The organism is Actinoallomurus sp. CA-150999 (assembly GCF_050942425.1).
Lineage (GTDB): Bacteria > Actinomycetota > Actinomycetes > Streptosporangiales > Streptosporangiaceae > Actinoallomurus.
Genome location: NZ_CP192063.1, coordinates 1 through 111,043 on the forward strand (window position 1 = coordinate 1; position 111,043 = coordinate 111,043).

General features: G+C 69.9%; 111 protein-coding genes, 4 tRNA genes and 1 riboswitch (1 of these 116 cut by a window edge). Of the genes, 62 read left to right on the forward strand and 53 right to left on the reverse strand.

All coding sequences use genetic code 11. From position 1 onward, the window contains the following. The 9 genes from dnaA to ACQP2O_RS00045 all read left to right on the forward strand — a co-directional run bounded on the left by dnaA (position 1) and on the right by ACQP2O_RS00045 (position 12,351). On the forward strand, positions 1-1,848 hold the full coding sequence (dnaA, locus tag ACQP2O_RS00005; protein WP_433178925.1) for a chromosomal replication initiator protein DnaA: 1,848 nt from the start codon (positions 1-3) through the stop codon (positions 1,846-1,848). A 510-nt stretch (positions 1,849-2,358) separates the two neighbouring features. Then, positions 2,359-3,480 (forward strand): DNA polymerase III subunit beta, encoded by a 1,122-nt coding sequence (gene dnaN, locus ACQP2O_RS00010; protein WP_433178927.1) that lies wholly within the window; start codon positions 2,359-2,361, stop codon positions 3,478-3,480. Between the two features lie 60 nt (positions 3,481-3,540). Further along, positions 3,541-4,458, forward strand: coding sequence for a phosphogluconate dehydrogenase (NAD(+)-dependent, decarboxylating) (gnd, locus tag ACQP2O_RS00015; protein WP_433178930.1), 918 nt, complete (start codon positions 3,541-3,543; stop codon positions 4,456-4,458). A gap of 248 nt (positions 4,459-4,706) precedes the next feature. Further along, positions 4,707-5,831, forward strand: a complete 1,125-nt coding sequence (recF, locus tag ACQP2O_RS00020) for a DNA replication/repair protein RecF (protein ID WP_433178933.1) — start codon at positions 4,707-4,709, stop codon at positions 5,829-5,831. Continuing rightward, positions 5,821-6,336 (forward strand): DUF721 domain-containing protein, encoded by a 516-nt coding sequence (locus ACQP2O_RS00025; RefSeq protein WP_433178936.1) that lies wholly within the window; start codon positions 5,821-5,823, stop codon positions 6,334-6,336. The genes recF and ACQP2O_RS00025 overlap by 11 nt, the downstream gene beginning before the upstream one ends. Positions 6,337-6,631: 295 nt before the next feature. Next, positions 6,632-8,572, forward strand: a complete 1,941-nt coding sequence (gene gyrB, locus ACQP2O_RS00030; protein WP_433178939.1) for a DNA topoisomerase (ATP-hydrolyzing) subunit B — start codon at positions 6,632-6,634, stop codon at positions 8,570-8,572. A gap of 67 nt (positions 8,573-8,639) precedes the next feature. Continuing rightward, positions 8,640-11,156 carry a DNA gyrase subunit A gene (gene gyrA / locus ACQP2O_RS00035; RefSeq protein WP_433178942.1) on the forward strand — a complete coding sequence of 839 codons (2,517 nt, stop codon included), beginning with the start codon at positions 8,640-8,642 and terminating at the stop codon, positions 11,154-11,156. A gap of 37 nt (positions 11,157-11,193) precedes the next feature. Further along, complete coding sequence (locus ACQP2O_RS00040; RefSeq protein WP_433178944.1) at positions 11,194-12,162, forward strand: DUF3566 domain-containing protein; 969 nt, start codon at positions 11,194-11,196, stop codon at positions 12,160-12,162. Positions 12,163-12,274: 112 nt separating this feature from the next. Continuing rightward, positions 12,275-12,351 (forward strand) — tRNA-Ile (locus ACQP2O_RS00045). A gap of 360 nt (positions 12,352-12,711) precedes the next feature. On the opposite strand, the gene ACQP2O_RS00050 is transcribed toward ACQP2O_RS00045, so the two are convergent. Further along, positions 12,712-12,996: a hypothetical protein gene (locus ACQP2O_RS00050; RefSeq protein ID WP_433178946.1), complete on the reverse strand. Its 285-nt coding sequence runs from the start codon at positions 12,994-12,996 to the stop codon at positions 12,712-12,714. A gap of 167 nt (positions 12,997-13,163) precedes the next feature. Between ACQP2O_RS00050 and ACQP2O_RS00055 the strand changes: the two genes are divergently transcribed. After that, positions 13,164-13,868, forward strand: a complete 705-nt coding sequence (locus ACQP2O_RS00055) for a hypothetical protein (RefSeq protein WP_433178948.1) — start codon at positions 13,164-13,166, stop codon at positions 13,866-13,868. A gap of 48 nt (positions 13,869-13,916) precedes the next feature. Beyond that, positions 13,917-13,992 (forward strand) — tRNA-Ile (locus tag ACQP2O_RS00060). A gap of 238 nt (positions 13,993-14,230) precedes the next feature. Here ACQP2O_RS00060 and ACQP2O_RS00065 read toward each other — a convergent pair. The 4 genes from ACQP2O_RS00065 to ACQP2O_RS00080 all read right to left on the reverse strand — a co-directional run bounded on the left by ACQP2O_RS00065 (position 14,231) and on the right by ACQP2O_RS00080 (position 17,130). After that, positions 14,231-14,650: a cytidine deaminase family protein gene (locus ACQP2O_RS00065; RefSeq protein ID WP_433178950.1), complete on the reverse strand. Its 420-nt coding sequence runs from the start codon at positions 14,648-14,650 to the stop codon at positions 14,231-14,233. Positions 14,651-14,768: 118 nt separating this feature from the next. Then, positions 14,769-15,299 carry a hypothetical protein gene (locus ACQP2O_RS00070; RefSeq protein WP_433178952.1) on the reverse strand — a complete coding sequence of 177 codons (531 nt, stop codon included), beginning with the start codon at positions 15,297-15,299 and terminating at the stop codon, positions 14,769-14,771. 348 nt (positions 15,300-15,647) lie between these two features. Then, on the reverse strand, positions 15,648-16,403 hold the full coding sequence (locus ACQP2O_RS00075) for an alpha/beta fold hydrolase (protein WP_433178954.1): 756 nt from the start codon (positions 16,401-16,403) through the stop codon (positions 15,648-15,650). Between the two features lie 199 nt (positions 16,404-16,602). After that, the gene (locus ACQP2O_RS00080) at positions 16,603-17,130 is read right to left on the reverse strand and encodes an XdhC family protein (RefSeq protein ID WP_433178956.1); all 528 of its coding nucleotides are present in this window, start codon (positions 17,128-17,130) and stop codon (positions 16,603-16,605) included. A gap of 109 nt (positions 17,131-17,239) precedes the next feature. On the opposite strand from ACQP2O_RS00080, the gene ACQP2O_RS00085 reads away from it, so the two are divergent. Continuing rightward, positions 17,240-18,220, forward strand: coding sequence for a zinc-binding dehydrogenase (locus ACQP2O_RS00085; RefSeq protein WP_433178959.1), 981 nt, complete (start codon positions 17,240-17,242; stop codon positions 18,218-18,220). 94 nt (positions 18,221-18,314) lie between these two features. Here the strand turns inward: ACQP2O_RS00085 and ACQP2O_RS00090 are convergent, their stop codons facing one another. The 3 genes from ACQP2O_RS00090 to ACQP2O_RS00100 all read right to left on the reverse strand — a co-directional run bounded on the left by ACQP2O_RS00090 (position 18,315) and on the right by ACQP2O_RS00100 (position 20,935). Further along, on the reverse strand, positions 18,315-18,944 hold the full coding sequence (locus tag ACQP2O_RS00090; RefSeq protein ID WP_433178961.1) for an HNH endonuclease family protein: 630 nt from the start codon (positions 18,942-18,944) through the stop codon (positions 18,315-18,317). Positions 18,945-19,198: 254 nt separating this feature from the next. Then, positions 19,199-19,756: a methylated-DNA--[protein]-cysteine S-methyltransferase gene (locus ACQP2O_RS00095; protein ID WP_433178963.1), complete on the reverse strand. Its 558-nt coding sequence runs from the start codon at positions 19,754-19,756 to the stop codon at positions 19,199-19,201. Between the two features lie 33 nt (positions 19,757-19,789). Then, the gene (locus ACQP2O_RS00100) at positions 19,790-20,935 is read right to left on the reverse strand and encodes a glycoside hydrolase family 25 protein (protein WP_433178965.1); all 1,146 of its coding nucleotides are present in this window, start codon (positions 20,933-20,935) and stop codon (positions 19,790-19,792) included. A gap of 413 nt (positions 20,936-21,348) precedes the next feature. On the opposite strand from ACQP2O_RS00100, the gene ACQP2O_RS00105 reads away from it, so the two are divergent. The 4 genes from ACQP2O_RS00105 to ACQP2O_RS00120 all read left to right on the forward strand — a co-directional run bounded on the left by ACQP2O_RS00105 (position 21,349) and on the right by ACQP2O_RS00120 (position 23,502). Further along, the gene (locus tag ACQP2O_RS00105) at positions 21,349-22,371 is read left to right on the forward strand and encodes an MIP/aquaporin family protein (RefSeq protein WP_433178967.1); all 1,023 of its coding nucleotides are present in this window, start codon (positions 21,349-21,351) and stop codon (positions 22,369-22,371) included. 113 nt (positions 22,372-22,484) lie between these two features. Continuing rightward, positions 22,485-22,604, forward strand: a complete 120-nt coding sequence (locus ACQP2O_RS00110) for a DLW-39 family protein (protein ID WP_252785262.1) — start codon at positions 22,485-22,487, stop codon at positions 22,602-22,604. A gap of 43 nt (positions 22,605-22,647) precedes the next feature. Then, positions 22,648-23,415 (forward strand): HAD family hydrolase, encoded by a 768-nt coding sequence (locus ACQP2O_RS00115; RefSeq protein ID WP_433178970.1) that lies wholly within the window; start codon positions 22,648-22,650, stop codon positions 23,413-23,415. Positions 23,416-23,426: 11 nt separating this feature from the next. Continuing rightward, positions 23,427-23,502 (forward strand) — tRNA-Ala (locus ACQP2O_RS00120). A 96-nt stretch (positions 23,503-23,598) separates the two neighbouring features. Here the strand turns inward: ACQP2O_RS00120 and ACQP2O_RS00125 are convergent. Further along, positions 23,599-24,120 carry a hypothetical protein gene (locus ACQP2O_RS00125; RefSeq protein ID WP_433178973.1) on the reverse strand — a complete coding sequence of 174 codons (522 nt, stop codon included), beginning with the start codon at positions 24,118-24,120 and terminating at the stop codon, positions 23,599-23,601. 628 nt (positions 24,121-24,748) lie between these two features. On the opposite strand from ACQP2O_RS00125, the gene ACQP2O_RS00130 reads away from it, so the two are divergent. Both ACQP2O_RS00130 and ACQP2O_RS00135 read left to right on the forward strand, forming a co-directional pair. Further along, on the forward strand, positions 24,749-25,756 hold the full coding sequence (locus tag ACQP2O_RS00130; protein ID WP_433178974.1) for a serine hydrolase domain-containing protein: 1,008 nt from the start codon (positions 24,749-24,751) through the stop codon (positions 25,754-25,756). Between the two features lie 370 nt (positions 25,757-26,126). Next, a complete protein-coding gene (locus ACQP2O_RS00135; protein WP_433178976.1) occupies positions 26,127-26,519 on the forward strand; it encodes a hypothetical protein in 393 nt (130 codons plus the stop codon). 279 nt (positions 26,520-26,798) lie between these two features. Here the strand turns inward: ACQP2O_RS00135 and ACQP2O_RS00140 are convergent, their stop codons facing one another. Then, a complete protein-coding gene (locus ACQP2O_RS00140; protein ID WP_433178978.1) occupies positions 26,799-27,407 on the reverse strand; it encodes a TetR family transcriptional regulator in 609 nt (202 codons plus the stop codon). Between the two features lie 104 nt (positions 27,408-27,511). Between ACQP2O_RS00140 and ACQP2O_RS00145 the strand changes: the two genes are divergently transcribed. Then, positions 27,512-28,378 carry an alpha/beta fold hydrolase gene (locus ACQP2O_RS00145; protein WP_433178980.1) on the forward strand — a complete coding sequence of 289 codons (867 nt, stop codon included), beginning with the start codon at positions 27,512-27,514 and terminating at the stop codon, positions 28,376-28,378. 204 nt (positions 28,379-28,582) lie between these two features. Here the strand turns inward: ACQP2O_RS00145 and ACQP2O_RS00150 are convergent, their stop codons facing one another. Together ACQP2O_RS00150 and ACQP2O_RS00155 are read right to left on the reverse strand one after the other, a co-directional pair. Continuing rightward, positions 28,583-29,020, reverse strand: a complete 438-nt coding sequence (locus ACQP2O_RS00150) for a VOC family protein (RefSeq protein ID WP_433178982.1) — start codon at positions 29,018-29,020, stop codon at positions 28,583-28,585. A 73-nt stretch (positions 29,021-29,093) separates the two neighbouring features. Continuing rightward, entirely contained in the window at positions 29,094-29,522 is a 429-nt protein-coding gene (locus ACQP2O_RS00155) for an SRPBCC family protein (RefSeq protein WP_433178984.1), read from the reverse strand. Between the two features lie 102 nt (positions 29,523-29,624). Between ACQP2O_RS00155 and ACQP2O_RS00160 the strand changes: the two genes are divergently transcribed. Beyond that, positions 29,625-29,957: an FHA domain-containing protein gene (locus tag ACQP2O_RS00160; RefSeq protein WP_433178987.1), complete on the forward strand. Its 333-nt coding sequence runs from the start codon at positions 29,625-29,627 to the stop codon at positions 29,955-29,957. A gap of 118 nt (positions 29,958-30,075) precedes the next feature. On the opposite strand, the gene ACQP2O_RS00165 is transcribed toward ACQP2O_RS00160, so the two are convergent. Continuing rightward, the gene (locus ACQP2O_RS00165; RefSeq protein WP_433178990.1) at positions 30,076-30,456 is read right to left on the reverse strand and encodes a hypothetical protein; all 381 of its coding nucleotides are present in this window, start codon (positions 30,454-30,456) and stop codon (positions 30,076-30,078) included. A gap of 385 nt (positions 30,457-30,841) precedes the next feature. Between ACQP2O_RS00165 and ACQP2O_RS00170 the strand changes: the two genes are divergently transcribed. The 5 genes from ACQP2O_RS00170 (at position 30,842) to ACQP2O_RS00190 (ending at position 38,028) form a co-directional block, all read left to right on the forward strand. Next, positions 30,842-31,327 carry a hypothetical protein gene (locus ACQP2O_RS00170; RefSeq protein WP_433178992.1) on the forward strand — a complete coding sequence of 162 codons (486 nt, stop codon included), beginning with the start codon at positions 30,842-30,844 and terminating at the stop codon, positions 31,325-31,327. Continuing rightward, positions 31,327-32,715 (forward strand): hypothetical protein, encoded by a 1,389-nt coding sequence (locus ACQP2O_RS00175; protein WP_433178994.1) that lies wholly within the window; start codon positions 31,327-31,329, stop codon positions 32,713-32,715. Before ACQP2O_RS00170 ends, ACQP2O_RS00175 begins: the two co-directional genes overlap by 1 nt. Before the next feature lie 104 nt (positions 32,716-32,819). Beyond that, entirely contained in the window at positions 32,820-34,124 is a 1,305-nt protein-coding gene (locus ACQP2O_RS00180) for a VWA domain-containing protein (RefSeq protein WP_433178995.1), read from the forward strand. An 11-nt stretch (positions 34,125-34,135) separates the two neighbouring features. After that, positions 34,136-35,254, forward strand: coding sequence for an ATP-binding protein (locus tag ACQP2O_RS00185; RefSeq protein WP_360882041.1), 1,119 nt, complete (start codon positions 34,136-34,138; stop codon positions 35,252-35,254). Then, complete coding sequence (locus tag ACQP2O_RS00190) at positions 35,251-38,028, forward strand: hypothetical protein (RefSeq protein ID WP_433178998.1); 2,778 nt, start codon at positions 35,251-35,253, stop codon at positions 38,026-38,028. Before ACQP2O_RS00185 ends, ACQP2O_RS00190 begins: the two co-directional genes overlap by 4 nt. 34 nt (positions 38,029-38,062) lie before the next feature. Here ACQP2O_RS00190 and ACQP2O_RS00195 read toward each other — a convergent pair whose 3' ends face one another. The 3 genes from ACQP2O_RS00195 to ACQP2O_RS00205 form a co-directional block, all read right to left on the reverse strand. Further along, positions 38,063-38,788 (reverse strand): polysaccharide deacetylase family protein, encoded by a 726-nt coding sequence (locus ACQP2O_RS00195; RefSeq protein WP_433179000.1) that lies wholly within the window; start codon positions 38,786-38,788, stop codon positions 38,063-38,065. Between the two features lie 144 nt (positions 38,789-38,932). After that, positions 38,933-40,108, reverse strand: a complete 1,176-nt coding sequence (locus tag ACQP2O_RS00200) for an MGDG synthase family glycosyltransferase (RefSeq protein WP_433179001.1) — start codon at positions 40,106-40,108, stop codon at positions 38,933-38,935. Positions 40,109-40,208: 100 nt separating this feature from the next. Continuing rightward, a complete protein-coding gene (locus ACQP2O_RS00205) occupies positions 40,209-40,622 on the reverse strand; it encodes a hypothetical protein (protein WP_433179003.1) in 414 nt (137 codons plus the stop codon). 190 nt (positions 40,623-40,812) lie between these two features. Here ACQP2O_RS00205 and ACQP2O_RS00210 point away from each other — a divergent pair, with 190 nt between their 5' ends. The 4 genes from ACQP2O_RS00210 (at position 40,813) to ACQP2O_RS00225 (ending at position 44,935) form a co-directional block, all read left to right on the forward strand. Then, positions 40,813-41,409 (forward strand): HD domain-containing protein, encoded by a 597-nt coding sequence (locus ACQP2O_RS00210; protein WP_433179004.1) that lies wholly within the window; start codon positions 40,813-40,815, stop codon positions 41,407-41,409. A gap of 240 nt (positions 41,410-41,649) precedes the next feature. Beyond that, positions 41,650-42,333 (forward strand): response regulator transcription factor, encoded by a 684-nt coding sequence (locus ACQP2O_RS00215; protein ID WP_433179006.1) that lies wholly within the window; start codon positions 41,650-41,652, stop codon positions 42,331-42,333. A gap of 5 nt (positions 42,334-42,338) precedes the next feature. After that, complete coding sequence (locus ACQP2O_RS00220) at positions 42,339-43,370, forward strand: HAMP domain-containing sensor histidine kinase (protein WP_433191541.1); 1,032 nt, start codon at positions 42,339-42,341, stop codon at positions 43,368-43,370. Then, positions 43,367-44,935, forward strand: a complete 1,569-nt coding sequence (locus ACQP2O_RS00225) for a DUF4153 domain-containing protein (protein ID WP_433179008.1) — start codon at positions 43,367-43,369, stop codon at positions 44,933-44,935. Before ACQP2O_RS00220 ends, ACQP2O_RS00225 begins: the two co-directional genes overlap by 4 nt. Before the next feature lie 30 nt (positions 44,936-44,965). On the opposite strand, the gene ACQP2O_RS00230 is transcribed toward ACQP2O_RS00225, so the two are convergent. Together ACQP2O_RS00230 and ACQP2O_RS00235 are read right to left on the reverse strand one after the other, a co-directional pair. Next, on the reverse strand, positions 44,966-45,619 hold the full coding sequence (locus tag ACQP2O_RS00230; RefSeq protein WP_433179010.1) for a class I SAM-dependent DNA methyltransferase: 654 nt from the start codon (positions 45,617-45,619) through the stop codon (positions 44,966-44,968). A 120-nt stretch (positions 45,620-45,739) separates the two neighbouring features. Further along, positions 45,740-46,225, reverse strand: coding sequence for a carboxymuconolactone decarboxylase family protein (locus ACQP2O_RS00235; protein WP_433179012.1), 486 nt, complete (start codon positions 46,223-46,225; stop codon positions 45,740-45,742). Between the two features lie 262 nt (positions 46,226-46,487). On the opposite strand from ACQP2O_RS00235, the gene ACQP2O_RS00240 reads away from it, so the two are divergent. Continuing rightward, a complete protein-coding gene (locus tag ACQP2O_RS00240; protein WP_433191544.1) occupies positions 46,488-47,351 on the forward strand; it encodes an RNA polymerase sigma-70 factor in 864 nt (287 codons plus the stop codon). A 36-nt stretch (positions 47,352-47,387) separates the two neighbouring features. On the opposite strand, the gene ACQP2O_RS00245 is transcribed toward ACQP2O_RS00240, so the two are convergent. Then, the gene (locus ACQP2O_RS00245) at positions 47,388-48,587 is read right to left on the reverse strand and encodes an FAD-dependent monooxygenase (RefSeq protein ID WP_433179014.1); all 1,200 of its coding nucleotides are present in this window, start codon (positions 48,585-48,587) and stop codon (positions 47,388-47,390) included. Positions 48,588-48,685: 98 nt separating this feature from the next. Between ACQP2O_RS00245 and ACQP2O_RS00250 the strand changes: the two genes are divergently transcribed. Then, positions 48,686-49,264, forward strand: a complete 579-nt coding sequence (locus ACQP2O_RS00250) for a TetR/AcrR family transcriptional regulator (protein ID WP_433179016.1) — start codon at positions 48,686-48,688, stop codon at positions 49,262-49,264. Between the two features lie 135 nt (positions 49,265-49,399). Here ACQP2O_RS00250 and ACQP2O_RS00255 read toward each other — a convergent pair whose 3' ends face one another. Continuing rightward, positions 49,400-49,795, reverse strand: coding sequence for a VOC family protein (locus ACQP2O_RS00255; RefSeq protein WP_433179018.1), 396 nt, complete (start codon positions 49,793-49,795; stop codon positions 49,400-49,402). 167 nt (positions 49,796-49,962) lie between these two features. Then, positions 49,963-50,112: a hypothetical protein gene (locus ACQP2O_RS00260; protein ID WP_433179019.1), complete on the reverse strand. Its 150-nt coding sequence runs from the start codon at positions 50,110-50,112 to the stop codon at positions 49,963-49,965. Positions 50,113-50,139: 27 nt separating this feature from the next. On the opposite strand from ACQP2O_RS00260, the gene ACQP2O_RS00265 reads away from it, so the two are divergent. Continuing rightward, positions 50,140-51,549, forward strand: a complete 1,410-nt coding sequence (locus tag ACQP2O_RS00265; protein ID WP_433179021.1) for a phenylacetate--CoA ligase family protein — start codon at positions 50,140-50,142, stop codon at positions 51,547-51,549. Continuing rightward, positions 51,546-52,550 carry a hypothetical protein gene (locus ACQP2O_RS00270; protein ID WP_433179023.1) on the forward strand — a complete coding sequence of 335 codons (1,005 nt, stop codon included), beginning with the start codon at positions 51,546-51,548 and terminating at the stop codon, positions 52,548-52,550. Before ACQP2O_RS00265 ends, ACQP2O_RS00270 begins: the two co-directional genes overlap by 4 nt. On the opposite strand, the gene ACQP2O_RS00275 is transcribed toward ACQP2O_RS00270, so the two are convergent. The 3 genes from ACQP2O_RS00275 to ACQP2O_RS00285 form a co-directional block, all read right to left on the reverse strand. After that, positions 52,509-53,273 carry an AfsR/SARP family transcriptional regulator gene (locus ACQP2O_RS00275; protein WP_433179025.1) on the reverse strand — a complete coding sequence of 255 codons (765 nt, stop codon included), beginning with the start codon at positions 53,271-53,273 and terminating at the stop codon, positions 52,509-52,511. The two genes, ACQP2O_RS00270 and ACQP2O_RS00275, sit on opposite strands and share 42 nt — an antisense overlap. A 151-nt stretch (positions 53,274-53,424) precedes the next feature. Then, on the reverse strand, positions 53,425-54,009 hold the full coding sequence (cyaB, locus tag ACQP2O_RS00280) for a class IV adenylate cyclase (protein ID WP_433179027.1): 585 nt from the start codon (positions 54,007-54,009) through the stop codon (positions 53,425-53,427). Then, entirely contained in the window at positions 53,975-54,862 is an 888-nt protein-coding gene (locus ACQP2O_RS00285) for a helix-turn-helix domain-containing protein (RefSeq protein ID WP_433179029.1), read from the reverse strand. The genes cyaB and ACQP2O_RS00285 overlap by 35 nt, the downstream gene beginning before the upstream one ends. 133 nt (positions 54,863-54,995) lie before the next feature. Here ACQP2O_RS00285 and ACQP2O_RS00290 point away from each other — a divergent pair, with 133 nt between their 5' ends. Then, the gene (locus ACQP2O_RS00290; RefSeq protein WP_433179031.1) at positions 54,996-55,331 is read left to right on the forward strand and encodes a hypothetical protein; all 336 of its coding nucleotides are present in this window, start codon (positions 54,996-54,998) and stop codon (positions 55,329-55,331) included. A gap of 106 nt (positions 55,332-55,437) precedes the next feature. On the opposite strand, the gene ACQP2O_RS00295 is transcribed toward ACQP2O_RS00290, so the two are convergent. Continuing rightward, positions 55,438-55,587, reverse strand: a complete 150-nt coding sequence (locus ACQP2O_RS00295) for a hypothetical protein (RefSeq protein WP_433179033.1) — start codon at positions 55,585-55,587, stop codon at positions 55,438-55,440. A 377-nt stretch (positions 55,588-55,964) separates the two neighbouring features. Here ACQP2O_RS00295 and ACQP2O_RS00300 point away from each other — a divergent pair, with 377 nt between their 5' ends. Genes ACQP2O_RS00300 through ACQP2O_RS00310 form a run of 3 tightly spaced genes read left to right on the forward strand, consistent with a single transcriptional unit; the run spans position 55,965 to position 58,406 of the window. Then, positions 55,965-56,957 carry a zinc-binding dehydrogenase gene (locus ACQP2O_RS00300; protein WP_433179036.1) on the forward strand — a complete coding sequence of 331 codons (993 nt, stop codon included), beginning with the start codon at positions 55,965-55,967 and terminating at the stop codon, positions 56,955-56,957. Positions 56,958-56,979: 22 nt separating this feature from the next. Next, positions 56,980-57,357 (forward strand): EthD family reductase, encoded by a 378-nt coding sequence (locus ACQP2O_RS00305; RefSeq protein ID WP_433179038.1) that lies wholly within the window; start codon positions 56,980-56,982, stop codon positions 57,355-57,357. Between the two features lie 53 nt (positions 57,358-57,410). Beyond that, a complete protein-coding gene (locus tag ACQP2O_RS00310) occupies positions 57,411-58,406 on the forward strand; it encodes an RNA polymerase subunit sigma-70 (RefSeq protein ID WP_433179040.1) in 996 nt (331 codons plus the stop codon). Positions 58,407-58,483: 77 nt separating this feature from the next. Here ACQP2O_RS00310 and ACQP2O_RS00315 read toward each other — a convergent pair whose 3' ends face one another. The 3 genes from ACQP2O_RS00315 to ACQP2O_RS00325 are packed head-to-tail and all read right to left on the reverse strand — an operon-like array spanning position 58,484 to position 60,890. Further along, complete coding sequence (locus ACQP2O_RS00315) at positions 58,484-59,257, reverse strand: ABC transporter permease (RefSeq protein ID WP_433179042.1); 774 nt, start codon at positions 59,255-59,257, stop codon at positions 58,484-58,486. Beyond that, the gene (locus ACQP2O_RS00320; protein WP_433179044.1) at positions 59,254-60,213 is read right to left on the reverse strand and encodes an ATP-binding cassette domain-containing protein; all 960 of its coding nucleotides are present in this window, start codon (positions 60,211-60,213) and stop codon (positions 59,254-59,256) included. Before ACQP2O_RS00320 ends, ACQP2O_RS00315 begins: the two co-directional genes overlap by 4 nt. An 11-nt stretch (positions 60,214-60,224) precedes the next feature. Then, entirely contained in the window at positions 60,225-60,890 is a 666-nt protein-coding gene (locus ACQP2O_RS00325; protein ID WP_433179046.1) for a DUF4097 family beta strand repeat-containing protein, read from the reverse strand. A 231-nt stretch (positions 60,891-61,121) separates the two neighbouring features. On the opposite strand from ACQP2O_RS00325, the gene ACQP2O_RS00330 reads away from it, so the two are divergent. The 4 genes from ACQP2O_RS00330 (at position 61,122) to ACQP2O_RS00345 (ending at position 65,128) form a co-directional block, all read left to right on the forward strand. Beyond that, positions 61,122-61,874 (forward strand): helix-turn-helix domain-containing protein, encoded by a 753-nt coding sequence (locus tag ACQP2O_RS00330; protein WP_433179048.1) that lies wholly within the window; start codon positions 61,122-61,124, stop codon positions 61,872-61,874. 111 nt (positions 61,875-61,985) lie between these two features. Further along, positions 61,986-62,933: a hydroxymethylbilane synthase gene (gene hemC, locus ACQP2O_RS00335; RefSeq protein WP_433179051.1), complete on the forward strand. Its 948-nt coding sequence runs from the start codon at positions 61,986-61,988 to the stop codon at positions 62,931-62,933. Between the two features lie 567 nt (positions 62,934-63,500). Then, a complete protein-coding gene (locus ACQP2O_RS00340; protein WP_433179053.1) occupies positions 63,501-64,319 on the forward strand; it encodes a DUF5919 domain-containing protein in 819 nt (272 codons plus the stop codon). Next, entirely contained in the window at positions 64,316-65,128 is an 813-nt protein-coding gene (locus ACQP2O_RS00345; RefSeq protein WP_433179055.1) for an inositol monophosphatase family protein, read from the forward strand. The genes ACQP2O_RS00340 and ACQP2O_RS00345 overlap by 4 nt, the downstream gene beginning before the upstream one ends. Before the next feature lie 142 nt (positions 65,129-65,270). On the opposite strand, the gene ACQP2O_RS00350 is transcribed toward ACQP2O_RS00345, so the two are convergent. After that, entirely contained in the window at positions 65,271-65,588 is a 318-nt protein-coding gene (locus tag ACQP2O_RS00350) for an ArsR/SmtB family transcription factor (RefSeq protein WP_433179057.1), read from the reverse strand. Between the two features lie 92 nt (positions 65,589-65,680). Here ACQP2O_RS00350 and ACQP2O_RS00355 point away from each other — a divergent pair, with 92 nt between their 5' ends. Beyond that, positions 65,681-66,649 (forward strand): TIGR03564 family F420-dependent LLM class oxidoreductase, encoded by a 969-nt coding sequence (locus tag ACQP2O_RS00355; protein ID WP_433179059.1) that lies wholly within the window; start codon positions 65,681-65,683, stop codon positions 66,647-66,649. On the opposite strand, the gene ACQP2O_RS00360 is transcribed toward ACQP2O_RS00355, so the two are convergent. Then, positions 66,639-67,307 carry a DNA-binding response regulator gene (locus ACQP2O_RS00360; protein WP_433179060.1) on the reverse strand — a complete coding sequence of 223 codons (669 nt, stop codon included), beginning with the start codon at positions 67,305-67,307 and terminating at the stop codon, positions 66,639-66,641. The two genes, ACQP2O_RS00355 and ACQP2O_RS00360, sit on opposite strands and share 11 nt — an antisense overlap. A gap of 93 nt (positions 67,308-67,400) precedes the next feature. Here ACQP2O_RS00360 and ACQP2O_RS00365 point away from each other — a divergent pair, with 93 nt between their 5' ends. From ACQP2O_RS00365 to ACQP2O_RS00375, 3 genes are all read left to right on the forward strand, one after another. Then, on the forward strand, positions 67,401-68,276 hold the full coding sequence (locus ACQP2O_RS00365) for an oxidoreductase (protein ID WP_433179062.1): 876 nt from the start codon (positions 67,401-67,403) through the stop codon (positions 68,274-68,276). Positions 68,277-68,355: 79 nt separating this feature from the next. Continuing rightward, positions 68,356-69,498 (forward strand): methyltransferase domain-containing protein, encoded by a 1,143-nt coding sequence (locus tag ACQP2O_RS00370; protein ID WP_433179064.1) that lies wholly within the window; start codon positions 68,356-68,358, stop codon positions 69,496-69,498. A 186-nt stretch (positions 69,499-69,684) separates the two neighbouring features. Further along, positions 69,685-70,575 (forward strand): hypothetical protein, encoded by an 891-nt coding sequence (locus ACQP2O_RS00375; RefSeq protein WP_433179067.1) that lies wholly within the window; start codon positions 69,685-69,687, stop codon positions 70,573-70,575. Here ACQP2O_RS00375 and ACQP2O_RS00380 read toward each other — a convergent pair. Further along, positions 70,562-71,476, reverse strand: coding sequence for a sulfotransferase family protein (locus tag ACQP2O_RS00380; protein WP_433179069.1), 915 nt, complete (start codon positions 71,474-71,476; stop codon positions 70,562-70,564). The genes ACQP2O_RS00375 and ACQP2O_RS00380 overlap by 14 nt on opposite strands. A gap of 105 nt (positions 71,477-71,581) precedes the next feature. After that, positions 71,582-72,334: a sulfite exporter TauE/SafE family protein gene (locus ACQP2O_RS00385; RefSeq protein WP_433179071.1), complete on the reverse strand. Its 753-nt coding sequence runs from the start codon at positions 72,332-72,334 to the stop codon at positions 71,582-71,584. Positions 72,335-72,443: 109 nt separating this feature from the next. On the opposite strand from ACQP2O_RS00385, the gene ACQP2O_RS00390 reads away from it, so the two are divergent. Genes ACQP2O_RS00390 through ACQP2O_RS00400 form a run of 3 tightly spaced genes read left to right on the forward strand, consistent with a single transcriptional unit; the run spans position 72,444 to position 76,831 of the window. After that, complete coding sequence (locus ACQP2O_RS00390; protein WP_433179073.1) at positions 72,444-75,656, forward strand: ATP-binding protein; 3,213 nt, start codon at positions 72,444-72,446, stop codon at positions 75,654-75,656. Between the two features lie 40 nt (positions 75,657-75,696). Then, the gene (locus ACQP2O_RS00395; RefSeq protein WP_433179075.1) at positions 75,697-76,497 is read left to right on the forward strand and encodes a group II truncated hemoglobin; all 801 of its coding nucleotides are present in this window, start codon (positions 75,697-75,699) and stop codon (positions 76,495-76,497) included. A 49-nt stretch (positions 76,498-76,546) separates the two neighbouring features. Continuing rightward, the gene (locus ACQP2O_RS00400; protein WP_433179077.1) at positions 76,547-76,831 is read left to right on the forward strand and encodes a GNAT family N-acetyltransferase; all 285 of its coding nucleotides are present in this window, start codon (positions 76,547-76,549) and stop codon (positions 76,829-76,831) included. A 7-nt stretch (positions 76,832-76,838) separates the two neighbouring features. Here the strand turns inward: ACQP2O_RS00400 and ACQP2O_RS00405 are convergent, their stop codons facing one another. Together ACQP2O_RS00405 and ACQP2O_RS00410 are read right to left on the reverse strand one after the other, a co-directional pair. Further along, positions 76,839-77,567 carry an acyltransferase gene (locus ACQP2O_RS00405; protein WP_433179079.1) on the reverse strand — a complete coding sequence of 243 codons (729 nt, stop codon included), beginning with the start codon at positions 77,565-77,567 and terminating at the stop codon, positions 76,839-76,841. Positions 77,568-77,751: 184 nt separating this feature from the next. Next, positions 77,752-78,366, reverse strand: coding sequence for a hypothetical protein (locus tag ACQP2O_RS00410; protein WP_433179081.1), 615 nt, complete (start codon positions 78,364-78,366; stop codon positions 77,752-77,754). Between the two features lie 367 nt (positions 78,367-78,733). Between ACQP2O_RS00410 and ACQP2O_RS00415 the strand changes: the two genes are divergently transcribed. Both ACQP2O_RS00415 and ACQP2O_RS00420 read left to right on the forward strand, forming a co-directional pair. Continuing rightward, complete coding sequence (locus ACQP2O_RS00415; protein WP_433179083.1) at positions 78,734-79,252, forward strand: peptidylprolyl isomerase; 519 nt, start codon at positions 78,734-78,736, stop codon at positions 79,250-79,252. A gap of 32 nt (positions 79,253-79,284) precedes the next feature. Continuing rightward, positions 79,285-80,172 carry a rhomboid family intramembrane serine protease gene (locus ACQP2O_RS00420; protein WP_433179085.1) on the forward strand — a complete coding sequence of 296 codons (888 nt, stop codon included), beginning with the start codon at positions 79,285-79,287 and terminating at the stop codon, positions 80,170-80,172. A 169-nt stretch (positions 80,173-80,341) separates the two neighbouring features. Here ACQP2O_RS00420 and ACQP2O_RS00425 read toward each other — a convergent pair whose 3' ends face one another. After that, complete coding sequence (locus tag ACQP2O_RS00425; protein ID WP_360881955.1) at positions 80,342-80,599, reverse strand: cell division protein CrgA; 258 nt, start codon at positions 80,597-80,599, stop codon at positions 80,342-80,344. A gap of 122 nt (positions 80,600-80,721) precedes the next feature. Here ACQP2O_RS00425 and ACQP2O_RS00430 point away from each other — a divergent pair, with 122 nt between their 5' ends. From ACQP2O_RS00430 to ACQP2O_RS00440, 3 genes are read left to right on the forward strand one after another with little or no spacing between them, the layout of a single operon-like run. Then, the gene (locus ACQP2O_RS00430) at positions 80,722-81,501 is read left to right on the forward strand and encodes a DUF881 domain-containing protein (protein WP_433179087.1); all 780 of its coding nucleotides are present in this window, start codon (positions 80,722-80,724) and stop codon (positions 81,499-81,501) included. Next, positions 81,482-82,135, forward strand: coding sequence for a class E sortase (locus tag ACQP2O_RS00435; RefSeq protein WP_433179089.1), 654 nt, complete (start codon positions 81,482-81,484; stop codon positions 82,133-82,135). The genes ACQP2O_RS00430 and ACQP2O_RS00435 overlap by 20 nt, the downstream gene beginning before the upstream one ends. After that, positions 82,136-82,342 (forward strand): hypothetical protein, encoded by a 207-nt coding sequence (locus tag ACQP2O_RS00440; protein WP_433179091.1) that lies wholly within the window; start codon positions 82,136-82,138, stop codon positions 82,340-82,342. 290 nt (positions 82,343-82,632) lie between these two features. Here the strand turns inward: ACQP2O_RS00440 and pknB are convergent, their stop codons facing one another. From pknB to ACQP2O_RS00475, 7 genes are read right to left on the reverse strand one after another with little or no spacing between them, the layout of a single operon-like run. After that, positions 82,633-84,417, reverse strand: a complete 1,785-nt coding sequence (pknB, locus tag ACQP2O_RS00445; protein ID WP_433179093.1) for a Stk1 family PASTA domain-containing Ser/Thr kinase — start codon at positions 84,415-84,417, stop codon at positions 82,633-82,635. Between the two features lie 42 nt (positions 84,418-84,459). Then, positions 84,460-85,935: a protein kinase domain-containing protein gene (locus ACQP2O_RS00450; RefSeq protein ID WP_433179095.1), complete on the reverse strand. Its 1,476-nt coding sequence runs from the start codon at positions 85,933-85,935 to the stop codon at positions 84,460-84,462. A gap of 2 nt (positions 85,936-85,937) precedes the next feature. Further along, the gene (locus ACQP2O_RS00455; protein ID WP_433179097.1) at positions 85,938-87,380 is read right to left on the reverse strand and encodes a peptidoglycan D,D-transpeptidase FtsI family protein; all 1,443 of its coding nucleotides are present in this window, start codon (positions 87,378-87,380) and stop codon (positions 85,938-85,940) included. Then, positions 87,377-88,873, reverse strand: a complete 1,497-nt coding sequence (locus ACQP2O_RS00460; RefSeq protein ID WP_433179100.1) for an FtsW/RodA/SpoVE family cell cycle protein — start codon at positions 88,871-88,873, stop codon at positions 87,377-87,379. Before ACQP2O_RS00460 ends, ACQP2O_RS00455 begins: the two co-directional genes overlap by 4 nt. Further along, positions 88,873-90,429 carry a PP2C family protein-serine/threonine phosphatase gene (locus ACQP2O_RS00465; protein ID WP_433179102.1) on the reverse strand — a complete coding sequence of 519 codons (1,557 nt, stop codon included), beginning with the start codon at positions 90,427-90,429 and terminating at the stop codon, positions 88,873-88,875. The genes ACQP2O_RS00460 and ACQP2O_RS00465 overlap by 1 nt, the downstream gene beginning before the upstream one ends. Further along, positions 90,426-90,911: an FHA domain-containing protein FhaB/FipA gene (locus tag ACQP2O_RS00470; protein WP_433179104.1), complete on the reverse strand. Its 486-nt coding sequence runs from the start codon at positions 90,909-90,911 to the stop codon at positions 90,426-90,428. The genes ACQP2O_RS00465 and ACQP2O_RS00470 overlap by 4 nt, the downstream gene beginning before the upstream one ends. A gap of 11 nt (positions 90,912-90,922) precedes the next feature. After that, a complete protein-coding gene (locus tag ACQP2O_RS00475; RefSeq protein ID WP_360882403.1) occupies positions 90,923-91,663 on the reverse strand; it encodes a DUF3662 and FHA domain-containing protein in 741 nt (246 codons plus the stop codon). Between the two features lie 107 nt (positions 91,664-91,770). Between ACQP2O_RS00475 and ACQP2O_RS00480 the strand changes: the two genes are divergently transcribed. Then, a tRNA-Leu gene (locus ACQP2O_RS00480) sits at positions 91,771-91,853 on the forward strand. 278 nt (positions 91,854-92,131) lie between these two features. Here ACQP2O_RS00480 and ACQP2O_RS00485 read toward each other — a convergent pair. Beyond that, on the reverse strand, positions 92,132-92,614 hold the full coding sequence (locus tag ACQP2O_RS00485; RefSeq protein WP_433179106.1) for a MarR family winged helix-turn-helix transcriptional regulator: 483 nt from the start codon (positions 92,612-92,614) through the stop codon (positions 92,132-92,134). 165 nt (positions 92,615-92,779) lie between these two features. On the opposite strand from ACQP2O_RS00485, the gene ACQP2O_RS00490 reads away from it, so the two are divergent. After that, the gene (locus ACQP2O_RS00490; RefSeq protein WP_433179108.1) at positions 92,780-93,427 is read left to right on the forward strand and encodes a nitroreductase family protein; all 648 of its coding nucleotides are present in this window, start codon (positions 92,780-92,782) and stop codon (positions 93,425-93,427) included. 27 nt (positions 93,428-93,454) lie between these two features. Here ACQP2O_RS00490 and ACQP2O_RS00495 read toward each other — a convergent pair whose 3' ends face one another. The 5 genes from ACQP2O_RS00495 to ACQP2O_RS00515 form a co-directional block, all read right to left on the reverse strand. Next, complete coding sequence (locus ACQP2O_RS00495; RefSeq protein ID WP_433179110.1) at positions 93,455-94,651, reverse strand: FAD-dependent monooxygenase; 1,197 nt, start codon at positions 94,649-94,651, stop codon at positions 93,455-93,457. 35 nt (positions 94,652-94,686) lie between these two features. Then, entirely contained in the window at positions 94,687-97,566 is a 2,880-nt protein-coding gene (locus ACQP2O_RS00500; RefSeq protein WP_433179112.1) for a BTAD domain-containing putative transcriptional regulator, read from the reverse strand. 72 nt (positions 97,567-97,638) lie between these two features. Beyond that, the gene (locus ACQP2O_RS00505; RefSeq protein WP_433179114.1) at positions 97,639-98,406 is read right to left on the reverse strand and encodes an SDR family NAD(P)-dependent oxidoreductase; all 768 of its coding nucleotides are present in this window, start codon (positions 98,404-98,406) and stop codon (positions 97,639-97,641) included. Between the two features lie 150 nt (positions 98,407-98,556). Further along, the gene (trxA, locus tag ACQP2O_RS00510) at positions 98,557-98,835 is read right to left on the reverse strand and encodes a thioredoxin (RefSeq protein ID WP_433179116.1); all 279 of its coding nucleotides are present in this window, start codon (positions 98,833-98,835) and stop codon (positions 98,557-98,559) included. Further along, positions 98,729-99,247 (reverse strand): MerR family transcriptional regulator, encoded by a 519-nt coding sequence (locus tag ACQP2O_RS00515; protein WP_433179118.1) that lies wholly within the window; start codon positions 99,245-99,247, stop codon positions 98,729-98,731. Before ACQP2O_RS00515 ends, trxA begins: the two co-directional genes overlap by 107 nt. 232 nt (positions 99,248-99,479) lie before the next feature. Here ACQP2O_RS00515 and ACQP2O_RS00520 point away from each other — a divergent pair, with 232 nt between their 5' ends. Next, positions 99,480-100,238 (forward strand): sulfite exporter TauE/SafE family protein, encoded by a 759-nt coding sequence (locus ACQP2O_RS00520; RefSeq protein ID WP_433191547.1) that lies wholly within the window; start codon positions 99,480-99,482, stop codon positions 100,236-100,238. Between the two features lie 73 nt (positions 100,239-100,311). Here ACQP2O_RS00520 and ACQP2O_RS00525 read toward each other — a convergent pair whose 3' ends face one another. From ACQP2O_RS00525 to ACQP2O_RS00540, 4 genes are all read right to left on the reverse strand, one after another. Beyond that, positions 100,312-101,325, reverse strand: a complete 1,014-nt coding sequence (locus ACQP2O_RS00525; RefSeq protein WP_433179120.1) for a CU044_5270 family protein — start codon at positions 101,323-101,325, stop codon at positions 100,312-100,314. After that, on the reverse strand, positions 101,322-101,900 hold the full coding sequence (locus ACQP2O_RS00530) for an RNA polymerase sigma factor (RefSeq protein ID WP_433179122.1): 579 nt from the start codon (positions 101,898-101,900) through the stop codon (positions 101,322-101,324). The genes ACQP2O_RS00525 and ACQP2O_RS00530 overlap by 4 nt, the downstream gene beginning before the upstream one ends. 102 nt (positions 101,901-102,002) lie before the next feature. Next, positions 102,003-103,109: an alpha/beta fold hydrolase gene (locus ACQP2O_RS00535; RefSeq protein WP_433179124.1), complete on the reverse strand. Its 1,107-nt coding sequence runs from the start codon at positions 103,107-103,109 to the stop codon at positions 102,003-102,005. 105 nt (positions 103,110-103,214) lie between these two features. Next, the gene (locus ACQP2O_RS00540; RefSeq protein ID WP_433179126.1) at positions 103,215-104,231 is read right to left on the reverse strand and encodes a CapA family protein; all 1,017 of its coding nucleotides are present in this window, start codon (positions 104,229-104,231) and stop codon (positions 103,215-103,217) included. 168 nt (positions 104,232-104,399) lie between these two features. On the opposite strand from ACQP2O_RS00540, the gene ACQP2O_RS00545 reads away from it, so the two are divergent. Next, positions 104,400-105,260, forward strand: a complete 861-nt coding sequence (locus ACQP2O_RS00545) for an Fpg/Nei family DNA glycosylase (RefSeq protein ID WP_433179128.1) — start codon at positions 104,400-104,402, stop codon at positions 105,258-105,260. 270 nt (positions 105,261-105,530) lie between these two features. On the opposite strand, the gene ACQP2O_RS00550 is transcribed toward ACQP2O_RS00545, so the two are convergent. Beyond that, a complete protein-coding gene (locus ACQP2O_RS00550) occupies positions 105,531-106,022 on the reverse strand; it encodes an SSI family serine proteinase inhibitor (protein ID WP_433179130.1) in 492 nt (163 codons plus the stop codon). A gap of 42 nt (positions 106,023-106,064) precedes the next feature. Here ACQP2O_RS00550 and ACQP2O_RS00555 point away from each other — a divergent pair, with 42 nt between their 5' ends. The 5 genes from ACQP2O_RS00555 to ACQP2O_RS00575 all read left to right on the forward strand — a co-directional run. Then, positions 106,065-106,403, forward strand: coding sequence for a rhodanese-like domain-containing protein (locus ACQP2O_RS00555; protein WP_433179132.1), 339 nt, complete (start codon positions 106,065-106,067; stop codon positions 106,401-106,403). Between the two features lie 24 nt (positions 106,404-106,427). Further along, a riboswitch (TPP riboswitch) is annotated at positions 106,428-106,544 on the forward strand. After that, complete coding sequence (locus ACQP2O_RS00560; protein ID WP_433179134.1) at positions 106,535-107,863, forward strand: purine-cytosine permease family protein; 1,329 nt, start codon at positions 106,535-106,537, stop codon at positions 107,861-107,863. Its footprint overlaps the riboswitch before it by 10 nt. A 218-nt stretch (positions 107,864-108,081) precedes the next feature. Next, positions 108,082-109,947, forward strand: a complete 1,866-nt coding sequence (locus tag ACQP2O_RS00565) for a PAS domain S-box protein (protein ID WP_433179136.1) — start codon at positions 108,082-108,084, stop codon at positions 109,945-109,947. A gap of 201 nt (positions 109,948-110,148) precedes the next feature. Then, on the forward strand, positions 110,149-110,589 hold the full coding sequence (locus tag ACQP2O_RS00570) for an ATP-binding protein (RefSeq protein ID WP_433190901.1): 441 nt from the start codon (positions 110,149-110,151) through the stop codon (positions 110,587-110,589). A gap of 102 nt (positions 110,590-110,691) precedes the next feature. After that, positions 110,692-111,043 carry the 5' portion of a MarR family winged helix-turn-helix transcriptional regulator gene (locus tag ACQP2O_RS00575; protein WP_433179138.1) on the forward strand. The gene runs 125 nt beyond the window's last position, so the window shows 352 of its 477 coding nt (coding positions 1-352); its start codon is at positions 110,692-110,694; the stop codon falls past the right edge of the window.

The window sequence follows — 111,043 nt, forward strand, 5'->3', positions numbered from 1 at the left end:
ATGGATGGGCTCGATCTTGCGCTCGTGTGGACGAGAGCGCTGGAGGCGCTCCCCACCGATCTGCCCCCGCAGCATCGCGCCTGGCTCTCCATGACCCGACCGCTCGCCCTGGTCGAGGACACCGCGCTCCTCGCGACGCCGAACGAGTTCGCCAAAGAGGTGCTGGAGAACCGCCTCCACCCGTTCATCACCGAGGTGCTGTCCGCCCAGCTCGGACGCGACATCCGGGTCGTGGTCACCGTGCAGCCGGACCCGGCGCCGCCCGCCGAGCGCCAGGTCCCGGCGGAGCCGGAGACCGATCACGAACAGTCCGCCCACGGCTCCGGCGGCTACCGCCTGGAGGGCCCGCGGTTCCCCGCCCCGCCGCACCGCGGCCCGTCCGCCGACCCCGGCCCCGGCTCGTACGGCGATCCGAACGCCGGCGGCCCGAACGTCGGGGGCTATGGGGAGCGCGGCCCCGCCCCGTACGGCGACCCGAACGCCGGCGGTCCGAACACCGGGGGTTACGGCGAGCCGGGCCCCGCTCCCTATAAGAACGACCAATACGGCGGCGGTGAGCGGTTCAGCGCCGAGCGGTACCGCGCCGAACACCCGTACGGCGGTGACCCCTATCGCGGCGAGGGCTACCGCGACCAGTACGGCGCGCCGTACCAGCAGGAGCCGCCGCGCCGCCTCGAGCAGCCGGGCATGCCGAGCGGCCCGGGGAACCAGCGGGATCCGTTCGTGCCGACGCCCGGCGCCGTGCCGGGCGGGGGCTGGCAGTCCCGCCCGCCCTCGGATTCGGGCGAGAAGGCGAGCACGGAGCCCGCGCGACTGAACCCGAAGTACACCTTCGACACGTTCGTCATCGGCTCGTCCAACCGGTTCGCGCACGCGGCGGCCGTGGCGGTCGCGGAGGCGCCGGCCAAGGCGTACAACCCGCTGTTCATCTACGGCGACTCCGGGCTCGGCAAGACGCACATGCTGCACGCCATCGGCCACTACGCGCAGAGCCTGTTCAACGGGGCCCGGGTGCGGTACGTGAGCTCGGAGGAGTTCACCAACGACTTCATCAACGCGATCCGCGACGGCAAGGCCGACAACTTCCGCCGCCGCTACCGGGATGTGGACATCCTCCTCGTCGACGACATCCAGTTCCTGGAGAACAAGGAGCAGACGCAGGAGGAGTTCTTCCACACCTTCAACACCCTCCACAACGCCAACAAGCAGATCGTGATCTCCAGCGACCGCGCGCCGAAGCAGTTGGTGACGCTGGAGGACCGGCTCCGTAACCGGTTCGAGTGGGGGCTGATCACGGACGTGCAGCCGCCCGAGTTGGAGACCCGCATCGCGATCCTGCGCAAGAAGGCGGTGCAGGAGGGCCTGGTCGCGCCGCCGGAGGTGCTGGAGTACATCGCCTCGAAGATCTCCACGAACATCCGCGAGCTGGAGGGCGCGCTGATCCGCGTCACGGCGTTCGCGAGCCTGAACCGCCAGTCGGTGGACCTGCAGCTCGCCGAGATCGTGCTGAAGGACCTCATCCCCAACGACAGCGGCCCGGAGATCACCGCAGCGACGATCATGGCGCAGACCGCGACGTACTTCGGGATCGACATGGAGCAGCTGTGCGGCCCGTCGCGCTCGCGGGTGCTCGTGACCGCCCGCCAGATCGCGATGTACCTGTGCCGGGAGCTGACGGACCTGTCGCTTCCGAAGATCGGGCAGCAGTTCGGCGGCCGGGACCACACGACGGTGATGCACGCCGAGAAGAAGATCCGCAAGCTGATGGCGGAGAAGCGGCCGATCTACAACCAGGTCACCGAGCTGACGAACCGCATCAAGCAGCAGGCCCGCAACGGCGGTGCGTGACGTGGCCTCCCCGAATCGGGCGGCCCAGGATCTGTCGGTGCGGGAGAGCAGGCTGTCCCCAGGGGCCGGTCCGTACGCGCCGGGTCGTCCACAGCGGTCCACAGACGTCCACAGGACATGCACAACGGTTATCCCGAAGTCGTGGATTACACAGGGTGGGGATAACTCTGTGGATGAATCACCGTGGACAACCCTGTGGAACGACGGGGAAAAACGGTGGACGACGTGGGGATGGACGGTGGACACCCGGTGGACAGATTCTCGTCATCCCCAGGCATCCACCGGATCCACAGGGTCGATACACACCGGGGGTGGATACTGAAACAGGGCCTGAGCTGCGAAGACTAGGCTTCTCCACAGTATCCACGGTCCCTATGACGATGACTCTCCTTGTATCTACAAAGAAAGAAAGTCAAAACGTAGAGGGGCATGCGGGCCCACCGGCCCGGCCCGTACGGTTTCTTAAGTTCCACCACACAAGGTGATCAAAACCTCAGGAGACGGTCCAAAGTGAAGTTCCGCATCGAGAGAGACGTTCTCGCCGACGCCGTTGCCTGGACCGCGCGCTCGTTGCCGGTCCGTCCTCCCGTCCCGGTGCTGGCCGGGATGCTCATCGAAGCCGGCGACCAGCTGAAGCTGTCGTCGTTCGACTACGAGGTCTCGGCGCAGGTGACGATGGACATCGACGCCGACGAGGCGGGCACCGCGCTCGTGTCGGGCCGGCTGCTGTCCGAGATCTGCCGCAGCCTCCCCGCCGCTCCCGTCGAGATCACCACCGACGGCGCCAAGGTGACGCTGAAGTGCGGGTCGGCGAAGTTCACACTGCTGACCATGCCTGTGGAGGACTACCCGAGCCTCCCGGAGATGCCTCCGGCCGCGGGCACGATCGGCAGCGACGCGTTCGCCGCGGCCGTCTCCCAGGTGGCGATCGCCGCGGGCCGGGACGACACCCTCCCGATGCTCACCGGCGTCCGCGTGGAGATCGAGGGCGACACCGTGACCCTCGCCTCCACCGACCGCTACCGTCTCGCGGTCCGTACGCTCCGCTGGCAGCCGGAGCAGCCCGACATCTCCGCGATCGCTCTCGTGCCCGCCAAGACGCTCTCCGACACCGCCAAGTCCCTCACGTCGGGCGCGGAGGTCTCGATCGCCCTGGCGGCCAAGGGCAGCGGCGAGGGCATGATCGGCTTCGAGGGCGGCGGCCGCCGTACAACGACGCGTCTGCTCGACGCGGAGTTCGTGAAGTACCAGTCGCTGTGGCCCAAGGAGACCTCCGCCGTGGCGGAGATCCAGACGGGTCCGTTCGCCGAGGCCGTGAAGCGCGTCGGCCTGGTCGCCGAGAAGAACACCCCCGTCCGCCTGTCGTTCCGGCAGGACGAGGTCGTGCTCGAGGCGGGCAGCGGCGACGATGCACAGGCTGTGGAAGTTCTCGGCGCGTCCCTCGACGGTCAGGACATCGACATCGCCTTCAACCCGAACTTCCTGCTCGACGGCCTCAGCGCCATCGGCTCGGACGTCGCCCGGCTGGCCATGACGACGTCGACGAAGCCCGCGGTGATCACCGGGAAGCCCGCCGACGAGGCCGACCCGGACTACCGCTACCTGATCATGCCGATCCGGCTGTCAAGCTGATTCTCCGGGGTAACTAGGCTCAGACGGACACGGCACGGAGCGCCATCTGAGGAGATGTTCATGGAACTGGGGATGATCGGGCTCGGCCGCATGGGCGGCAACATGGCCAAACGCATTCGGCAGGCCGGGCACACGGTCGTCGGCTACGACCGTGACCCGGCCGTCAGCGACGTCGGCTCCCTGGAGGAGCTGATCCAGCGGCTGAACGCGCCGCGGGCGGTGTGGGTCATGGTGCCCGCCGGCGACCCGACGCGGGCCACGGTCGACCGGCTCGGCGAGCTGCTGGACGCGGGCGACACCGTCGTCGACGGCGGCAACTCGCACTACCAGGACGACCAGAAGCACGCCGGGCTGCTGGCCGAGCACGGCATCGGCTTCGTCGACGCGGGCGTCAGCGGCGGCGTCTGGGGCCTGCAGAACGGCTACGCGCTGATGGTCGGCGGCGACGACGAGCACGTCAAACACCTCATGCCGATCTTCGAGGCGCTCAAGCCCGAGGGCGAGTTCGGGTTCGTCCACGCCGGCGCGGTCGGGGCCGGGCACTTCGCGAAGATGGTCCACAACGGCATCGAGTACGGCATGATGCAGGCCTTCGCGGAGGGCTGGGAGCTGCTCGAGGCCAGCGGCGTCGTCAACAACGTCCCCGAGACCTTCCGCAGCTGGCGCGAGGGCACGGTCATCCGGTCCTGGCTGCTCGACCTGGCCGACCGTGCGCTGGAAGAGGACCCGGAGCTGGCCCAGCTGAAGGGTTATGCACAGGACTCCGGCGAGGGCCGGTGGACGGTGCAGGCCGCGGTGGACCTCGCGGTGCCCCTGCCCGTCATCACCGCGTCCCTGTTCGCGCGGTTCGCCTCGCGGCAGGACGACTCCCCGGCCATGAAGATGATCGCGGCGCTGCGCAACCAGTTCGGCGGCCACGCTGTGGAGACGCTGAAGGGCGCCGACTCACCGGGCGCCGACGTCACCCCGCCGCAGTGATCGCTGGTGCGCCGGGACTGCGGCGCACTCGGTAATCCACAAGCTTGTGGAAAAGCGCGCCCGATCTGGGGACGAGTCGAGGGACGTCCGCCGCCTGCGGGCCCGGCTGTGTCTTTCCCGACCAACCGGCCCCGACCGACCTCCCGGACTCCCGGACTCATGGTCTCCACGGCCGCACCCGCCGCTCTGCGAAGGGCCGGTGTGCGGCCGGGCAGCGCGGATCGTCCACAGGCCCTACTCTCGTCTGGGTGTACGTCGCCCACCTCACGCTGCAGGACTTCCGGTCGTACGAGTCGGCGGAGATCGCCCTCGACCCCGGGATCAGCGCCTTCCTCGGCCCGAACGGCCAGGGGAAGACCAACCTCGTCGAGGCCATCGGGTACGTCGCACTGCACGGCAGCCACCGCGTGTCCACAGACGCGCCGCTGGTCCGGCACGGCGCGCAGCGGGCGATCGTGCGGGCCGGGATCGTCCGGGACGAGCGCAAGGCGCTGGTCGAGCTGGAGATCAACCCGGGGCGGGCCAACCGCGCCCGGCTGAACCGGTCGCCGGTGCAGCGGCCCCGTGAGGTCCTGGGAATGCTGCGGACCGTGCTCTTCGCCCCAGAGGACCTGGTCCTGGTGAAGGGCGACCCGGGGGAGCGCCGGCGGTTCCTCGACGAGTTGCTGACCGTCCGCGCCCCGCGGTTCGCGGGCGTCCGGTCCGACTACGACCGTGTCCTCAAGCAGCGCAACGCCCTGTTGAAATCCGCAGCCGCACACCGGCGGGCACCCGGTCCGGAGGTGCTGAGCACGCTCGATGTGTGGGACACCCACCTCGCCCGTACGGGGGCGGAGCTGCTCGGCGCCCGCCTGGAGCTGGTCGCCCTGCTCGAGCCGCTCGTCGCCAAGGCGTACGCCGCGCTTGCCCCTAGCGGGGCCGCCGTCCTCGAGTACCGCTCCTCTGTCGACATCACAGAGTTGTCCACAGACCGTGCACAGCTGGCCGAGGCTCTGTTGAAAGGCATGGCGGAGACGCGGCGCAACGAACTGGAGCGGGGCGTCAGCCTCGTCGGCCCGCACCGGGACGAGCTGTTGCTCAGGCTCGGTGACCTGCCGGCGCGCGGGTACGCCAGCCACGGCGAGTCCTGGTCGTTCGCGCTCGCGCTGCGCCTCGCGTCGTACGAGCTGCTGCGTTCCGACGGCGACGACCCGGTCCTGATCCTGGACGACGTGTTCGCCGAGCTCGACACCGGGCGGCGCAATCGCCTCGCCGAGCTGGTGGCCCAGGCCGAGCAGGTGCTGATCACCGCGGCGGTCCCCGAGGACGTACCCGAACGGCTGAGCGGCGCGGCGTACGAGGTCGCGAATGGGGAGGTCACACGTGTCCGATGACCAGGGCGATCCACAGCCTGTGGAAAAGCCGAAGTCGGGGATCGAGCTGGCCCGGGAGGCGCTCGCGCAGGCCAAGGCCGACGCGAAGCGGCGCGGTGCTCAGCCGGGGAAGGCCCGGAAGAAGCGGTCCCGGGGCGGCGGCCGAGAGCCGGGGCGCGGGGGCGATCCGACGGCCTTCGGCCCCGCCATCCGGGAGCTGCTCGCGGCCCGAGGCTGGGAGGAGCGCGTCGCGGTCGGCGGCGTGTTCGGCCGCTGGCCGGAGATCGTCGGGCCTGAGCTGGCCGAACACACCGAGCCGCAGACGTTCGAGGACGGGATCCTCGTCGTGGCCGCCGACTCGAACGCGTGGGCGGCGCAGCTGCGCCTCCTGGCCGCGACGCTGGTCAAGCGGCTCAATGAGGAGCTCGGCCACGGAAGCGTGCAGCGGGTCAAGGTCATCGGACCGTCGTCGGCGTCGCGCAGCCCGGGGCGGCTGCGGGTGACCGGCGGCCGCCGCCGTACGTGAGGAACCGTTTTCCACAGGGTGTGGGAGACGGGTTGCGCAAGTCCGCCTGATGCGTTTTCGTCGTCCGTAGGCGTCGTCACCCCCCTGGACCGGTAGGGGGACTTCCGGGCGACTCTGTTCGTGGCTTGTACGCCTTGAGAACGCCCTACATGGCCCAAGAAGGGGTCCGGGACGGATAGAATGGAGGCCGGATACAGGACACGATCGCCGTTGCGGGCCGCCCGTGGATCGGGCGCCCTGCTTGTGTGTTACGGGGTGCTGCGCGGCGCGTGTCCTCCGGCAGGAGGATCTCCACTTGGCGTACGACGCTAGCTCGATCACTGTCCTAGAAGGCCTCGAGGCGGTTCGCAAGCGCCCGGGCATGTACATCGGTTCTACGGGAGAGCGTGGTCTTCACCACCTGGTCTACGAGATCGTCGACAACTCCGTCGACGAGGCGCTGGCCGGATACGCCGACACCATCGAGGTGACGCTGCTGGCCGACGGCGGCGTCCGGGTCCAGGACAACGGCCGTGGCATTCCGGTCGGGGAGCACCCGGTGGAGAAGCGACCGGCCATCGAGCTGGTTCTCACCACGCTGCACGCCGGCGGCAAGTTCGACAGCAAGTCCTACGCCGTCTCCGGGGGTCTGCACGGCGTGGGCTCCGCGGTGGTGAACGCCCTGTCCACCCGGCTCGAGGCCGAGGTGCGGACCGACGGCCACGTCTGGCGGCAGTCCTACACCTGGCAGGGCGCCGAAGGGCCCCTGCAGAAGGGCGAGCCGACCGACGAGACCGGCACCGTCATCACCTTCTGGCCGGACGGGTCGATCTTCGAGACGCTCGACTGGAACTTCGAGACGCTCAGCCGCCGTATGCAGGAGATGGCCTTCCTCAACCGCGGGCTGACGATCACCCTGCGCGACGAGCGGCCGGACCACATCAACGGCGAGCCGCGTGTGGTCACGTACCACTACGAGGGCGGCATCGAGGACTTCGTCCGCTACATCAACGCCAAGAAGGAGTCCGTCCACAACTCGGTCATCGCGTTCAGCGAGGAGACCGAGGGCATGTCGGTCGAGGTCGCCATGCAGTGGAGCGGGTCCTACTCCGAGTCCGTCCACACCTTCGCCAACACCATCAACACGGCGGAGGGCGGCACGCACGAGGAGGGCTTCCGCGCGGCGCTGACCACCGTCGTCAACAAGTACGCGCGCGAGCAGAAGCTGCTGCGCGAGGGCAAGGACGACAACCTCGCCGGTGAGGACGTCCGCGAGGGCCTCACCGCGATCATCTCCATCAAGATGGCCGACCCGCAGTTCGAGGGCCAGACCAAGACCAAGCTCGGCAACACCGAGGCGCGGTCCTTCGTCCAGCGCGCGATGTACGAGAACCTGCGCGACTGGCTGGACGCCAACCCCGGTGAGGCCAAGGAGGTCATCAACAAGGCCACGCAGGCGGCCCGCGCCCGCATCGCCGCCCGACAGGCGCGCGACCTGACGCGGCGCAAGAGCCTGCTGGAGTCGACGTCGCTGCCGGGCAAGCTGTCGGACTGCCAGTCCACCGACCCGAGCAAGTGCGAGATCTACGTCGTGGAGGGCGACTCGGCGGGCGGCTCGGCCAAGGGTGGCCGTAACCCGCAGTACCAGGCGATCCTCCCGATCCGCGGCAAGATCCTCAACGTGGAGAAGGCCCGCATCGACCGGGTCCTGAAGAACAACGAGGTCCAGGCGATGATCACCGCCCTGGGCACCGGCATCCACGACGAGTTCGACATCGAGAAGCTGCGGTACCACAAGATCATCCTGATGGCCGACGCCGACGTCGACGGCCAGCACATCCGCACGCTGCTGCTGACCCTGCTGTTCCGCTTCATGAAGCCGCTCGTCGAGGCCGGCCACGTCTACCTCGCCCAGCCCCCGCTCTACAAGATCAAGTGGGACGCGCGGGGCAACGAGTCCGACTACGCCTACTCCGACCGCGAGCGCGACGCGGTCATCGAGGCGGGGATGGCCAACGGCAAGCGCGACCCCCGGCCGCGCGACGGCGTGCAGCGCTTCAAGGGTCTCGGCGAGATGAACGCCAGCGAGCTGTGGGACACCACCATGGACCCGGAGCACCGCATCCTCCTCCAGGTCACGCTCGACGACGCCGCCCAGGCCGACGAGCTGTTCACCGTTCTCATGGGTGAGGACGTCGAGGCGCGGCGCTCGTTCATCCAGCGCAACGCCAAGGACGTGCGCTTCCTCGACATCTAGCCAGTGCGCGGGCACCGGGGTTCCGGTGCCGCCCGGCCACTGACTCAACAGCGGAAGAGGTTTACAGGTGACGGACGTTACCTTGCCGCCGGAAGGCCCGGCAGACCGGATCGAGCCGGTCGACATCCAGGTCGAGATGCAGCGCAGCTATCTCGACTACGCGATGTCGGTCATCGTCGCGCGGGCGCTGCCCGAGGTGCGCGACGGTCTCAAGCCGGTGCACCGGCGCGTGCTCTACGCGATGTACGACGGCGGTTACCGTCCCGACCGCGGCTACTTCAAGTGCGCCCGCGTCGTCGGTGACGTCATGGGTAACTACCACCCCCACGGCGACAGCTCGATCTACGACACCGTCGTACGCCTGGCGCAGCCGTGGGCGATGCGCTACCCGCTCGTCGACGGCAACGGCAACTTCGGCTCCCCGGGCAACGACCCGGCCGCGGCCATGCGGTACACCGAGTGCCGGATGGCGCCGCTGGCCATGGAGATGCTGCGGGACATCGAGAAGGAGACCGTCGACTTCTCGCCGAACTACGACGGGCGCTCCCGGGAGCCCGACGTTCTGCCCAGCCGCTTCCCCAACCTGCTGGTCAACGGCTCGGCCGGGATCGCGGTCGGCATGGCCACCAACATCCCGCCGCACAACCTGCGCGAGGTCGCGGCCGGCGTCGAGTGGTACCTCGACAACTACGAGACGAGCGACGAGGAGCTCCTCGACGCGCTCATCGAGCGGATCAAGGGCCCGGACTTCCCCACCCACGGCCTCATCGTCGGCCGCCGGGGCATCGAGGAGGCCTACCGTACGGGCCGCGGCCTCATCACCATGCGCGCGGTCGTCGAGGTCGAGGAGATCCAGGGCCGCACCTGCCTCGTCGTCAGCGAGCTTCCGTACCAGGTCAACCCCGACAACCTCGCTCTGAAGATTGCGGAGCAGGTGAAGGAAGGGAAGATCAGCGGTGTCGCCGACGTACGGGACGAGACCTCCGGCCGTACCGGCCAGCGCCTCGTCATCGTCCTGAAGCGGGACGCGGTCGCCAAGGTCGTCCTCAACAACCTGTACAAGCACACGCAGCTGCAGGAGACCTTCGGCGCGAACATGCTCGCCCTCGTCGACGGCGTGCCCCGTACGCTCCGCCTCGACCAGTTCGTCCGCCACTGGGTCGACCACCAGATCGACGTCGTCATCCGGCGCACGCGCTTCCTGCTGCGCAAGGCCGAGGAGCGCGCCCACATCCTGCGCGGTCTGCTCAAGGCCCTCGACCGGATCGACGAGGTCATCGCGCTGATCCGGCGCTCGCCGTCCGCGGCCGAGGCGCAGACCGGCCTGATGCAGCTGCTGGAGATCGACGAGGTCCAGGCGCAGGCCATCCTCGACATGCAGCTGCGCAAGCTGGCCGCCCTGGAGCGTCAGCAGATCACCGATGAGTACGACAAGCTCATGGCGGAGATCGCCGACTACAACGACATCCTCGCCTCGCCGGAGCGGCAGCGCGCGATCGTCGGTGACGAGCTGAAGGCCATCGTCGACAAGTTCGGAGACGACCGCCGTACGCAGATCATCCCCTTCGAGGGCGATGTGTCGATGGAAGACCTCATCGCCGAAGAGGACGTCGTCGTCACCATCACCCGCGGCGGCTACGCCAAGCGCACCAAGACCGACATGTACCGCGCGCAGAAGCGCGGCGGCAAGGGCGTACGCGGCGCTCAGCTCAAACAGGACGACATCGTCGACCACTTCTTCGTGACGACGACCCATCATTGGATTCTGTTCTTCACCAATAAGGGTCGGGTATATCGGGCAAAAGCGTACGAACTGCCCGAGGCGGGCCGGGACAGCCGCGGTCAGCATGTGGCCAATCTGCTGGCCTTCCAGCCGGACGAGCGCATCGCCGAGGTCCTCGACCTGCGCGACTACGGCGTCTCCCCGTACCTCGTACTCGCCACCAAGCAGGGCCGCGTCAAGAAGACCGACCTGTCGGCGTACGACTCGCCGCGTTCCGCCGGCCTCATCGCCATCAACCTCGATGAGGGCGACGAGGTCATCGCCGCCCGCCTGGTCTCACCCGAGGACGACCTGCTCATGGTCAGCAGCGGTGCGCAGGCCATTCGCTTCCCCGCCCGCGACGACGTCCTGCGTCCGATGGGACGCGCCACCGCCGGTGTCATCGGCATGCGTTTCGACGATGGCCAGGAAGTCCTCGACATGCACGTCGTCCTCGAAGGCGAAGACGTCCTGGTCGCGACCGAGGGCGGATACGCCAAACGCACCCCCGCCGACCAATACCCGATCCACGGTCGTGGGGGAAAGGGCGTACTGACCGCTAAGATCGTGGAGAATCGCGGCAGGCTGGTCGGTGCCCTCATGGTCAGGCCCGAAGATGAGGTGTACGCCATCACTGCCAGCGGTGGCGTGATCCGTACGCGAGCGGCCGAGATCAAGCAGTCTGGGCGCTCCACGATGGGGGTACGCCTAATGAATCTCGCCGATGGGGACAGCGTGGTCGCCATCGCGAGGAACGTGGAGTCCATCGAGGACACCGACGCTGAGCCGGACACAGAGTCCGGGGAAGGGAGCGACGCGTGAGACGCCTGATGGCGCGTCGCCTCCCCGGGGAGGTTATATGACGGCCAACGCCGGAAAGGACGCCGACGGGAAGTCGGGGCGTTCCACCGGGGCAGGCGACAAGGGCGGTACGGGGAAGAAGACCAGCGCCGCGAACAAACCACCGGCCGATGAGGTCACGGTCAAGAAGACCGACGACAAGGAAAAGGGTGTCGAGTCGGCCGACAAGGCCGACAAGGCCGACAAGCCTGACAAGGCCGAGGACACCGTCGTCGACCTCGCGGCCAAGAAGGACGGCACCGAGGACACCGTCATGGACCTCAAACTGCCGTCCAAGAAACCCGACCCCACGGGCGACGCCGCCGGGAGTAAAGACCGGCTCGTCTCCCGTGGATCGGCGAGCGACGGGTCGGCCAAGGAAAAGTCGAACACCGGAGAACCAGGCTCCGCCTCGAGTAGGACGACGTCCATGGACATTCCAAAGACGAGTCCAGGCTTCGGCGGAACCGGCTCCACGGCCGGCTCCACGCCGTCGTACGGATCCGCCTCCACGTCGTACGGGTCCGGGTCCGGCTCCACGACGGCCATCGAGCCCGCCCGTCGGCCGGCGGGCAGCCCTCCGCCGCCCGACAAGGCGGTCGGCCGCAAGGCCCCGCGCAAGGCCCACCTCCAGGTCGCGCGGTTCGAGCCGTGGTCGGTGATGAAGTTCAGCTTCATCATGTCGCTGGTGTGCTTCCTCGTGCTGTTCGTCGCGGTCACCGTGCTCTACCTGATCCTGTCGGCGCTCGGCGTCTTCGACGCGCTCACGCACACGATCCAGGACCTCCAGGGCAAGACCAACGGCAAGGACAGCCTGAACCCCGCCAGTTGGTTCTCCGCGGCCCGCATCCTCGGCTACACCGCCCTGATCGGTACGCTCAACGTCCTCCTCATCACCGCACTCGCGACCGTCTGGTCGGTCATCTACAACATGGCCGCCGACCTCGTCGGAGGCGTGGAGGTCACGCTGAAGGAGGCCGACCAGTAATCCCGCGGCCGCCCCAGGACGGAAGACCGGATTCGATTTCCTGTTGGGGCCGACGATCGGGTACTGTTTCTCGACGTCGCCTCCTGGTCGTCCGAGCCGGGAGCAGCTGCACGGGCCTATAGCTCAGTCGGTTAGAGCGCATCCCTGATAAGGATGAGGCCGGTGGTTCAAGTCCACCTAGGCCCACCAGTCGGGCCATCGCGGTCGGCGCTTCGCGCCTTCCCCGGTGGCCCACAATGCTTTTCGGGGGGACGCCCCCCGAGCCCCCCGATGTGGGGGCTTCGCCCCCACGCCCCCTCTCGGGCTGGGGTTCAGCGAAAACCTACGCTCGGCTCCGGCGAGTAGCCGGAGCCTTTGTAGCGCTCGAAGGTTGCCGTCGTTGTTGCCCTTCCAAAGCTGGCGAACGTGGACAGCACGAGGTCCATCGCGGTGGCAGTGAGTCAATAGCGGCGACAAGCTCGCAAGGGACGGTCGCTGCGTGAGCCACCGGCTCCGGCACGCCGTACGGGCGGCCCAGCGCACAACGACTCACCGCAGAGGTGCGTGGCGCTAAGTCAGTCGCCCCTCTTCGTCGACGAGACCGACGGCGTACGCGAACCCCTCCAGGTACTCCCGATCCGACGGGCCTGTCTCAAGCGCCGCCAACGACGCCAGTTCGTCGACCAGGCGTTTCTTGTCCGCAGCGGCCAGCTGGTTGAGCAGATAGGCCGCACCCTCCATCTGCTCGAGTGCCGTGTCAGCATCCAGCACGGAGTCATCGCAGGTATCGAAGAACACGGCGTGCGCGACCACGATCTTGAGAAGCTGCCTGACGAGCTCTGGTGATTCGTTCACCGCAACATCCTCGTGGATGCCCATCGACGGTGAACGGCGGCCGAAGATCTTTCCACCGTCATCTGCTCCGGGTCGTTCTCGCGAGAGGGGCTCAGGGCCGCCGGCAGACGAGATGACCAGGCCGGGAGAACCCATCGCTTGCGCGAGTTGCTGCCATGATTCCGTCCATGTCCGAGAGCGATCTGGTCGCAAGACTCCGTCGGCGCGCCTATGACCCGGCCAGACGTCAGGATGACGTCTACGTCCCGTGTGAGTGGATCAGACAGCGGTACGGCGATGAGGCGGAACGCAAGATTCACGTGCGGGTGGGGAACGACGCAAAGTTGAAGGCCGGAGCGCCTGAAGCGGTCGAGTATTTCAAGGACGCTCCCCACGAGCCTCCCTGCCCGCCGGTAACGGTCCCGGAACTACTCGCAGCAGAGCAGCGAATAGGCCGCCGACTGCCCGACTTGCTCAGACGCCTCTACACCGAAGTGGCCAACGGAGGCTTCGGACCGACATACGGGATCTTGGGGATTACACCGAGCGGGCACCTTGCCTACAAGGACAACACCGCCGTTGAGGAGTACGTGGCGCATCCGGAACTCAACGATCCGTTGGGCTTCCCGCTGGTCTACAGCGGTTGCAACGTCTGGTGGTACGTGTCACTGACGCAGCCCGGGAACCCCGTGTACCTGTTCGATTGGGACGGCTGGGACTGGCCCGAGCGGGACTCGCCAATGGTTGCCGTGGACCAGGACCAGATCTGGCCCACCCTGGCCGAGTGGCTGGGGCAATGGGCAGACGGACACGACGTGTGGGAGCGGGACCCGTACATCGCCGCCCTGCTGAGGTCGGCGGATCACGACGACAGCAGCGACTTCCCAGACTGACAGCAACGGTGACAGCAACACGGGTAGACGTCGCCGGATGAACGCGGACCGGCGTGGACGGTCGACGTCGGCTGGAGCCTTATAAGGGTGAGGCCGGTGGTTCAAGTCCACCTAGGCCGGGCCACCGCGGTCGGCGCTTCGCGCCTTCCCCGGTGGCCCACAATGCTTTTCGGGGGGACGACGCCCGAGTCCCCGATGTGGGGGCTTCGCCCTCACTCCTATCCACGGCATGGGGTTCACGAGCGGTCATTTGCGATAACGCGGACGAGCAGGTCAGCGCCCACCAGACGATTGCCAAGCTCGTAGCGCGGGTTCGATTCCCGTCACGCCTTCCATACGACGAGAGCCCTGCGCTACGGCCCTCAGCCCAGTGCGGGCCGGCTGCCCTCGTCCGGGGTCCAGGCGTACGCGTGGGGCATCAGTGCCCTGACCGTCACCCGGCGGATCCCGTCCGGAGTGGGGACGAGAACGGCGATGTCCGGGTGGTAGTCGAGGAGGACCTGGCAGTCGCGGCCGCATGGCGGGATCACGCCGCGCCCTCGGTCCGCGTACGCGACGATCGCGGTGAGCTCACGGGCGCCGGAGGCGCGAGCGTGGCCGAGCGCCACGAGCTCGGCGCACGGACCGCCGGTGAAGTGGTAGAGGTTGATGCCGCCGAAGATTCGGCCTTCGACGTCTCGTACGGCGGCGCCGACGGTGTGCACCTCATCGTCGCCGTGGGCCTCGACGATCCGCCGGGCGTGCTCGATGAGTTCCAGGTCGTCCTCTCGTAGGTCTTCCATCCAAAGATCGTATCGATCGCCTCGGGACCGGCCACGCCACGCAGAAGGCCTCCGGCAGGGGCCTCAGCCTCGGGCTCGGCCGCACCAGGTGGCGCGTGGTGGATTCACCAACAGGGTTCTACCGGCGTCGGCGTTGCCGCTTTTCAGGCCATTCCAGAACCAGCTCATCACCGGGAACGAGCGCCGCCCAGCGCCGAGTTGTGTCCTGGAGCGCCTCTGCGGCCGTGATGGCCTTCGACTCATCGACCCCCGCATCAGGAAGCGTGGACAGTGCTTCCTGAGCCGCCTTGGCGACGGCGTCGGTGGAGGTGAGTCGTTCCGCTGCGATGCGCTTCACCAGGGCGGCCATCAACTCCGCGCGCTGCAACCGATCGGAGCGGGCGCGTATCGCCCGTTCAGAGCGTTCCTTGGCGTGCGGCGGACGACGGCCGTCGATGTGCTCCATGCTGGCGAACACCGCTCCTGCGGCGACCGCTCCCCAAAAGCCCTCGTCTTCCGCCATCGCGAGCTCGACGATGAAGTGGACCGCATCGTGCGGAAGGTCGGGACCGGCCACTCCCTCATGCACGCGATACCGGACACCGTCCGAACGCTCCACCACGCTGTACGAGCGCTTGCCGTCCGGCAGCCGGGGAAATCTCACCCGCATGCATCCATGATCACATTGCCCTGCAACGGATTTTCGGGCTCGCGCTGTTCGATGCGGTCTCTCGATGAGTCCAGATGCCGTAGGCGGTCTGTCCTGTCAGGTGCTCGAGACGGATCAACGTTTTCGAGCGTTGGGAGTCTCAGGACGCCGCTACCACCTTTCGTGGCAGTGGCCCCAGCGAGGAGCAGAGTGCGGCGATGCTCGCGGCGTCCGTGGCCGAGTACGACGTCGCGGAGGGCCGCGTACTGATCTGAATGCCCGCTGTTTCGTGGGCACCCGGATAACGCCCTTGGCGGGGCGCTCAGGACTCCCCAGGGGCCCCTGGGCCCGCGAGGGCGGAGCCGCAGGCTACTCGTCGAGGAAGTCGGCGATCGCCGTGCCGAGGTCCGGCTTGGTGACGGCGCTCATGTGGTCGCCGGGCACGACGGCGTGCCGGGCGTTCGACAGAGCCTCGGTCAGCGCATCGGCGGAGCCGTTGTCGCGGTCCTTGTCGCCCGCGAGGACGAGGGTGGGCACCTCGATCCGGCCGAGCTCCTCGCGTGGCGTGTCGACGAACGTGTCGAGGACGTGGAGCAGCGCCACCGGGTCGCCGCCGACCGTCTTCAGGAAGGCCTCCGCCATCCACTCTGACGTGCCGCGTTCGAACGTGCCGAGGCCGGTGAGGATTCGGCGGAAGTGGTCGCCGCGCTGGCCGGTGTCGACGATGCCTTCCAGCCCCATCCCGGCCAGGATCGCCCGGCGCGGTGTCGCACCGCGGGCCAGCATCCGTACGGTCGTCCGGGCGCCCAGCGAATAGCCGCCGAGGTCGTAGTCGGTGAGCCCGAGATGGTCGATGAGTGCGAAGCCGTCGTCGGCCAGCACGTCGGGCGGATAGGCGGAGGAGCCGTGCGGCTTGCCGCTGTCGCCGTGCCCGCGCAGGTCCGGCATGATCACGCGATGGCCGCGCGCCGCGATCGCCGCGGCGTGGCCGTAGCGGATCCAGTTGACCGTCGCGGTGGAGAAGTAGCCGTGGATCAGCACCACGGGCCGGCCATGTCCCAGCTCGCGGTAGGCGAGTTTGGTGCCGTCGTGGCTCTCGAACCATTGGACGGGAAGGTCGGCCATGCCACGGCTTTCCGCTGGGGGACGCAGTCGTCGCCGACTATCTCATGAGCGTCACGCGTCTCATCCATCAGGGTCGTTCGGGGCTTGTCCATCAAGATCATGCGGCGGGTGTGCTCGCCGTTTCTTCGTAATTGATCGTTGATTTTCAACGCTTTCCGAAGAAGTGAAATGCCAGTACCGTTCAGCGTGCCGTCGGGGATCAGAAGGCGAAGCCGCCGGGCCGCCCGTTGCGGTCGGCGAGGAGCCCGGCCAGCGTGGCGACGGCGATCTCCGGAGGCGTACGAGAGCCGATGTTGAGCCCGACCGGCCGGTGCACGCGGGCGATGTCCTCCGCCGGAACGCCCAGTTCGGTGAGCAGGCGAACGTGCGGTCCGGGGTGGCGCGGGTTGCCCATCACGCCGATCCACCGGACCTGCCGGGTCAGCAGGTCGCGCAGGACGAGTCCGAGTTCGGGCCGGTGATGGTCGGTGACGACGACGTCCGCCGTACCGTCGAGGCCGGACGGAGGGGCGGTGACCACCTCCGCCGAGTCAGGGGCCACAACGGCCGCCCGCTCCGCGTCGGGCTCCAGCAGCAGGCACCGGAATCCGAGCTCCGTGCCGAACCGCACCAGGAACTCGGCCACCGGCGAGGCGAACACGGCGATGAGCGTACGGTCGTCCGCTCCGCCGGGCGCCTGACCGTGCGCGGCGGCACACGCGGGGTCGTGCTCGTGGTCGTCGGCCATGCCGCCAGTCTCGCACCGTTCGGCCCGCCCGGTCAGCGGCGCGTTGACCTGAATCATGGTTGAGGTTGCAGGGTGGACGCGCACGTACCGACCGAATGAGGAGAACCCTGTGCACGCCATCCGTCAGCAAGAGTTCGGGCCGCCGGAGAACCTGCGTTACGAGGAGGTCCCCGATCCACGGCCCGGCGCCGGTCAGGTCGGGATCGCCGTACGGGTGTGCGGGGTGCACCTGGTCGACACGATGCTCCGCAAGGGCTCGTACGAGGGGCCGTTCGGGCTCCCGGAGTTGCCGATGACGCCCGGTCGCGAGGTGGCCGGCGTCGTCGACGAGCTCGGCGACGGTGTCGAGCGGTCCTGGCTCGGCCGGCGCGTGGTGGTCCACCTCGGCATGGCGAGTGGTGGATACGCCGAACGTGCCGTCGCGAACGTCGCAGACCTGCACCCCCTCCCCGACGGGCTCGACTACGGCGCCGCCGTGGCGATGGTCGGGACCGGCCGGATGACGATCGGCATCCTCGACGTCGCACAGCCGACGGCGGATGACGTCGTGCTGGTGACGGCGGCCGCCGGGGGGATCGGCACGCTGCTCGTCCAGGCCGCGCGGAACATCGGCGCCACGGTCGTCGGTGTCGCCGGCGGCGATGCCAAGGTCGCGCGGGTACGGGAGTCGGGGGCGACGGTCGCGGCCGACTACACGGCGCCCGGCTGGACCGACCGGGTCCGGGAGTCCCTGAACGGCCGCGGGGTCACCCTGGCGCTGGACGGCGTCGGCGGCGAGGCGGGCCAGGCCGCGTTCGACCTGCTGGCGCCCGGTGGACGGCTGGTCCTCTTCGGCTGGTCCGCGGGCGAGCCCGTCCGGTTCACCGCGGCCGACCTGTTCAAGCGCAGCCTGTCGGCCTCCGTGGCGCTCGGTCCGGGGATCTTCCGCCGCCCGGGCGGCCTGCGCGGCCTTCAGGAGAGGGCGCTGGCGGAGGCGGCAGCGGGGCGCCTGGTGCCGGCCGTGCAGACGTTCCCGTTGAAGGACGCCCCGGCGGCGCACCGGGCACTGGAGACGCGCGCCACCGTCGGCAAGGTGGTGCTGGTGCCGTGAGAGGGACCGCCCGCCCTGAGCAGGGCGGGCGGTCCAGAGGTGTGCGTGTACGGGCGGCCGCCCGTCAGGGCGGTCCTGGCGCGCCCGTACGGCCTCAGCAGTGCTTGAGGACCGCGCTGATCGCCTTCTTCTCGGCCGAGTCCACGGACAGGCCCCAGACGTACTTGACGTTGACGTAGGCCCGGATGTACGTGCAACGGAAGGCGTGGCGGGGCGGCAGCCAACGGGCCGGGTCCTTGCCGCCCTTCTGCCGGTTGATGGGGTCGTCGGCGGTCCACAGTTCCGGATGCCTCAGGTCGTTGGCGAAGGCACGGCGCTTCGCGGTGGTCCAGTAGCGCGCTCCGGAGCGCCAGGCCTCCGCGAGTGCGACGAGGTGCTCGATGTCGACCTTGTGGGGGTTGGTGAGGTACTTCCCGTCGTACGGGCTGTACCAGCGGCCCTTGGTCGGGTAGCAGTCGGAGCCGACGTGGACCTTCGCGCCGTCGCGCTTCAGCACGACCTCGCGGGTGTTGCAGTTGTGGCCCTGGTCGATCCACTGGGGGAACTTCGCCCGGCTGTACCCGGACAGGGTGCCTTCTCGCCGGACCTTCAGCTTGGCGAGTTCCTTCTTGACGGTCGTGGTGCTCGGCGGTGGTGGCGGTGCGGCGGAGGCGGGGGTGGCGAGGACGACGGACAGGAGGGGCAGGGCGGGCAGGAGGGCGGTGACGGCGATCGCGCGCTTCACGGGCAATCTCCTCTCTGGGGCTTCCCACGCGTGAGAGTCGCTCCCCAGAGCCACGCCGGAGCAAGCGGTAAGTGAATCCAAAATGGCGGTATGTGAGGAAAATAGCTAACAAACTTCATTTGCGGAGCTTTGCGGGATGTGTCAGCGCTCCGAATGTGCCGCCTGACCTCGACGAACGGCTGCGAGACGCCCCCACGGCTACCGGGGACGGTAGGAGGGCGAGACGCCCGTACGGAGAGAGGGGCGAGCCTTGGTCAGCCCGGGCCCGTCCAGTCGAGGGTGGGCGGCAGGACGCCTTCCAATGTCAGCAGCCAGCGTTTGACGTCGAGACCGACCGATCCGAACCCGCCGAGCCCGTCGGCGGCGACGACCCGGTGGCACGGCACGAGCAGTGAGATCGGGTTGGTCGACATGATCGTGCCGACCGTACGGGCGGCGTAGCCCGGCTCGCCCGGATCCTCCTCGAACACGCCGCTGCGTTCGGCGAGCACCCCGTACGTGATGGTCTCGCCGTAGCCGACCGTCTGCTGGAGCGTCCGCAGGACGGCCGACTGGATCCCGGAGGTCGACCGCCAGTCGATCGGCAGGTCGAGTTCCCGGCGCCGGCCCGCGAAGTATTCGGTGATGCGGTTCACCACGGCCGCGGCCCGGCGGTCGTCAGACGGAACCTCCGGCCCAGCGGGGAGCCCGGCGACCCCCTCGGCGGTGTAACCCGCCGCGACCACTCCCCGATCCGTCACGGCGACCCGCAGGTCGCCCGTGGGAAGAGGGGTGCGCACGGTGACCCATGCCAGGGACCTGTCGACGTGCATGCGGTGACACTACTCGTGATGATCACCGTGCGATCATCGACAGGTTATCCACAGGGGTTGTGGACAACTTAACGGGCGCATGGGTGGATACCGGGTACGTCGGGTGATGAGGCGGCAGGTTTTCCACAGGCAGTGGAGAAGGCGCCGTCGCTCAGTACGCCAGGAGGGTGAGGCCTGCCATCGTCGACCCGGACACCGTGATGGGCATCGGGTTCGGATTGTGGACACGGAGGTGAAACCGCACGTCAGCGGCGATCCCCACCTGACCCGAGTGCGAGACCGTGAGGCCGCCCATGGGTCGGCGCGGTAGGTCACGCGCCACGCGTCATCCTTCACCGCGGTGCCGTCCCGCGTCATCCGTGTCCACATGATGTCCACGGGATCGCCGGGGCGCAGCCCGGACACCCGTACGAGGGCGTCCCCCACGACCCAGCACGGTGCGTCGACGATCACCGAGGAGTCGTCGGCGGCATGCACGCCGTGCCGATCGGTGTACTCGGTGTGCCACTCGATCGACGCCGTCGCCCCGGGCGCGACGCTCTGGTCCCGGCCCGCTCCGAGACTGACGACGATGGCCGTCTCGTCTCGCCCGCCGATCCCGTACGCGCGAAGCGCCGCGGCCGTGGAGACGTTCGCCACATCGGCGTCGATCGGATCGGTGTCGTACTGGTGCAGCAGCCAGTGCTTCCACGGCGCCGGAACTCGCGGCTTGCCCGCCGTACGGGACGGTTCGGCGATCCACAGGGGGTGGCCGCCGAGTCCGGCGCAGTTCCCGTCCTGGGCGAAGGACAGGAACGTGTAGACGATGGGGTCGCAGCCGACCGCCTTCGCCACTCGTGAGCACCACGTTCGCGCCCACGAGGAGACGTGCGCGGCGGACCTCCCATCGGTCCGCTCGAGGTCCAGCACCACGAGATCGCCGGCCTCCAGTCCCCGCGCCCGTACGGTGCTGAGGAAGAAGTCCGCCTCGGTGCTTGCGTCGTTGCCCGGGTGCGCGAAGTGGTAGGCGCCGCGGACCAGGCCGATTCGCCGCAGTTCACTCCAATTCCGGGCGAACTTCGAATCCCGGATCGTACGGCCCTCGGTCGCCTTCGCGACGGCGAACGCCAGGCCCTTGCGTTTCCACGCGTCCCAGTCGACCGTGCCCTCATAGCTGGAGACGTCGATGCCCTTCAGCATGCTCTCCTCCGCCGAATATCGGGAGTCTGAACCAAATGCCCGGTGCGACGCCGAACAATCGCGCCATCCAGATGATCCGCGACCCGCCGGGGAATCGACACGTCCGTATCCGGGTGGCCGGCGGAGGTCGCCTTCGCGTTGCCGCGTACGGCGCGCCGGGACAGGGCGGTGGCTTGAGCGGACAGTGAGGAGGGTAGGTCATGAGTTGTTGCAGGTCGTGCGGATATGCGGGGGTGTCTCGTCGGCGGCCGCGTCTTCCTGTGCTGTTGGTGTCTGCTTCCTCCGCCGGCCGCCGCCGTCGGTTGGTCCATCGGCATCAGTCGGCCCTCGCATCCCGCGGGGAACGGATTCACGTCGAAGAGGCCGCTCCGTGACGGCGGTGATCCGCTCCCGGAGAGGAGACGCGATCGGCCATGGCGACTGTGGGAGAGGCTCGACGTCCCAGCGACATCCTGTTCGGGCGGCTACGGGCCGGGCTCGGAGGAGAACTCCTCGCCGAATTCTTCGGCACCTTCATCCTGATCCTCTTCGGTGACGGCTCGGTCGCGCTCGCCGTCGCAGGGCTTCCCGGCTCCGGCCGGCAGAACCTCGCCCTCGCTCCCTTCGGCCCCGCCAACTGGCTCATCATCATCTGGGGCTGGGCGTTCGGGGTCGCCTTCGCGGTGTACGCCGTCGGCGGGGTGAGCGGAGCGCACATCAACCCGGCGGTCACGCTGAGCTTCGCGCTGCGCCGGGGCTTCCCCTGGCGAAAGGTCGTCCCGTACTGGTTCGCGCAGGTCACCGGTGCCTTCTGCGGCGCTGCCCTCGTCTACGCGGTGTACTGGGGTGCCATCGACTGGTTCAACAGCACACATCACACCACGAGGGGGCAGTCGCTCGACACGTTCTCGATATTCGCGACGTTCCCCGCGAAATACTGGAACGGGTCATGGGGCGGTCCGTTCGTCGACCAGATCGTCGGCACCGCGATCCTCGTCGCGCTCGTCGCGGCGCTGATCGACAGCCGGAACGTCGCGCCGAAAGGCAACACTACGGCACTGATGATCGGGCTGGTCGTCGCGGGGATCGGGCTGACCTACGGCGTCAACGCCGGATACGCCATCAACCCGGCCCGCGATTTCGGCCCACGCCTCTTCAGCTATGCACTCGGGTGGGGACCGATCGCGTTCCCCGGGCGTTTCCAATGGTTCGATAACTACTGGTGGATACCGATCGCAGGCCCCCTGATCGGAGGCATCCTCGGAATCCTCATCTACGACTTCTTCATCGGGCAGGTGCTCACCGCCCGCGCGGCGCTCCCGGTGGAAGCGGAGCCCGAGCCGGGCCTGGTCCCCGAATCCGAGCCGGAGGAGGCCCGAAGCCGGCCTACGGGGCGCACCGGTGACAGCACCTCCGAACACCCGGAGGGAACCAGAAGGTGGCGTCATGCGAGGTAGACCCACGGCGTGCGAGATGATCGATGACGCGCTGGGGGAAGCGGCGCGGGGTCATCTGGACGGTTGCTAGGCTGCGAGGGCAGTGCTAGTCGAGGTTTGAAGGGGTTCCCATCGTGAAGAAGCTCATTGTTCTCGCGCTGGTCGCCCTCGGTGGATTCGCGGTTTGGCGCCGGCTTCAGCAGGACCGGGCCGAGCTGGACCTGTGGACCGAGGCGACGTCGTCCGACAGCTGAGAGATGTTTTCAACGTGCCGGCGAGGTAAAACGGGGGGCGGGCGTGGGCGACGAGTCGCGAATCACGCTCGCCTGTCTTGACCTCGCCGGTACGACGGTCGCAGACGACGGGATGGGCGAGCGTGCCTTCAGCGAGGCGCTGGCCACCCAGGGCATCGTCTCCGGCACCGACACCTACAACCGGGCCATGACCCGCGTGCACGCCGCACGAGGCAGGTCCAAACTCGACATCTTCCGCGAAGTCTTCAACGACGAAGACCGCGCCCAGGCGGCCAACCACGCGTTCGAGCAGGCGTACGACTCGATCATCGACCGCGTCGGCCTCTCCCCGATACCCGGAGCCGAGACGGCGATCGACACCCTGGCCGCGTCCGGCGTGCGCATCTGCCTGATGACCGGCTTCAGCAGCCGGACACTCGGCCACATCATCGACACCCTCGGCTGGTGGAAACGAGCCGACCTGCTCCTCTGCCCCGCCGACGCGGGCGGCCGCGGCCGCCCGTACCCCGATATGATCCTCACCGCCGCGCTACACGTGAAGGTCGACGACGTCCGCCACATCGCCGTCTGTGGCGACACCGAGAGCGACATGCGCAGCGGCCGCCGCTCCGGCGCCTCCATCGTCGCCGGCACCCTCACCGGCGCCCACGACCGCACCCGCCTGGAGACCGCCGGTGCCACCCACGTGATCGGCAGCATCGCCGAGCTCCCCATGATCGTCGAGGGTTTCCAGGGGCCTGCCCACGATGATCCACGGCGACCACATGGCACCATGGCGAGCGGGCACTCCTCCTCCCCCGGTAGGCTGTAGGACGATCTCCAGGGGCCATAGCTCAGTTGGCAGAGCGCCTGCTTTGCAAGCAGGAAGTCCGGGGTTCGAATCCCCGTGGCTCCACCAGCACAAACGCCCCCGTCCGGATCATGGACGGGGGCGTTCGGGCCATTAGCGGGTCATTAGGTGTGCCATCTCATGACGTTGGTGCCACGGTCACGATCACTGCGCGGCGGGGTTGTTGTAGTCGTTGAGAAGGGGGCTGTGGTGCTCGGTGAGTGGGCCAACGCCGAGATCTTCACGCATGAGCTTGCGCATCTTGGCAGCTGCTTTGCCGCGTGCCTCCCAGCGGGCGCGATCCTCTGGACTGCTGACGGCAGTGCCATCGATGTAGCCGTCGCAGATGCGTCGCAGGCAGTGGAACACGCTGTTGGAGGCCTTGACGACGGGTTCGGGCGCAATGAGCCACATCCGTTCTGATGCGATGGCTATGCCTGAATCCCGAAAGGCTTCGCGCAGCGCAAGCGCCCGCTCGTCGTCGGAAGGGTGTTCTCGCTCGGCCACGGCCCGTAGGGTTTCACCGAGGACCTTCACGGTGGTGGTGTACTGCGTGTAGATGTCGAGCCGCAGCCGATGAGCCTCTTTGACATTCTCGTGCTTCCACCGATTCCGATCGGCGATGAGAGTAGCGACGATGCCGATCGTGGCCCCGGCCAGGGTGGAGAGCAGTGGCAACCAATCCATGCGGGCCAGCTTGGGCCATCCCGTGACGGCGGCACCAGGTGGGCTTCGAGGACGAACCTGTATCGCCAGCACCGAGGCACCGACGCTGCCCCGAAACCAATCTCCTGAGACAGCACACCTAGACTGCGCGCAAGATGGGGCTGCTCAGTCAAGGCCGCCGGGGCCGGGCAGCGTGCCATTAGCGTGCCATTAGCCCCGGTGATCAAGGGTCAACAGCGGTCACTCGCGGACACCCGGTCGTGCAGGTCAGCGGCCATATGGGGCAAGATCGGCATGATTTGCAAGCAGGAAGTCCGGGGTTCGAATCCCCGTGGCTCCACCAGCCAAAACGCCCCGTCTCGGCGGCACGAGACGGGGCGTGAGTGTCTAACTGGGTGACTAAGCCTCCGTGGCCTCGCGCTTTGGCAAGCGCGAGGTCATCACTCTGTTTGTGACGCCGTTGTGACCGCTCCCTCGCTAGAACTCTGGATCGGCATCTGTATTCGGATTCAGAGAGGGAGCTTTCATGGTTTCGCGTCGAGTGACAGTGACTCGCGTCGCCTCGGTGGCGTGCGCAGCGGCGCTGGCTCTGAGCGTGGCCGCGCCCGCCACCGCCTCAACATCTGCCAGCCCTGTCAAGGTCGGGAACGTGCAGAAGGCGATGGAAGCCTTGGCGAAGACAGGCGACGTGGTGGGCGCCATCGGCGAGGTGTACGTCGACGGCAAGCGGGTCGGGAAGGGATCGGCCGGGTCCCGCCTGCTCGACGGTAAGGGCGGCGCGATCCCGTCTACCGCCCGCTACCGGATCGGCTCGCAGACCAAGAGCATGACCGCCACCGTGGCCCTGCAGCTGGTCAAGGAGGGCAAGCTGAGCCTGGACGACAAACTCAGCAAGGTCCTGCCGGAGGTGGCGGAAAAGGACCTGGTGGAAAAGGCCGATGAGATCACGGTACGCAACCTGATCCAGATGACCTCGGGCATCCCTGAGTATGTCGGCCCGGACGTCGCGGACCCCGCGCACAACTACCGCCCGATCGATCTAGTGGCGGCCTCGCGCAAGAAACCTCGGCCCGTGGAGATCGGGACCTGGAACCACTCCAACACCAACTACATCCTGCTTGAAATGATCACCGAGAAGCTGACCGGGAGATCGCTGGCGGCCGAACTCAACCGGAGGTTCTTCGCTCCGCTCGGAATGCGTGATACCTACCTGCCCATGAAGGCCTCCGAGGGCATCAAGGGCCCGCACGGGCACGGCTACGCCCCGGACGAGACGGGCAAGCTGCAAGATGTCGACAGGGTCAACGCCACCATCATGTTGGGCGCCGGTGGCGTGATCTCGACGGCGCACGACATCAGCGCCTACAATCGCGCGTTCCGTCAGGGCAGGCTCCTGCCGGAGTACCTACGTAAACTGATCACTGATCCGGTGCCTGGGCAGCCGCTGCCCCCGGCCGGTCCGTGCACGGGCAACCCCGTGTTCGCCCGGGGAAGCGGGGGCAGCGCGCCCGGTTTCGTCGCCTCGACCTACACCTCCTTGGACGGCCGCCGACAGTTCGCCGTGTCCGTGACGTTGGCCATGGGCGATGCCGAGCGCTCCACCGTGCAGCAGCGCATCTCGGATGCTCTCAAGTCGGTGTTCTGCCCCACGACTTAGAGTGCGCCACGAACCTCGCTGATTAATTGAGGCGGAGCACGGGTGATGAGCCGACGGAGGCATGGCTGGCCGCCTACGTCTGCGGTCCACCACGAACCTCCACGAACGCCGCTGGAATGCTCGATGCTGGTCCCAGCCTGCGGGCGCAGCTCAGATGAGGCTCAGGATGCGTTCGGGACGAAGAGGCCGACTCGTGCCGTTGCTCCGCTGGTCTTTCCCTCCAGCCCCGACCGAGTGTCCCCCCGTGTCCCTCGTGTCCCCCAACCGTCTGTGACCTGCGAAAACCCGGGGGACACGGTGGGGGGGTGTACGGCTGAAGAGGTGTCAGGGAGTGACGCCATCAGTGTCATGGTCGGGGCAGTATGGCGCAATGAGCTTGGACGAGCCCGTGCCCTGCGAGGTCAAGGTCATCGACACGGCGTCGCTGCTGGCGCTGGAGGAGACCGCAATGGAGTGCGGACTGAGCCAGCGACTGCCGCCGGTCTGGGTAGCCGAGAACGTCGCAGAGGGACACCACTACCTACGGCCTGCCTTGTGGCATGAGCTGTCGCACCGTCCTACCCTCCCGCGTCAGCTTCGGTGTTTCCTGCTCGTGCGGCTGCGCACCGGAGAGCAGGTACAGAGTCTGCTGGACGTGCTACCGGATGACTTTTCCCCGCTCCCGAAGGTGACCTCACGCGATGAGGCGATGCGGGTCGCCGAGCTCCTGGACAGTGCGCAGTCCGTCGCGGAATGGGAGCAGTCGCGCGATCAGCGTGCATGACGGCGAAACCAAACGAGCTCCCGAGCTGATAAGGATGAGGCGGCTCAGTCAAGGCTGGCCGGGCCGAGCGGCGTGCAATTAGCCCCGGTGATCAAGGGTCGACAGCGGTCACTGGCGGGTACGTGCTCGCCCAGGTCAGCGGCCATATGGGGCAAGATCGGCGTGATTTGCCAGCAGGAAGTCCGGTTCGAATCCCCGTGGCTCCACCAGCGAAAACGCCCCGTCTCGGCGACGTGAGACGGGGCGTGAGTGTCTGACCGGGTGACTTCCGTGCCCTGTTCAGGTATCGGTTCTGGTCGGTTGCAACAGGCGGGTGAGGAACTCCTCTACGGCGGCCTCGGCAGTGGTCTGGGCGGCTGCTACGTCGTCGGCCAGGGCGATGACCAATGCCATCTCGTTGCCGGCGGCCAGCAGGATGTGCGCGAACGGTTCAACAAGCTGAGCGGGCACGCGACCAGCATCGGCGGCCTGCTGCAGGACGGTCTTGAGCATGCCCAGGCCGTACTGCTCTTCGATGGCGCGCCAGCGGCGCCAGCCCAGCACGGTCGGTGCGTCGATCAGCATTATTCGGCGTACTACCGCGTCGCCGGCGAGCCGGATCCAGGCCAGTTCAGCGGCCTTGAGCAGGCCGTAAGCCTCGGTCGCCCCGCTCGCCGTGGCGGCGGCAAGCGTGGCTTCGCCGACTCGCGTATGGACCGCCTCCACTACCGCCTCGAACAGGCGCTCCTTGCCGGGGAAGTGGTGATACAGCGATCCGCGACTCACCCCGGCTCGCTCTAGGACGGCCTCGATCGAAGTGCCTTCATAGCCGCGGTCGGCGAACAACTCCGTGGCCACCTCGATCAGGTGCTGCCGCGTCGCCTGTCCGCGGTCAACGCGTCGATCCATGCGTATGCTCCCGTTGACAAACCGACAGTCGGTTTATAGCTTCTAGACCGTCAGTCGGTTTCTTGATGTTACCGACGTTCACTCTACGATCACGGAGGCAGCCGATGTTCCTGCCCGGGTTCGACGACAACCGCCACACCGTTCGCACCCAGTCCGGGGAGGTGAGCTATGTCGAGATCGGTACCGGTCCGGCGGCACTGTTCGTGCACGGGATCGCGACCAACGCCTACCTCTGGCACAACCTGATTCCACTGCTCGCCGACACGCGGCGCTGCATCGCCATCGATCTCCCGCTGCACGGGCAGAGCCCGGCCGCGCCCGAGCACCAACTCACCGTCGGTGCGTTCGCCGACACCCTCGCGGACGTCTGTGCGCACCTGCGTCTCGACCAGGTCGACGTGGTCGCCCAAGACACCGGTGGCGCGATCGCTCAGGTGCTCGCCGCTCGCCACCCCGAGCTGATCCGTACGCTGACCCTGACCAACTGCGAAACGCAGGACAACATCCCGCCGGCCGCGATGGCCGCCACCGTCGAGGCGGCCCGCGCCGGCCAACTCGCCGCGGCGGCTCCGGGCATCCTCGGTGACCCTGCCGCCGCACGGGCGATCTTCGCAAGCGGCTACCAGGATCAGCAGTTCCTGAGCGCGGAGTTGGTGGACGCGTTCCTCGAACCGGTCATGGGCACCCCGGCGACCGCCGCGCGCTTCCAGGAACTGATCGCCAGGCTCGGACCGGACGACCTGCTCGCCGCCGAGCCGGCTCTGCGCGCACTGCGCGTTCCGACACTGATCGCTTGGGCGACCGACGACGAGTTCTTCGACATGAAGTGGGCGAACTGGCTGCACGACACCATCCCCGGCGCGCGTGACCTGGTCGAGATCGCCGGGGGGAAGCTCTTCTTCCCGCACGAGCGCGCCGCCGAACTCGCCCCGCACATCCGTGGCCACTGGGATACCGCCGACCAGAGCTGACCGCGGAAAACCACCTTCCACGGCTTCGCAGTGGCGGTTCGTTAGAGTCCCAGCGAAGTAGCGCACCCGACCCGGGCCATTCGCCTCGGTGATCAGGGGCCACCCCCCGGTCACACGGCAGAGCAGGTCGGCGCCGGGGGCGGCCCGGGTTCGTACGTTTCCCCAGGATCTGTTTCCGCCACAGGCCTCAGGCCGATATGGGCCTCAAAGCACGCAGAACTCGTTTCCTTCAGGGTCGGCCATCAGCATGTGGTCGGGCTTACCCTGCAGCTGATATTCGCGTATCACGGTTGCACCGGCGGCGGTCAATCGATCGACCGCCTCGAGCACGCGCGGCCATCGCACCTCCCACGGCGTGGCGCGACCTCCGCCGACCTGAACATCCAGGTGCAGGCGGTTCTTCACCACCTTCGACTCCGGCACCTGGAGGAATGAGAGTCTGGGGCCCACGCCGTCCGGGTCGGACAGGGCTGCGCCCTGATCCCGCTCCTCCTCCGGAACGCCGCAGTGCGTGAACCACTCCTCCCAACTTCCGAATCCGACCGGCGGCGGCGCCTGCACATATCCCAAGGCCAGCGCCCAGAACTCCGCCAACTTCGCCGGCCGCGCGCAGTCGATCGTCAGACTCCACTCGATCGCCATGGATCCTCCTCGTCGAGACGCGCGGACCATACCGCGCGCATCTGACGGTGCGCCGCCGTCCGTGGCCGTGCGATCAGGCCGGGCCGGTGACGGCCGGTGCCGTCGCTTCGATCGCCTGCTTCATCTCGACCGCGCCGCGTTCGATCCGAATCCGGATCTCGGCCGCGAGCGCATGCGGCAGCACGTCGGTGGTCCAGATCAGCCGGCCTGCCCGGTCGCCCTCGGCGCGGACTTCGAATGACGCGTGGTGGTGCTCGGTCGCCGGACGCGCGCCTTCGACGACGGAGTACGCCAGGCGGCGGGCGTCGTCGTCGATGGCGACGATCAGTTCACGGATCACGTGCCCGTCGGGGAAGGTGAGGAACCGCTGATCACCTTCGAGCCGAGTGTCGGCCACCCGACCGGGCAGGAGGCGCTCGTGCACCGCGCCGACGTCCCGTAGCACGTCCCAGATGTGCTCAGGCGCGGCGTCGATCACGATCTCGTGGCGGATGGAGGCCATGACGCAGAGTTCCTTCCGAAGGGGGGAAATATCGCGATCAACCTAGTGCGAACCAAGGTCGGGGTATGAAAGATCGTCAATCGCTCCTGGCATGCGCGGACCATGCCGAAGATCCGCGCCCGCCGGACAGCTCACCGACCGCGTGTGTTGAATGGGCAGATGCCCGCCATAGCCGTACGACTTGCCGGGATCACGTCCGTCTTCTACGACCGCTTCGTCATCGGTACGCGTTCCGACTGCGATCTGGTCCTCTACGACGAGGATGCCAGCCCGGTCCACGCCTTGGTCGTTCCTGACGAGACAGGCTGGAGGCTCGAGGACATGGGCTCCCTGAGGGGTGTCCGCGTCAACGGCCGGCTGCAAGCGACCGTCTGGCTGGAAAAGGGCGACCGCGTACACCTTGGAAGCACGACGCTCATCGTGGTCCCGATCTGACGCGGCCCGGGACGGCCTTCGGTACGAAACAACGTCAGCGCTTGGCATGGCCGGCTCGAGGGCGCCCCATCGGCTCTTTCGGCGCCTTCGAGACAGGAAGCCGGGTCGCCGTCGCCGGCTACGCCGACGGGTCGCGTCGCTGATTGATCGTCATGTCGCGGCCCGCCATGTAGGCGTCACGACCGGCGCGGACGTTCTGGACGACCGATCTCGTGGGCGCGTATTCGGCCGCCCACGAGGCGAGTTCGGCGGCGAAACCCTCGTCGCGCCGGGCGTACCAGGTCAGCGCCGCGGCCAGCTCGCCGATCCGCGCCTCGTCCGACGGATGCTCGACGGCCTGTTCCAGCGCGTCCGTCGACCGCGCGTCCGTGTCGAAGACCACGCGTACCCGTTCTCGGATGCGGGCGACCACGCCCACAGCGGCGTGCTCCGCCACTCCCGACACCGCACCGGTGGCCGCCATCAGGGCCACCGCTTCCGACACCGCCGTCACGTCCACCGCGAGGATCCTCCCGCTCGCCGATCGTCACCGAGCCAGCCCACGAAAGCACGATCCGTCCTCTTCGACGCGCCCGCTTCCCGTACGGTTCGCCATCCGCGGGGCACGCCGCATCGGCCGCCACGGGCCCGATCATCGCACCTGCCACCGACACGTTCGGCCCCCGTCATCGGGGTGCCGGGAAATGTCACCGGGGTCGGCCATGCTCTCCTCGCGGGTCCCCGAGAAGAGAGGCTTCCCCCATGTCGAACCCTGTCTCCGGCCGGCGCGAAGGCGCGTGTACGGGTCGGGCGGTGAGACGGTCCGCGCAGTCCCCGGGCCTGTTCTGGGACGGGCCCCTGGTCCGCGATCGGCCGTGCCGGGCGCGGGTGGAAGGACGCCGGCGATGACTTCGGAGGAGTGGGAGCGGCGGAGCGTCGTGCGGGTCGTCTCGCCGGTTCGGCCGCGGAAGCTGGCGAAGGTGCCGTTCGTCGAACTCGCGGACGGGCGCCTGCAGGGCGTCGTGTCCAGCGGATCGGACATCGCCCGCGTCTACGTCTCGTCGATCGCGGCGCATACCCATGGCTACAGCTGCGGCACGAACAACAACCGGCCCTGCGGCGGGCTGCACGGTGCGCCGTGCAAGCACCTGCGCGCGCTCGTCGACGAGGCGGTGCTGCAGTACGGCCTCGACCGCGTCGCCCGGTACCTGCGGGTGGACGTGGGCGAGGGCGAGGACCTCATCGGCTGCCTGGACGGTTCGCCGGAGCCCGCGCCGGCCGCCGTGGTGTTCAGCCGCTTCCTCCGGCACCTGGCCTACCTGGAGCTCGCGGACACCACGGAGCCCATCGACGAGCTGCACTGGTTTCCGGCGATGGGGGCGGTGCGCTGATGCTCGGTGTGCAGCTGGCGGCGCTGCTCGACGGTGCGGTGCCGGGGGTCGAGGAGACTCTGGATCTGGTGGCCGGGTTCGACGCGGCTCTCGTATACGGCTTCGCCCGGCTGGATGAGCAGCACGCCGGGCACCTCGCGGCCGTGGCCGGGGCTCTGGGCGAGACTCCGCTCGGGCCGGCGGTGGGTGAGGCCGTGGAGAAGGTCACGGCGGGTTCGATCGGAGACGAGCAGCTGGCGGTGCTCGCCGGCGCCCGTACGGCGCTGGTCGGGGCGGTGCACGACGCGCAACTCGACCGGCTCGACACCGCGCTCGGCCGTACGAGAGAGTCGTGGGACGGTACGCCGTCCGAGTCGGCGGCCGACGGGCCGCTCGGGGCGAGCCGGTCCTGGCTGCAGGAGCTGGCCATCACCGGGTGGCGGGGAGTCGACCACGACCTGGTGTCAGCCTCCGACCAGGCCATCTCCGCGCTACTCGCCGATCCTGGTCGGCGGCGGCTCGCGGTGCTGCTCGACGGGCTGGCCGCGGAGCTGCGCGCCTCGTGCCCGATCGCGACCATGGACCGAGTGCCCGCCCGGCGCTGGGCCGACCTGTGGGCGCGCGCCCTGCTGCTGTCGCAGCCGGGCGCCCTGAGCGCGGCCGAACCTGTCGGCGTGGTGTCGGGACGATTCCTCCCGCTCGGGGTCGACGTCCATGAGCACGGCACCGCCGTTCAGATTCAGGTGCACGCGATCCTCGAGGCCGCCGATGGTTCCGCGCCCCGGCTCGTACGGACGAGCGTGGCCGCAGCGAAGGTCGACACGATCGTCGGCCCGGCGTTGTGGCGGCTGCTGGACGGGCATCCCGTGTTGTTGAAGGCGCTGGCCGAGCATCGGAGCGTGGAGCTCGCGGACCTGCCCGTCACGGCGGGCGGCGACCTGCTGTGGCGGGACGGCCAGGCCACGCTCGGGGAGCCGGCCGAGCCGTTCGCGACGGCCCGGCTCCGGCTCACGGACGCGCCCGCGTCGGCCGCACCTCCTCTCGACCGGCATCCCGTCCGGATCGCCGATCCCGTCCTGCTGGAGGGGTACGCCGTGGACGGCGGCGTGCTCGACCTGGATGGGAAGACCCTGACGGTCGACCTGGACCGGCTGCCGGGCTGTGGCCCGGTGACGCCGGAGCTGGTGGCCGCCTCGTCGGCCTGCATCGGCCTGCTCCGCTGGGACGGCGGCCGATGGCTGCTGCAACCGCTCGCGGTACAGGCCATGGTGAAGCGCAAGGCCGTGGAGGCGCACACCGGTGACTGGGCGCTCGGCCCGACCGATCCGAAGGTCGTCAAGGCCGAGGCGAAGGCCGGCGACGCGGTCGCCGTGCTGCGTGAACGCGCGGGAAGGCTGCTGCGGAAATGAGCGATCACGCCGCTGACCCGGCCATGAGCGAGCACACGCCTGACTCGGCACCGAGCGAGTACACCCCTGACTCGGCACCGAGCGAGCGCACGTCTGACTCCGCGATGAGCGAGCGCACCCCTGACGCGGCGTCGGGCGACTCCGATATCGCGGAGGGGAATCGGCGGCAGGTCCTCTACTGGCGGCTCCTGGCGCGCATGTTCGACCACGAGGAGCAGCCCGCGCTGGAGGCCGCGAGCGTGGCGATCGTCGACGACATCGGGCTGCCGCCCGCACTCCTCGACCCTTCGGTGTCGGTGGACAACCTCGTCCAGCGCTTCCCCGACCTGAGGGACGAGCTGGCGGGCCTGATGGCCCCCGGAGACGACGATCAGCGGGTGCGCCGGGCCGCACTCGTGTCCAAGCTGCTGCTCAACGTCATGGCGACCGGATCCGGCAGCGTGACCGCGACACAGCTGGCCGACTGGCAGCGGGACGCCGGCTGGCTCAAGCGGGCGTGCGGCAACGAGGGCGCGGGGGAGTTGTCCGGTGTGCTGTCGGGGCTCGAGGGCGACCTCGTCAGCCGGATGCGGCTGCGTGAGGTGCTGGCCGATCCGGCGCTGGCACGCCAGCTGACGCCGAGCATGTCCCTCATCGAGCAGCTGCTGCGCGACAAGGCGAACCTCTCGGGCGTGGCGCTGGCCAACGCCAAGGCGCTGATCCGCCGCTACGTCGACGAGGTCGCCGAGGTGCTGCGCACGCAGGTCGAGCAGACCAGCGCGGGCACGATCGACCGGTCGGTGCCGCCGAAGCGGGTGTTCCGCAACCTGGACCTCGACCGCACCATCTGGAAGAACCTCACGAACTGGGACCCCGACGAGGAGCGGCTGTACGTCGACCGGCTCTTCTACCGGCAGACGGCCAAGCGCACCACGCCCGCTCGCATGATCGTGGTCGTCGACCAGTCCGGGTCGATGGTCGACTCGATGGTGAACTGCACGATCCTGGCGTCGATCTTCGCGGGTCTGCCCAAGGTCGACGTCCACCTGATCGCGTACGACACGCGCGCGCTCGACCTGACGCCCTGGGTGCACGACCCGTTCGAGGTGCTGCTGCGGACGAAGCTCGGCGGCGGCAACGACGGGCCGGTCGCCATGGCCATGGCCCGCCCGAAGATCACCGATCCGCGCAACACCGTGCTGGTGTGGATCTCCGACTTCTACGAGTTCGACCGGTCGCAGCCGCTGTTCGACGGCATCGAGGCGGTGCACCGCTCCGGGGTGAAGTTCATCCCGGTCGGTTCGGTGAACAGCTCCGGGCACGAGAGCGTGAACCCCTGGTTCCGTCAGCGCTTCAAGGCCCTCGGCACGCCCGTCATCTCGGGACACATCCGCAAGCTCGTCTTCGAACTGAAGAACTTCCTGGACTAGGAGTACGAACGATGACCGATGAGATGCTGCGCGCCCCGGCCGAGGTCAAGTACGCCGAGGAGCTCGACTGGCTGGAGTCCGTCGACGACGGGCCCAAGCCGTTCTCCTGGCGGCTGAGCCCCCGCATGGTCCGGCTGTTCGTCCTGGGCTCCGAGCCGTCGGACGGGCTCGACCGGGAGATCCCGCAGAAGTGGTTCGGCGACCGGAGCTTCGTCGAGCGGAGCATCGTGACGCTCGCCTCCGACCGCGGGCTGCTGCTGATCGGCGATCCCGGCACCGGCAAGAGCTGGCTCGCCGAGCTGCTCTCGGCGGCCATCTGCCGGAACTCGACGCTGGTCGTGCAGGGGACGGCCGGCACCACCGAGGACCACATCAAGTACTCGTGGAACGTCTCGATGGTGATCGCCAAGGGCCAGTCCCGCGAGTCCATGATTCCGTCGCCGATCATGACGGCGATGGAGCAGGGGGTGATCGGGCGGTTCGAGGAGCTGACCCGGTCGACGAGCGACGTCCAGGACGCGCTGATCTCCATCCTGTCCGAGAAGTACGTCTCGATCCCCGAGCTCGACGACGACAACATCGTCTTCGCCAAGCCGGGATTCTCGATCATCGCCACTGCCAACAGCCGCGACCGGGGCGTGAACGACCTGTCGTCCGCGCTGAAGCGGCGGTTCAACTTCGTCCGCATCCCGGTGGTGACGAGCAAGCGCAGCGAGGCGGAGATCGTCCGCTTCCGCACGACGGAGCTGCTGCGTCGGCACCGGATCGAGCTGGACGTGCCGCCCGCGCTGCTGGACATCCTGCTGCAGAGCTTCGCCGACCTGCGCGCCGCGGCGGCCTCGGCCACCAGCGACGACGAGAAACTGGAGTCGGCGCTGTCCACGGCCGAGCAGATCGGCGTGCTCGAGGACGCCATCCTGCACAGCCAGTTCTTCGGCGACCGTTCGCTGCGCGCGGAGACGCTCGCGAGCTCGCTGGTCGGCTCGCTCGCCCGCCGCAGTCCGGAGGACCTGGCGATCCTCAACAAGTTCTGGCACGGGGTGATCGAGCCGCGCAGCAAGCAGGACGACGGCGCGCCCTGGCAGGCATTCCTCGAGGGCGGCCGCGAGGCCCTGGGCACACTCTCATGAGTGATCCGGGCCCGTTCGGGGCGCTCCGGGAACGGCTGCTCGACGCGGCCGCCACCTTCGCCGGGGGCGGTGGGGTGTCCGACATCCTGGCCGGAATGGTCGGCGACGTCGATCGGGCGCTGCGCGAGGAGCTGGAGATCTTCCCGGTCTGCCATCACTCGCCCGCCTCGGCCCTGGCGATGGCGCGCAGGCTGCGCGAGAAGCGGCCCACGGTCATCTACCTCGAGCTGTGCGAGGACCTGCGGCCGCTCCTCGACGAACTGCGCAACTGCCGGCTGCCGGTCGCGCTGCAGGCGTTCGCGAGCGAGCTCGACGACTTCCCGGTGGCCTGGGCGCCGCTCAGCGTCGTGGCGCCCATCACCGAGGCTTCGGCGGAGTACCAGGCCATCGCGTACGCGCTCGACACCCCGGGCGTCGAGCTCGTCCTGGTCGACCGGTCCACCGACCACGTGTTCCAGTGGGAGCCGCGCACGTCCAGTGACGAGGACGCCGCCTCCCCGGACGACCGTGAGGGCGCGGCCCTGCACGGCGACGCGGTCGGCATCGAGATCGGCGACCTGCGTCCGCGCTTCGCCGAGCTCGAGGCGCACCTGCTGCACCACGGAAAGGTGCGGCACTGGTCCGAGTGGTGGGACCAGTACGTCGAGCAGCCGCTGACCGGTGCCGACTACGACACGTACCGGCAGGTCATGGTCATGATCGGCAGTCTCTTCCGGAGGCTCCGCCCCGAGGAGGACGCGCGCAACGACCGCGACGAGGACCGCGAGCGCTACATGTGGACGCGGATGCGCGAGCACCTCGCAACGTCCGGGGCCGACCCGGAGCGCTGCCTGTACGTCTGCGGCGCCTTCCACGCGGCCAGCCGGGTCGAGCAGTTCGGACTGCGCGCCGAGGCGCCGTACGAGATCAGCCCCCGTACGGCGACCCGCTGGCAGTACGGCCTGATCCCCTCGAGCCACTCCGCGATCGAGGCGCAGTTCGGGCTGGCCCCCGGGTCGGTGTCGGTCGCCGCGGCGACCTGGGCCAAGGCGCTCAAACGCGGCGGCGTCACGCCGTTCCGGCTCAAGGGCCAGAAGGGCGAGTCGAAACCGCCGAAGGCACGCCCGGCGGCCGATCCGGGGCCGGTCGCCGACCGGCTGACCGGCTTCCTGGCGCGGCCGCCAGCCCTGGACGGTCTCGACGAGGACGAGCTTCTCGGCTGGTGCGTCGACATCGTCCGCCTCGCCCGCCGCAACGGCTACCTCGCGAGCACGGCCGACGCGATCGCGGTGTTCGAGACGTCGATCCTGCTGGCGGGCCTGCGCGGGCGGGCACGGCCCACCCCGTACGACTTCCAGGACGCGGCGGTCACCTGCATCGAGAAGGACGTCGTGCCGGGCCGCCGCGACGTACAGCGGCTGTGCGAGATCCTGCTCGGCGGCGACCGGATCGGGCAGGTCGGCTACGAGTCGCTCCCGCCGCTGGCCCGCGACGTGCTCGACCGGCTGGAACCGCTCGGGCTCGACCTCACCAAGCGCACGATCCAGCGGGCCCTGCTCGACCTCGACGCGAACCCGGAGCTGCGGCCCTGTTCCGACCTGCTCTGGGTGCTGCGCCGTCTGCTGCCGGAGGGCGCGGTCCGCCCCATCATGGGCGCGCGCCGGCTCGGCGAACGCCCGATCCAGGAGAGCTGGGACCTGGCGATCGGCCGTAACCAGCGGTCGATCGTCGAGCTCGGGTACGAGGGCGTCACCGTCGAGCAGGTGCTGGAGCAGCGGCTGCGCCGGGCGGTCGCGGACCCGAAGGCGACGGCCGCCGTCGCGCTGACGGCCGTGGAGGACGCCCTCCTCCACCTGAACGGCCGGCGGGTCGCCGACGACCTGGGGCACCGGGCGGTCGAGCTCCTCGCCGGCGAGCGTACGGTGGACGACGCCCCGGAGGTGCTGCGCCGCATCCGCGGGCTACTGGCCCACTTCCGCGCCACGGAGCCCGCGCTGCCGGAGTGGTGCGAACGTTTCGTCACCGCCGGATACGCGCACTACTGCACGCTGCTGCCGACCGCCTTCGTGGACGAGGACACCGGCGTACGCCAGGTGGCGGCGATGCTCGGATTCCTGTTCGGAATGGAGAGCCTCGCGCTGTCGCTCGGCTGTGACCACTCTCAGCTCGAACTCGCCGTGAAGCAGTCGCATCCGGAGGCGCCGGCCAAGGTCGCGCTGCTGTGGGCGGCGCAGACGCAGCTCGGGGTGCTGCCGCTCGCGGAACTGCGCGCACGGTACGACGCGCTGCTGGCCAACCCGCTCGTCGTCCCGTCGATCCCGCTCTACCTGAGCGGGTTCGTCCAGGCGCTCGAGCCCGCCCCGTCCCTGGCGCCGGTCGTCGTGGAGATGATGTCCAAGGCGTTCGCCCGGCTTCCGGACCCGGTGCTTCTCCCCTGGCTCCCCAAGCTGATCACCACGCTGCGGGCCCAGGCGTCCGAACTGGTGCCGGTGCTCGTACGGGAGGCGGGCCGCGCGTTCCCCGCGACCTTGCCCGCCGTCGACGCCTGGGTGCCCCCGTGGTCCGCGGCACCGCGCCAGCGCGATGTGGCGGCTTCGGTTCCCGCGTCGGCGCGGGAGGTCGCCGAGCTCGTGGCCCGCCATCCGGCGGCGTGCGACGCCGTGGCCGGGCTCCTCGGCCATGACGCCGGATGGCGATCGCCCGCGAGCGGAGCCGGTTCGAACGAGGTCACCGCCCTGCTGGCCGGGCACGGCGAGACGGCCCGCGCCGTCGCGGCGCTCCTCACGCCGGCGTAGCGCGGACGTGGTCGCGTAGGGGACGGACCGACGGTCACGCCGGCGTAGCGCGGACGTGGTCGCGCAGGGGACCGACGGACAGGCCGCGCTCGCTTATCTCGTCCAGGAGCGGCGGCAGCGCGCCGAGCGTGTTCCTCCACGACTCGGGTGCCGACGTGCAGTCGGAGTCGTGGAGGAGCACCGTCCCTCCGCCGTCGAGGTCGCGGGTGACCGTCGCGAGGACGGAGGCCGGGGTGGCCGAGCGCGTCCAGTCCCGGCCCCAGTTCGTCCACAGCACCGGCGTGAGGCCCAGCCGGCGCGCCGCCCGCAACGCGGAGGCGCTCAGCACCCCGTACGGAGGCCGGTACCAGCGCGGCACCGTCCCCGTGACCGTGACGATGCACTCCATCGCCCTGGCCAGGTCGTCGTACGTCGCCGCGGGCCCGCGCAGCAGCATGCAGCGGTGCTCCCACCCGTGGACGGCGATCTCGTGCCCGGCCTCGGCGAGCTCCCTCCCCAGGCCCGGGGCGGCCTCGAGCATCCGGCCGAGCAGGAAGAAGGTGGCCTTGACCTCGTACTCCCGCAAGGCGGCCAGGAACGCCGGCGTCGAGCGCGGGTCTGGACCGTCGTCGAACGTGAGCGCCACATGACCGGGCTCGCCGACACCGGACAGCCCGGGGAACAGCCGTCGGCGCAGCGGCCCGATCGACGTGACGGCCGGTACGGCGTGCGCGGCGGCGAGGACACCCGCTGCGGTCGCGGCGAGGCGTTTGGCGCTCATGGGTTCGTCTCCGTCATCTCGGCGGGCTGCTGTGACCTGGGTAGTCGGGTCGCGACGAGGCGTGTGGTGTTCATCGGTTCGTCTCCGTCGTCCCGGCGGGGTGCTGTGCCATGGGTTGTCTGGTCGGGGCGGGGCGTGCGGCGTTCATCGGGTCGGCTCCGTCATCTCGGCGAGCTCGTTCGCTGCGGGTCGTCCGGTCGCGGCGGCGTCCGGGCCGGTCGCGGCGGCGATCCGGCGGGTCGCCAGGGCGGCGACGATCGCCGCGGGGTCGGTGGCGCCGGGGGATTCCTTCATGCGCGGACCGGTCAACGCTGCGAACAACGCCTCGGGCAGCTCGTCCGGCCTGCGGGCCCACGGCGCCCAGCCGGCCTCCTCGAGCGCGGCCGCGTTCGTCCTGCCGTGCCCGGGGAGGCAGCGGTAGCTGATGACGGGCAGGCCGGACGCCAGCGCCTCGAGGGAGGAGAGGCCCCCGGCGTTCTGGACCACGACGTCGCAGGCGCGCATCAACGCCGGCATGTCCTCGACCCAGCCCAGGGGCACGCCGACGCCGGAGCGGGCGAGATCCTCCCGTAGCGCCGTGTTGCGTCCGCACACGACGACCGGCGTGACCAGCCCGGACGCGGCCACGTCCCGTACGGTGGCCGCGACGTCCCCGGCCCCCCACGACCCCGCCACCACCAAGGCCAGGCGGTCAACGTCCGGCAGGCCGAAGTGCAGCCGCGCCACCTGCCGCTCGAGCACGGAAGAGGCGGGCCGGAATCCAGGCCGTACGGCGGGCTCGCACACCCGGACGTCGGCCGCGCCGAGCCGTCGCGCCTGCGCCGCCGTCGTCGCATGCAGAGCCAGGTGGGCGTCGACCCCCTCGGCGATCCACAGGGGGTGCACGGACATGTCGGTGAGGTACGTGACGACCGGGGCCCGAAGCGCGCCCCGCCGTCGCAGCCGCCCCAGCGCCTGGCTGGCGAGGGGGTAGGTCGAGATGACGACGTCGGAGCCCGCCGCCGAACGGGCGAGACGACGGGCGGCCAGCCCGCTCAGGGCGCGTACCGCCGCCGCGAGGTTCCGCCGCCGGTCCAGCGCGGTGAACAACCGCTCCCAGCTCTCCGGGGCGGCCCGCAGCTGCAGTGCGTACGACTGCCGCAGGAGGCGGCCGAGCGAGGCGGGGAACAGGTCGACGAAGTCGTGGCGATCGACGGAGAAGCCGGCTTCGCGGAGCCGGCGGGCGAGTTCGCTCGCCGCGCCGTCGTGCCCGGCGCCGACGCTCGCCGACACGATCGTGACGTGCCGTTTCGTACCGGAGTGGATCAGGGAGGTGTTCACGATCTGGTGCCTTCTGTCTCGACGCGATGGGAGTCCGGCCGGCGTCGGCCGGAAGGGGGAAGGGATCGATCGCCGCCGCGCTTCGCGTCGGCGGTGACCGTCACGACCGGTGGCCGGTCCGGATGCGCAGTCGTCCGCACAGAGTGCCACGATGCTCGACGGCGACGCTGGTGAACCGTCCATACGCAACCGCCAGCCAGCAGAACCCGCCGATCGCGGTCACCTCGGCGCGGTGCGTCCGTCCGGCCCATCGGCCGCCGGTGAAGAGCACCACCGGGAGGGGCGCATCGGCCGGCAGCCGGCCCCAGGCGACGGCGCACGGGCGACCGTGGGACACGCCGCGCCGGGCGCCCCGCAGGATCTCCGGCGCCACCGATGTCCGCACGACGACGTCGACCAGGGTCTCCGCGTCGTACACCTCCAGCGCGGGACACTCGGTGGCGGCCCGGCCGAGCCGGACCGCCCACGGGGTGCCGGTCAGCTGCCGCTCGACGGGTGCCGCGCTGGTGGCCATGGGGGTGATCTCCTTCCGTGCCCGCTGAATCGGGCACGGGATCAGCGTCGTCGTTCCGGGCGCGCAGATCAGTAATGCGGCCATCCGACTTCGGGTGGTACCAGCTTCACCATTTGTCCTCCCGTCTGCTCCAGGAAGCCCGTCTGCCTGCGGAAATGGGCGGACAGGGCGGCGTCGTTAGACTCCCGGCATGCTCCTCCCGACGGACGAAGAGATCCGCGCTCTACACGAGAAGCACGCGCCCACCTCCGCGGCGTTCGACCTCGTTCACACGCACTGCGAGATCGTCTGCGGGATCGCGGAACGACTGCTGGCCGACGGCGGCCTGGACGTCGACGCGGGTCTCGTACGGGCCGGCGCCCTGCTGCACGACATCGGCGTCTATCGCCTGTACGACGGCGACGGGCGCATCGATGAGGCGGGCTACATCCGGCACGGGATCCTCGGGTACGAGCTGCTGAAAGACGAAGGGCTCCCCGACGTCCTCTGCCGCTTCTGCTCCTGCCACACCGGGGTGGGCATCACCCGCGACGACGTCCGAAGCCAGGAACTCCCCCTGCCGGTCGCCGACTACGTGGCGGAGACCTCCGAGGAGGAGCTCGTCATGTACGCCGACAAGTTCCACAGCAAGACCGACCCGCCGACCTTCGTCACGGCCGACTCCTACGCCGCCCGGGTCCGGCGGTTCGGCGCGGACAAGGTCGCGCGATTCCGGGCGATGTGCGAGACCTTCGGCGTTCCCGACCTCACGTCATTCGTCGCCGAGTACGGACACGCTCCGGTGTAGGCGGAGGCGCCTCGCCCCGGCGGCTCGTTCCTGCGTTTTGTCCTCGGCGGCGCCTCGTCGCGCGTGGCGTGTCCCCGCGTCTCGCCCAGGCGTCGGACTCATCCCGGACGGCTTGGTCTGGGCGGCTCGTCCCGGTGGCTCGTTCTCGCGTACGGTGCCGATTAGCTGCGGCCGAGATCTTCACAGATTCCCCACATATCGTCCGTGGGATCTCCGCGTCCGGCTCCTAGGCTCGCCGCCATGCAACGGATCCTTGTCGTCGAGGATGAACCCGCCATCGCGCAGGCGGTCGCCGACCGGCTGGCCGCCGAGGGCTTCGAGGTGCGAACGGTGGCCGACGGGCCCGGTGCCGTGGCGGCCTTCGCGGAGTACCGGCCCGATCTGGTCGTCCTCGACCTCATGCTGCCCGGCTTCGACGGGCTGGAGGTATGCCGCCGCGTCCAGGCGCAGCGACCGGTCCCCGTGTTGATGCTGACCGCACGCGACGACGAGACCGATCTGCTCGTCGGGCTCGGCGTGGGAGCCGACGACTACCTGACCAAGCCGTTCAGCATGCGCGAACTGACGGCCCGCGTCCGGGTGCTGCTGCGCCGGGTCGAGCACGCCGCCGTGCTGGCCGCCGCTCCCGCCCGCGACGTGCTGCGCCTCGGCCCGCTGGAGATCGACCGGGCGGCCCGGAGGGTCGTCGTCGACGGGGTTCCCGTGCACCTGACGCCCATCGAGTACGAGCTGCTCGACTGCCTCGCCCGTACGCCGGGCGCGGTGCTGACCCGGGCGGTCCTGCTGGAGCAGGTGTGGGACTGGGCCGACGGCGCGGGGACGCGTGTGGTGGACAGCCATATCAAGGCGTTGCGCCGCAAGCTCGGCGCGGACCTCATCCGCACCGTCCACAGCGTCGGGTACGCGCTGGAGGTCGACTCGTGAGCGTCATGCACAGGCTGTGGACAGCGCTGCCGCGCCCCCTCGACCCGATGCGGTCCATCAAGATCAAGCTCGGGGTGCTGGCCGTCTGCAACTGCTGCCTCGGCGGGCTGATGACGGTGTGGGGGTACGGCCTGGGCTTCCGCGGCCGGATCACGCTGCCGGCCGCGCTGCTGATCTCCATCGTGATCACCCAGATCCTGGCGCACGGCATGACGGCGCCGTTGCGCGAGATGACGGCCGTCGCCCGGGCCATGGCGCGCGGCGACTACCGCCGCCGGGTCCGCGTGACGTCCCGGGACGAGGTCGGCGAACTCGGCAGGGCCTTCAACCGGATGGCCGACGACCTCGCCGAGGTCGACCGCCAGCGCCGCGACTTCGTCGCCAACGTGTCGCATGAGCTGCGGACGCCCATCGCCGCGCTGCGGGCGATCCTGGAGAACGTCGCGGACGGGGTCACCCCGGCCGAGCCGGAGGTGCTCGAAGGCGCCCTGGCACAGACCGAACGCCTGGGCGGCCTGGTCAAACAGCTGCTCGACCTGTCTCGGGTCGAGGCGGGCGCGGTCTCCCTGGATCTGACGAGCTTCGAGATCGCCCCGTTCCTGGAGGCCGCTGTCAGGGAGGCCCGGGTCGGCCATCCGGGCCCGGTGTTCGTGGTGCGGACCGAGCCGGGGCTGATCGTCCGCGCCGACCGGGACCGGCTGCACCAGGTCGTCACCAACCTGCTCGACAACGCGGCGCGGCACAGCCCGCCCGGTGGTGCCGTCACCGTGACCGCGACCACGCGAGGTCAGGCACTCCGCCTCGAGGTCCAGGACGAAGGGCCGGGCATCCCGGTCGCCGACCGCGCGCAGGTCTTCGAACGCTTCTCCCGAGGCTCCGCCTCACAGGTCGGGACCTCCGGTGGCGGCACCGGCCTGGGGCTGGCCATCGCCCACTGGGTGGTCGACCTGCACGACGGCGAGATCGCCGTCGCCGACTCTCCCCACGGCTGCCTCATCCGCGTCGTACTTCCGCAACCTCCTCAGGGATCGTCATGACCGAGCCTCCGTTCCATCGTCGTCCGAACTCCCCCGAACCCGGCCGAACCTCCTGGGCGGCACCCGCGCCCGCGGCGGCACCGGCCTCGCCCGCCACGAGCCGACCCATCCCGGCCGGTGGGGTGCGCATCCCCCGGAGGGACCCGCTGCTGATCAAGGAGTGGCGTCGGCCGGCGCGGCCGGCGTCGCCCGTGCTGCTGGTCCGCGCGGCGGTGACCGGAGCGGTCGCCGCCGCGCTGTTCCCCGGACGTCCGGGGCTGAACGTGCCGCTCGCCGGTGTCGCCGCGATCATCGCCTTGGCCCCGGTCGCCCGCCGGAACCGTACGTCGATCCTGTTCGCGGTGCTGACGCTGGCGCTGTCGGCGTTGCCCGTGCTCGTCGACGCGGGTTGGATCGTCGCCCTGGCGATCGCACTGGCCGTGCCGCTCGGGTCGTACGCCGTCACCGGAGGACGGTCCTGGATCGACCTGGTCGGCGGGGGACTCGCGTTCGTGCCGGCGGCCCCGCGTTCGGTGCCGTGGGCGGGCCGCGGCGTCGGCGCGTTGGCCAGGTCCCGGCGCCGGCCGACCGGGCCGGTGGTCGCTTCCCTGCTGCTCACCGGAGCGCTCCTGCTGGTGTTCGGCGCGCTCTTCGCCGCGGCGGACGCCGCGTTCAGCCGCGCCCTCACCGGACTGCTTCCCGACGTCGGGGCGTTGTCACTGATCGTGCGGATCCTCGCCTTCGGCGGAGGTGTCATCGCCGTCCTGACCGCTGCGTTCCTCACCGCGGCCCGACCGCGCTTCGCGCGGCCTCCTGCGGCCTCGGACGTCGGCCGCACGCTGTGGGCGATCCCCATCGTCGCGCTCGACCTGCTGTTCCTCGGCTTCGTCGCGGTCCAGGCCGACGTGCTCCTGACCTCGGACCGGGACCGGCTGCTGCGCTCGACCGGCCTGTCCTACGCGGAGTACGCGCGGCAGGGCTTCTGGCAGCTGCTGGTCGTGACCGGGCTCGTCCTCGTCGTCGTGGCCGTCGCGGTCCGGTACGCCCCGGTGGCGGGCCGGGCCGACCGGGTCACCGTCCGTACGCTGCTCGGCCTGCTGTGCGTGCTGACGCTCGTGGTCGTGGCCGTCGCGCTGCGCCGGTTGTTCCTCTACGAGCAGGCGTACGGCTGGACGAGGCTCCGGTTGTGGGTACATGCCTTCGAGCTGTGGATGGGCCTGGTCATCGTCCTGGTCGCCGTTGCGGGGATCCGGCTGAAGGCGGCCTGGCTGCCCCGCGCGGTGGCCGCAGCCGGTGCCGCCGGCCTGCTGGCGCTGGGGCTGTGGGGCCCCGACGGGTTCATCGCCGCCCACAACGTGGACCGCTTCCGGCACACCGGCAGCGCCGACCTGCCGTACCTGGCCGGCCTGTCCGCCGACGCGGTCCCCGCCCTGGACCGCCTTCCCGAGCCGCAGCGCTCGTGTGTCCTGCGCCACCTCGCGGGATCGCTGCGGCACGGCGACTCGTGGACGAGTTTCAACCTCTCCCGGGCCCAGGCGCGTGACCTCCTCCGCCGGCACCCGGTCCAGCCGTCGTCGGCCTGCTGACACCGTGCCTGCCGGGTGCCGTGGCCGGGTCTACGGCTCCGTCGGCCGGCGGGCGAGGAGGCGGCCCTGCTGGAACCTCCTCTCGTTCCCTCCCGGCTCGCGGCGCAGCCGGGCGACCTCTTCCAGCCCGGCCTTTCGCGCCAGGTCCGCGACGTGGTCGATGGACAGCCGGTAGGCGAGAGACACCTTGTGGTCGAACGGTTCGGGGTGCGGCGAGTCGGCGTCGGTGGCGAAGAAGCCGACGAGCAGGTGACCGCCCGGGGCCAGCACCCGGCCGAACTCCGCGAAGATCACCGGGAGCTCCTCCGGCGGCGTGTGGATGATGGAGTACCAGGAGAGCACGCCGGCCAGCGTGCCGTCCGCGATGTCCAGGGCGGTCATCGACCCCTCGTCGAACCGCAGGTCGGGGTTCGCCTGGCGGGCCAGCTCGATCATCGTTGGCGACAGGTCGACGCCGGAGGCCGTGACGCCGAGCGAGGCCAGATAGGCGGTCATGCGGCCGTGGCCGCAGCCCAGGTCCGCGACCGGTCCGGCTCCTTCGGTCCGCACCATCTCGGCGAAGCCGGCGATCAGCGAGCGGTCCACCGGGTGGTCGTCCATTGCGGTGGGGAAGGTCTCGGCGTACAGGCCGGCGATGGCGTCGTACGCGTCCCGGGTGGTTTCGAGGGAGGAGGGTGTGGTCACGGTCGTCGACCATAGGGCGGCACGTGATCACGTCTCAAGCCGCACGAGACGGTCCTTCCATGGGGCGCGGGCCCGGCCCGGATCGAGTGATCCTGGGCCGGGCCGCGATCGGCCTGCCGATCAGTTCGCCAGACTGGCGAACATCCCGGGCTCGTAGGAACCGCCCTTGTTGCGCACGATCACGCCGAGCCGGTTGGCCGCGTTGATCATGGCGACCAGGTAGACCAGCGCGATGATCTGATCCTCGTCGTAGTGCTCGCGCACCTGGGCCCAGGTCTCGTCGGACACGCCGTGGTAGGCGTCGGCGAGCCGGGTGCCCTCCTCGACGAGCGCGAGCGCGGCCTGCTCGGCCTCGGTGAACACGGTGGACTCGCGCCAGGCGGCGACCAGGTGGAGCCGGACCGCGGTCTCCCCGGCGACCGTGGCGTCCTTGGTGTGGTAGTCGACGCAGAAACCGCACCCGTTGATCTGGCTGGCGCGCAGCATCACCAGGTCCTGGGTGGTCTTGGGCAGCGTCGACTGCTCGATGGCCAGACTGACGTTGTAGAACCGCTTGCCGAGCTTGGCACCGAGCTCGTTGGCGTTCAGGTTCATCCGGGGTTCCATGGCTTCGTCCTCACTCGCCGGTGTTGCGGGCCGCGCGGATCGTTCGTGCGGCGCTCTGACGACCATGGAGATGCCGACGACCCGCTTCCTGTGACAGAAGCGGCGGTGTGACGTGCGCCACCGAACGTGGGTGTCACAAAGCGGTCGGGACCGGCGTCTTGTGCGTGTGGCAGGGTCGGCGGCGAACAGGTGGGAGTCCGAGATGAGCGAGCACGACGACCGAACGACCGGCTCGGTCGAGTCGCCGGACCGGCGCGGCCGGATGGACGCCACCGACGCCTTCGTCACTCACCGCAACCTGCTGTTCACCGTCGCGTACGAGATGCTCGGTTCGGCCGCCGACGCCGAAGACGTCCTGCAGGAGACCTGGCTGCGGTGGGCGGGCGTCGATCCGGCCACCGTGCGGGATCAGCGTTCATTCCTGGTCCGGATCACGACCCGGCAGGCGCTGACCCGGCTGCGTACGCTCCGCCGTCGCAAGGAGTCCTACGTCGGCCCCTGGCTGCCCGAGCCGCTGCTGACCGCGCCCGATGTGGCCGAGGACGTCGAGTTGGCCGACAGTGTCTCGATGGCGATGCTGCTGGTGCTGGAGACGCTCGCGCCGACCGAGCGGGCGGTTTTCGTGCTGCGCGAGGTGTTCGATCTGGGCTACGACGAGATCGCCGATGCCGTCGACAAGAGCCCGGCGGCGGTCCGTCAGATCGCCCACCGGGCCCGGGCGCACGTCGCCGCGCGCCGACCACGCGGGGTGGTCTCCGCGGCCGAGACCCGAGATGCGCTCGAGGCGTTCCAGCGGGCGATCGAAACGGGCGATCTGCAGCGCCTGCTCGACATCCTCGCGCCGGACGTCGTCCTGCTGACCGACGGTGGCGGGATCGTGCAGGCCGCGCTGGCGCCGATCGTGGGAGCCGACACGGTGGCCCCCGTGCTGGGCAGGATCTCCGCCGTGGCGTCGCTGCAGCCGGCCCAGGTCAACGGCCACCCGGCGCTGATCATCCGGCGGGGCGGAGAGCTCGACAGCGTCATGGCGGTGCGCATCGACGACGGCCTCATCACCGGGCTCTACGCCGTCCGCAATCCCGAGAAGCTGTCGCATGTCGAGCGAGAGACCACCGTGAGTCGCTGAGCTCCAGAGGCTCAGCCGGGCAACGGCGCGCATCCATTAGCCCTCGTAGTTCTCGAGGGTGATGGCGTTCGCCGCCCGGTGGATCGGCTCGATCACCTTGGCCATCATGCGGTCGCGCCCGGGCATGCGTCCCATCAGGGCGAGCATCGCCATGGAGACGCGGACCTGGGCGCGGCTCTTCATCACCATTCGCTTGATGTTCGACGGGCCGAGCTTCTGGTTCTTCTCGGCGAACGGCCGCATGCGCTGCTCGTACGCGTCGAACCCGCGCTCGTGGTCGCCGCGGGCGGCCGCCAGCTCACCGGCCAGGACGTACGCGCCGACCAGGGCGAGGCTGGTGCCCTGACCCGACGCCGGTGACGCGCAGTAGGCCGCGTCGCCGAGCAGGACGACGCGCCCGTTCGACCAGCGGTCCAGGTGGACCTGGGCGAGGGAGTCGAAGTAGAAGTCCGGGGCGGCGGCCATGCCCTCGATCAGCCGGGGCACCTCCCATCCCTCTCCCGCGTAGGCGTCGGCCAGCATCCGCTGCTGCGCGGCGCGGTCGCGCGGAGCCGGGACGGCCGGGTCCGCGGCGAACAGGAACATCGCCTTCGCCTCGGCGTCCTGGGCCGTGCTGTAGGTCAGCGCCGTACGGCCGGGGCCGACGTAGGTCAGCTCCCACCGGTCGAGGTTCAGGTGGTTGGGGACGCTGAAGACCGACACGCGGTAGCCGAGCTCGCGCACGAAGTCCTCTTCGGGGCCGAAGGCCAGCGCGCGGGTCCGTGAGTGCAGTCCGTCGGCGCCGACGACGAGGTCGAAGACGCGGGTGTCGCCGCCGTCGAACGTGACCGTCACCCCGTCGGGGCCGTCGTCGATCGAGGCGATCGAGTCGCCGAAGCGGTACTCGACGTCGTCCTTGGTCAGGTCGTACAGCAGGCGGTGCAGGTCGCCGCGCTGGATCTCCGCGTCGCCGTGGACGCGGCCGCCGAAGGTGTCGCCGTCCATGCTCGCCACGCGCCGACCGGACGCGTCGACGACCGATCCGCCCCGCACGTCGGTCGACATGCTCCGGATCGCGTCGAGAACGCCCATGCGCTCGACGACCGTGAGCGCGGCGCCGCGGATGTCGAGCTTGTAGCCGCCTTCGCGGATCCGCGGCGCCCGCTCGACGACGGTCGGCGTGCAGCCGTGGCGCTGCAGCCAGTACGCCAGGGTGACGCCGGCGACGCCGGCTCCGGAGATCAGAACGGTCTTCATCGGTGCTCCTCAGGTGGCTCCGTCGAACACCACAGACGGTACATTCGTCTTAGACATTTGTGCAAGACGTTCGTCTGAGACAGCTGTACACTGCGTCCATGGGCAATCGAGAAGACCTGCTGGCCGGTGCCAAACGGTGCCTGTACGACAAGGGCTACGCCCGTACGACGGCTCGCGACATCGCGACGGCATCCGGGGTGAGCCTGGCCGCCATCGGCTACCACTTCGGTTCCAAAGAGGCGCTGCTGAACGCCGCGCTCGAGCACGCCATCGAGGAATGGGGCGACGACCTCGCGCGGCTCCTCGCCGAGGAGGCCGCCTCCGACGCGGATCCGGCCACCCGCTTCGCGGCGACCTGGGACAAGGTGGTCCAGTCCTTCGCCACGACCGGTCCGCTGTGGGCCGTCCAGTTCGAACTGCTCGCCCACGTCCAGCGCGACCCGGCCCTGCGCGAGAGCTTCGCCGGCGCGACCCGGCCCGCCCGCCTGGGGCTGGCCGGGCTCTTCGGCCACGAAGGGGACGAGGAGACGGCGCTGAGCATCGGGGCGTTCTACCAGGCCATACTGAGCGGGCTGGCGGCCCAGGCGATGGCCGACCCGGCGCACGTCCCCTCCGGCCGCGACCTCCTCAACGCCGTCCGGACGGTCGCGGCCGGCCTCGGAGCGGGCGACACCTAGGCGAGGGCCTGATCACCTCGGCGCTGGTGAGGGCCTGATCGTCGCAGAGCAGGCGGCGCCGGAGCGAGGACCTGACCGCCTCGGCGCGGGTGACGGCCTGACTTCGCCTTGGCCTCGGATGTACCAGCTCGGGGATCAGGGCTCGGCGATGACGACGAGGTAGCCGTCGAGGTCGCGGAGCCAGATCTCGCGGTGGCCGGCGTTCGGGTTGACGTGCACGTCGGTGACGACGCGCGCGTCCGTCCGCCGGATGCGCTCGACCACTGCGTCGAAGGCGGGCGCCTCGAACCAGAGCGCCACCCCGTTGCCGAGCGGCACGGCGGGGTCCGCGAGGGCACCGTGGTGGTGTCCGACCTCCAGCCGGTGCAGCTGCATGATCAGCGTCCCGTCGACCAGCAGGCGCTCGTACTCCGGTCCGCCGTGATCGCTGGTGGCGCCGAGGACGTCCTGATACCAGCGGCTTGCCCGCTCGACGTCCGCGACCGAGATCATCGGCTGCGGCCGTATTCCCGGAAGGGTCTCGTTCGTCATACCCGGATCATGCCCGGACGACGGCGTGCCGGGCTTGGACGAATGGGAGGCCATGCGGAGCTCGACGCGGCCCGCGAATGTGCGCCGGATGTAGGTGAAATGTACGGCGCAATGTGCCCCCGGACCGCACAGTCGATCTCGAGGGCGGCCGCCCCGGCCACCTCGGGTCAGAGGAGGGTCCCGATGATCAAGACGGTGCGTGCGTACGCGAAGTACACGGTCAGTGCCCTGTCGGCAGTGCTGTTCACGAGCAGCGCCGCCTGACCTGGTGTGTCGCTCTCTCCGGGGGCGTCGACCGCTCTCGGAGAGAGCTCCATTCTCCCCGGCCACGACCTGGAGCAGCGGTGTTCACCACGGGTATACGGCAGCTGGGTTTCGCCTGGTCGATGCTGTCGGGCCGCCGGTTCCGGGTCGGTGACGTCCTGGCCCTCGCCGATGACATGCGCGCGACGCTGCAGGAGTTCGGCTCCGCCGGTGACGGGGCCGGGGACATGCTCACCGCGCCCGACCCGCAGATCCAGGCGAACCTCACCGTCCGGCGGCTGCGCCGCACGGTGCGCAACGCCGCCCGGCACACGCCGTACTACCGGCACCTGTTCGAGCGGACCGGCGTCGACCCGGCCTCCGTGACGCCGGACACGATCGCGAGCATCCCGCCGACACCGAAGGCCGCGCTGCGGAGCATGCCGTCGGCGTTCGTGTCGGACGCCGCACGGCCCGCCGTGGCGGCGCAGACGACGGGCACCACCGGCATCCCCACTACGGTGTGGTTCTCGCAGTACGAGCTCGAGCTCACGGCGGCGACGGGCGCGCTGGCGCTGATGCTCGTCACGGGCCTGCGCACCGAGCACGTCTGGGCCAACTGCATCACGACGCGATCCATCGCCCAGTACCTGGCGGAACGCTCCGTCCCGATCACGGGCGCCGGCTATGTGCCGATCGGCCCGATCGACCCACGGGCCGCGCTCGACCGGCTCGCCACCCCCATGCACCTGCCCGGCAAGCGCCCGCAGATCACCCATCTCAACACGACGCCCTCGTACCTCGCGGCGCTCGTCCAGGAGGCCGAACGGGACGGCTGGACTGCCGCCGACTTCGGGCTCCAGGAGATCCACGTGGGCGGGGAGATCCTCACCGACGCGCTGCGGGACCGGGCACGCGAACTGTTCGACGCGCCCGTCGTCGACGGCTACTCGATGACCGAGATCGTCCCCGTGGCCGGCCAGGTCTGCGCGCACGACCACCTGCACCTGCCGGTCGACCAGGGATACGTCGAGGTGCTGGACCCGGCGACCCTCGAACCGACTGCGCCCGGAGCCGTCGGCTCCCTGACCGTCACGCCGTACCTGTCGTACCGTGACACCACGACGCTGCTGCGGTACGTCACCGGCGACCTCGTCCGCGTGCTGCCCGAGGCGGAGAAGCTGGACTGCGCGATGGCGGCCGTGCCCGCGACCTCGCGGCCCCTCGGGCGCGTGACCGGCTCGGACCTGACCACGAGGGACGTGCTCGAGCTCCTCCAGGCGGAGCGCGCACTGCCACTGCCGACGCGGTACGCGCTGGAGGAGACCGGCGTGCTGCACGTGGTCGCCGAGCGGGCCTCCCGTCCGCTGCTGGCCCGGCTGGAGGGGCGGGCCGCCGACCTGGCGCTTCCGCTGTCCGGGGTGGTCCTGGTCGAGGACCCGGCCGACCTTCCCGCACCCTGCCGAGTCCGCGCCGATCTACGCGAGCACACCTTCGGGAGGAGTGCGTGAAGCACGAGCTGTGGGGCGCGCTCGCCCTCGACGCCACGGTGCTGGTCACCATCGGCCTGGCCATCGGCTACCTGGCCAAGGTGCGAATGCCACGGCCGCCCGCGGGACTGTTCGTGCGATCCGACATCGTGATCATGGTGGTGCTGCTGGTCGTCATGCCGTTCGCGTACCTCAACATGCCGGCCGCGGTCGTCTGCACGGTGTTCGGGCTGATCGTGTTCGTCGGGTCGCAGGTCACGCTCGCCCCTGTCATCGGCGGCCGGGCCGCGGGGGCGGCGGCGACGCTGGTGTGCGCCGTCGAGGTCGTCGCGTACTTCACCGACTGGTCCACCGTGCTTATGGTGGTGAACGATGGCGCGCTCGTCGTCGTGGCCGCCGGGGTGACCAACATGTGGGTGCAGGCCGCGATGAAGCCGTCCCTTGTCGCCGGGCTGGCTGCGGCGCTGGTGGTGTACGACACGGTGGCGACCGGCCTCACCTCGGTGACCGCGCACTTCATGCACCTGGTCGAGGGCATCCCGTTCGCGCCGATGCTGGCGGCCCGGTACGCACCCGGGCCGATCATGATCGGGCTGGGCGACACGCTCATGCTGACGCTCTGGCCCCTGGCCGCGACCAAGTCGTACGGGCGGGTCGCCGGGATCTGCGCGGTCGTGGTCGACGTGCTCCTGATGGCGGCGGTGTTCGCCGGGTTCGCCTCCGGCGCGATCACTTGGATACCGCTGCTCACGCCGCTCGGGCTGCTCATCGTCGCCCAGTACCTGTACTGGCGGCGGCGCGCCCCCGTCATCGTTCCGATGCGCGCCCCGCTCGAGGCGGCGCTGCGGGCATCGTACGGCGAGGACGAGGGGACGTGGATCGCCCTGCACGAGGGGAATGTCGTCGGCCGCGGCGACTCGCCGGGAGCGGCCCGGCGGGCGGCTCGCGAGGCCGGGGTCACCGAGGTCCCCGTCACGGCCCTAGATCTCACCGTGCAGCATGGCCGCGTGCAGTCGGCGTAACTCCGGATGCGGCTCGACGCCGAGCTCGTTCGCCAGGACCGTCCGCGCCTGGTGATAGGCGTCGACCGCGTCGCCCTGGCGCCCGGACCGGTACAGCGCCACCATGAGCTGCCCGTGCAGCCGCTCCCGCAGAGGGTGGATGGTCACGAGCGCCCGCATGTCCCCGACGACCTCCTCGTGGAGCCCGGCCGACAGCCGGGCGTCGCCGAGGTCCTCGATGGCGATCAGCCGCTGCTCGGCGAGCATCGCGATCTCGTTGTCCAGTTCGGGCCAGCGCGGCACGTCCTCGTACGCGTCACCGCGCCAGTGGTCGAGTGCTTGCTCGTAGCGCGCGATGGCGGTCGAGAAGTCACCCCGCGCGTACGCCGTGCGCCCTTCGCCGACCGCAGCCGCGAAGTCGTACGCGTCGAGATCGTACGGCTCCACGGCGAGCGCATAACCGGGCGGCCGCGTGCGCAGAACGGCACCGGCAGGACCCAGCAGACGACGTAACTCACGCATGTGGGTGCGAAGATTCGACCGGTGAGAGGCCGGCGGCCCCTCCGGCCACACCGCCCGGACCAGGGAACGAGTCGGCACGACCCGGCCGGGCCGGATGAGCAGCGCCGCCAGCAATGCCCGCCGTTTCGGCTGCCGGACCGCGATGAGCTCGCCCGCCACCCGAACCTTCAGTCCGCCGAGGACCAGGAACCGGGGTCGCGACTCGCCCGAGCCCTGACTCACCGGATGTCTGATCTCTCAGGCACGCCGCTTAAGCGGCCGAGCACGATCACAACCATGATCGTCAAAGTAGCTGCGTAACGGAGGCCCGTCACGCCCGCTCATGAAGAGCGTTCGGCCGGGTCGCGCAGCGGCCGACGTCGGTGCGCGTCGCTCATGCCCGACCTGGCGGCGCCTTCTCTGTTCGGCCTCGCACGCTCATGACCGCGTCGGTGTATTGCTCGGTGGTCAGGTCGTCGTCGTTGAGGCCGAGTTCGTGCAGTACTGCACGAACGTCGTCGAGTGCGGCGCTGACGTCCGCCTCGTCGGCCATGGTCTCGAGTTCAATGAACATGCCGGCAAGCTCTGGAACCGTGACGATGGTTGCGAGCATGCCGCGCCCGTGCGCGGTGAATCGGTAATTGGCGCATCGCTTCTCGAAGGCGACGAGATGCTCGAGGCCGAGTGCCCGGAACACGCTGTCAAGTGTCTGTGCGTCGGCGACGTCGGTCTCATGTTCGGGTTTGGAACCGCTCTCAGCGTCTACGGCGGGTTCTTTGTACGTCAGGACCGTACGGCGTCCTTCACCGGCTTCAACGACCCGCACCCGCAACTCTCGGCCCGCTGTGGTGAGGTCTCGGCCAGGTCGGTCGTAGTAGGTGTCTCGATACGTGCTGCGTTCCTCATCAGCCAGGCGACGGAGACGCTTGCGCAGGGCCTCGGGCTCACGGACGCGTGCCTTCAGTTCGGCCTCGATCAACGCTTCGCCCTTCCATCCCCAGGTGGCGAGCCTGACGCCACATCTCGTCGAACTGGCGGCGGAACCCGGCATGCAGGACTCCGCCGCTTGCCGCAGTGAGTTTGTACATGCCCGAACGGTGCCCCTCGCGGGAGGTGCCGAAAGCTGAGACGTACAGGGTTCCGTCGAAGCCGAGCATGCGCCATGTCGGAAGCTGGTTGTAGAGGGCCGTTCGCAGCGTCACGTAGGGGTGCCCGTCGAACTCCGCCAAGCGTGCGATCGCCAAGCGAATGCCGGTCGCGAACGATTCCGGAGATTCGCCGATCTCACTCGAACGGGTCGCTACCGTCGGCGCGTCAGGGTCCAGCAGCAGCATCCGGACGCTCACAGGTGTAGCGCGCTGTGTCAACGGCCCGCGCAAGAGGGAGTCATTCAGTGAGATCAGCCCGAGCGTGCGCACGGCAAGAATGCTGATCTCGGTCGCTGTCGCAGCCAGGTCTCGGAGTTCCTGGTAGGCCTCGGCCTGGTCGGTGAATACGCGGGCAATCTCTGCGTGTCCGGTGAGGACGCCTCTGACCGCCGCGTGTGCCGGCGCGAGGCCGAATAGGACCCGCGCCTCATCAGGCATCGCGAGGCCGTCCGCGATGCGTTCGAAGACGTCGAGGCGGGTTACCTGTCTCCGGCCGTTGATGATCTCGTTGACGCGCCCCTGTCCCATGGCGAACGCGGTGGCGAGGCGAGCCTGGCTTGCGCCGGTGTAACGCTGAACGAGCCGTAGAAGCGCGGGAATGTCGCGCGCTCTCAAGGCCGAGTGAACCTCTCCTTGATGCCACGACCGAGCGGGCAACTCAACAGGCCCGTACCTCTTGTCCATCGGGTCACCCCGCCCATCTCACCGTGAGCGTACATCTCACGGTGAGATACCGCCTGAGGGATCGGAAGCGGCCTGTGACGGGCGGCATGGTTTCACCGAGTAGTCGAGCCGCTACCGCTCCAGGAGGCATCAGGTGCACGCACAGAACGCGAATCCCTCCCCCTGGATCGACGCCGTCAGGGGTCTGGTACTCAAGCTCGCGCCGCTGCTCATGCGGCGCGGCCTGAACATTGAGGTCTGCTCGGATGGCGTCGTCGAGGTTCGGAATCCTGGCGAGACGCGGATGACGCAGCCGATCGTCGTACGCGAGCACCAGAGCGCTTGGTGGTGGCACTGGCAGTGGTCAGGGGCGACCCGAGACGCGCTGCCCGAGTACGAACCGATGGTGCCCGTCGAGGACGTCGACGAGGCGGCCCGCCGCCTCGCGAACGTTCTGCACGTCTCCGAGGCTGCCGGGGCCGAGCGGTGATCGCGGGTATCCGGCGGCTCGTCGGCGTCGAGCCGGCCGCGCTGGTGCGTCCTCCCGTCCGGCGCATGGTCGCCCCAGACCCGAGCCCCCAGGATCTCGCTGCGGTTCAGGCGGCCTGCCGAGGTTGGGTGGTGATGTGGTCGCGGTGGCGGCGGGCGTACACGGCGTTCGCCACGTTCGCCGCAGGCCCGCTCATCGTCGACGAGTCGGACGCCGCTCTGCTGTTGCAACGGTGCCGGGAAGTCCGGGACGCCATGGCATCACTGTCAGGCGGCGATCGGATGAGCCTCATAGACGTGGCGCGTCCCGCGTGGCCATTGAGGGATTCGGCCCGGCCGGCCGGATCGACGGGGCGCGTCCACCACACCCGTACGGCCGTCTCAGCCCCCTGAGGACGACCGTACGGGCCCAGACGGGCCGCCGGGCGCGGGGCTTGGGAATCCCACGGGCCCGGCGGCCCCCAGGACGCTGGGCGGGCATTGGCCCGCAACTGATTTTGGTGGTAGGCCCGTGCGGTTCGGGAGCGATCGATTCCTTTCTGCGGTGGCCGAGGTCTACATGGTGGGAGGCGCGGGCCGCGCGACGGGCCGGTCGGTCTCTCTATGTACGCCGAGAAAGAAAGACTGATCGCCAATGGGCATTCCCGCGACCATGCGCGCGCTGCAGCAGACGTCCCTCAACGGCCCGCAGGACATGCGGCTGATCACCGACGCGCCAGTGCCGAGCCCCGGCCAGGGCGAGGTCCTGATCCGCGTCACCGCAGCCGGGGTCAACTTCGCCGACATCTCGAAGGCCCACGGCACGTTCGCAGGCGGCCCGCGGCCGCCGTACCTGGCGGGTTTCGAGGCCGCCGGTGAGGTCGTCGCGGTGGGCGAGGCGGTGACCGGCCCGCGACCGGGGGCCCGCGTCGTCGGCGTCGGAACCGGGGCTTTCGCCGAGTACATGGTCCTGCCCGCGGCTGCGGCGGTACCGGTGCCCGCGGGCTGGACGGAGCAGCAGGCGCTCGGTCTGGTCGTGAACTGGCCCACCGCGCTCGCCGCGCTCAAGCCGCTGGGCGGCATCGCTGCCGGGCAGACTGTGCTGATCCACGCCGCGGCGGGCGGGACCGGCCAGGCCGCGGTGAAAATGGCCAAGCACTACGGTGCGACGGTCATCGCCACCGCCTCGCCGGGCAAGCACGAGACGGTGCTGGCACTGGGAGCCGACCACGTCCTGGACTCTGTCGGCGGCGACCTCGCCGCCGAGGTGACGGAGCTGACCGGCGGTTCCGGCGTCGATGTGGTTCTGGAGTCGGCCGGCGGCGCCACCTTCGCCGCCAGCCTGGCCGCGGCCAAGCGGGTCACGGGCCGGGTCATCGTCTACGGCCTGGCAGGCGGCGAAGCCCCGATCACCAACTGGGAGCTGGTGTACAAGCACCAGGTCCACATCATCGGCCTCAATATCGGCGTGCTGATCCAGGCCGCACCGCAGATCTTCGGTGAGCTGATGGGTGAGCTGTCCGCGCTGATCGCGGCCGGCGTGCTCGCCCCCGGCCTGCCGACCGGGTACGAACTGGCCGACGGCCCGAAAGCGCTGACGGAACTCGAAGCCAGGGCCACCGTCGGCAAACTCGCCCTGCTGCCCTGAGAAAACCCCTAGTACCGAACCGGTGACGCCGCGCACCGCACGGCAGGAGTTGAAACAGATGACCGCAACCGTGGACCCGGCCGCCACGCAGACGGCGCGATTCGTCGTGCTGTACGACACCCCCTCCGACGTCGAGGCGTTCGAACGTCACTACAACGATGTCCACATCCCGTTGGCGAAACAGTTTCCGGGCCTGCGTCGTTACACGCGCAGTCATGAGCCGGCAGCCGTGATCGGCGAGCCGTGCTACATGGTCGTGATGCTGGACTGGGACGACATGGCCGCGCTGGAAGCCGCGCTCGGATCCGAGATCGGCCGGCGCACCGCCGAGGATGCCGCGGCGAACCTGGCCCGCTACACGACCTTCCGCGCCATGATCCTCCAGCTCGACGAGATCTGATCGCGTCGGCACGTGGACCACGCCCAGAGGAATTGCCGTATTAGGGTCGCGGCGTGACATCCGAGCTGCGGGCGGCACCGAATCAAGACCGGTTCACCGCCGAGACTGAGCCGTTCCGCCGGGAGTTGCTGGCGCACTGCTACCGCATGGTCGGCTCGGCACACGACGCCGAGGACTTGGTGCAGGAGAGCTATCTGCGGGCGTGGCGGTCCTACTCCGGATTCGACGGTCGAGCGTCGATTCGGTCCTGGCTCTACAAGATCGCTACCAATGTCTGCCTGACGGCGTTGAAGCCGCGCCCGATGCGGGTGCTGCCCTCAGGTCTGGCAGGCCCGTACGACAGACCCGATCGTCCGCCGAGTCCCGTCGCTCCGGGCGAGGTCTCGTGGCTGGAACCGCTGCCGGACGCATCGATCGCCCCGCCGGCCGACGATCCGGCCGCGGTGGTGGTCGAACGCGAGTCGCTGCGGCTGGCGCTCATCGCCAGCCTGCAGCACCTGCCCTCCCGCCAACGTGCGATCCTCATCCTGCGCGAGGTGCTGGCGTTCTCGGCGGCCGAGACCGCGGAGATCCTCGACACCACCACGGCTGCGGTCAAGAGCGGTCTGCAGCGCGCCCGTGCCCGGCTGGACGAATTGGGGCCGGAGCCCGAGGAACTGCTCGAACCGACCGACCAACGGGCACGCGCGCTTCTCGACGGCTACATCGCAGCCTTCGAGCACTCCGATGCCGGCCTGCTGGAACAAGTGCTGCGCATGGACGCCACGCTGGAGGCGACGCCGTTCCGCGAATGGCAGGCGGGCCGGGCGATGTGCATCCACATGCTCGACGCGTACGTGCTGGGCACACCGGGCGATTGGCGGATGATCGCCACCGCGGCGAACGGCCAACCCGCCGCCGTCGTGTACCACCGGGATGCGGACGGCGCGCTCCGAGCCGACGGCGCCGTGGTGCTGGCCCCCACCGCCACCGGCGTCTCTCGCGTGATCAAGTTCCATGATCCCGCGCTGGTCGCGGCGTTCGGCTTTCCGGACGTGCTCGCGCACTGACACCCGGTGCGACGGGCGGAAAAGGCTCAGGGCCGTCAGACCGGTTGGTCTGACGGCCCTGTTCGGCCGGTTCATGGTCAGGCCTTGTTGAAGGTCTTCTTGGCCCAGAGGTAGGAGACGGCGGCGATGCCGGCGCACCAGGCGGTGGCGATGGCGGCGTTGTTGCCGATCGGGGTGCCGAGGAGCAGGCCGCGGACGGTCTGCATGATCGGGGTGAAGGGCTGGTACTCGGCGAACCAGCGCAGGGCGGTGGGCATGGAGTCGGTGGGGACGAAGCCGCTGCCGAGAAAGGGCAGGAAGACCAGGGGCATCGGGGCGTTGCTGGCGGCCTCGGGGGTCGAGGACTTCAGGCCGAGGGCCACCGACAGCCAGGTGATGGCCACGACGAACAGGGTGAGCAGGCCGGCGGCCTCCAGCCATTCGGCGGCGGTGGCCTTGGGGCGGAACCCGATCGCCAGGGCGATGCCGATGACGACGGCCATGCCGAGGAGTTGTTGGATGACGCTGGCGACGACGTGGCCGGTCAGGACCGATGCCCGGGAGATCCGCATGGTGCGGAAGCGGGCGATGATGCCTTCGGTCATGTCGGTGGCGACCATGACGGCGGTTCCGGTCGCGGCGGTGGCGGCCGCCATGAGCAGGATGCCGGGGATGACGTAGTTGACGTAGGTGTGGCGGCCGCCACCGATCCCGTGGCCGAGCGTGCCGCCGAAGACGTAGACGAACAGCAGCAGGATGATGACGGGCGTGATGATCAGCTGCACGGTCATGGACGGGTAGCGGAGCAGGCGCTTGAGTTGCCGCCGGGTCATGGTGGCCGAGTCGCGCATGGAGAGGGTGAGGGTGCTCATCGGGTGGCCTCCTGCTTCTGGCCGGTGAGGGTGAGGAAGACGTCGTCGAGGTCGGGGGTGTGCACGCTGAGGTCGGCCGGTTCGATGCCCGCCGCGTCCAGCCGGGCGAGCAGTTCGCGCAGTGACGCGACACCGCCGTCCGACGGGACCTGCAGCGTCAGCCGGTCGTCGTCGGAGGGGTCCACGAAGCCCTGGCCGAGCGCGCCGAGTGCGCCCTTGAGCGCGTCGTCGTCGGTGAACCGCAGCGACACGTGGCCGCCGGGGATGAGCCGCTTGAGCTGTTCGGGGGTGCCTTCGGCGATCAGCCGTCCGCCCTCGAGAACGGCGATCTGGTCGGCGAGTTCGTCGGCCTCTTCCAGGTACTGCGTGGTGAGGAAGATGGTGACGCCGCCGGCGACGAGTTCGCGGACGATGCCCCACATGGAGCGGCGGCTGCGCGGGTCCAGCCCGGTGGTGGGCTCGTCCAGGAAGATCAGGTGGGGGTCGCCGACCAGGGTCATCGCCAGGTCGAGCCGGCGTTGCATGCCGCCGGAGTAGGTTCCGGCGGTTTTGCGCGCCGCCTCCACCAGGTCGAAGCGCTCCAGCAGCTCGGCGGCCTTGCGCTTGCCGTCCCGGCGGGACAGGTGCTTGAGGTCGGCCATGAGGAGCAGGTTCTCCTCGCCGGTGAGCAGCTTGTCGACGGCCGAGTACTGGCCGGTGACGCCGATCGCCCCGCGCACGTCGTCGGGTTTACGGGCCAGGTCGTGGCCGGCCACCTGGGCGGTGCCGCCGTCGGCGCGGATCAGGGTGGACAGGATCTGGACGGTGGTGGTCTTGCCCGCGCCGTTGGGGCCGAGCAGGGAGAAGATCGTTCCTTCGGGGACGTTCAGGTCGATGCCGTCGAGCACCACCTTTTCGCCGGTCTTGTCGCGGTAGGACTTGCGCAGCCCGTTCGCCGCGATGGCCAGGTTCGTCATGATGCTGTTCCTTAGAGGCTGCGGGCGGTGATGTCGCCGTTGGAGGTGGTGGCGTGGATGTCCAGGTCGGCGGTGCCGTCGTTCTTGAGGGCGTTGGTGATGCGGCCGTGGGAGGTGCCGGCGTCCAGGGCGGCTGAGACGCCGGGCGCGGCGGTGATGGAGATGTCGCCGGAGTGGGTGGCCAGGACGACCTTGCCGCGGGTGGCTTCGGCGATGGTGATGTCGCCTCGTGCGGTGCTGATGTCGGCGGGGCCGTTCAGGCGGCCGACCTCGACGTCGCCGTCGGTCGCGGTGAGGCGGAGGCTCGCGGTCTCGTCGAGCTTGATCTGGCGGTAGGCGCCTTCGAAGGTGACGTCGCCGAGGCGGCCGACGGTCCGCAGTTCGACGCTGGCCGTCTTGGCCTCGACCTGAGAACCGGTGGGCAGCTGGACCGTGACCTCGACGGATCCGGACGGGCCGAGGTACTGGTTCTTCGCCGCCTGAGTCTCGATCCGCAGGACGCCGTCGGCGTACTCGACCGTGGTCTGCTCGGCGGCCTTCACATCGCGGCTCTTGGAGGCGTTGGTGGGCAGGACCTCGACGGTGGTGTCGGTGCGGTCGGCGGCGATGAACTGGACGCGTCCGGCGGGGATGTGCAGGACGGCGGTGATCGGGGTGGGGGTGTCGTACTTGTTCATTGTGTGCTCCCTGCGCTCTGCGCTACTTCGTTTCTGACATCGCAAACGCTACGTTGCCTTTCCAGATTCGGCAACGAGATCTTTGCATGTAAACAGAGTTTATGCAGGTAGGAATCGGAATTTCGTTGCGATGATCCTGGCCGGTAATGCAACAAGCGACATCTGTTCGTTGCAACCGATTGAGAGTGAACGCTAGGGTGAGGGCATCGAAGCGACACGAAGGAGATCGCGATGCCCGGAGGTAGGCTCACCCAGCAGGACCGCCAGCAGATCGCGGTGGGGTTGGCCGACGGTCTGGCCTACGCCGAGATCGCCCGACGTCTGGACCGTCCCACCTCGACGATCACGCGTGAGGTGATGCGCAACGGCGGCCCCGCCGGCTACCGCGCCGAGATGGCCCACCGCGCCACCGAACGCCGCACCCGCCGGCGCAGGCCCGCCTCCACCCGAGCGTCGGAGGCGGTCCCCCAGCCACACGGACGCGACGCCGAGGCCCTGCGCGAGTACGAGGAGATGGTCACCACCGTCCTCATGGAATCGGGCCTGTCCAACAAGATGATGGCCCGGGTGCTGGTCGCCCTTTACACCACGGACTCCGGCAGCCTCACCGCGTCCGAACTCGTCCAGCGCCTCCAGGTCAGCCCGGCGTCCATCTCCAAAGCGATCGCGTTCCTCGAGAGCCAGGACCTCGTCCGCCGGGAACGCGACGAAGGCCGCCGCGACCGCTATGTCGTCGACGACGACCTCTATTACCAGTCGACGATCGCCAGCGCCCGGGCCCTCACCCAGCAGGCCGAGATCTTCCGGGAGGGCGTCCGCGTGCTCGGCCCCGGCACCCCAGCCGCCGTTCGTCTGGAGAACGTCGCCCGCTTCTCCGACTTCGTCGGCGAAAGCCTCGCCCGCGCCGCCGACCAGGCCCGCGAGGTCCTCCACTCCAACACCGAAGCGACCTCGAGCGGCACGGCCAGTTCAGATCGCGGATAGAGCGCCGTCTCGGCCCGGGCTCGGGAAGGTGCGACCAGCGAAAAATGACCTCATCACGCCGATGCGCCGACCGCTGCAACGCCGGGCAGACGGCCCGACTACCGTGGTCGGATGCTGCCCGATCTTCGTATTCGCATCGGCTCACGGACCTCGCCGATGGCACTGGCTCAGGCCAACCAGGTCCGCGATCTGCTCACCGGCCAGGTCGACGGGCTCGAAGCCGAGATCGTCGGCATCCAGACCTCCGGCGACCGCTGGCAGGGCGACCTCGCCGAGCTCGGCGGCAAGAGCGCGTTCCTGAAGGAGATCGACCGCCATCTGCTGAGCGGCGACATCGACATCGCGGTCCACTGCATGAAGGACGTCCCCGGCGACGTCCCACTGCCCGAGGGCACGGCCTTCGCCGCCTACCTGGAACGCGAGGACGCTCACGACGTCATCGTCTTCCCCTCCGGTTCGCCGTACGGGAGCGTCGATGAGCTCCCGGCCGGCGCGCGCGTGGCCACCAGCGCGGTACGGCGCAAGGCGCAGATTCTGCGGGTGCGCCCGGATCTGCGCGTCGATCGGATCCGCGGCAACGTCAACTCCCGGCTCGCCCGGTTCGACACCGAGCAGCAGTTCGACGCGATGATCCTCGCCCGAGCCGGGCTGCGCCGTATCGGCATGGAAGACCGCGTTGGGCAGGTGTTGCCGGTGGAGACGATGTGCCCGGCCATCGGTGCCGGCGTCATCGGCGTTCAGTGCCGCACCGCCGACACGGGCGTCATGGAGCTCGTACGGCTGCTGGACCACGCCGAGACACGCACCCACGTGACGGCCGAGCGCACGATGCTGCAGGACCTGCAAGGGCACTGCAACAGTCCGATCGCCGGGCACTGCACCACCGCCGGCGACGGGCGGCTGTCGCTGATCGGCATGGTGTTCTCTCCGGACGGCGGCACCTTCGCCTACGCCCACGAGTGGGACAAGCCCGACCGCGCGCCCGAGCTCGGCGCCTACGTCGCCGCGACACTCGTACGCAAGGGCGCCCACGACATCATCGGCGGCATCCCGCACTGAACGGCGCCGATCGCCGCGACCCGTTCATGACGAGTGTTCGGCCGAGGCCGCGTGGTGATCGACGTCGGTGCGCAGATGTGCCGCGATGCGTTCGGCGGCCGTTTCCGGGTCCGTGGCCGGTAGTCGATCTCCGGACCACGGGCACCATTCGAAGAATTCCCCGCACGCGCTCACGGATATCCATACTCGGGGATCCATGGGACCGCCGTGCACCGACAGCGCCGGCCTGGCATCACTCATCATCGAAGGCAACCCGAGTCTGGCCAGTTCACGGCACAAGGATACGAGAAGCCGCACTTTTTCACTGTGATCGGCGTACACCGCCGCCGCCCTCCAACGCCCCCGGGAACAGCTGTCTCACCCGCCGGTCATAGCATCCTTCTTATTGGTGTTTCGTCTCGATGCCATGCAAGACGCTTTTTCGACGCCAATGTCTTGTCTCCGTCTCGGATTTGTCTCGTCGTGGGGATAAATGCTGGCTAGGCTGACCGTGTGGACGAAAGTGCAGAACGGCAACCCACTTTGCTCCGAATTCTGGTGCAACAGCGGCAATTAATGCGGTATGGGATGTTTCGTGCCGCGTACGAGAACGCCGCCAGAAAGGTGGACCGCGACCTCGTCGGCACCGCTCCGAGCCGTGCGCAGTTGCACCGCTGGATCTCCGGCGGGCTCAAACGGCTGCCCTACACCGATCACTGCCGCGTCCTGGAGACCATGTTCCCCGGGTGGACCGCCGACCAGCTGTTCGGGCCGTGGTCGGACGACCTCCCGCCCGGGGTGGACCGCGCCGTGGCCCCTCCGCGCGACGGTCCCCTCCCGCTCATCGCCTTGGACGGTCCGGGTCTGCCGCTGGCCGGTGTGGCCGCCGTCTTCACCACCCGGGCGGAGTTCACCTACGCCATGCCGCCGCAGGTGATGTTCGACGACGCGCAGGACATCAGGGCGGCCGGGCTCTCGCTCAACCTTCTCTGCCAGCAGTATCCGGACCAGCGGCTGCGCCGGCTCGTCGAGAGCGGCACTCGGCTGGAGTGCCTTTTCCTCGATCCGGACGGCGACGCCATCAAGGCGCGGGAGTGCGAAGAGGGCTACACCGACCACTACCTGTCCACGCTCACCAAACTGAACATCGAGGTTCTGGCACGCGTACGCGACCGCCTCCCGGCCGAGGCCCGCGACCGCCTGTCGCTCGCCGTGTACGACGAGACCATCCGATTCGGCATCGTCCTGATCGACGGCGCGACGTGTGTGATGCAGCCGTACCTGCCCCAGGCCCGCGGCGTCGACTCGCCGACGTTCTTGCTCCGCCGTGACGCTGGCGGAGTGGGGTTGTATAACACCTTTGAGCAGATTTACCGCGAATTGTCGGAACGGAGTCGGCCGGTATGACGACGCCAGTCGGAGCGCTGCTACCCGTCGCTCTCGACGCCGTCACGATCGCCGCCGACCTCATCCGCTCCCGGGCACCCGGCCTGCTCACCGCCAAGGGCGACCGGGACATGGCCAGCGACCTCGACTACGCCGTCGAGCGCGCCGTACGGGCGTACCTGCGCGACCGCGCGCCCGCCGTGCCGATCCTCGGGGAGGAGGAAGGGGTCACCGGCGACGCCGACGGGGACCTGCTGTGGGCGCTCGACCCGATCGACGGCACCGCCAACTTCGTCCACGGACTCCCGCTGTGCGGCGTCTCCCTGGGCCTGCTCCACCGAGGCCGCGCCGTCCTCGGAGTGATCGACCTCCCGTTCCTCGGCACCTGCTACTCGGCCGTCGAGCACGCCGGCGCCCACGTCGGCGAGCGGCGCATCACGGCGAGCGCGACGAGCGCGCTGCAGGACGCCATCGTGGCCGTCGGCGACTACGCGGTCGGGTCGGACGCCGAGGAGAAGAACCGCCTGCGGCTCGCCCTGACCGCCGCCCTGGCCGCCGAGGTCCAGCGGGTGCGGATGCTCGGTTCCTCGGCCATCGACCTGGCCTGGGTCGCCGAAGGCAGGCTGGACGTCAGCGTGAGCATGTCGAACAAGCCGTGGGACACCGCGGCGGGCGTCGTCATCGCCCGCGAGGCCGGAGCCACCGTGGTCGACCACGACGGCAGCGAGCACACCGCCACCTCGACCGCCACCATCGCCGCCGCGCCCGGTGTCGCCGAGCAGATCAGCACCCTCATCGGCCGGACCCTGGACGACCTGGCCGTCGCCTGACCGGCGCCGCCCACGATTCCCGGCCGTTCGTGCCGGATCCCGAATGGTCCGACGGTCGGTGATCTTGCGGGTATCGGCGGTCCGGCGGTCGGTCAGTGGTTCTGCGGTCGCTCAGCAGCCCGCCGCAGGCCTGCCCGGCAGGTCAGCGACCTGCGGGTGCGGACACGGTGAGCACCGCGTCGAGCAGCCCGGGGAAACGTGCGTCGAGGTCCGCCCGCCGCAGGGTCATCCAGCGGTGCCGTCCATCGATCCGCGTCGACGTCAGCCCCGCCTCCCGGAGTGTCCGCCAGTGGTTGGACAGCGTCGACTTCGGCACGCGCAGGTCCGGCGCGCTACACGCGACCTCACCGTCGGCGGCGAGGCGGCGGACCAGTTCGAGGCGCACCGGGTCGCCGAGCGCGTGGAGGATCGTCGCCAGATCGAGGTCGTCGACGGCGGGCTTCGGTGTCGTACGCGCCATCTTCCCTCTCCACACGTCGCGGGCTACCGGATCGAACCCGAGCATGGTATCAACGTTCCATAGTTCGGGATTATCGAACAATGGGGGATCACATGGGTATCGGGATCGCGCTTCCCGCAGGGCCGGACGGCATCGCGGCTGCGGCGAACGCCGTCGACACACTGATCGACGAGGCGAGACAAGCGGCCGCCGCAGGGCTGGACGAGGTCTGGTTCGCGCAGCGGCTCGACGTCGACGCGATCGCCGTCGCCGGTCTCGTGGGCCGGGAGGTGCCGGGTATCCGGGTCGGCACCTCGGTCGTGCCCATCTACCCGCGCCACCCGATCGTGCTGGCCGGACAGGCACAGACGGCGCAGGCGGCGACCGGCGGCCGCTTCACCCTCGGCATCGGGCTGTCCGCCGCACCGATGGTCACCGGCGTCTTCGGAGCCCCGTACGACCGGCCGATCCGCCATCTGCGGGACTACCTCACCGCGCTGGCCTCGCTGCTCGCCGACGGTACGGCCGACGTGCACGGCCCGACGCTCACCGCTGACACCGGCAAGGGCTGGTCGGCGCGCGTTCCCGGCGCGGAGCCCTCGGTTCCCGTCATCGTGGCCGCGATGGGGCCCCAGGCGCTGCGCGCGACCGGCGAACTCGCCGACGGCACCCTGCCCTACCTGGCCGGCCCGAAGACGATCGCCGGCCACATCCTGCCGATCGTCAGCGAGGCGGCCGAGGCCGCCGGCCGGCCGGCTCCCCGAATCATCGCGGCCTTCCCCGGTGTGGTCACCGCCGATCCCGCGTCGACCCGGGTCCGGGCTGAGCAGGCCCTCGCCTTCTACAGGACGATCCCGTCGTATCGCGCCGTGCTCGACCGAGAGGGCGTCGGACATGCCGTCGAGCTCGCCGCGATCGGCGACGAGGACACGCTCGCCGAGTACGTCGAGGCCTACTTCGCCGCCGGAGCCACGGACGTCGTGGTCACCAACACCGGCTTCGGAACGCCCCAGGACCGGCTGCGCACATGGGAGCTCCTCGGCCGTCTCGCCCGCGCGCGGGGTGTCTCGGTCAGGGGATGAGGCCCAGCTCGCCGGCGTGCACGCCGGCCTGGAACCGGGATTCGGACCCCAGCAGCCGCATCAGCTCGGCCACGCGCCGCCGGTACGTCCGCAGCGAGAGCCCCAGCCGGCGCGCGGCGACCTCGTCGGTGAGCCCGTCGCCGAGCGCCTGCAGGATCCGCCTGCCCTCCGCGTCCACCTCAGGCGGGTCACGGTGCAGATACGCGGTGAGCTCGGTCGCGGCCTCCCAGGTGGCCTCGAACAGGGACAGCACACCGCTGATGAGGGCCGGTGACGTGGTGACGGTGAACTCCCGGTCCCCGGTCGTGGCGGCTCCCGCCAGGATCATGACCCGCCGGTCGATGATGATCGTCTCGTGCGGCAGGCCCGTGGCGCAGATGCGGACCTGCGCGCCCATGCCCGCGACCGTGAGCAGGTGATCCCGCTGCTCCTCATTGGCCAGCGCGGCGGGCGTGTACAGCTTGCGCACGATCACCTCGCCCTCGCTGAGCCTGGGACGCATCCGGGCGACGATCGCCTTGCGGGTCTCGGGGTGCGACCAGGTGTCCATGTTCGTGGCCGCGCAGATGAACTCCGACGTCACCCCGGTGAACAGATGGGCGGCCCGCGCGGTGAGCTCGCGCTCCCCGCGGACCGTGATGACCTGGTCGCTCGTCACCCCACCAAGTCTCCCGATCCGGGCGCGGCGCGGCAATGGCAGCTTGCTGCCAGCCGTTGGCCCGGGGCCGGAGGGCGGCGTCAGGGTGGAGACATGACGACGAACGTGACGGCCGCCGCGGGCGGCGATTTCCTCATCGGCGGGGACCTGCGCGTCAACCGGCTCGGCTTCGGCGCGATGCGGCTCCCCACGGGCACCTTCCGGGGCCCGGCTCGTGACCCCGAGACCGGCATCGCGGTGCTGCGCCGCGCGGTGGAGCTGGGCGTGAACCACATCGACACGGCCGGCTTCTACGAACGTGGTGACGTACGCGCTCATGAGCTGATCCGCGAGGCGCTGTCCCCGTACGCCGACGACCTGGTCATCGCGACGAAGGTCGGACCGCTCCGGGGGCCGGACGGGATCCCCAGCGGGCAGGCGACCCCCGATCAGCTGCGCGGCCTGGTGGAGGAGGACCTGCGACGGCTCGGCCTGGATCGCCTGGACCTGGTCTACCTGCGGGTCGGCGGCCTCACGCCTCCCGGCGGAGAGTCGATCGGCGAGCGGTTCGAGGCCCTGGCCGGGCTGCGCGAGGAGGGACTGATCCGCCATCTGGGCGTGAGCAATGTGGACGCCGCGCAGTTCGCCGAGGCCCGTTCGATCGCCCCGGTCACGGCGGTGCAGAACCACTTCCACGTCCAGCACGGCGCCGACGGCGGCCTGCTCGCGCAGTGTGAGGAACTCGGCGTGGCATTCGTGCCGTACTTCCCGCTCGGCGGCGGCGACCGGCCACTCGACCGGGACCGGCTCGCGAAGGTCGGTGCCCGCCACCAGGCCACGCCCGAACAGGTGGCGCTCGCCTGGCTCCTGGCGGCCTCGCCCGTGCTGCTCGCCATCCCCGGCACCGGGTCGCTCGACCACCTGGAGCAGAACGTCGCGGCCGCCGGAACCCGCCTCACCGAGGAAGACCTCGCCCAACTGACCGCGTGAGCAACTGTCATGCACCGCTCTCCACCGCGTCATATACTGCGCTCATGGACCCCGCAAAGGGCAAGGACAGCAGCGGTAGATGACCGATGCTGAAGCTCTGAACCGGCGGCTCGTCGATGAGTTGACGGCCGCCGGTGCGCTGCCCGGCCAATGGCGCGCGGCGTTCCTGACCGCTCCCCGGCACGTGTTCGTGCCCGGCGTCATCTGGGACGACGCCGACGGGAGCGTCTTGAGCCCGCGCCGACGTGATGAGGATCCTGCGGCCTGGCTGACGACCGTGTACACCAACGAGGCGATCGTCACGCAGGTCGACGATGGCACCGCACAGGACACCGGAACGGGCCGGCGGATCACCAGCTCGATCTCCAAGCCGTCCATCGTCGCGACGATGCTCGGCCACCTTCACGTCGAGTACGGGATGCGGGTCCTGGAGATCGGCGCCGGTACCGGATGGAACGCGGCTCTCCTCGCCCACATGGTCGGTGACGAGAACGTCACAACGATCGAAGTCGATCGCGATCTCGCCGAGCGGGCCCGTCGGACACTCGCCGAGGTTGGCGTGTCGGCCCTGGTGGTCACCGGCGACGGCGCGGACGGGTACGCGCCGGGCGCGCCGTATGACCGGGTCGTCGCCACCGCGTCAGTGCACGCCGTCCCCTATCAGTGGGTGGCGCAGACCCGGCCAGGCGGGGTGATCCTCACCCCGTGGGGCAACGCCTACGACAATGGTGCGCTGGCCCGCCTGACGGTCGACGGCCACGGCGCGGCGTACGGCCCGTTCGTCGACAACACGGTGGCGTTCATGTGGCTGTGCGCGCAACGTGCGCCACGGCCTGCGGCGCCGGTGGATCTGGCGGGCGCGACCGAGTCGGCCACGGCCCTGCATCCGGACGCGGTCGCCTTCGACGACTACGACGCCACGTTCGCGGTCGGCCTGCGGGTGCCCGATGTGACGACGAAGTTCGAAGACGCCGATGACGGCAGCGATGACTTCGCCTTCTGGGCGTTCTCCGGTCCCTCCTGGGCGCGCGTCGAGGTCACCGACGGTGCCGTCACGCACCGGGTGCGTCAGCAGGGTCCGCGCTCGCTGTGGACCGAGATCGAGGCCGCTTACCAGTGGTGGGGCGAGACCGGACGTCCGCCGACGGGCCGTTTCGGGCTCGCGGTCACCCCCGATCGCCAGTACGTGTATCTCGACTCTCCCGACAGCCCTGTCGCCTGACCGACGAGGGTCGACGCCCGAGGGTAGATTTTGACATCACCGCAGCTGAGCGGCTTATTTACTTTCCATACTCGGTTACCGTGGTAACGGCCATCGCTCACGGGCTGCGCCGAGGGGCGTCGCCTGGATGGCCTCGCGCCCGTGCCGGTGCGGCCCCGTCGCCGGCGCGCTCAGAGGGAGGACCCCATGCCGTTTCCCCTGCCGTCGTACGAGCGGTCCCGCGTCGTCGTCCCCCCGCCTCAGGAGGGCGGCGGTTACTGGGCGGGAGCGCCCAGCGCCTGTGTCGCGGACGGCGAGATCTACCTCGCGTACCGCCTGCGCCGTCCCATCGGGCACGGTCGTGGGTACGCCGTGGTGGTCGCCCGCGCGATCGACGGTGAACGGCTGGAGACGCTGTGCGTCATCGACAGTGATCAGATGGCGGCCGAGTCGCTGGAGCGCCCCGCGCTCGTCGTGACCCCGGACGGCATCTGGCGTCTGTACCTCAGCTGCGCCACTCCGGGGACCAAGCACTGGCGGGTGGAGGTGCTGGAGGCGGCCGACCCGCGGTCCTTCGACCCGGCAACGGCCGAGGTGGTGCTTCCCGGCAGCGACCTGATCGGGGTCAAGGACCCGGTGGTCCTCCGCCAGGGCGACAAGTGGCACCTGTGGGCGTCCTGCCACCCGCTCGCCGATCCGGAAGAGGCCGACCAGATGGTGACCGACTACGCGACCAGCGCCGACGGCCTGGAGTGGACGTGGCACGGCACGGTGCTGGCGGGCCGCCCCGGCAACTGGGACTCGCGGGGCGTGCGGATCTCGTCCGTCGTCACGGACGGCGGGGAGACCGTCGCCTACTACGACGGCCGGGCGAGCGCCGCGGAGAACTACGAGGAGCGGACCGGCATCGCGATCGGTGACGGGTTCGGCGTGCTGGAGCCGCAGGGCACCCGCCCGGCGGCCGCCTCGCCGTACGCCGGCGGGGGCCTGCGCTACCTCGTGGCCGTTCCCCTCCAGGACGCGGGATGGCGGCTCTACTACGAGGCGACGCGTCCGGACGGTGCGCACGAGCTGCGCACCGAGCTCATCGCGGCTTGAGCCAGTCGCCGTAGCCCTCGCCCGTGGTCTCTTCCAGCAGCCGGATGTCGTCGGCGAAGTAGGGGATCAGCTGCCGCCGGTCGTCCCAGGTCAGCGGCTGCCGTGGGCGTCGCTCGCGGTGCAGTACGGCGAGCAGCGGACCGCGGGCCAGCCGGCGTGCGGGCAGGGGCATCCGTCCGCCGATCCGGGCGCCGGCGCGCAGCACCTGCCGCAGGGCCCGGGTGCTCGGGGAGTCGGCGACGTGGTTCGTGACGTTCTCGCGGGGGATCGAGTCGAGCACCCCGGTGCGGACGCCGAGGAACGCGCAGATCAGGTCGAGGGTCGCCGCGGGGTCCTGGTGGATCCGCCGGTACCGGAGCACGAGGACCCGGTCGCGCGGGAACACCTTGTAGAGATGCTGGAGTTGCTCGCCGTACCTGCCCAGTTCGACGTACCGCCAGAACGTCGCCCAGCCCGCCGCGATCCTCTCGGGTTCGGCGGCGCACGCGTCGACGACGTTGTCGATCGGCTCGAGGCCCGCCGACCACAGGTGCGTCCAGTTGGAGTGGGCGCGCTCCACCGGGTCCCGGATCAGGGCGATCATCTTGACGTCCGGGATCAGCGCGCGGATGCGGAGCTGCGCGTCCCGGTCGTGGAGGTAGAACGGCGTGCTCTCCCCGCGGAGCGTCCCCTCGGGGGCGCTTGCGAACAGCGCCTCGTAGTTCTCCCGCCGCCAGACGTGCTCGCGGTACGTCTGGGCGTCGCCGGGGCCGCCCCGCGTCGGCGGAGGCCCGTCGGTGAGGAAGAACTTCGGCTCCTTGACGGAGGACATGAACAGGTCGGGGTGGCGCGCCAGTGCGGCGTGCAGTGCCGTGGTGCCCGCCTTGGGAGCACCGATCACCAGGAAGTTCGGAAGCGCCATCCAGCCCTCCCCGTCAGGCGTCGACCGATGAGGTAATCATTCCATGCCTACCTAAAAAGCAGGGAAATATATCTTATTGGCCGTACCGGGATTCCGGACGGTTGCTCAGGTGTAGCTGTCGACGCCGAGCTTGATCGCGACGGCCACTCCGCACACGGCGACCAGGACGCGCAGCGCCTCGCCGGGGAGACGGCGCACGAGGGAGGGCCCGATCCAGCCGCCCGCGAGGAACCCCGCCGCCAGCGGGAGGGCGGCGCTCCACTGCACCGGCCCGAACAGCGCGAACCCCAGCGCGGCGACGCCGTTGGCCAGACCCGCGACGGTGTTCTTGATCGCGTTGACGCGGACCAGCGGCAGATCGATCATCGCGGCGAGCACGGCCAGCATCAGGATCCCGCCGGCCGCCCCGAAGTAGCCGGTGTAGACGGCGACCGTGAACAGTCCCAGGCGGAGCAGTCGGCTGTGCTCGCCTTTGGAACGTTCCGCGAGCCGTCCGACCTTCGGCTGCACGAGCAGGATCAGGGACGCACCCGCGATCAGCCACGGCGCGATCAGCTCGAACATCCGCGCCGGCGTCACCAGCAACAGCGCCGCGCCGGTGGCGCCGCCGAGTGCGGTCAGCACGCCCATGCGCAGCACCCGGGCACGCTGCCCGGTGAGCTCCCGCTGCGAGCCGGCCGTGGCGCCCACCGCCGTGAACATCAGCGCCACCGTGTTCGTCACGTTCGCGCTGAGGGCCGGCAGCCCGAGTGCCAGCAGGGCCGGATAGGACACGATCGACGCGAGGCTCACCACGGTACTGACCACCCCGGCGAGGACGCCGACGCCGAACAGGATGGGCAGATGAGCCGTGATCACATCAGTACCCAAGCACACCGGGTGATCGCCGGATGACGCGGGCATACGGACCCGGCCGCATCGGAGGGATGATCGACCGAGCGGTGCCGCGAATGGGGACAATGGCGGCGTGCGCATCGCCATACTCGGGCCGCTGGACGTACGCGACGGCACCGGCCGACCCGTCGAGATCGGTGGCTCTCGGCTGCGCGCGCTGTTGATCCGGTTGGCGCTCGACACGGGCCGTTCGGTCCCGGTCGAGCGGCTGATCGAGGACCTGTGGGAGACCACGGCTCCGGCCGGGGCCGTCAACGCGCTCCAGGCTCTGGTCTCCCGGCTGCGCGGCACCGGCGGCCGGGACGCCGTCGTCTCGACGCCGGGCGGTTACCGGCTGACGGCCGATCCCGCCGACGTCGACGCGGTCGCCTTCGAGCGTCTCGTCGCGGCCGCCCGGGCCGAGGGCGATCCGGCATGCCGAGTGGCGTTGCTGCGCGAGGCCCTCGGCCTGTGGCGCGGCCCGGCGCTCGCCGACGTCGCGGACACGGCCTTCGCCGCCGGTCCGATCGCGCGCCTGGAGGAGCTGCGGATCTCCGCCATCGAGGATCGGGTCGACGCGGAGCTCGCCCTCGGCGACGGAGACGGGCTGGTCCCCGAGCTCGAAGAGCTCGCCGTACGGCACCCCCTGCGCGAACGCCTGCGCGGGCAGCTCATGCGGGCGCTGTCCGCGGCCGGACGGCGGGCGGACGCGCTCGCCCTGTACGAGGAGACCCGGCGGGAACTGGCCGACGCGCTGGGCGTCGACCCGTCGCCGCAGTTGGCAGCGGTGCACCTGGCGATCCTGCGCGGCGAGACGGGCGGGTCGGCGGCACCGGTGGATCTTGGGTGGGACCCGTCACCGGGCGGGCCTCCCGACCGGCCGAAGGGCCTCAGCAATCTGCCGGCCCAGCTCACGAGCTTCGTGGGCCGGGATCGCGAGCTGGACCGCGTCGGTGAGCTGCTCGCCGGGTCCCGGCTCGTCACGCTGACCGGACACGGCGGAGCGGGCAAGACCCGGCTGGCCATCGAGGCCGCGACCAGGGCGATCGCCGCCACGCCGGACGGTGTCTGGTTCGTCCCGCTCGCGCCCGTACGGGATGCGGCCGAGGTGCCGCAGGCCGTCGTGGTGGCGATGGGCGTCGCGGAGCCGATCCGGCTCATCGACGCGAAGGAGATCGTCTGGCCGCTCGACCGGCTCGTCGACGTCCTCGCGGACAAGCGACTGCTCCTCGTGCTGGACAACTGCGAGCACCTGGTCGAAGCGGCCGCGCGGCTGGCGGATCGCGTGCTGGCCGCGGCGCCGGGCGTGCGGATCCTCATCACCAGCCGCGAGCCCCTCGGCATCACCGGCGAGTCCCTGTGCCCGGTGCTCTCGCTGCCGTTGCCTCCGGAGGACGCCGACGCCGAGACGGCCCTGGCCCATGACGCGATCCGATTGTTCGCCGACCGGGCGGCGGCCGTCCGGCCCGGTTTCGCGGTCGACCCCGAGACCGTCGGGCCCGTCGTCCAGGTCTGCCGGGCCCTCGACGGCATCCCGCTCGCCATCGAGCTGGCCGCGGCCCGGCTCCGGGTGCTGACACCCGCACAGGTGGCGTCCCGGCTCGACGACCGGTTCCGGTTGCTGACCGTCGGCAGCCGTACGGCGCTGCCGCAGCACCGGACGCTGCGGGCGATCGTGGACTGGAGCTGGGATCTGCTGGACGACGCCGAACGCCGGATGCTGCGGCGGCTCTCGGTGTTCACCGGGGGCGTCACGCCGGAGGCGGCCGACGAGGTCCTCGGCGACCACGTCATCGACGTGATCGCCTCCCTGGTCGACAAGTCGCTCGTGGTCGCGGAGGGCGACTCCGAGGTCCGGTACCGCCTGCTGGAGACCGTGCGGGCGTACGCTGCGGAACGCCTCGCCGAGGCGGGCGAGGAGAAACGGTGGAAGGACGCGCACGCCGCGTACTTCCTGGACCTCGCCGAGCGGGCGGAGCCGGAGCTGCGGCGTCGCGATCAGCTGCACTGGACCGCGCGCCTGAGCGCCGAGCGCGACAACTGCAACGCGGCGCTGCGCCATGCGATCGACACCCGTGACGTGCCGACGGCCGTCCGTTTCGTCGGTGCGCTGGCGTGGTCCTGGGTCGCACGGGACCTCGAGGCGGAGGCCGGCGGCTGGGCGGAGGAGGTCTGGGCGATCACCGACGAGCGCGCGCCGGAAGGCGCCGAGGAGGCCTACGCCATCTGCGCCTTCACGGCCGCGCTCGTGCGGGAGATGTCCCGCAGCGACGGGCCGCAGACGGAGGACCTGCGCGCGGCGATGGCGGAGGCGGTCTCCTACGTCCCCGACCGCCCGGCCCATCCGGTGCTGGCGCTCGGTCGGCCACTCGCCGCCATCTTCGGCGGCGACGTCGAGGGCTGCCTGCGCGGGCTGCGGGCGATCACCGATCATCCCGATCCCTGGACCCGGGCGGCGGCGGGCGCGGTCCGCGCGTACCTCGCGGCGAACCGGGGAGCGATCGACGAGTGCCACGCCGAGGCGGCGGAGGCGTACGCGGGCTTCCATGAACTCGGCGAACGCTGGGGCATGGTCACCTGCCTGGGCGTCCTCGCGGAGGTCGCGCTGGCCGGAGACCGGCCCGGAGAGGCGATACCCGCCGTGCGGGAGGCCTACGGATACGCCACCGAGGGGATCAGCCCGGATCAGGGGGCGATGCTGCTGATCCAGCTCGGCAGGGCGTACGGCCAGGCGGGGGACGTCGAGCAGGCTCGGACCGAACTGCGGCGGGCGGTGCGCGCCGGCGAGCGGATCGGTGAGCACGGCCTCATCGCGTACGGCCACGTCTGGCTGAGCGAGCTCGCGCGTCGAGCCGGCGATCTGCGCGAGGCGAGGGACCTGCTGGAGCGGGCACGCGCGGCCATCGAGCCGAGGAAGGCCCGGGTCGATATGGGGACGTCCGCGGCGACGACGTTCGGCCGCCTCGGCTGCCTCGCCGAACAGGAGGGCGACCTGGAGGACTCCGCCCGGTGGCACGCCGAGGCCCTGGCGATGCTCGAGGACATCGGACTGCTGCCGATCGACCAGACGGTGGGACCCATCGTCGAAGGGATCGCGGCGCTGGCCGCGGCGCGTGGCGAGCACGCCAGGGCGGCGGAGCTCCTCGGCTGCGCGCACGCCCTGCAGGGCTTCGTCTCGCCGTGGAGCCTGGAGCACGACCGGGCCCGAGCCGCCGCGCTGGCCGCTCTCGGCGCCGACGCGTTCGAGGCGGCGTACGCGCGGGGCCGCCGGATCACGCGAGAGCAGGCACTGAACCTCACGCCCTGAGGCTCACGATCGGCCCCCTAAGTGGCGATTACATGATTACATGAGTACCCCATGGCTCTGCGGCTGGAGGAAGACCGTGATCGTCGAGTACATCCGTTACCGCGTCCCCGCCGACATGGGCGACGAGTTCGAGGCGGCGTACGCACGTGCCGCCGTGCCGCTCGGCGCGGCACCCCAGTGCGTGGAGTACGAACTCACCCAGTGCACCGAGGACGAGCAGTCCTACATCCTGCGCATCGTCTGGACGTCCGAAGAAGGGCATCTCGCCGGGTTCCGGAAGAGCGCGAATTTCACGGCGTTCTTCGAGCAGATCCGGCCGTATGTCGACCAGATCGAGGAGATGCGGCACTACCGGCGCACCGCCGTGAGGGGCACCGGCGGATCGGTGCCCACCCTGTACGACTGGGCCGGCGGGACGGAGGCCTTCGAGCGGCTCACCGCGGCGTTCTACCGTGAGGTTCTCAAGGACGACCTGGTGGGGCCGCTCTTCGCGCACATGGACCCCGAGCACCCGAAATACGTCGCGATATGGCTGAGTGAGGTGTTCGGCGGACCGGCGCGCTACACCGAGCAGCGCGGCGGCTACCACCACATGCTGGGCCGGCACCTGGGCAAGGGCATCACCGAGCGGCAGCGCCGCCGGTGGGTCGGGCTTCTCCTCGACGCCGCCGACGAGGTCGGCCTGCCGGACGACCCGGAGTTCCGGGCGGCGTTCGTCGGCTACATCGAGTGGGGGACCCGTCTCGCCCTCGCCAACTCACAGCCGGGCGCCCACCCCGTGCAGCAGGCGCCCGTGCCCCACTGGGGCTGGGGCGTCGCACCGCCGTATGTCGGTGGATGACTCTTACGCGGCATCATGGGTGGTCCGAGCAGCGACCGATGGGGGAACGATGGACGTCACGGTGACCAAGGCCGACGGCCGGTACGAGGCACGGGTCGACGACCGGCCCGCCGGTCTCATGGACTACCGGGACGAGAACCGCCTCATCGTCATCACGCACACCGAGGTGGCGCCCGAGTTCGAGGGCCACGGGGTGGGCGGCGCGCTCGTCCGTACCGCGCTCGACGACTGGCGGAAAGAGGGCCGGCGCGTGCTGCCGCTGTGTCCGTTCGCCAAGGCGTGGATCAAGCGGCACCCTGAGTACGCCGACCTCGTCACCGGCAGCCACTCTTGACCAGTGGTCAGCTTGCCAGCTCGTCCCGCTTCGGGATCGGCGGCAGGTCGGCGAGGGCCGCCAGTGTCGCCTCGTCCAGTGGCACCTCCGGCAGCGGCGGCCGCCAGCCGGTCTCCGGGTCGTAGTGCCGGACCACCTTGGCCGGCACGCCGGCGATGACGGCATGGTCGGGGAACTCCCCGCGTACGACCGCGCCACCGGCGACGACGACGTTCCGGCCCAGGCGGGTGCCGGGCAGGATGATGGCGCCGGCGCCGAGCCAGCAGCCGTCGCCGATGACGACCGCGTCGTTGACCGGCCACTGCCGGCCTACGGGGACGTCCGGATCGGCGTAGCCGTGGTTCTGGTCGGTGATGTAGACGTACGGCCCGGTGAAGACGTCATCGCCGATCTCGATCGACTCGTGACCGACGATGTGGCTGCCCCGCCCGATGGAGCAGGCCTTTCCGATCTTCACGATGGGGTCCGGGCCGAGATCGAGGCCGGGGCCGAAGCCGGCCGAGATCGTGACGTGCACGCCGACGAGCGTGTCGTCGCCGATGTGAATCCAGGGCTCGCCGAACAGCGCACCCGTGGGAAAGCCGATGCAGACGCCCCTGCCCAGGTAGCCGAACCGCCGGCCCGCGGGGGTGCTCGGAGTGATCTCGCCGTGCCGGCGGACCCACTCCAAGCCCCGGTGCAGGGCCACCGCCACCACTCTGCGGGTCGCGGAACCCAGCAACGACCTTAGCGACATGCCGGAAACGGTACGGCATACCATGTCCGCCTTGATCCCAAAGTACGGCGAATGCGAGGAAGCACCCGCACTCGGCGAGAGCCCCGCGTCGGCGTCCCGCAAAGAGCTCCGCGCCTTGCGCACGGCCGTCGAAAACGGCGGCGAGCCCGGCCGTGAAGCCGGGCTCGCCGCCGATCGGGACCCGTCAGGACGTGTGCGCACGCTCCTCCGCGTCCTCGTCACCCGACACCGAGGAGAGACGCTCGGTCGGTGCCTCGGACTCGTCGATCTGCTTGCGCGCCATGTTGCGACGCGTCGCGATCGCACCGGCGGCACCGAGGGCACCACCGACGGCCAGCAGCATGGCGGCCATGCCGCGCCGACCGCGCCGAGGCTGCGTCGGCTCGACCCGCCCAGCCGTCCGGCGGAGCATCGAACCGACCCGGGGGCCCAGCTCCCGCTCGACGTACGCGCCGGCCCGTTCGATCCGCGGTGCGCTCCAGACGCGGGCGTTCTGCATGCCCATCGAGGCCATCTGGCGCGCCTGCCCCGCGGTGGGGCCGACTCGCTGCGCGGTCCGCTGGGCGGCGCTCTGAGCCGTCAGCCTGGCGCCCTGCGCGGTCTGCCTGGCGCTCTGGGCCGTCTGCGCCGTCCGCTGAGCGGTCAGCTGCGCCGATCGGATGGCGCGTTTCTGCGCCCGGCTGAGCCCGGAGAGACGCAGCTGCCGCGCGCTGCGCAGGGCGCGCTTCTGCGCCTGGGTCAGCCGTGAGCCGCGCAGCTTGACCTGCGGCTTCCTTCCGGTCATAGATCGTAGGGACATCGATACCCCTCCGTAATGTGCGGTCTCGACCAACCTGTTCCCACGGCAGGCGATGTCAATCACCGGATCCGTGAGGTTGCCGTACGGCGGCCGGGTAGGGGGATCCTGTGGCCGCCGGGACCGCACGCCGTACAGCCGTCAGGACCGCACGCGTACGGGTATCGGGACCGCATGCCGGGGACGGATGCCCTGCGTCCGACGCGGTCGGATGCCGTTCGGCCATCCGGGGCGGATGTCGTGCGGCCGCCGCGACGATGATGCCGGGGTCGTCCGGGACGCCGGTGAAGACAAGTAGCGTTGGCTACTTCAGTGACAGGTATCCGACGCGCCCACCGAGGGCACACCCCGAAACTAGGAGGCGGTCTCCATGGCCGGAGAGCTCATCGCGACCCTGAACACCACCCTGGGCCCCATCGTCATCCGCCTGTTCCCCGATAAGGCACCCAAGACCGTCGAGAATTTCGTCGGTCTCGCCGAGGGGACGATCGAGTGGACCCATCCCGAGACCGGGCAGCGGTCGACGACCCCGCTCTACAACGGCACGATCTTCCACCGGGTCATCGACGGCTTCATGATCCAGGGCGGCGACCCGCTCGGTCAGGGCTTCGGCGGCCCGGGCTATGAGTTCGAGGACGAGATCCACCCGCAGCTGCGCTTCGACCGGCCGTACCTCCTGGCGATGGCCAACGCCGGCGCGAACACCAACGGCTCGCAGTTCTTCGTGACCGTCGTTCCGACCTCGCACCTGAACGGCCGCCACACGATCTTCGGCGAGGTCGTACAGGGCTCCGAGGTGGTCGACGCGATCGCCAAGACCGAGACGGGCCGGAACGACCGTCCGGTCAAGGACGTGGTTCTGGAATCGGTGACGATCGAGCGTCGTTAGACGGATAACCGGCCACCGACGAGAAGGCGACGATGAGCACCGATTCGCCGCAGCAGGCACCGGCTCCCGAGGCATCGATGTGCTATCGGCATCCGGACCGGGAGACGTACGTCCGCTGCACGCGCTGCGACCGGCCGATCTGCCCGGACTGCATGCGCGTCGCCTCGGTGGGGCACCAGTGCCCCGAGTGCGTGCGCGATGGCAACCGTACGGTGCGTGAGGCGCGTACGGTGTTCGGCGGCCGGGTGCGGGCCCGGCCGGTGGTGACGCTGACGCTCATCGGCCTGAACGTCCTCGCCTACATCGGCGAGCTGATGTCGCGGTCGTTCGTGGACCGGTTCGAGATGCTCGGCGGGATGACCGGGCACGGCGGGATTCCCGGCTTCGGCGTCGTCGACGGCGAGTGGTACCGCCTGATCACGGCGGCGTTCCTGCACATGCCGATGAACGCGGGCAGTTTCGGCATCACCCACATCCTGTTCAACATGTGGGCGCTGTGGGTGCTCGGCCCGCAGCTCGAACAGGTGCTCGGCCGGCTGCGGTTCACCGTGCTGTACGTCCTGTCGGCGATCGGCGGGAACGTCCTGCTCTACCTCGTCGACCCGTCGCAGCCCGCCGTCGGCGCCTCCGGCGCGATCTTCGGGCTGTTCGCGGCTTTCTTCGTGGTCGGACGCCGGCTCGGCGTCGACACGCGGGGCATCGTCTTCCTCATCGTGATCAACCTGATGTTCACGTTCACCTTCTCCGGGATCTCCTGGGAAGGGCACGTCGGCGGGCTGGTCACGGGTGCGGTGCTCGCGGTGGCGTTCGCCTACGCTCCGCGGGGGCGCCAGAAGGTCGTGCAGGTCGCCGCGTCGGCGGTCGTCGCGGCGCTGCTCGTGATCCTCACCGTGGTGCAGACCGCCGCGCTCACGTCGTGAACCCTCTCCCGCGCGGGTCAAGGGATCCGCGCGGGAGAGGGTGCACGATGCACGGAGCGACGAGGCTCGGCACGGTCCGCCCGTGACGAGCGGAGGAGACGAGCTGGGGATCACTCCTGTGGATAACCCACAGGTCGATCCACAGCCTGTGGATAACCGTGTGGGGAAGTCAACGCCAGCGCGTCGACAGCACCACGCCGATCACGATCACGCCGAACCCGATCAGCAGGTTCCAGTTGCTCAGCGACGTGATCACCGGCACCGTCGCGCTGACACTCGCGGTGATGTAGTAGACCGCGATCCAGGCGAGGCCGAGCAGCCAGCAGCCCACCATCGTCGGCACCAGCCACCGGGGGCTGACCGAGACCTTCTGCGAGCGCTGCGGCGGGGTGTAGACGGCCTTCTTGCGGACCTTCGACTTGGGCACGGTGGGTCTCTCCTCGGGGCGGAACGCGGCCGCACGCCGGGTCCGCGCATGGGTCAATTTGTCAGTTAGCGTAGTCGCTGGTGAGCAGCGTACGACCTTATTGGGGGCGGTGGGGTGTCGCGATGCGGCCAAAACCTGGCAGCGGCGGGATGAACGGCTCTGGCCGGCCGTGGCGGTACGCCATCCCCGGCCTGACGATCTTCGCCGGAATCCTGTTCACGGCCAGCGCGAGCACCGCGCACGGAACGGACCTGCGCGGCGGCAGCCGTACGAAGATCACCGAGCTCATCGCCCAGGAACAGCGGCAGTATCAGGGCTCCCAGGCACGCTATGGCCATCTGCGACGGCAGGTGGAGGGCCTCGTACGGGCGGCCGGGCAGCGGGACGCCCGCGTGAAGGCGGCCCAGGAGGACGCCGACCGCCTCGCGGCCCGTACGGGCTTCGCACCGCTCACCGGACGCGGCGTCCGCGTCACCCTCGACGACGCGCCCGCCGGCCGGCGGATCCCCGGCGACCCCGGCCCCGACGACCTCGTGGTGCACCAGCAGGACGTCCAGGCCGTCGTCAACGCCCTGTGGACCGGGGGTGCCACGGGTGTGCAAATAATGGATCAACGATTGATCTCGACCAGCGCCGTCCGTTGCGTCGGCAATACGCTCATCCTCCAGGGCGTCGTCTACTCGCCGCCGTTCCGGATCACCGCCACGGGCGACCCGGGACGACTGCGGGCGGCGCTCGACGCCTCGCCGGCCATCCAGGTCTACCGACAGTACGTCGCCGAATACGGACTCGGGTATACCGTTACGACCCTCAAGAAGACCACGCTGCCCGCCTACACGGGCAACGTGCAGCCCAAATACGCCACCGCCCTGGAGTCCGACGGTGCGAACACTCATCCGTAGCCTCGGCGAGCTGTGCATCACGGCCGGGGCCGTGCTGCTGCTGTTCGTCGCGTACGAGCTCTGGGGGACGGGTGCCTACACGCAGGCCCAGCAGCGCAAGCTGGGCGGCGAGCTCAACCGTACCTGGGCGGCGCCGCAGCCCAAGGCCCGGGGCGGTGCCGTGACGGCCGAGCGCGTGCGTCTCGGCCACGGCCTGGCCCTGATCCGGATCCCCCGGCTCGGCGAGGGCTTCCACTATGTGATCATCGAGGGCGTCTCCGTCGAGGACCTGCGCAAGGGGCCCGGGCACTACCCGGGCACGGCGATGCCCGGCGAGATCGGCAACTTCGTCGTCTCTGGGCACCGGACGACCTACCTGGCGCCCTTCAACCGCATCGACGAGCTGCACCCCGGCGACAAGATCCTCATCGACACCCGGGCTCGGCAGTACGTCTACCAGGTGACCGGCAAGACGGTCGTGTCGCCCGGCGACGTCAACGTCGTGGCCCCGGTGCCGGAGCACCCGACCAAGGACCCGACCGACCGGCTGATCACACTCACCACCTGCAATCCGAAGTACTCCGCGGCGCAGCGGCTCATCGTGTTCGGGCGGATGGTCGGCTCCATCCCACGGGTGAACGGAGCGAGTTCGTAGATGTACGGATGGCTGTGGCGGCACCTGCCCGGGGGCACGCTTACGCGGCTCTACACCGCCTTGGTGGCCGTGCTCGTCGTCGGCGCCCTGCTCTGGTACGTCGTCTTCCCCTGGTTCGAACCGAAGATTCAGTTCGATCACGGGACGGTCGATGACGGCGGCACCTCGACTACGGCACCCCCGACCCCGGGCGCAAAACATCGGTAAAAAGAATATTGGGGGACCCTGTAACGCCATGGGCGGTAAGGCGGATCTTCCGAGTGAGGGCTTCCGCCGTTGCCCCCGAGCGGCGGAAGCCCTCCCTCATGTCCACACCCTGGCGCCGCCCACCGTCTGTGGAAGCGCCTTACCGCGTCCCTGAAGCCGCCTCACGACACCCGAAGCGGCCAGGACACCTCCGATGGGCACGCGCCCCGTGTCGTGCCGCCCAAACGGCCGAAAACGAGCGACGTCCCCGCCCCCTGGAGGGACGAGGACGCCGTTCGGTCAGTACTCCGTCAGAAGCCCGGCCAGTTGCCGCCTCCGGTGTCGGTCGGGTTCGGGCTGGGCGGCGGTTGTTGCTGCTGCTCCTTGGCGACGATCAACGTGACCGTGCTGTTGCGGTTGGCCGTGTCGCCCTCGTTCGGGTTCTGCTGGAGGACGGTGCCCGGGTTCTGCCCGTCCTGCGCGGGGACGAGCTGGACACGGACCTTGAAACCGTTGCTCCTCAGGTCCGCCTTGGCGTCCTCGACCTGCTTTCCGACCTCGTTCGGCACCACCGTCTTGCCGGGTCCGTCGGAGATGGTCAGGGTGACCGCGGTGTCCTTGGCGACCTTCGCGCCGGACGGCGGATCCGAACTGATCACGTTGCCCTTGGGAACGGTCGAGCTGTTCTGCTTCTGCGTGTCGCCGACCTTGAGGCCGACGTTCTCCAGGGCGTTCTTGGCCTCGTCCTGGCTCTGGCCCTTGAGCTGAGGCACCGTCACCTTGGGCTTGCCGGTCGAGACGACCAAGGTGACCTCGGTGGTCGACAGCTTGGTCTTGTCGATTTTGGTGTTCTCGTTCGGCGTGACGCTGATGACCTTGCCGCTGTCGACCTGATCGCTCGTCTTCTTCTTGGTCTTGATGTTGCTGTCGGCGATGCCGATGCCCGTGAGCTGCTGCCTGGCGGCGTCCTGATCGTTGCCCACGATGCCGGTGGGGATGGCGACCGTCGTGGCTTCCTTCGCGCCGCCCCCGCCGCTGAACATGAAGTACAGCGCCGTCACCGCGCCCGCGGCGAGCAGGCCGACGACCAGCCAGAGCGCGGCCTTCTTGCCGCGTCCCTCCGGTCGCTCCGGCTCGCCGTAGTGCACCGGAGGCAGGTCGTAGCCCATCGTCGTCGGCCGGGCCGCATGGGTCGGCGGCCCGCCCTGCATGACCTGGGTGCCGCCGTTCAGTGCCATGGTCGGGGCCGAGACCGGCATGCCCTGCAGGGCGCGCTGGATGTCGGCGCGCATCTCGGCCGCGCTCTGGTAGCGGTAGTTCGGGTCCTTCGTGAGCGCCTTCATGACGATCGCGTCGGCCCAGTGGGGGATGGACGGGTCGTAGTGCGACGGCGGCGACGCCTCTTCCCGAACGTGCTGGTACGCGATGGCCACCGGGGAGTCGCCCTGGAACGGCGGGCGCCCGGTGAGCAGCTCGAACAGCACACAGCCGGTGGAGTAGAGGTCGCTGCGAGCGTCGACCCGCTCACCCCGCGCCTGCTCCGGCGAGAGGTACTGCGCGGTGCCGATGACCTGCGCCGTCGCCGTCATCGTGGCGGCGGAGTCGGCCATCGCGCGGGCGATGCCGAAGTCCATGACCTTGACCTCGCCGCCGGCGGTCAGCATCACGTTGGCCGGCTTGATGTCACGGTGCACGATCCCGCCGCGGTGGCTGTAGTCCAGCGCGCGCAGGATGCCGTCCGCCATCTCCATGGCCCGCTCGGGCGCCAGCTTCTGCTCGTCGCGCAGGACGTCGCGGAGCGTGCGGCCCTCGACGAACTCCATGACGATGTACGGGACGGGATTGCCGTCCATGACGTCTTCGCCCGTGTCGTACACGGCGATGACGGACGGGTGGTTGAGCGATGCGGCGGACTGCGCCTCTCGGCGGAACCGCGCCTGGAACGTCGGATCCCGGGCCAGGTCGGCCCGAAGCGTCTTGATCGCTACAATTCGATCAAGACGGAGATCTCGAGCTCGGTAGACCTCGGCCATGCCACCACGCCCGATGACACCATCGAGCTCGTAGCGACCACCGAGTAGCCGAGGCTGAGTCATGTCTCGCACTTTCCCTCGTCGTCTACACCACGCTCTCCGAACCTATCTGCCTGGAGAACTGTCGCCAGGCGACGGCGTCGGAGAAGTCGACGGCGGTTCCGCCGTCGGTGTGGTAGGCGTCGGTTTCGGGGTTCTCCTCGTTCTGGTCGGTTTCGGGGCGGCCGCCGAGCTCTTGGTCGAACTCGGCGTCGGACTGGGGGTCGTCCGTTCGAAGGTCGAACCCGAGGGTACGGGGCGATCCGTCGGCTCGCCAAGGTGGGGCGCCCGAATATGCCTGGTCGGTGCGGTGCGACCGACCTGCTGAACCCGGTTGCCGTCCACGAGCTTAGTGTGGCCAGGACCTTTCCACAGGGCACCGACGGTGAACACGCCGACGCCGATGAGGACGGCCGCCGTGGCCCCGGTGAGCACCATGGGGAGGAGGAGCCCACGCCGGCGCTTGGGAGCCCTCCGGGATCCTCCGGTTCGCGCGGCACCGATCCGTTCGGTCGCCGAGCGGACCGCCTCGGGCGAGGCCGGCGGCCCGTACACCGGGCTCTCCGCCGTCCAGGACGCCTCCGGCGACCACGGCTGGGACGCGGGACCCTCCCCCGACCACGGCTGGGACGCCGGTCCCTCCGCCGACCAGGGGCCGGCGACCGGGCTCTCGACCGTCCAGCCGTGCGCGGCGGCGGTCTCCGCTGCCGAGGCGTCGTCGCCGAGGCCCAGCGAGTGGCGGATGGCGTAGGCGCCCTCGGCCACCTCACGCGCCGAGCTCGGACGGTCGTCGGGGTGCTTGGCCAGCAGCGCGCCGACCAGGCCGCGGACGGCCTGCGCCATCGATTCGGGCAGCGGCGGGGGCTCTTCGCGCACGTGCTTGAGCGCGAGCGCGACCGGCGTGTCGGCGACGAACGGCGGCCGCCCGGACAGGCATTCGAACGCGACGACGCCGAGGGAGTACAGGTCGGCGGCCGGGGTCACCCGCTTGCCCGTCGCCTGCTCCGGCGAGACGTACTGGGCGGTGCCCATGACCATGCCGGTCTGGGTCATCGACGAGTCGCCGCCGCCGCGCGCGATGCCGAAGTCGGTGATCTTCACGGTGCCGTCGGCGGTCACCATGAGGTTGCCGGGCTTGATGTCCCGGTGGATGATGCCCGCCGAGTGGGCGACCTGGAGGGCCTGCGCGGCCTGCCCGATGACGTCCAGTGTCGCGTCGACCGACAGCCGCCCGTCGCGGGTGAGGATGCGCGAGAGCGTCTCGCCCGGGACGAGCTCCATCACGAGGTAGGCGAGGTCGTCCTGCTCGCCGTAGTCGTACACCTGCGCGATGCCGCCGTGCTGCAGCCCCGCGGCGAACCGCGCCTCCGCGCGGAAGCGGCCCCGGAAGGTCTCGTCGTCGAGGTACTGCTGCTTGAGCAGCTTGACCGCCACCGGCCGGCCGAGGAGCCGGTCGGTGGCCTTCCAGACCTCGCCCATCCCGCCGACGGCCAGACGCTCGTCCAGCACGTATCGGTTGCTCAGGACGTCCGGGGCAGTCATCGTCAGCGCACCGCCTGGACCATTCTCAGCGCGATCGGTGCCGAGAACTTCGCACCGCTCGACCCACTCGGACCCTCGGTGACCACGGCGAAGGCGATCTTGGGGTTGTCCTTCGGGGCGAACCCGACGAACCAGTCCTCGTTGATCCCGCCGACGCCGGTCTCGGCGGTTCCGGTCTTACCGGCGATGTCCTGCCCGCCGACCGTGCTCGCCGCCGTACCGTGGTCGACCACCGCTCGCATCATCTCCTGGAGCTGCTGGGCGGTGCCGGAGCTGATCGGCTGCCCGAGCTGCTTCGGCTCGGCGGTCACCAGCTCGGACTGGTCCTGGGCGACGACCCGCTTGACGAGGTACGGCTTCATCATCTTGCCGTCGTTGGCCACCGTCTGCGCGACCATCGCCATCTGGAGCGGCGAGGCGGTGACGACCTCCTGGCCGATGCCGCTGCGGGCCAGCTGGTCGCCGTCGATCTGCTTGGTCGGGTAGACGCTGGTGGCGCTGGAGACACCGTTCTCGATCTGGGTGGGCGTGTTGAAGCCGAACTTGGCCGCCATCGCGCCGAGCCGCTGCTGCCCCAGCTGGCCCGCGAGCCGGGCGAACGTCGAGTTGCAGGACGCCGCGAACGACTCGATGAGCGCCGGAGAGCCGGTGCACCTGGCCTCGTCGCCGTCGGAGTTGTGCAGGGTCCTGCCCGTCACGGGCAGGTGGAACTCATTGGCGTCGAACCCCGAGTCCTTGGTGCCCAGGCCACCCTCGATGGCCGCGGCCGAGTCGATGATCTTGAACGAGGAGCCCGGCGCGAACGTCTCGCGCGTCGCGTAGTTCAACATCGGGTCGGGCTTCTTCTTCAGCGCCGCGAAGGCCTTGGTCGCCTTGTCCCCGTCGTGGACGGCGACGTCGTTCGTGTCGTAGGACGGGAAGGAGGCCATCGCCAGGATCGCGCCCGTCTTGACGTCGAGGGCGACCGCCGCGCCGCGCCGGAGCGTCTGGTTCTTGACGCCGCTGTAGGCGGCCTGCTGCGCGTCCGGGTCGATCGTCGTCTGGACGGTCGCGCCGGCGGCCTTCTTACCGACGAGGGCGTCGAACCAGTTGTGCAGGGCCAGCCGCTTGTCGGTGCCGTCCAGCAGGGGGTTCTCCGCGCCCTCCAGGCCCGTACGGCTGAACACGCTGACGTAGCCGGTGATCGGGGAGTACAGCGTGCCCTGGTTGTAGTGCCGCTGGTAGTTCTTCTTGTCCTTGTCGATTGGAGTGGAGTAGGCGAGCGTGACCTTCCCGGCCATGATCGGGCCGCGGTTGTACTGCCACTGCTGCGCGTACTGGCGGGAGTTCAGCGGGGAGGTCTTCAGCTTGTCCGCCTGCGACCCCTGGATGTAGTTCACGTTGATGATCAGAATGACCATCAACAGCAGGCCGGCCACCGTGACCTTACGGAGCGGCTTGTTCACCTGGTGCTCACCACCTGGGTCATTCCCTCGTCCTGGATCGGCTGCGGCGCGGGTCTCCGCGCCGTGTCGCTGATGCGGATCAGAATGGCGATCAGAATCCAGTTGGCGAGCAGTGACGACCCTCCCTGGGCGAGGAACGGCGTGGTCAGACCGGTCAGCGGGATCAGCTTGGTGACACCGCCGACGATGACGAAGACCTGGAGCGCGAACACGAACGACACACCACCGGCGAACAGCTTCGAGAAGTTGTCCTTCGTCGCCAGCGCCGCCTTCATGCCCCGCTGCACGATCAGCGCGTACACGAGGAGGATCACCATCGCGCCGGTGAGCCCGAGCTCCTCACCGAACGAGGTGAAGATGAAGTCGCTGAAGGAGTACGGGGTGCGCCACGGCTCGCCCTGGCCGAGCCCGGTGCCGAGCACACCGCCCTGGCCGAGCGAGAACAGGCCGCGCATCAGCTGACCGCTGTCGGCGATGTACTGGCCGTGCTGCGCGAGGCAGTGGGTGTAGTCGGTCTGGTTGTGCAGCTGCCCGGCGATCTGGCAGCCGCCGTCGAAGTACGACTTCGGATCCAGCCAGATGTTGATCCGCTGCTGGACGTGCGGGATGAACGGGGTGAGGGCGCTGGCCCCCGCCAGCAGGAGCCCGCCGATCGCCACCCACATGAACCGCTCGGTGGCGATGTACAGCATGCTCACGAACAGCCCGAAGAACAGGATCGCGGTGCCGAAGTCGTTCTCGAGCGCGAGAACGCCGAGACACAGTGCCCAGATCACCAGGATCGGGCCCAGGTCACGCCCCCGCGGGAGGTTCAGGGGGCCGATCTTCTTCCCGACGATCGACAGGGCCTGCCGCTTGTTGACCAGGTAACCGGCGAAGAACGCGACCAGCGCCAGCTTCGAGAACTCGCTGGGCTGGATGGAGAACGGCCCGAGCCGGATCCAGATCTTCGCGCCGAGGCTGCCGCTGATCGACGACGGCAGGAAGCCCGGCAGGGCCAGGAAGAACAACCCGGCCGCGCCGATCGTGTACATGTACCGCTGCAGGAACTTGATGTCCCGCAGCAGCACGATCGTCCCCGCGAACGCCGCGATGCTCAGCGCCGTCCACATCAGCTGGTTCGGGGCCGAAGCCCAGATCCCGGAGGGGTTCTTGCCCTGGGCCCGGGCCAGCAGGACGTCCCGGCTCGTACCGAGGTCGAGCCGGTAGATCATGGCCAGCCCGATGCCGTTCAGGAAGACCGCCAGCGGCAGCAGCAACGGATCGGCGTACGGCGCGAAGCGCATGATCAGGACGTACGAGATCGCGACGAGCACCGCCAGGCCGGCACCGTAGCCGTACATCCCGGTGGGCAGGGTGCCGTCTCGGGCGAGACCCACCTGGGCGAAGCCCGCGATGGTGATCACCATCGCGAAGATGAGCATCGCCAGTTGGGCGCTCCGCCGGGGGCGGGTCGCGATCTGAACGTCGGGTTCGGCGGCTGCGGAAGTCATCAGTGCTTATTGCTCGGCTTAGGACAGTCAGACCCGGCGGAGTTCGTCTTGCACCTGTCGGCCTGTTCCTTCAGATCGCTGACCTTGGCACGGGCCTGATCGATGGTGTCGACGGTGATGCCCCTGTGCACGCTGTCCTTGGCCGCCTTGGGGAGCTGGCTCGTGTGCAGCGGCGGATTGGACGGCTCGACGACCTTCTCGTCGCAGCCCTGCGACTTCTGGCCCTTGCCCTTCCAGATCGTCACGACGCCCTGAGGGTTGTCGGACACGACCAGGTGGCACACCTGCTGCCGCAGGTTGGTGACAGTGCCGCGGGCCTTCGCCAGGCTGCCGAGATTGTCGATCGTGTGGTTCACGGAGTTGCGGGCGTCTGTGGTGAGGTCCCCGACCTTCAGCGCGGGGCTCGGGCGCTCCTCCAGGTGGGACAGCTTGAAGCCCAGGATGTCCTGGTTGATCCCCTGGTAGATGACGACCTGACCATCGTCCGCCGCGACGTAGTACTGCCCCTGGATCGTGTCCCACGCGACGTACGACCCGCCCGCGGCCAGCAGGACCACCGCTCCGGCCGCGGCGACCAGCCACGGCCACCGGCGCCGTCGCCGCCCCACCGCCATCTGCGGCAGCGTGTCGTCCGGCTGATGACCGATCGCCGGCATGTCCGCCACGGTCACGGGAGCGGGCTGCTGCTGCGGGTCCCGCAACTGGGCGGCCCGCTGCGCCGGCGTCTCCCCGGCCATCGCGCCGGGCGGCGGCATGTCCGCATCGCCCCGCGTACGGCCGGCGTTCTGCGCGGCACCCGCCGTGATCGGCACCGACGGCGGGCCCTGCTGCTGCTCCAGCTCCACGACGTCGGCCACCACACACGTGATGTTGTCCGGGCCGCCACCGCGGTTCGCCAGGTCGATGAGCTGGCGAACGGCCTGGTCCGGCTCCGGCACCGTGCTCAGCGCGTGGTGGACCGTCTCCGCGCTCACCACCGTGCTCAGACCGTCGGAGCACAGGAGGTAGCGATCGCCGATCTGCGCCTCGCGCAGCGAGATGTCCGGATCGACCTCGCCCCGGCCGTCGAGCGCCCGCAGCAACAGGGAACGCTGCGGGTGTGAAGCGGCCTCGTCCAGGCTGATCCGGCCCTCGTCGACGAGCGACTGCACGAGGGTGTGGTCGTGGGTGATCTGGAACAGCTCACCGTTCCGCAGGAGGTACGCGCGCGAGTCGCCGATATGGACGAGGGCGACCTGCGGTCCGTTCCAGAGCATCGCGGTCAGGGTGCAACCCATCCCCTGCAGGGACGGATCACCCTCCACGATGCTGTGCAACGTCTCGTTGGCGCGATGCACCGCCTGCTCGAGCACGCCGACCAGCTCATGCGGCGGGACGTCGTGGTCGAGTGGCTTCAGGGTCTCGATGGCCGCGGCGCTGGCGATCTCGCCGCCGACATGGCCGCCCATGCCGTCGGCCACCGCGAGCAACCGGGGCCCGGCGTACGCCGAGTCCTCGTTGCCCTCGCGGAGCATGCCGACGTCCGACCGGGCGGCGAAACGAATTCCGATGGTCATTTGCGCAGCTCTATGACGGTCTTCCCGATGCGGATCGGTACGCCAACGGGGACGGGTTCCGGCCTGCTCACCTTGGCGCGCCCGAGGAAGGTGCCGTTCGTCGAACCGAGATCCTCCACGAACCACTGACCGTTCTGCGAGAAGAGCCGGGCGTGCCGCCCCGAAGAGTAGTCGTCTCCGAGAGGCAACGTGACGTCATTGGCACGACCCATCGTTATCTCCGTGCCGACGAGATCCATCGTCGTGCCGGCCCGGGCACCTTCGGTGATGACGAGCTTGGTCGGGTCCGCTCGCCTGACGCGTGGCGGCGCCGCCGACCGAGGCGGCCGGGCGGGCTGGGGGGCGCTCTTGGGCCGCGCCGCCTTCGCGGCGGCCTTCGAACCCCACAGGTCGGCACGGATGACGCCCGCGGCCGCGATGACGAACAGCCACAACACGGCTAGGAACGCCACCTTCATGAGCGTCAGGGTGATTTGGTTCATCGGAGTCGGAGCTACTCCCTATCGCGGCGGAACACCAGGGTTGTACGGCCCAGCGTCACACGTGCGCCATCGTGCAACGTCACGCGACGGATCGGCTGGCCGTTCACGAAAGTGCCGTTCGTCGACCCTAGATCAACCGCAACCACCTCCGGACCCTCGACTCTGATCTCGGCATGGTGCCGGGAAACGCCCGGATCGACAAGCCGAAGATCACAATCGGTGCCACGGCCGAGCAGCGTCACCGGGGTCGTCAGATCGTACGTGTGACTCGGCTGACCTTCCGTGCTCACGAGCAACCGCGGCCGGCCACCCGCGAACCCGCGCGGCGGCGGCGGCATGTCACTCATCGGCTGGCGGATCTCACCGCCCTCGACCGTCGAGCCACGGATGACGCCCGAACGGATCCGGAACATCCCCGTCCGCAGGTCATCGGCGTTCTCGAACCGCACCCGCACCGGCCCGACGAAGGAATAACCCTGCTCCTTCGCGTGCTCCCGGGCGAGATTGGCCAGCTCCTGGCTCAGGCTGTCGGCGTACACCTCCAACCGCTCACCGTCGGGGTGTGAGATCTCGACGACGAAGTCGTTCGGCACCAGCGTGCGACCCTGCGCCACGATCGCGGCGCGTTCGTCCATCTCGCGCTGAATGGCGCTGGCGACCTCGACAGGCTGGAGCTCCGACTTGAAAGCCCGCGCGAAAGCACCCTCGACCATGCCCTCGAGCCGACGCTCGAAGCGCTGTAGGACACCCACGTGCACCTCCCCTCTCCACTGCTAGACGATCGTATCTGTGCGTTGGTTCGTCCCGAGCAACCGATTCGGACCACCGGACGAATGGTGCTAACCTTTGGACGCGCCCAGGGCGGGTGGCGGAACGGCAGACGCGCACGGTTCAGGTCCGTGTGTCCGAAAGGACGTGAGGGTTCAAATCCCTCCTCGCCCACTCGGTGTCGGGGTCAGTATGGTCGCGGCTTTTGCCGCTTCCCGCTGGCCCCTTCGTCATTTCTTCCGGGGGACGACCCTCGGACCCCCGATGTGGGGGGCTTCGCCCCCCACGCCCCCCTTGTGGGCTGGCGTTGGTGATCGGGCTGGGTTTTCGCGGGTTCCCGCTTTTTTGGGGCTTTGCCCCTTGCCCCCCTCCTGGGCTTCGCTTCGCTTTGGGTTCGTTCGCTGGGGGTTCTAAAAGATCTACTGGGGTGTGGCTTTGTTGTGGGGTTGTGTTCACTGTGGCGAGCTGGGTCGGGTTGGGATGTGTAGGAGTTTGGTGAGGATCGTGCGGAGTTGGTCGCGCTCGGTGGGGGTCAGGCTGTGGAAGGTGTTCTCTAGGAAGTTCGGGGTCGCCGCCTCGGCCTCGGCCAGGCGGCGGCGGCCCTTGTCCGTGATGGTCACGGCGTACGAGCGTCGGTCGTGGGGGTTGCGCTCCCGGCGCACATGACCGGCCTTCTCCAGGTCGTCGCAGACGCTCACCATGACCGTGCGGTCGATGCGCAACTCCTCGCTCAGTGACTGCTGCGAACAGGGGCCGACGGCTTCGAGCATCTTCAGCACCAGATGCTGGCCTACGCCCAGACCGTGCTCACCGGCGTGCGCATCGGCGGCCCGTGCCACCGCGGCCGACGCTCGGCACAAGGCGATGTCCAGGCGCTCCGCCGCCAACCGCGGAAAGTAGGTCGGCTTCGGCGTGCGATCCGCTGCTGCTGTCATGGCCCGCATCGATCCCCTCGCTCGTTCGAGGATCGAACCTAGCAGCAACCGTCTGACCGCCGATTGTTTGACAGTAGATGATCTGTCGTCCTACGGTTTCGATCGTCTGTCCACAGATTGTTGGACGGCAGATGGACTGTCCCCTCGGCGGAGGAGAAGTGCGCCATGACCCTGGATCTGAGCCCCGACGAACTGCTGTCCACCACCCGTGCGGTGCGCAAGCGGCTCGATCTGTCCCGTCCGGTGCCCCGCAGACTGATCGAGGAATGCGTGGACCTGGCCACTCAGGCGCCCACCGGACGCAACCGCCAGCGCTGGCACTTCCTCATCGTCACCGACCACGACCGGCGGCAGATCGTCGCCGACATCTTCCGTCGCGCTCTGGCCGTCGGCGGCGGGCAACCGGTGAACGAACGCGACCTGCGCCGCATGAACGCTCACCCCGGCAGCATGGAGCGCATCCACGACGGGCTGCGACACCTGTACGACAACGTGCACCGCGTGCCCGCGTTCGTCATCCCCGCCGTCGAAGGACGTACCGACCGGGCGTCGGTGCTCGACCAGTCCATGACCTGGGGCTCCATCCTGCCCGCGGTGTGGAGCTTCATGCTCGCGGCCCGCGCCCGCGGCCTCGGCACCGTCTGGACCACCGCCCAGGGCCCCCTCGAGCGCGAACTCGCCAAGGCACTCGGCGTGCCGTACGACGAGGTCATGCTCGCCGCGTTCATCCCGCTCGCCTACACCATCGGGACCGACTTCAAGCCCGCTCGTCGCGTCCCGCGCGAGGAGGTCCTGCACTGGAACCGCTGGTAGGTGACCTCGGATCGATCATCCGTTGGTTCAGCGGCGGGCGAGGTCTCGGTAGTCCCGGAGGGTGATGTTCTCGGCGGCCTTGCGGGCGATCTTGGAGGCCATGTTCTTGCCGGGCAGGTAGGGCATGACCTTGTAGTAGCGGTTGAGGAACGCCGCCAGGGCGCGGCTGCTCGGGACCATGAGTTTGGCGACGCCGTCGCCCATCTTCTGGCAGCCCTTCGCGTACTCCCGCATCTCCTGCTCGTAGCGGGCGAACGCCACCCGGTGGTCGCCGTGGGCGGCGGCCAGTTCGCCGGCCAGGACGTACGCGCCGACCAGGGCGAGGCCCGAGCCCATGCCCGACAGTGAGGAGGGGCAGTACGCGGCGTCGCCGACCAGGGCGATCCGGCCGCGCGACCAGGAGTCCAGGTGGACCTGGCCGATCGAGTCGAAGTAGAAGTCGGGTGCGTACCGCATCTCGCGGAGTAGCCGGTCGCTCTCCCAGCCGTTGCCGGTGAACTGTTCGGTGAGGACGGCCTGCTGCCGTGCCACGTCGCGGCGGTCGAGGTCCAGGTCCGGTGAGCCGAAGTAGAACGCGGCCTTGGCCTCGGTGTTGTGGCGGGCGCTGTACAGGGCGACGAGGCGGTTTCCGGTGCGGTAGGCGTGTCCGGTGTGATCGAGGTCGAGGTGGTTGGACGTGGTGAAGATCGCGCAGTAGACGCCCAGGTGCTTCACGAACCGCTCTTCCGGACCGAAGGTCAGGCGGCGGGTGTTCGAGTGCAGGCCGTCGGCGCCGATGACCAGGTCGAACCTGCGCGGGGCGCTGCGCTCGAAGGTGACGTGCACGCCGTGGGCGTCCTCGGTGAGCGAGCTGATGGAGTCGCCGAAGATGTACTCCGTGTGGTCCTTTGTCGCGTCGTAGAGGATCCGGGACAGGTCGCCGCGGAGGATCTCGATGTCCCCGGCGAACAGGTCGGCGGGCATCTTGGCCACCGTGCGGCCCTTGTCGTTGACGTACGACATGTAACCCATGCCGGTCCGGGCGCGTTCGAGGTCGGCGAGGATGCCCATGCGGCGCAGGACCGTCAGGTGGGCCTCGCCCCGGAAGTCGACGGCGTACCCGCCGTCGCGGAGGGCCGGAGCACGTTCCACGATCGTGGGGGTGAAGCCGTGGCGGTGGAGCCAGTAGGCGAGCGCGGGGCCGGCGACGGAGGCGCCGGAGATCAGGACGTTGAGGTTCTTCATGCCGGTGAGCTTCGCGGGGAGCGCTCACCGGCGGCTCACCGTGCGCTCACCGCCTCGACGACGGTCTCGGGGAGCCCCATCGCGCGGAGGGACTCCGGGGTGGCCGTCCCCATCACGGCCGCCGCGGACTCGGCGGCCTCCCGGTAGCGCGCCCGCGCCGCCGTGTGGTCGCCGCGCGCCTCGGCGACGCGGCCCAGCCCGGCGAGCGTACGCACCCGGTTGCCGGCGCTCTTGATCCAGTGCGGGTCGAGCCGGTCCAGCGCCTCGTCGTACCGCCGGCCCGCCTCGGCCGGGTCCCCCGTCGACAGCGCGATGTCGCCGAGTCCGCGCAGGGCTGCCGCCAGGCAGGTGGCGCTGCCGGCGCGGCGGGCGAGACCGGCGGCCTTCTCGTAGTCGGCGCGCGCCGCTGCCGGGTCGTGCGCGAGGAGGTGATCACCCCGGTTGACGAGGAGGTCGGCGCTGTCCTCCAGGGCGCCGAGCCGTTCGGTGAGGGCCAGCGCCTCGTCGGTCAACGCGAGGGCCGTCGCCCGGTCCCCGCGCGTGCCCGCCAGGCCGGCGAGCGAGTCGAGGGCCAGCGCGGTGCCCCACCGGTCACCGAGCGAGCGGAACCCCTCGACGGCCGAGGCGAAGACGCGCTCGGCCGAGGTGGTGTCGCCCGCACCGAGCGGCCCGAAGCCGGAGACGTACCGCGCGGCCGCCCGCACCCACGGGTCGGAGCGTTCGCCCTGGGACGCCACCAGCGCGAACGCGCCGTGGGCGTCGCCATCGCCCGCGTTCCGCATCATCCACATGAGCAGGACGACCGGGTAACGGCCCGGCTCGGCGCCGGACCACGCGGCGGTGAGGGCCTTCGCGGCCGGGGCGCGGTGCCGCTGCCAGACCGGACGCCCGGTCGCGCCGGACGCCGCCGACAGCACGCACATCACGTACTCCTCGCCACGACCGGCGGGCGCGTCGCCGATCGCGTCGAGCAACGCCGTCGCCTGGGACGCGATCGACGCGGACGCGCCGCGGATCCACAGGTAGTGGGAGGCCGCGGCGATCAGGTCGAGGGCCGTCTCCCCATCCCCGGTCTCGACCGCCCAGCGCACTGCCGCGAGGAGGTCGCCGTGCTCGGCCGCGAGGACGGGCAGCCACTCCAGCTGTTCGGCCCGGCGCAGGTGCGGATCGGCGGTCCGCACCAGGTCCAGGAGATGCCGGGCGTGCGCACGCCGTACCGACTCGCCATCGCGCGTCGCGTCGAGCCGCTCGGCGGCGTAGGCGCGGATCGTCTCCAGCATCCGGTAGCGGCCGCCCGCGAACTCCAGGAGCGACTTGTCGAGCAGCGACTCCAGCGTGTCGAGGTCGGTGTCGCAGACGCGTACGGCGGACTCGGCCGTCGCGCCTCCGGCGAAGACGGCGAACCTGCGCGCCGCCCGTTGCTCGGGCTCGGAGAGCAGGTCCCAGCTCCACGCGACCACCGCGCGCAGCGTCCGATGCCGGTCGTCGACTCCGCGGCTGCCGCGCGCGGCGACACCGAGCCGGTCGTCCAGCCGTGCCGCGAGGTCGTCGATGTGCAGCGTCCGTAGCCGGGCCGCCGCGAGCTCGATCGCCAGCGGCAGGTCGTCAAGGGCCGCGCAGATCCGCCGTACGACCTCGGGGCCGGCGGTGAAACCGCGCTGGACGGCCTGGGCGCGGTCGGTGAAGAGGCGTGCGGCGGCCTGGGCGTCGAGCGGCCGCACCTGCACGAGGTGCTCGCCGATGACGCCGAGCGGCTCGCGGCTCGTCGCGAGGACGCGCAGGCGCGGGCAGGTCGCCAGCAGCCGTGCCGCGAGCGCGGCGGCGGCGTCGACGACGTGCTCGCAGTTGTCCAGGACGAGCAGGAGCACACGGTCCGACAGTGCGGTGATCAGCCGGTCCAGCGGCGTCTGCCCGCCGCTGCCCAGGTGGAGCCCGTTCTCACGCAGGCCGAGCGCGCCCAGCAGCGCCTGCGGCAGCCCCGCGCCGTCGCGCAGCGACGCCAGCTCGACGAAGCAGACCTCGTCGGCCACGTCACCGGCGACCTCGACGGACAGCCGGGTCTTGCCGACGCCGCCGGGGCCGATCAGCGTGACCAGCCGGGCAACGCGCAGCAGGTCGGCGATCTCGGCCACCTCGTCGTCGCGGCCGACGAAGGCCGTCAGCGGGACGGGCGGCGCGGCGGGCGACGGCGATGGGTCGGCGCTCAGCAGTTCCCGGTGCAGCGCGGTCAGTTCGGCCGAGGGGTCGGCGCCCAGTTCGTCGGCCAGGCGCCGTCTCGTCGCCTCGAACACGACGAGGGCCTCGGCCTGCCCGCCCTCGGCCGCCAGCGCCCGCATCAGCAGCGCCGCCGGCCGTTCCCGGAGCGGGTGGCGGCCGACCAGTTCGCGCAACTCGGGGACGCGGTTCTCGCCGAGCCGCAGCTCGGCCTCGATCCGGTCCTCGAGCGCCCCGAGCCGCTGCTCCTCGAGCCGTACGGCGGCGGCCTGCGCCGTCTCGCCCTCAGCGATGTCGGCCAGCGCGGGGCCCCGCCACAGCTCCAGCGCGTCGCGGAGCAGCGTGACCGCGCGTTCGGCGTCGCCGTCGCGCAGCGCCGCCCGGCCGTCCTGAGCCAGCCGCTCGAAACGGCAGGCGTCCACGTCGTCCGGTGGCACCGCGATCCGGTAGCCGGCCCCGGCCCGCTCGATCGCGGCCTCGGAGCCCAGGGCCGTACGGAGCCGGGACACCTGGGACTGCAGCGCGTGTGCCGACAGTGCCCCGTCCGGGTCGATCTCGTCGCCCAGCCGGTCGGCCGACACGACCTCACCAGGGCGTACGAGCAGCAGGGTCAGCAGCGCGCGGCGGGCCGGCCCACCCAGCGGAACCTCGGCTCCGTCGTCGCGCCATGCCCGGGTCTCGCCGAGGATTCCGAACCGCATGCCGGTGATTATCCACCGGTGAGGATCACTCCGAGGAGGGCGGGCACCGGCCCGCCCTCCCGTCGGCGCTGGTCATGGGGCGATCGGGCCGAGGTAGGTGCCGCCCGAGACGTCGACGGTCTGGCCGGTCACCCACCGCCCCTGCGGGCCCGCCAGGAAACCGACGACGTCGGCGACGTCCTCCGGCTCCCCGAGCCGCCCGAGCGCGGTGATCGCCTCGAGCTCGGCGACCACCTCGGGGATCGAGGTGTAGCCCGCGGTCAGGTCGGTCCGCACCGCGCCGGGCGCGACCGTGTTCACGGTGATGCCGCGCCGGCCCAGCTCGTTGGCCAGCGTCGGCGCCATCGACTCCAGGGCCGCCTTGCTGATCGTGTAGCCGATCTGGATGGAGACCGCGAACCGGCTGGCCGTCGAGCCCATGTTGATGATGCGGCCGCCGTCGTTCAACAGCGGCAGCGCGCGCTGGATCACGAAGAACGGCGTGGTGACGTTGATCGTGAGCAACCGGTCGAGCTCTTCGGGGGTGACCTGCGCGATCGGGCTGACCGGGCCGATGCCCGCGTTGTTGACCAGGATGTCCAGCCCGCGTCCCGCCAGCCCCGCGGTCAGGCCCTCGAACAGGCGGTCCACCGCTCCGTCGTCGCCGAACCGCGCCTGGACGGTGAACGCCCGGCCGCCCGCCTCCTCGATCCGCGCCACGGTCTCCTTGGCCGCCGCGTCGTTGTTGCCGTAGTGGACGGCGACCAGCGCGCCCTCGGCGGCCAGCCGCAGCGCGACCGCCCGGCCGATCCCCCGCGAGCCACCCGTCACCAGCGCCGTCTTGCCCGTCAGCATGCCCATCGCCCTGCTCCTCACTCAGTGGCCGGTCCTCGGTGGATCCGGCGATGGGGCAACAGTGGCGGGGACCCCTCACCGCCCACTCACCGCGCGCTCACCGCGTCGAGCCGGCCGCCGAACAGCGCGTGGACGGTCCAGGTGGAACCGGGAGCCTCAGATGTGGCCGGCCAGGTCGGCGAGGAGGCGGCGCTTGGAACGGGCGCCCATGATCTGCTGGACCACCTGGCCGTCGCGGTAGAGGTTCAGCGTGGGGAAGCCCATGACGCCGTACCGCTCCACGATCTCCGGGTTCTCGTCACCGTTGATCTTGGCGATCCGGAGGCGGTCACCGTACTCCGTCTCGATCTGCTCCAGGATCGGGGCGATCATCTTGCACGGAGGGCACCACTCCGCCCAGAAGTCGACCAGTATCGGCGTCTCGCCGCGGAGCACGTGCTCGTCGAAGTTCTCGCTGGTCAGCGTGATCATTTGTTCCCTCCGGGAAAAGGGCGCAGCCCGGGCAGGCCCGCGCCAGTTGGTCGGCCACATCGATCCGCCGCCTGATCAGGTCGCGGATCTCGGCGTCGATCTCGGCGAGCTTGCGCCGGTAGACGGCGACCGACTCCGGGCAGGCGGAACCCGTCGACTGGCCCGACCGCAGGCAGTCCACGAACGGCCGGGCGTCCTCCAGGGTGAAACCCGCCATCAGCAGCGAGCGGATCTCCACCACCAGGCGGAGGTCCGACTCGTCGTACTCCCGGTAGCCGTTCGCGGCACGGCGCGCGGGGAGCAGTCCCTGCTGCTCGTAGTAGCGGAGCGCGCGCGTGCTCACCCCGGCCCGCTCGGCCAGCTCACCGATCCGCATCGACCCTCCCTGATCGACGGCCGTCCGCGACGGTAACCCTTGACACCGGCGTCAAAGTCAAGCGGCCGGTGCCCGGCGATCGTATGCGCACTATCTGGCGTCTTGGTAGGTGAGACGCCTGTCTTGTCATGCGAGATATGGTCTAGAGTCGCGAGCCATGAGATCTCCCCCCAGCCGAGTCATCGTGGGGCTCGTCCTGACCGTCGCCGTCGCGGGATGCGCCGCCCTGTTCATGGTGTCCACCCGGCCGTGGGCGATGGCGGCCGTGCTCGCGGCGGGGATCGCGGCCGGCACGATCAACGCGATCGTCGGATCGGGATCATTGATCACATTCCCGACGCTGCTCGCCGTCGGCCTACCCCCCATCACCGCGAACGTCTCGAACAACATCGGCCTGGTCCCCGGCGGCGTCACCGGCGTCCTGGGGTACCGCGCCGAGCTCGCGGGACAGCGCGGCCGTCTCGCCCGGCTGGCCCCTGCCTCGGTGCTGGGTTCACTGATCGGCGGCTTGCTGCTGCTGAACCTGCCCGAGCAGGCGTTCACCACCGTCGTCACGGTGCTGATCGGCCTGTCCTGCGCCATGGTCGTCATCCAGCCCAAGCTCAGCCGCTGGCTGTCCGACCGGCCCCGGCGCGCGCACGGCGGACCCTGGCTCTTGCTGGGCGTGTTCGCCGGGGGCGTCTACGGCGGCTACTTCGGTGCGGCTCAGGGCGTGCTGCTGGTCGGCCTGCTCGGCATCTTCCTCGACGAGCACCTGCAACGGATCAACGCGGCCAAGAACGCCCTCACCCTGCTGGTGAACGCCACGGCGGCCGTGCTGTACATCCTGGTCGCCAAGGTCGACTGGTGGGCCGTGGCGCTCGTCGCGCTGGGGTCGATGGTCGGCGGCTACCTGGGCGCGCGCCTGGGACGCCGGCTCCCGACGCCGATCCTGCGCGGCGTGATCGTCTGCGTGGGCGTGGTGGCGATCGTCAAACTCGTCTCCGGTTGACCACGCACCGATGCCCTGTACGGACGCCTCGCCCGTACGGGGCATCGGTGATCATTGCTTCAGGCCATAGGCGTCAGGGGCGCTGGCCCGGCCGATCGACGATCGTCGGGGTGGCGTGCGTCTCGAGGTTGATGATGGCGCCCTTCTTGATCGTCGACCTGCCGTCCAGGGCCGTGGACGCGTGGTCCTTGACGGCGATGTCGCGCTCGCCCAGATACGCGTACGTCTTGGGATCGATCAAGATTTCCACGAACAGGTAGCCATTCTCGACGCGTCCCACCGCGATGGCCGGGCGTCCCTCCAGGTCGACGGTGTTCTTTCGCAGAGTGACACCGGAGATGCGGGCGATCGCTCGGTAGATCGCCGCCACGACCTTGGGCGGTGCCACGCCGTTCCGCAGGATCGCGCAGTACTGGCCGTAGAGCGCGGCCGCCCGCTCCTTCGCGTTCCTCGGCTTCATACCGCCGATGAACTCGTGGGAGGCGACGTAGGCGTCGAGGGCGGCCGGGTCCGTCGGCAGGGCGGCGAGCAGCGGATAGTTGTGCTTCCAGAGCTGATTGCCGTTCTCGATCCGGAGCTTCCCGTCGCCGTACTGGCCCTCCTGCGTCCGGGCGATCTGTGTGCCGTCGGCACGCCACCACGTGCGCTCGACGAACTTCACGAGCGGCGTCTTCGGGGTGTTCACGTGGGTTCCGATCGCGGGAAAGCGCTGGTGGGACTCCACGTAGATCCATTGGTCCGGGCGGGGCGCGAACGGCCGGGAGTCCGCGGCGCTGGCCGCGCGCTTCAGCAGGTCCTCGGCGTTGGCCACCGGGCCGGCGGGGATGATGGGGATCACCGGGCGCGGATGGCCGTGACCATCGGTGCCGCCGACGTTCTGCGCGATCGTGACGCTGGCGGCGATCGTGACCGCGAGGGCGCCGACGATGACCAGCCGGACACCCGTACGGGGCATCCGGAACGGCCGGCGCGACGGCCTCGTCGCCGGGACGCCCTGGGCGGCGGCGAGGAGGCGGCGGCGGCCTTCGATCACCGCGGTGGGGGCGGGCGGCGGGACTTCGGCGCACATGCGCTCGAGCTCGTTCATGGGTGAACTCCTTCGCCGACGATTCGGGGGTCGGTGCCGCCGAGCGCGTCGCGGGTCTTCTTCCGGGCCCGATTGAGCCGGGAGTGGACGGTGCCCTTGGCGATGCCGAGGGCGGAGGCGATCTCGTCGGCGGACAGGCCGCCGGCGGCGGTGAGCAGCAGGACGTCGCGCTGCCCGCGCGGCAGCCTGGCGAGCGCCGCCGCGAGTTCGCGGCGCATGCCCTGCGCGCTGACGCGCTCGGTGACGCGCTCGCTGGGGGACTCGACCGCCGGGTCGACGCCGGTCTTGGCGATGAGCCGCCAGAAGCGGTCCTCCGCCCGGTGGTGCCGTCCGACCAGGTGGGTGGCGATGCCGTAGAGCCAGGGCCGGGCGTTCGAGAACGCCGGGTCGTAGCGGGCCCGCTGCCGGAAGGCGATCAGGAACGTCTCGGCCATCAGATCGTCGGCCTCGTCGCGGCCGAGCCGCCGGGCGAGGTACCGGTGGATCGTCGCGTGATGCCGGTCGTACAGGGCCGCGAACCGCTCCGGTTCGCGCAGCGAGGCCTCGATCACCTCGGCGTCCGTCTCGGCGCTCACGGGCTTCTCGTCTCGGTCATGCGACCCTCTCGGGTGGGGGATGTCACCTGTTGTTGCCGCGGCCGGTGACGCCGCTTCCCCGAGCGTCGCGTACGGGACGGATCAGCTCCTCCGGCGGCCCTTCTCCCGGCGTGCGGCGCGCCCTCCGGGCAGGGGGCTGCGCTCAGGACGGAGGTGCGGGGCCGGATCCTGGCCATTGACGACGGTGGGCTCGGCGGGCGGTTCGATGCCGGTGGCGCGCCGGAGGAGGGCCCACAGGTGCCCGTTGACGTCGGCGGCGCGTTCGAGGGTCAGCAGGTGCCCGGCGCCGGGGATCACCGCGAGCTCGGCGCCGGGGATCTCCGCGACGAGGGCCTCGGCGTGCCGTACGGGCGTGATCAGGTCCCGGTCGCCGACCATGACGAGCACGGGCACGCGCCCGAGCGCGGGCAGCGCGGCCCGCTTGTCGTACGCGATGAGCTCCTTGTAGAAGTCGGCGATCACCTCGATGGGGACGGAGGCCATCAGCCGGGTGGTGACCTCGGCGACCTCCTTCGACACGCGGGCGCCGAAGAGGTACGACCGGGTCAGGAGGAAGGACATCCCGCCGAGCGGCCGCCGGGCGGCGTCCACCAGCCGGGCCTGGTGGCGGAGCGTGCCCAGTGTGACGGGGACCATGCGGTGCAGCACACGGGCCGTGCGCTCCGGCAACCCGATCGTCACGGAGGACAGGCCGCCGGAGGAGGTCGCGGCGAGGAGCACGCCGACGATCCGCTCGCCGAACAGCTCCGGGTGCGCCTCGGCGAGCCCCAGGATCGCCATGCCGCCCATCGAGTGGCCGACCAGGACGACCGGCCCCTCCCGTGCGGCCGCCTCGAGCACCGAGTACAGATCGCGGCCCAGTTGGTCGATGGTGGCGTTCGGCGGATCCCCCCAGCCGGATCGGCCGTGCCCGCGGAGGTCCCAGAGCACGGCGCGGGCCCGGCCGGCCAGCGCGTCCCGCTGGACGTGCCAGCTGGTGGAGTTGAGCAGGAACCCGTGGCAGAAGACGACGGTCACCCTGGCCTCGGCGGCCTCCTGTACCTCGACGTGCAGCCGGACGCCGTCATCGGCGGTGACCGTCGGCGTCCGGAGATCCGGCGGCCCCGCGTTCGGCCCCGCCCCGTCAGGAGATACGTTCGGCCACCAGGTGTGCCTGCCCAGCACCTTGGTGATTTCCGTGAACGACATGGCCACCTCCGCCCGTTGCCGCTCCCAGCTCTTTACGGTGGCCCCTAACAACAGTTTCGGTCATGGTGAAGGCATCGTCAAAGCGAGGGGCCGGATCGACGGAGCTCACGGCGTTGATGGCGGCGCCGTGGGGCGGCCCTCCGGCCATTCATCCGGTACGGGGCCTGCCACGGCGAGCCGTCCGTCCTCCTCCTCGGTGACGGTGGTGCCGAACGCCGCGCAGGCGGCGGCGAACCGCTTGTGGATCCAGGCGTGGTCGGCACCGGTGGCGAGACGGGTACGGGCGTACTCGAGCGTCAGCGGGACGGCGGTCAGCCGGGCGATCCGACGCCCCTCCAGTTTCACGTGGAACATGAGACCCAGATCGTTCCGCAATACCGGGTCCACGGCGTAGTCGTCGATGAGGTCGCCGAGGTCGTACAGGACGCGGCCGCCCACGCCGTGGAAGACATGCGCGGAGTGCCCGGCGACCAGCGTCGCCCCGGCGTCGACCAGCGCCCGCGCCGCCGTCCGTACGTAGCGAAGGGGCTCGGTGGTCATGTTCGGGCCCCAGTGCGCCAGCACGAGCACGAGGACCCCGTCGGCGGCCAGCGCGTGGATCCGGTCGGTGAGCCAGGCCGGGACCTCGCGGCGCAGGTCGGCGTACGCGACCCCGGGGCGGTCGCCGGCGGCGAAGTCGGACGGATGGTCGGTGACGCCGAGGACGGCCACGCGGGCGTCCCCGAGGTGGAAGAGGGCGGGTTCGCGCGCCCGCGGCAGGTCGGGTCCCGCGCCGACGGCCCGGATGCCCGCGTGGGTCAGGTGCGCGAGCGTGTCCGTCAGAGCCTCGTGGCCGTAGTCCAGTGCGTGGTTGTTGGCCAGCGTCACGCCGTCGATCCCCAGGTCTGTGAGGGTGTCGACGGCTCGCGGCGGGGCGCGGAAGTGGAACGGTTTACCGGGGGCCGGCCAGGGGTGGCCGCGCGCGGAAATACAGCACTCGAGGTTGATCAGCGACAGGTCGGCGGAGCGGAACGTCCGCCGCACCTCGTCGGCGAACAGCCCGTACGGGCCCGACGCGGCGATTCGCTCCGCGACCCCGCGTCCCAGCATCGTGTCGCCGCCCAGGGCGACGGTGATGGCCACGCCGGACTCCCCCTATCAGGATCGCCGTGCGGGCCGCGCCCGGCCAAGGGCCGAAGGTCCCGCCCGACGATCGAGGCGCAGTTCTCCCGAGCGGCCCGGCCGCGATGTTCTCCGGGCGGCCTTGCGGCGATCGTCCACAGCCTGTGGACGGAGCCGTACCCTGGGACCATGCCGGAGCTGCCGGAGGTGGAGTCCCTCGCCGCCTTCCTGCGCGAGCACGCCGTCGGGCGGGCGATCGCGCGGATCGACGTGGCCGCCATCTCGTCGTTGAAGACGTACGATCCGCCGATCACCGCGCTGAACGGCCTGACCGTCACCGGGGTCGCACGCCACGGTAAGTTCATCGACCTGGACGTCGACGGCCTGCACCTGGTCTTCCACCTGTCTCGCGCGGGCTGGCTGCGCTGGAAGGACGCGTTGCCGCCGGCGCCGCCCCGGCCGGGCAAGGGCCCGCTGGCCCTCCGGGTGCACCTCGACGACGGATCCGGGTTCGACCTGACCGAGGCGGGCACCCAGAAGCGGCTCGCGGTCTACGTCGTGCGCGACGCCGCGGAGGTCCCAGGTGTCGCCTCGCTCGGCCCGGACCCGCTCGCCGACGGTTTCACCGCGGACACGCTGAAGGGCATCCTCGACGGCCGGCGCACCCAGATCAAGGGACTGCTGCGCGACCAGAGCGTGATCGCCGGCATCGGCAACGCCTACTCCGACGAGGTCCTGCACGTGGCGCGGATGTCGCCGTTCAAGCTGGCGGCGAGCTTCACGGACGAGGACGTCGCGACGCTGTACGACGCGATCGTCCGTACGCTCGGCGATGCCGTCGAGCGCTCCCGCGGCCTGGCGGCCAAGGACCTCAAGGGCGAGAAGAAGGAGGGCCTGCGGGTGCACGGCCGGGCAGGTCAGAAGTGCCCGGTGTGCGGCGACACGATCAAAGAGGTGTCGTTCGCGGACTCCGCCCTGCAGTACTGCCCGACCTGCCAGACGGGCGGCAAGCCCCTGGCCGACCGCCGGATGTCCCGCCTGCTCAAGTAGGCCGCGCGCGGCGAGCGGCAGCACGTCATCGCCGGAGCCGGGCACCTCGTGTCAGGGGGTTGATTGAAGCTGAAAATCGTTCAACCTCAATGAACACGCCTGACAACACCCCCTCGGCCCGCCTCGGGCGATGCGCCTGCCGATCCACGATCCCAGACTCCTCAGCGGGCTGCCGGACCGTACGTCAGCGCGTGGCCGCCGCCCTCGCGGGCCGACGTCGACCGTGTCAGCGGACGGCCGCGGCCCTGCCGGAGCGTCGGAGGTCCGTGCTCAGCGGACCGGCGGGTGCGGACCGAACAGCACGCCCAGGGTGCCCCACCGCTTGATCTCGCAGCCGTTCTTGCGGCTGAACGTCGAGTCGACCTTCTTGCCGTTCCAGGTGCCCGTGACCGTGGCGGTCTCGGGGCCGCCGTAGATCTGGGTGCACATCACGTTCTTCGGCGTCGGGGCGAACGGGTCCTGGCCCGCCGCGCCCGCCGCGGTGAGCGCAGCGCACGCCTCCTTGGCCTTGGCCAGGTCGCCGCCGACAGGGTCGCAGGTGAGCGTCCGCGTCTTGGCCTGCGCCGTCTGCGAGTCGCGCACGGTGATGGTCAGCCGGGTCTTTCCCGCCCGCCCCGGCGCCGATGATCCAGGGGTGGACGGCCCGCTCGGCTTGACCGTCGCGTTGTCCTGCCCGCTGCCGCAACCGCCCAGCAACAGGGCGGCGGCGATGCCGGGGATGGCGACGGCCGCTGGTCCCAGTCTGGTTAGAGATTGCCTCATGACGATTCGACGCCGGGCGCCGGCTCGTGGTTCCGTTGACTTGTGAATGCCTTCAGGGACCAGGTTCCCGCCGTTGAGGTCGCCAAGGTTCCGGACGACGCATACCTCCTGGACGTGCGCGAACTGGACGAATGGCAGGCCGGGCACGCGCCTCGCGCGATCCACATCCCCCTCAGCCAGCTCGGCGCCCGCGCGTCCGAGGTGCCCACCGGCGAGGACGTCTTCGTCATCTGCCGGTCGGGGGCCCGGTCGGCGTCGGTGGTCATGGCGTTCAACAACGCCGGCTGGAAGACCGCGAACGTCTCGGGCGGCATGCACGCCTGGGTGGCGGCGGGCCGTCCGATGGTCAGTGAATCGGGCAGCGAGCCATACGTCGCCTGACGAGGTACATTAACGGCGGAAAAGTTCAGACCTCGCGGGAGCTCGGGCGACGACCGGGCTGAGAGGGCGGCTACGCACGTGCCGCCGACCGCTCGAACCTGACCGGGTAATGCCGGCGTAGGGAGTGTGCCTTGAGCACTGCCGTCGACGAACGTCCTCTCGACAACGAGGCCCCGTACACCCTCGACCAGCCCGCCCCCAAGGTCCTCAGCTTCTGGGACCAGAGCGCCTTCTGGGCCAACCTGGGCGTGAGCCTTCTCGCCTTCTCCGGCGCCTACTCGGTGCTCGCGCCGGACGCCCAGGGCAACCCCCGGCTGCCCATCGTCGCCGGGATCGTGGCAATGATCGTCGGCACCGTGATCGGCGGGATCATGCTCGGGCTGGCGGCCGTGTCGGGCACCCGCGCCGGCGTCCCGGCGATGATGATGCTGCGCGGCCTGTTCGGCACGCGCCTCTCGTACATCCCCACCGTGATGAACATCCTGCAGATGATCGGCTGGGGAACCTTCGAGCTGGTCACGATCGCGGGTGCGGCCAAGGAACTCTTCGGTGGCGGCCCGCACTGGGCGTACGTCATCGTCGCCGGCGTGATCACGACCGTGCTGACCATTTGGCCGCTCGGCTCCGTCCGGGTCCTGCGCCGGTACGTCACCGCGGCGGTCGTCCTGGCCCTCGCCTACTTCTACGTGCAGCTCGTCCGCCAGCCCCTGCCGAACCTCACCCACGGGTCGTGGAGCCACTTCTGGATCGGCGCGGACGCCGCGCTGGCCGTCTCCATCTCCTGGGTGCCCATGGCGGCCGACTACACGCGGCACTCCCGCTCCGAGCGGGCGGCGTTCGGTGCCGCGAGCGTGGCGTACGGGCTGACGCAGGTCGTCGCGTACGTCCTGGGCCTGCTGGCGCTCGCCCTGGTCGCCGGCGACTCGTCCAAGGTGTTCGGCCCGTTCCAGCACGTCGCCCTCGGCACGCTGTTCTTCGCCGTGTTCGTCCTGCGTGAGGTCGACCAGTCGTTCGCGAACGTCTACTCGACCGCGGTTTCGATCCAGAACCTCGTGCCCCGCGTGGACCGGCGGCTGCTCACCATCGCGCTGGGCGCCCTGACGACGCTGCTCGCCCTCGTCCTGAACATGAACAACTACTCGGGCTTCCTCACGCTGATCGGGTCGGTGTTCGTACCGATGCTCGGCGTGCTGGCCGTGGACTTCTTCTGCTTCACCGGACGGCGTGGCTGGGACGTCTCCGGCCGGGCGCCCGCCCGCTGGGGGATGGTCGTCGCGTGGGCGGCGGGCATCGCGACGTACCAGCTCATCAACCCCGGTCAGGTCGGATGGTGGTCGCGGATGTGGACGCACGTGCAGAGCACGCTGCACTTCACTCCGGCGGACTGGATGAGCGCCTCGCTCCTGTCCTTCGCCGTCGCGGCGGCGGTCACCGGCGCCATCGGCCTCATTCGCCGATGACCGGGAGGTCGGTCGGGGTTGGTTGGTTGGGGAAGAAGAGCCCCAATCGCACGTCACGGCGTCGTCGCGCCCGTCATGATGGGGATACGGAGTGGCGGGAGGCGATCACGATGGCGCAGTGTGATCACGACTGGGTGCAGACGGCGCCCAACCAGAAACGATGCCGCAAGTGTGGATTGGTGCTGACCTTCGCATAGGGACGCGGCGCGGGTGGCACTATGGGCCGCGTGAGCTCGTCTGACGCGATGATGCGGGCGGCGGTGGCCTCCTCCGCCGACGCGATGATCGCGTTGGGGGCCGACCAGACCGTCCAGCTGTGGAACCCTGCCGCCGAGCGGATGTTCGGCTGGACGGCGGAGGAAGTGCTGGGCCGGCCGATGCGCATCGTCCCCGAGGAGCACACCGCGGAGCACCGCGCCGTGCTCGAACGGGTCCGCGAGGGCGGCCACATCTCGTTCCTCACCCGGCGGCTGCACCGCGACGGCCGACTGATCGACACCCGGGCGGTCGCCAGCGCCATGCGCGGCGAGGACGGTGAGTTCCTCGGCTGGGTCGGCCTCTACCGCCCGGTGCGGGAGGACGAGGCCGTTCAGCACCAGACCGCCGAGCGCATCCGTCTCGTGCGGCGGCTCAACGACGTGGTGGCCGACCTCAACACCGAGCTGGAGCTCCCGGCGGTCCTCGACCGCGTCACGTCGGGTCTCATCGAGCTCACCGGCGCGGACGCCGCCGGCTTCGTCGTCATCGAGCAGGCCACCAACACCCTCCGGCTGGTCAGCATGACCGGGCTGCCCCGGCGGCTGCGCGGGGCGACCGCCGACCTCCGCTCCAGCCTCGTCGGCGAGCTGCTGCGCTCCGGCCGTACGGTCATGCTGGCCACGGCCGACACACGCAGCCTCAGTGACCTGATCTGGTCCGAGCTCGATGGCCTGCACACGATCGCCGTCGGCATCTCGAACGTCCAGGGCAGCCCGTACGGCGCGTTGTACGCCCTGTTCTCCCGGCGCAAGGCGGGCCACATCGAGCTGGAGCTCCTCGAGCTGTTCGCCGGGCACGCCGGCGTCGTCCTCGGCAACGCCATGAACTACGCCGAGGTGGTCCGGCAGCGCAGGCACGAGCGGGCGGTGATCGAGGCCAGCGCGGACGGCATCGCGGTGCTCGACCGCGACGGCGTCGTCCAGCGGTGGAATCCCGCGGCGCACGCGATCACCGGCCTCGCCGCCGAGGAGGTCATCGGCCGGCCGCTGCCGTTCGCGCTGCCGGCTCCGGGCGGAGAGTCGACGATTCAGCTGGAGTCCGGCACCTGGCTGAACGTCCTGCACACCGAGATCGAGGGCCACGACGAGGTGGTCGTGGACTTCCGTGACGTCACCGAGGCCAAGTCCCTCGAAGCGGCCAAGGACCTCTTCCTGTCCATGACCAGCCACGAGCTGCGCACGCCGATCACGGTCGTGCAGGGGTTCGCCAAGACGCTGGTCGACCGGTGGGAGAAGCTCGACGAGGCCGACCGGCGGCGCGCGGTCGCGACGATCGCCGACCGCGCGGACGCCCTCGGCCGTCTCGTCGACAACCTGCTGTACTCCCGCGCGGTGCCGAACGGGCTGAGCGTCACGAGCGAGCCGTTCGACCTGGGGCGGCTGCTGCGCGGCGCGGCGTACGGCTTCCGCGGCGTGTCCGAGCGTCACCTGGTCGAGCTGGAGATCGCCGAGGACCTGCCGTCGGCTCTCGGCGACTCGATGGCGACGGACATCATCGTCGGGCAGCTGCTGGAGAACGCGGTGAAGTACTCACCGGAGGGCGGCGTGATCACGGTCCGTGCGGGCGTCGACGGCGACGCCATCGTGGTGGCGGTGGAGGACGACGGGATCGGGATCGCCGCCGGTGACCGTGAGCGCGTCTTCGAGCGTTTCGTCCAGGGCGAGGCGGGGGACCGCCGTCGTTTCGGGGGCCTCGGACTCGGGCTGTACATCGTGCGCCGGCTGGCCCGTGCGCAGCACGGCGAGGTCTCCGCACACCCGCGTGCGGACGGGCTGGGAGGCACCTGCATGCGGTTCACCCTCCCCCGATTTGGTAACTCTGTGTGACAGGTCATACTGGTGCATACCGCTCAAATGGGCTGATCTTCGCAGCGTGGCGGAGGTCACAGTTACACGTGGTGTTGGTAACAGATTCCTGTGGCGCGGTTTCCAGGTTTTTTAAGCGGGCATTTCGGTTGTAACCGGGGTGACCACGTAACGGGGAGTATCCGGGAGCCAGTGCCCGGGGAGGTGAGGGTGTCGAGCGTCGTGTTCCTGCCACATGCGCCGTCCAGCGTCTCGGGCGTGCGAAAGCGCCTGTGCGCCGACCTGCTCGCGTCCGGTGTGTACGAGGAGGTCGCGGACGACGCGGCCGTCATCATCAGCGAGCTCATCAGCAACGCGCTGCGTCACGCACGCCCTCTACCGTCCGGGGAGATTCGCGTGTCCTGGAGCCGTGACGGTGACCTCATCCAACTGGCCGTCAGCGACGGCGGCTCGATGACCGAGCCGCGGCGGACGCGCGCCGCCCTATCCTCGCTCGGTGGCCGCGGGCTCAGCATCGTCGAGACGCTCTCGGAGGGCTGGGGCGTCTCCCATGAGGACGACGGCACCACCGTCTGGGCCAGCCTCCGCGCCACCCAGTCGGCCAACGGCCACCACCTGCCCGGGATCCACCCGATGAAGATCGCCTTCGACCCCTCCTTCTGAGTGTTACGCGGCGACGAGGCGCCCCTTCCCGGGAGAGGCGCCGTTCGCCGTGCTCTCTCGTTCACCATGTATCTTGGCGTTCAAGACGAATTGAGGGCTTGGATGTCGAGCGAACCCAGTGATGATCTCCGGCGGGCCGTCGGCGAGGAGATGCAGGCGATGCAGGCGGCCGTCGACGCCTATGACGACGCCGCCGCACGGGTCCTCGGCGTCAACCGGACGGACCTGCGCTGCCTCGAACTCCTCATGCGGCACGGCGCGCTGACCCCCGGCCGCATCGGACCCGAGCTCGGCCTGACCACCGGCAGCGTCACGGCGATGCTCGACCGGCTGGAGCGCCTCGGCTACGCGACCCGGTCGCCCGACCCCGGCGACCGGCGCAAGGTGCTGGTCACGATCACCGATACCGCCCGCGAGAAGGCATGGCGGCTGTACGGCCCGTTCGCCACCGAAG

Excerpts from the sequence above, each read along its gene's own strand:
- ACQP2O_RS00325 (WP_433179046.1), bottom strand. The coding sequence starts at position 60,890 with ATGAACAAGTACGACACCCCCACCCCGATCACCGCCGTCCTGCACATC.
- hemC (WP_433179051.1), top strand. The coding sequence starts at position 61,986 with ATGCTGCCCGATCTTCGTATTCGCATCGGCTCACGGACCTCGCCGATG.
- ACQP2O_RS00070 (WP_433178952.1), bottom strand. The coding sequence starts at position 15,299 with ATGCGGGTGAGATTTCCCCGGCTGCCGGACGGCAAGCGCTCGTACAGC.
- ACQP2O_RS00185 (WP_360882041.1), top strand. The coding sequence starts at position 34,136 with ATGACCGATGAGATGCTGCGCGCCCCGGCCGAGGTCAAGTACGCCGAG.
- ACQP2O_RS00430 (WP_433179087.1), top strand. The coding sequence starts at position 80,722 with ATGCGGCCAAAACCTGGCAGCGGCGGGATGAACGGCTCTGGCCGGCCG.
- ACQP2O_RS00370 (WP_433179064.1), top strand. The coding sequence starts at position 68,356 with ATGACCGATGCTGAAGCTCTGAACCGGCGGCTCGTCGATGAGTTGACG.
- ACQP2O_RS00235 (WP_433179012.1), bottom strand. The coding sequence starts at position 46,225 with ATGGAACCCCGGATGAACCTGAACGCCAACGAGCTCGGTGCCAAGCTC.
- ACQP2O_RS00055 (WP_433178948.1), top strand. The coding sequence starts at position 13,164 with ATGTCCGAGAGCGATCTGGTCGCAAGACTCCGTCGGCGCGCCTATGAC.
- ACQP2O_RS00175 (WP_433178994.1), top strand. The coding sequence starts at position 31,327 with ATGCTCGGTGTGCAGCTGGCGGCGCTGCTCGACGGTGCGGTGCCGGGG.
- ACQP2O_RS00470 (WP_433179104.1), bottom strand. The coding sequence starts at position 90,911 with ATGAACCAAATCACCCTGACGCTCATGAAGGTGGCGTTCCTAGCCGTG.
- ACQP2O_RS00250 (WP_433179016.1), top strand. The coding sequence starts at position 48,686 with ATGGGCAATCGAGAAGACCTGCTGGCCGGTGCCAAACGGTGCCTGTAC.
- ACQP2O_RS00190 (WP_433178998.1), top strand. The coding sequence starts at position 35,251 with ATGAGTGATCCGGGCCCGTTCGGGGCGCTCCGGGAACGGCTGCTCGAC.
- ACQP2O_RS00135 (WP_433178976.1), top strand. The coding sequence starts at position 26,127 with ATGAGCTTGGACGAGCCCGTGCCCTGCGAGGTCAAGGTCATCGACACG.
- ACQP2O_RS00525 (WP_433179120.1), bottom strand. The coding sequence starts at position 101,325 with ATGAACGAGCTCGAGCGCATGTGCGCCGAAGTCCCGCCGCCCGCCCCC.
- ACQP2O_RS00495 (WP_433179110.1), bottom strand. The coding sequence starts at position 94,651 with ATGAAGAACCTCAACGTCCTGATCTCCGGCGCCTCCGTCGCCGGCCCC.
- ACQP2O_RS00405 (WP_433179079.1), bottom strand. The coding sequence starts at position 77,567 with ATGTCGCTAAGGTCGTTGCTGGGTTCCGCGACCCGCAGAGTGGTGGCG.
- ACQP2O_RS00225 (WP_433179008.1), top strand. The coding sequence starts at position 43,367 with ATGACCGAGCCTCCGTTCCATCGTCGTCCGAACTCCCCCGAACCCGGC.
- ACQP2O_RS00550 (WP_433179130.1), bottom strand. The coding sequence starts at position 106,022 with ATGAGGCAATCTCTAACCAGACTGGGACCAGCGGCCGTCGCCATCCCC.
- ACQP2O_RS00285 (WP_433179029.1), bottom strand. The coding sequence starts at position 54,862 with ATGGACAAGAGGTACGGGCCTGTTGAGTTGCCCGCTCGGTCGTGGCAT.
- ACQP2O_RS00380 (WP_433179069.1), bottom strand. The coding sequence starts at position 71,476 with ATGGCGCTTCCGAACTTCCTGGTGATCGGTGCTCCCAAGGCGGGCACC.
- ACQP2O_RS00160 (WP_433178987.1), top strand. The coding sequence starts at position 29,625 with ATGCCGAAGATCCGCGCCCGCCGGACAGCTCACCGACCGCGTGTGTTG.
- ACQP2O_RS00195 (WP_433179000.1), bottom strand. The coding sequence starts at position 38,788 with ATGAGCGCCAAACGCCTCGCCGCGACCGCAGCGGGTGTCCTCGCCGCC.
- ACQP2O_RS00155 (WP_433178984.1), bottom strand. The coding sequence starts at position 29,522 with ATGGCCTCCATCCGCCACGAGATCGTGATCGACGCCGCGCCTGAGCAC.
- ACQP2O_RS00210 (WP_433179004.1), top strand. The coding sequence starts at position 40,813 with ATGCTCCTCCCGACGGACGAAGAGATCCGCGCTCTACACGAGAAGCAC.
- ACQP2O_RS00420 (WP_433179085.1), top strand. The coding sequence starts at position 79,285 with ATGAGCACCGATTCGCCGCAGCAGGCACCGGCTCCCGAGGCATCGATG.
- ACQP2O_RS00330 (WP_433179048.1), top strand. The coding sequence starts at position 61,122 with ATGCCCGGAGGTAGGCTCACCCAGCAGGACCGCCAGCAGATCGCGGTG.
- ACQP2O_RS00180 (WP_433178995.1), top strand. The coding sequence starts at position 32,820 with ATGAGCGAGCGCACCCCTGACGCGGCGTCGGGCGACTCCGATATCGCG.
- ACQP2O_RS00100 (WP_433178965.1), bottom strand. The coding sequence starts at position 20,935 with ATGCTGAAGGGCATCGACGTCTCCAGCTATGAGGGCACGGTCGACTGG.
- ACQP2O_RS00240 (WP_433191544.1), top strand. The coding sequence starts at position 46,488 with ATGGACGCCACCGACGCCTTCGTCACTCACCGCAACCTGCTGTTCACC.
- ACQP2O_RS00170 (WP_433178992.1), top strand. The coding sequence starts at position 30,842 with ATGACTTCGGAGGAGTGGGAGCGGCGGAGCGTCGTGCGGGTCGTCTCG.
- ACQP2O_RS00395 (WP_433179075.1), top strand. The coding sequence starts at position 75,697 with ATGAGTACCCCATGGCTCTGCGGCTGGAGGAAGACCGTGATCGTCGAG.
- ACQP2O_RS00400 (WP_433179077.1), top strand. The coding sequence starts at position 76,547 with ATGGACGTCACGGTGACCAAGGCCGACGGCCGGTACGAGGCACGGGTC.
- ACQP2O_RS00350 (WP_433179057.1), bottom strand. The coding sequence starts at position 65,588 with ATGGCGCGTACGACACCGAAGCCCGCCGTCGACGACCTCGATCTGGCG.
- ACQP2O_RS00520 (WP_433191547.1), top strand. The coding sequence starts at position 99,480 with ATGGTGTCCACCCGGCCGTGGGCGATGGCGGCCGTGCTCGCGGCGGGG.
- ACQP2O_RS00065 (WP_433178950.1), bottom strand. The coding sequence starts at position 14,650 with ATGGAAGACCTACGAGAGGACGACCTGGAACTCATCGAGCACGCCCGG.
- ACQP2O_RS00080 (WP_433178956.1), bottom strand. The coding sequence starts at position 17,130 with ATGGCCGACGACCACGAGCACGACCCCGCGTGTGCCGCCGCGCACGGT.
- ACQP2O_RS00460 (WP_433179100.1), bottom strand. The coding sequence starts at position 88,873 with ATGACTTCCGCAGCCGCCGAACCCGACGTTCAGATCGCGACCCGCCCC.
- ACQP2O_RS00505 (WP_433179114.1), bottom strand. The coding sequence starts at position 98,406 with ATGGGCATGCTGACGGGCAAGACGGCGCTGGTGACGGGTGGCTCGCGG.
- ACQP2O_RS00515 (WP_433179118.1), bottom strand. The coding sequence starts at position 99,247 with ATGCGGATCGGTGAGCTGGCCGAGCGGGCCGGGGTGAGCACGCGCGCG.
- ACQP2O_RS00345 (WP_433179055.1), top strand. The coding sequence starts at position 64,316 with ATGACGACGCCAGTCGGAGCGCTGCTACCCGTCGCTCTCGACGCCGTC.
- ACQP2O_RS00485 (WP_433179106.1), bottom strand. The coding sequence starts at position 92,614 with ATGACAGCAGCAGCGGATCGCACGCCGAAGCCGACCTACTTTCCGCGG.
- ACQP2O_RS00220 (WP_433191541.1), top strand. The coding sequence starts at position 42,339 with ATGCACAGGCTGTGGACAGCGCTGCCGCGCCCCCTCGACCCGATGCGG.
- ACQP2O_RS00075 (WP_433178954.1), bottom strand. The coding sequence starts at position 16,403 with ATGGCCGACCTTCCCGTCCAATGGTTCGAGAGCCACGACGGCACCAAA.
- dnaA (WP_433178925.1), top strand. The coding sequence starts at position 1 with ATGGATGGGCTCGATCTTGCGCTCGTGTGGACGAGAGCGCTGGAGGCG.
- ACQP2O_RS00535 (WP_433179124.1), bottom strand. The coding sequence starts at position 103,109 with ATGTCGTTCACGGAAATCACCAAGGTGCTGGGCAGGCACACCTGGTGG.
- ACQP2O_RS00440 (WP_433179091.1), top strand. The coding sequence starts at position 82,136 with ATGTACGGATGGCTGTGGCGGCACCTGCCCGGGGGCACGCTTACGCGG.
- ACQP2O_RS00145 (WP_433178980.1), top strand. The coding sequence starts at position 27,512 with ATGTTCCTGCCCGGGTTCGACGACAACCGCCACACCGTTCGCACCCAG.
- ACQP2O_RS00300 (WP_433179036.1), top strand. The coding sequence starts at position 55,965 with ATGGGCATTCCCGCGACCATGCGCGCGCTGCAGCAGACGTCCCTCAAC.
- ACQP2O_RS00215 (WP_433179006.1), top strand. The coding sequence starts at position 41,650 with ATGCAACGGATCCTTGTCGTCGAGGATGAACCCGCCATCGCGCAGGCG.
- ACQP2O_RS00320 (WP_433179044.1), bottom strand. The coding sequence starts at position 60,213 with ATGACGAACCTGGCCATCGCGGCGAACGGGCTGCGCAAGTCCTACCGC.
- ACQP2O_RS00490 (WP_433179108.1), top strand. The coding sequence starts at position 92,780 with ATGACCCTGGATCTGAGCCCCGACGAACTGCTGTCCACCACCCGTGCG.
- ACQP2O_RS00410 (WP_433179081.1), bottom strand. The coding sequence starts at position 78,366 with ATGTCCCTACGATCTATGACCGGAAGGAAGCCGCAGGTCAAGCTGCGC.
- ACQP2O_RS00415 (WP_433179083.1), top strand. The coding sequence starts at position 78,734 with ATGGCCGGAGAGCTCATCGCGACCCTGAACACCACCCTGGGCCCCATC.
- gnd (WP_433178930.1), top strand. The coding sequence starts at position 3,541 with ATGGAACTGGGGATGATCGGGCTCGGCCGCATGGGCGGCAACATGGCC.
- ACQP2O_RS00205 (WP_433179003.1), bottom strand. The coding sequence starts at position 40,622 with ATGGCCACCAGCGCGGCACCCGTCGAGCGGCAGCTGACCGGCACCCCG.
- ACQP2O_RS00565 (WP_433179136.1), top strand. The coding sequence starts at position 108,082 with ATGGGCCGCGTGAGCTCGTCTGACGCGATGATGCGGGCGGCGGTGGCC.
- ACQP2O_RS00245 (WP_433179014.1), bottom strand. The coding sequence starts at position 48,587 with ATGAAGACCGTTCTGATCTCCGGAGCCGGCGTCGCCGGCGTCACCCTG.
- ACQP2O_RS00040 (WP_433178944.1), top strand. The coding sequence starts at position 11,194 with ATGACGGCCAACGCCGGAAAGGACGCCGACGGGAAGTCGGGGCGTTCC.
- ACQP2O_RS00355 (WP_433179059.1), top strand. The coding sequence starts at position 65,681 with ATGGGTATCGGGATCGCGCTTCCCGCAGGGCCGGACGGCATCGCGGCT.
- ACQP2O_RS00260 (WP_433179019.1), bottom strand. The coding sequence starts at position 50,112 with ATGGAGCTCTCTCCGAGAGCGGTCGACGCCCCCGGAGAGAGCGACACA.
- ACQP2O_RS00095 (WP_433178963.1), bottom strand. The coding sequence starts at position 19,756 with ATGCACGTCGACAGGTCCCTGGCATGGGTCACCGTGCGCACCCCTCTT.
- ACQP2O_RS00545 (WP_433179128.1), top strand. The coding sequence starts at position 104,400 with ATGCCGGAGCTGCCGGAGGTGGAGTCCCTCGCCGCCTTCCTGCGCGAG.
- ACQP2O_RS00295 (WP_433179033.1), bottom strand. The coding sequence starts at position 55,587 with ATGGCGTCCCGGACTTCCCGGCACCGTTGCAACAGCAGAGCGGCGTCC.
- ACQP2O_RS00105 (WP_433178967.1), top strand. The coding sequence starts at position 21,349 with ATGGCGACTGTGGGAGAGGCTCGACGTCCCAGCGACATCCTGTTCGGG.
- ACQP2O_RS00340 (WP_433179053.1), top strand. The coding sequence starts at position 63,501 with ATGTTTCGTGCCGCGTACGAGAACGCCGCCAGAAAGGTGGACCGCGAC.
- ACQP2O_RS00375 (WP_433179067.1), top strand. The coding sequence starts at position 69,685 with ATGCCGTTTCCCCTGCCGTCGTACGAGCGGTCCCGCGTCGTCGTCCCC.
- ACQP2O_RS00125 (WP_433178973.1), bottom strand. The coding sequence starts at position 24,120 with ATGGATTGGTTGCCACTGCTCTCCACCCTGGCCGGGGCCACGATCGGC.
- ACQP2O_RS00365 (WP_433179062.1), top strand. The coding sequence starts at position 67,401 with ATGACGACGAACGTGACGGCCGCCGCGGGCGGCGATTTCCTCATCGGC.
- pknB (WP_433179093.1), bottom strand. The coding sequence starts at position 84,417 with ATGACTCAGCCTCGGCTACTCGGTGGTCGCTACGAGCTCGATGGTGTC.
- ACQP2O_RS00500 (WP_433179112.1), bottom strand. The coding sequence starts at position 97,566 with ATGCGGTTCGGAATCCTCGGCGAGACCCGGGCATGGCGCGACGACGGA.
- ACQP2O_RS00450 (WP_433179095.1), bottom strand. The coding sequence starts at position 85,935 with ATGACTGCCCCGGACGTCCTGAGCAACCGATACGTGCTGGACGAGCGT.
- ACQP2O_RS00465 (WP_433179102.1), bottom strand. The coding sequence starts at position 90,429 with ATGACCATCGGAATTCGTTTCGCCGCCCGGTCGGACGTCGGCATGCTC.
- ACQP2O_RS00140 (WP_433178978.1), bottom strand. The coding sequence starts at position 27,407 with ATGGATCGACGCGTTGACCGCGGACAGGCGACGCGGCAGCACCTGATC.
- ACQP2O_RS00315 (WP_433179042.1), bottom strand. The coding sequence starts at position 59,257 with ATGAGCACCCTCACCCTCTCCATGCGCGACTCGGCCACCATGACCCGG.
- ACQP2O_RS00255 (WP_433179018.1), bottom strand. The coding sequence starts at position 49,795 with ATGACGAACGAGACCCTTCCGGGAATACGGCCGCAGCCGATGATCTCG.
- ACQP2O_RS00150 (WP_433178982.1), bottom strand. The coding sequence starts at position 29,020 with ATGGCGATCGAGTGGAGTCTGACGATCGACTGCGCGCGGCCGGCGAAG.